The 111,369-nt window shown below is 66.3% G+C and carries 104 protein-coding genes, 3 tRNA genes and 1 riboswitch (1 of these 108 only partly in view); of the genes, 61 read left to right on the top strand and 46 right to left on the bottom strand.

Annotation, left to right across the window (positions count from 1 at the left end):
* Both PMI15_RS20470 and PMI15_RS20465 read left to right on the top strand, forming a co-directional pair.
* Positions 1-216 carry the final stretch of a DMT family transporter gene (locus PMI15_RS20470; protein WP_007873846.1) on the top strand. 720 nt of this gene lie to the left of the window's left edge, so the window shows 216 of its 936 coding nt (coding positions 721-936); its start codon lies off the left edge, out of view; its stop codon occupies positions 214-216.
* Positions 217-262: 46 nt separating this feature from the next.
* A complete protein-coding gene (locus PMI15_RS20465) occupies positions 263-748 on the top strand; it encodes a glutathione peroxidase (protein ID WP_007873845.1) in 486 nt (161 codons plus the stop codon).
* Positions 749-771: 23 nt separating this feature from the next.
* On the opposite strand, the gene PMI15_RS20460 is transcribed toward PMI15_RS20465, so the two are convergent.
* On the bottom strand, positions 772-1,464 hold the full coding sequence (locus PMI15_RS20460; RefSeq protein WP_007873844.1) for a YafY family protein: 693 nt from the start codon (positions 1,462-1,464) through the stop codon (positions 772-774).
* A 58-nt stretch (positions 1,465-1,522) separates the two neighbouring features.
* Between PMI15_RS20460 and PMI15_RS20455 the strand changes: the two genes are divergently transcribed.
* Genes PMI15_RS20455 through PMI15_RS20445 form a run of 3 tightly spaced genes read left to right on the top strand, consistent with a single transcriptional unit; the run spans position 1,523 to position 3,279 of the window.
* Positions 1,523-2,101: an N-acetyltransferase gene (locus tag PMI15_RS20455; RefSeq protein WP_007873843.1), complete on the top strand. Its 579-nt coding sequence runs from the start codon at positions 1,523-1,525 to the stop codon at positions 2,099-2,101.
* 57 nt (positions 2,102-2,158) lie between these two features.
* Positions 2,159-2,743, top strand: coding sequence for a helix-turn-helix domain-containing protein (locus tag PMI15_RS20450; protein ID WP_007873842.1), 585 nt, complete (start codon positions 2,159-2,161; stop codon positions 2,741-2,743).
* A gap of 5 nt (positions 2,744-2,748) precedes the next feature.
* Complete coding sequence (locus tag PMI15_RS20445) at positions 2,749-3,279, top strand: GNAT family N-acetyltransferase (protein WP_007873841.1); 531 nt, start codon at positions 2,749-2,751, stop codon at positions 3,277-3,279.
* A gap of 70 nt (positions 3,280-3,349) precedes the next feature.
* Here the strand turns inward: PMI15_RS20445 and PMI15_RS20440 are convergent, their stop codons facing one another.
* Positions 3,350-3,574 (bottom strand): DUF6356 family protein, encoded by a 225-nt coding sequence (locus tag PMI15_RS20440; RefSeq protein WP_007873840.1) that lies wholly within the window; start codon positions 3,572-3,574, stop codon positions 3,350-3,352.
* Positions 3,575-3,717: 143 nt separating this feature from the next.
* On the opposite strand from PMI15_RS20440, the gene PMI15_RS20435 reads away from it, so the two are divergent.
* Positions 3,718-4,185, top strand: coding sequence for an Lrp/AsnC family transcriptional regulator (locus PMI15_RS20435; protein ID WP_007873839.1), 468 nt, complete (start codon positions 3,718-3,720; stop codon positions 4,183-4,185).
* A 12-nt stretch (positions 4,186-4,197) separates the two neighbouring features.
* Here the strand turns inward: PMI15_RS20435 and PMI15_RS20430 are convergent, their stop codons facing one another.
* From PMI15_RS20430 to glnK, 8 genes are all read right to left on the bottom strand, one after another.
* A complete protein-coding gene (locus PMI15_RS20430) occupies positions 4,198-4,647 on the bottom strand; it encodes an EVE domain-containing protein (protein ID WP_007873838.1) in 450 nt (149 codons plus the stop codon).
* The gene (locus tag PMI15_RS20425) at positions 4,644-5,018 is read right to left on the bottom strand and encodes a VOC family protein (protein WP_007873837.1); all 375 of its coding nucleotides are present in this window, start codon (positions 5,016-5,018) and stop codon (positions 4,644-4,646) included. The genes PMI15_RS20430 and PMI15_RS20425 overlap by 4 nt, the downstream gene beginning before the upstream one ends.
* 184 nt (positions 5,019-5,202) lie before the next feature.
* Positions 5,203-6,465, bottom strand: a complete 1,263-nt coding sequence (gene glcF / locus PMI15_RS20420; protein ID WP_007873836.1) for a glycolate oxidase subunit GlcF — start codon at positions 6,463-6,465, stop codon at positions 5,203-5,205.
* 4 nt (positions 6,466-6,469) lie between these two features.
* Complete coding sequence (locus tag PMI15_RS20415; protein ID WP_007873835.1) at positions 6,470-7,246, bottom strand: YoaK family protein; 777 nt, start codon at positions 7,244-7,246, stop codon at positions 6,470-6,472.
* A 7-nt stretch (positions 7,247-7,253) separates the two neighbouring features.
* Complete coding sequence (glcE, locus tag PMI15_RS20410) at positions 7,254-8,348, bottom strand: glycolate oxidase subunit GlcE (RefSeq protein ID WP_007873834.1); 1,095 nt, start codon at positions 8,346-8,348, stop codon at positions 7,254-7,256.
* Positions 8,349-8,417: 69 nt separating this feature from the next.
* On the bottom strand, positions 8,418-9,332 hold the full coding sequence (locus PMI15_RS20405) for an SMP-30/gluconolactonase/LRE family protein (protein WP_036840372.1): 915 nt from the start codon (positions 9,330-9,332) through the stop codon (positions 8,418-8,420).
* A 150-nt stretch (positions 9,333-9,482) separates the two neighbouring features.
* Positions 9,483-11,039 (bottom strand): ammonium transporter, encoded by a 1,557-nt coding sequence (locus PMI15_RS20400; RefSeq protein ID WP_007873832.1) that lies wholly within the window; start codon positions 11,037-11,039, stop codon positions 9,483-9,485.
* A gap of 31 nt (positions 11,040-11,070) precedes the next feature.
* A complete protein-coding gene (gene glnK, locus PMI15_RS20395; protein WP_007873831.1) occupies positions 11,071-11,409 on the bottom strand; it encodes a P-II family nitrogen regulator in 339 nt (112 codons plus the stop codon).
* Positions 11,410-11,720: 311 nt separating this feature from the next.
* Between glnK and PMI15_RS20385 the strand changes: the two genes are divergently transcribed.
* Complete coding sequence (locus PMI15_RS20385) at positions 11,721-13,271, top strand: YifB family Mg chelatase-like AAA ATPase (protein WP_007873830.1); 1,551 nt, start codon at positions 11,721-11,723, stop codon at positions 13,269-13,271.
* Positions 13,272-13,283: 12 nt separating this feature from the next.
* Here the strand turns inward: PMI15_RS20385 and PMI15_RS20380 are convergent, their stop codons facing one another.
* The 6 genes from PMI15_RS20380 to PMI15_RS20355 form a co-directional block, all read right to left on the bottom strand.
* The gene (locus PMI15_RS20380) at positions 13,284-14,612 is read right to left on the bottom strand and encodes an HdeD family acid-resistance protein (protein ID WP_157214689.1); all 1,329 of its coding nucleotides are present in this window, start codon (positions 14,610-14,612) and stop codon (positions 13,284-13,286) included.
* Between the two features lie 54 nt (positions 14,613-14,666).
* Positions 14,667-15,884 carry a M23 family metallopeptidase gene (locus tag PMI15_RS20375; RefSeq protein WP_007873828.1) on the bottom strand — a complete coding sequence of 406 codons (1,218 nt, stop codon included), beginning with the start codon at positions 15,882-15,884 and terminating at the stop codon, positions 14,667-14,669.
* Between the two features lie 157 nt (positions 15,885-16,041).
* Positions 16,042-16,854: a glycine zipper 2TM domain-containing protein gene (locus tag PMI15_RS20370; RefSeq protein WP_007873827.1), complete on the bottom strand. Its 813-nt coding sequence runs from the start codon at positions 16,852-16,854 to the stop codon at positions 16,042-16,044.
* A gap of 184 nt (positions 16,855-17,038) precedes the next feature.
* Positions 17,039-19,792 carry a methionine synthase gene (metH, locus tag PMI15_RS20365; RefSeq protein ID WP_007873826.1) on the bottom strand — a complete coding sequence of 918 codons (2,754 nt, stop codon included), beginning with the start codon at positions 19,790-19,792 and terminating at the stop codon, positions 17,039-17,041.
* Between the two features lie 15 nt (positions 19,793-19,807).
* A riboswitch (S-adenosyl-L-homocysteine riboswitch) is annotated at positions 19,808-19,902 on the bottom strand.
* A gap of 148 nt (positions 19,903-20,050) precedes the next feature.
* A complete protein-coding gene (locus PMI15_RS20360) occupies positions 20,051-21,028 on the bottom strand; it encodes a tripartite tricarboxylate transporter substrate binding protein (protein WP_007873825.1) in 978 nt (325 codons plus the stop codon).
* A gap of 179 nt (positions 21,029-21,207) precedes the next feature.
* Complete coding sequence (locus tag PMI15_RS20355; protein WP_007873824.1) at positions 21,208-22,254, bottom strand: homocysteine S-methyltransferase family protein; 1,047 nt, start codon at positions 22,252-22,254, stop codon at positions 21,208-21,210.
* A gap of 161 nt (positions 22,255-22,415) precedes the next feature.
* On the opposite strand from PMI15_RS20355, the gene PMI15_RS20350 reads away from it, so the two are divergent.
* The 7 genes from PMI15_RS20350 (at position 22,416) to PMI15_RS20320 (ending at position 30,105) form a co-directional block, all read left to right on the top strand.
* The gene (locus tag PMI15_RS20350) at positions 22,416-22,808 is read left to right on the top strand and encodes a rhodanese-like domain-containing protein (protein ID WP_007873822.1); all 393 of its coding nucleotides are present in this window, start codon (positions 22,416-22,418) and stop codon (positions 22,806-22,808) included.
* A 50-nt stretch (positions 22,809-22,858) separates the two neighbouring features.
* Positions 22,859-24,742, top strand: a complete 1,884-nt coding sequence (gene recQ, locus PMI15_RS20345) for a DNA helicase RecQ (protein WP_007873820.1) — start codon at positions 22,859-22,861, stop codon at positions 24,740-24,742.
* 380 nt (positions 24,743-25,122) lie between these two features.
* Positions 25,123-26,097, top strand: coding sequence for an amino acid ABC transporter substrate-binding protein (locus PMI15_RS20340; RefSeq protein ID WP_081499650.1), 975 nt, complete (start codon positions 25,123-25,125; stop codon positions 26,095-26,097).
* Positions 26,098-26,193: 96 nt separating this feature from the next.
* Positions 26,194-27,396 carry an amino acid ABC transporter permease gene (locus tag PMI15_RS20335; protein ID WP_007873817.1) on the top strand — a complete coding sequence of 401 codons (1,203 nt, stop codon included), beginning with the start codon at positions 26,194-26,196 and terminating at the stop codon, positions 27,394-27,396.
* A gap of 3 nt (positions 27,397-27,399) precedes the next feature.
* Positions 27,400-28,503, top strand: a complete 1,104-nt coding sequence (locus tag PMI15_RS20330) for an amino acid ABC transporter permease (protein WP_007873816.1) — start codon at positions 27,400-27,402, stop codon at positions 28,501-28,503.
* A gap of 14 nt (positions 28,504-28,517) precedes the next feature.
* On the top strand, positions 28,518-29,261 hold the full coding sequence (locus tag PMI15_RS20325; RefSeq protein ID WP_007873815.1) for an amino acid ABC transporter ATP-binding protein: 744 nt from the start codon (positions 28,518-28,520) through the stop codon (positions 29,259-29,261).
* A 10-nt stretch (positions 29,262-29,271) separates the two neighbouring features.
* Positions 29,272-30,105: a class II glutamine amidotransferase gene (locus tag PMI15_RS20320; protein WP_007873813.1), complete on the top strand. Its 834-nt coding sequence runs from the start codon at positions 29,272-29,274 to the stop codon at positions 30,103-30,105.
* Between the two features lie 17 nt (positions 30,106-30,122).
* Here the strand turns inward: PMI15_RS20320 and PMI15_RS20315 are convergent, their stop codons facing one another.
* Positions 30,123-32,489, bottom strand: a complete 2,367-nt coding sequence (locus PMI15_RS20315) for an ATP-binding protein (protein ID WP_007873812.1) — start codon at positions 32,487-32,489, stop codon at positions 30,123-30,125.
* 267 nt (positions 32,490-32,756) lie between these two features.
* On the opposite strand from PMI15_RS20315, the gene PMI15_RS20310 reads away from it, so the two are divergent.
* Positions 32,757-33,959 (top strand): threonine ammonia-lyase, encoded by a 1,203-nt coding sequence (locus tag PMI15_RS20310; RefSeq protein WP_007873811.1) that lies wholly within the window; start codon positions 32,757-32,759, stop codon positions 33,957-33,959.
* Between the two features lie 18 nt (positions 33,960-33,977).
* On the opposite strand, the gene PMI15_RS20305 is transcribed toward PMI15_RS20310, so the two are convergent.
* Entirely contained in the window at positions 33,978-34,442 is a 465-nt protein-coding gene (locus PMI15_RS20305; protein WP_007873809.1) for a glycine zipper family protein, read from the bottom strand.
* Positions 34,443-34,565: 123 nt separating this feature from the next.
* Here PMI15_RS20305 and PMI15_RS25105 point away from each other — a divergent pair, with 123 nt between their 5' ends.
* Both PMI15_RS25105 and PMI15_RS20300 read left to right on the top strand, forming a co-directional pair.
* On the top strand, positions 34,566-34,733 hold the full coding sequence (locus PMI15_RS25105; RefSeq protein ID WP_007873808.1) for a hypothetical protein: 168 nt from the start codon (positions 34,566-34,568) through the stop codon (positions 34,731-34,733).
* Between the two features lie 511 nt (positions 34,734-35,244).
* The gene (locus PMI15_RS20300; RefSeq protein ID WP_007873805.1) at positions 35,245-37,107 is read left to right on the top strand and encodes a phosphoenolpyruvate carboxykinase (GTP); all 1,863 of its coding nucleotides are present in this window, start codon (positions 35,245-35,247) and stop codon (positions 37,105-37,107) included.
* 144 nt (positions 37,108-37,251) lie between these two features.
* Here the strand turns inward: PMI15_RS20300 and PMI15_RS20295 are convergent, their stop codons facing one another.
* Positions 37,252-37,770, bottom strand: a complete 519-nt coding sequence (locus PMI15_RS20295; protein ID WP_007873803.1) for a hypothetical protein — start codon at positions 37,768-37,770, stop codon at positions 37,252-37,254.
* 149 nt (positions 37,771-37,919) lie between these two features.
* Here PMI15_RS20295 and PMI15_RS20290 point away from each other — a divergent pair, with 149 nt between their 5' ends.
* Entirely contained in the window at positions 37,920-38,891 is a 972-nt protein-coding gene (locus PMI15_RS20290; RefSeq protein ID WP_007873796.1) for a LysR family transcriptional regulator, read from the top strand.
* Positions 38,892-39,008: 117 nt separating this feature from the next.
* Positions 39,009-39,995, top strand: a complete 987-nt coding sequence (locus PMI15_RS20285) for a tripartite tricarboxylate transporter substrate binding protein (RefSeq protein WP_007873794.1) — start codon at positions 39,009-39,011, stop codon at positions 39,993-39,995.
* Positions 39,996-40,028: 33 nt separating this feature from the next.
* Here PMI15_RS20285 and PMI15_RS25100 read toward each other — a convergent pair whose 3' ends face one another.
* A complete protein-coding gene (locus PMI15_RS25100; protein WP_007873792.1) occupies positions 40,029-40,205 on the bottom strand; it encodes a hypothetical protein in 177 nt (58 codons plus the stop codon).
* A gap of 182 nt (positions 40,206-40,387) precedes the next feature.
* Between PMI15_RS25100 and PMI15_RS20280 the strand changes: the two genes are divergently transcribed.
* On the top strand, positions 40,388-41,917 hold the full coding sequence (locus PMI15_RS20280; RefSeq protein WP_007873791.1) for a PAS domain S-box protein: 1,530 nt from the start codon (positions 40,388-40,390) through the stop codon (positions 41,915-41,917).
* 24 nt (positions 41,918-41,941) lie between these two features.
* On the opposite strand, the gene PMI15_RS20275 is transcribed toward PMI15_RS20280, so the two are convergent.
* Together PMI15_RS20275 and PMI15_RS20270 are read right to left on the bottom strand one after the other, a co-directional pair.
* Complete coding sequence (locus PMI15_RS20275) at positions 41,942-42,364, bottom strand: VOC family protein (RefSeq protein WP_007873789.1); 423 nt, start codon at positions 42,362-42,364, stop codon at positions 41,942-41,944.
* Positions 42,361-42,774, bottom strand: coding sequence for a DUF1801 domain-containing protein (locus PMI15_RS20270; RefSeq protein WP_007873787.1), 414 nt, complete (start codon positions 42,772-42,774; stop codon positions 42,361-42,363). Before PMI15_RS20270 ends, PMI15_RS20275 begins: the two co-directional genes overlap by 4 nt.
* A 115-nt stretch (positions 42,775-42,889) precedes the next feature.
* On the opposite strand from PMI15_RS20270, the gene PMI15_RS20265 reads away from it, so the two are divergent.
* Both PMI15_RS20265 and PMI15_RS20260 read left to right on the top strand, forming a co-directional pair.
* Positions 42,890-43,741, top strand: a complete 852-nt coding sequence (locus tag PMI15_RS20265) for a metallophosphoesterase (RefSeq protein ID WP_036840313.1) — start codon at positions 42,890-42,892, stop codon at positions 43,739-43,741.
* Positions 43,742-44,001: 260 nt separating this feature from the next.
* Positions 44,002-44,553, top strand: a complete 552-nt coding sequence (locus PMI15_RS20260) for a hypothetical protein (RefSeq protein ID WP_036840357.1) — start codon at positions 44,002-44,004, stop codon at positions 44,551-44,553.
* 172 nt (positions 44,554-44,725) lie between these two features.
* Here the strand turns inward: PMI15_RS20260 and PMI15_RS20255 are convergent, their stop codons facing one another.
* Entirely contained in the window at positions 44,726-48,790 is a 4,065-nt protein-coding gene (locus PMI15_RS20255) for a PAS domain S-box protein (RefSeq protein ID WP_007873780.1), read from the bottom strand.
* A 213-nt stretch (positions 48,791-49,003) separates the two neighbouring features.
* Positions 49,004-49,948 (bottom strand): LysR family transcriptional regulator ArgP, encoded by a 945-nt coding sequence (locus tag PMI15_RS20250; RefSeq protein WP_007873778.1) that lies wholly within the window; start codon positions 49,946-49,948, stop codon positions 49,004-49,006.
* A gap of 169 nt (positions 49,949-50,117) precedes the next feature.
* On the opposite strand from PMI15_RS20250, the gene PMI15_RS20245 reads away from it, so the two are divergent.
* Entirely contained in the window at positions 50,118-51,467 is a 1,350-nt protein-coding gene (locus PMI15_RS20245; protein WP_007873775.1) for a D-amino acid dehydrogenase, read from the top strand.
* A gap of 7 nt (positions 51,468-51,474) precedes the next feature.
* Here the strand turns inward: PMI15_RS20245 and PMI15_RS20240 are convergent, their stop codons facing one another.
* Positions 51,475-52,425, bottom strand: a complete 951-nt coding sequence (locus PMI15_RS20240) for a YafY family protein (protein ID WP_007873773.1) — start codon at positions 52,423-52,425, stop codon at positions 51,475-51,477.
* A gap of 113 nt (positions 52,426-52,538) precedes the next feature.
* Here PMI15_RS20240 and PMI15_RS20235 point away from each other — a divergent pair, with 113 nt between their 5' ends.
* Together PMI15_RS20235 and PMI15_RS20230 are read left to right on the top strand one after the other, a co-directional pair.
* The gene (locus PMI15_RS20235; RefSeq protein ID WP_007873770.1) at positions 52,539-53,060 is read left to right on the top strand and encodes a hypothetical protein; all 522 of its coding nucleotides are present in this window, start codon (positions 52,539-52,541) and stop codon (positions 53,058-53,060) included.
* Positions 53,061-53,072: 12 nt separating this feature from the next.
* The gene (locus PMI15_RS20230; protein WP_007873769.1) at positions 53,073-53,708 is read left to right on the top strand and encodes a LysE family translocator; all 636 of its coding nucleotides are present in this window, start codon (positions 53,073-53,075) and stop codon (positions 53,706-53,708) included.
* A gap of 9 nt (positions 53,709-53,717) precedes the next feature.
* Here the strand turns inward: PMI15_RS20230 and PMI15_RS20225 are convergent, their stop codons facing one another.
* Complete coding sequence (locus tag PMI15_RS20225) at positions 53,718-54,140, bottom strand: VOC family protein (protein WP_007873767.1); 423 nt, start codon at positions 54,138-54,140, stop codon at positions 53,718-53,720.
* An 87-nt stretch (positions 54,141-54,227) separates the two neighbouring features.
* On the opposite strand from PMI15_RS20225, the gene PMI15_RS20220 reads away from it, so the two are divergent.
* The 10 genes from PMI15_RS20220 to PMI15_RS20175 all read left to right on the top strand — a co-directional run bounded on the left by PMI15_RS20220 (position 54,228) and on the right by PMI15_RS20175 (position 64,620).
* On the top strand, positions 54,228-54,803 hold the full coding sequence (locus PMI15_RS20220; RefSeq protein WP_007873765.1) for a flavodoxin family protein: 576 nt from the start codon (positions 54,228-54,230) through the stop codon (positions 54,801-54,803).
* A gap of 94 nt (positions 54,804-54,897) precedes the next feature.
* A complete protein-coding gene (locus PMI15_RS20215) occupies positions 54,898-55,191 on the top strand; it encodes a hypothetical protein (RefSeq protein ID WP_007873763.1) in 294 nt (97 codons plus the stop codon).
* A 173-nt stretch (positions 55,192-55,364) separates the two neighbouring features.
* Entirely contained in the window at positions 55,365-56,324 is a 960-nt protein-coding gene (locus tag PMI15_RS20210; protein WP_007873762.1) for a MurR/RpiR family transcriptional regulator, read from the top strand.
* A gap of 44 nt (positions 56,325-56,368) precedes the next feature.
* Complete coding sequence (locus tag PMI15_RS20205; protein WP_007873760.1) at positions 56,369-57,325, top strand: isoaspartyl peptidase/L-asparaginase family protein; 957 nt, start codon at positions 56,369-56,371, stop codon at positions 57,323-57,325.
* Positions 57,322-59,181: a dipeptide ABC transporter ATP-binding protein gene (locus tag PMI15_RS20200; RefSeq protein ID WP_007873758.1), complete on the top strand. Its 1,860-nt coding sequence runs from the start codon at positions 57,322-57,324 to the stop codon at positions 59,179-59,181. Before PMI15_RS20205 ends, PMI15_RS20200 begins: the two co-directional genes overlap by 4 nt.
* 94 nt (positions 59,182-59,275) lie before the next feature.
* Positions 59,276-60,823 (top strand): glutathione ABC transporter substrate-binding protein GsiB, encoded by a 1,548-nt coding sequence (gene gsiB, locus PMI15_RS20195; RefSeq protein ID WP_007873756.1) that lies wholly within the window; start codon positions 59,276-59,278, stop codon positions 60,821-60,823.
* Between the two features lie 40 nt (positions 60,824-60,863).
* The gene (gene gsiC, locus PMI15_RS20190; RefSeq protein ID WP_007873755.1) at positions 60,864-61,784 is read left to right on the top strand and encodes a glutathione ABC transporter permease GsiC; all 921 of its coding nucleotides are present in this window, start codon (positions 60,864-60,866) and stop codon (positions 61,782-61,784) included.
* Between the two features lie 77 nt (positions 61,785-61,861).
* The gene (gene gsiD / locus PMI15_RS20185; protein WP_086003837.1) at positions 61,862-62,710 is read left to right on the top strand and encodes a glutathione ABC transporter permease GsiD; all 849 of its coding nucleotides are present in this window, start codon (positions 61,862-61,864) and stop codon (positions 62,708-62,710) included.
* 18 nt (positions 62,711-62,728) lie between these two features.
* Positions 62,729-63,805, top strand: coding sequence for a P1 family peptidase (locus PMI15_RS20180; protein ID WP_007873751.1), 1,077 nt, complete (start codon positions 62,729-62,731; stop codon positions 63,803-63,805).
* The gene (locus tag PMI15_RS20175; protein ID WP_007873749.1) at positions 63,802-64,620 is read left to right on the top strand and encodes a M55 family metallopeptidase; all 819 of its coding nucleotides are present in this window, start codon (positions 63,802-63,804) and stop codon (positions 64,618-64,620) included. The genes PMI15_RS20180 and PMI15_RS20175 overlap by 4 nt, the downstream gene beginning before the upstream one ends.
* 13 nt (positions 64,621-64,633) lie before the next feature.
* Here PMI15_RS20175 and PMI15_RS20170 read toward each other — a convergent pair whose 3' ends face one another.
* Positions 64,634-65,485: a M14 family zinc carboxypeptidase gene (locus PMI15_RS20170; protein ID WP_007873746.1), complete on the bottom strand. Its 852-nt coding sequence runs from the start codon at positions 65,483-65,485 to the stop codon at positions 64,634-64,636.
* A 99-nt stretch (positions 65,486-65,584) separates the two neighbouring features.
* Between PMI15_RS20170 and PMI15_RS20165 the strand changes: the two genes are divergently transcribed.
* From PMI15_RS20165 to PMI15_RS20155, 3 genes are all read left to right on the top strand, one after another.
* The gene (locus PMI15_RS20165; protein WP_036840303.1) at positions 65,585-66,103 is read left to right on the top strand and encodes a flavin reductase family protein; all 519 of its coding nucleotides are present in this window, start codon (positions 65,585-65,587) and stop codon (positions 66,101-66,103) included.
* Positions 66,104-66,173: 70 nt separating this feature from the next.
* Entirely contained in the window at positions 66,174-67,070 is an 897-nt protein-coding gene (locus PMI15_RS20160; protein WP_007873740.1) for a DMT family transporter, read from the top strand.
* Positions 67,071-67,079: 9 nt separating this feature from the next.
* Positions 67,080-68,273, top strand: a complete 1,194-nt coding sequence (locus PMI15_RS20155; RefSeq protein ID WP_007873738.1) for an alanine--glyoxylate aminotransferase family protein — start codon at positions 67,080-67,082, stop codon at positions 68,271-68,273.
* Between the two features lie 140 nt (positions 68,274-68,413).
* Here the strand turns inward: PMI15_RS20155 and PMI15_RS20150 are convergent, their stop codons facing one another.
* Genes PMI15_RS20150 through PMI15_RS20120 form a run of 7 tightly spaced genes read right to left on the bottom strand, consistent with a single transcriptional unit; the run spans position 68,414 to position 76,179 of the window.
* Positions 68,414-69,223 (bottom strand): SDR family NAD(P)-dependent oxidoreductase, encoded by an 810-nt coding sequence (locus PMI15_RS20150; RefSeq protein WP_007873736.1) that lies wholly within the window; start codon positions 69,221-69,223, stop codon positions 68,414-68,416.
* Positions 69,224-69,281: 58 nt separating this feature from the next.
* Positions 69,282-70,025 (bottom strand): SDR family NAD(P)-dependent oxidoreductase, encoded by a 744-nt coding sequence (locus PMI15_RS20145; protein WP_007873734.1) that lies wholly within the window; start codon positions 70,023-70,025, stop codon positions 69,282-69,284.
* Positions 70,026-70,061: 36 nt separating this feature from the next.
* Positions 70,062-70,991: a branched-chain amino acid ABC transporter permease gene (locus PMI15_RS20140; protein WP_007873733.1), complete on the bottom strand. Its 930-nt coding sequence runs from the start codon at positions 70,989-70,991 to the stop codon at positions 70,062-70,064.
* Positions 70,992-71,024: 33 nt separating this feature from the next.
* Complete coding sequence (locus PMI15_RS20135) at positions 71,025-72,377, bottom strand: ABC transporter substrate-binding protein (protein WP_007873732.1); 1,353 nt, start codon at positions 72,375-72,377, stop codon at positions 71,025-71,027.
* Positions 72,378-72,426: 49 nt separating this feature from the next.
* Positions 72,427-73,329, bottom strand: coding sequence for an NAD(P)-dependent oxidoreductase (locus PMI15_RS20130; RefSeq protein WP_007873731.1), 903 nt, complete (start codon positions 73,327-73,329; stop codon positions 72,427-72,429).
* A gap of 31 nt (positions 73,330-73,360) precedes the next feature.
* Positions 73,361-75,295 carry a 5-dehydro-2-deoxygluconokinase gene (gene iolC, locus PMI15_RS20125; RefSeq protein ID WP_007873730.1) on the bottom strand — a complete coding sequence of 645 codons (1,935 nt, stop codon included), beginning with the start codon at positions 75,293-75,295 and terminating at the stop codon, positions 73,361-73,363.
* Positions 75,292-76,179, bottom strand: coding sequence for a MurR/RpiR family transcriptional regulator (locus PMI15_RS20120; protein ID WP_007873729.1), 888 nt, complete (start codon positions 76,177-76,179; stop codon positions 75,292-75,294). The genes iolC and PMI15_RS20120 overlap by 4 nt, the downstream gene beginning before the upstream one ends.
* Positions 76,180-76,358: 179 nt before the next feature.
* Between PMI15_RS20120 and PMI15_RS20115 the strand changes: the two genes are divergently transcribed.
* From PMI15_RS20115 to PMI15_RS20100, 4 genes are read left to right on the top strand one after another with little or no spacing between them, the layout of a single operon-like run.
* Positions 76,359-77,372, top strand: a complete 1,014-nt coding sequence (locus PMI15_RS20115) for a branched-chain amino acid ABC transporter permease (protein ID WP_007873728.1) — start codon at positions 76,359-76,361, stop codon at positions 77,370-77,372.
* On the top strand, positions 77,369-78,112 hold the full coding sequence (locus tag PMI15_RS20110; protein WP_007873727.1) for an ABC transporter ATP-binding protein: 744 nt from the start codon (positions 77,369-77,371) through the stop codon (positions 78,110-78,112). The genes PMI15_RS20115 and PMI15_RS20110 overlap by 4 nt, the downstream gene beginning before the upstream one ends.
* A complete protein-coding gene (locus PMI15_RS20105; RefSeq protein ID WP_007873726.1) occupies positions 78,109-78,855 on the top strand; it encodes an ABC transporter ATP-binding protein in 747 nt (248 codons plus the stop codon). The genes PMI15_RS20110 and PMI15_RS20105 overlap by 4 nt, the downstream gene beginning before the upstream one ends.
* Positions 78,856-78,860: 5 nt before the next feature.
* Positions 78,861-79,493, top strand: coding sequence for an ATP-binding cassette domain-containing protein (locus PMI15_RS20100; RefSeq protein WP_007873724.1), 633 nt, complete (start codon positions 78,861-78,863; stop codon positions 79,491-79,493).
* 9 nt (positions 79,494-79,502) lie between these two features.
* On the opposite strand, the gene PMI15_RS20095 is transcribed toward PMI15_RS20100, so the two are convergent.
* Positions 79,503-81,305, bottom strand: coding sequence for a sigma-54-dependent Fis family transcriptional regulator (locus tag PMI15_RS20095; RefSeq protein ID WP_007873722.1), 1,803 nt, complete (start codon positions 81,303-81,305; stop codon positions 79,503-79,505).
* 258 nt (positions 81,306-81,563) lie between these two features.
* Between PMI15_RS20095 and PMI15_RS20090 the strand changes: the two genes are divergently transcribed.
* From PMI15_RS20090 to PMI15_RS20055, 8 genes are all read left to right on the top strand, one after another.
* Entirely contained in the window at positions 81,564-83,018 is a 1,455-nt protein-coding gene (locus tag PMI15_RS20090) for a benzaldehyde dehydrogenase (protein WP_007873720.1), read from the top strand.
* A 70-nt stretch (positions 83,019-83,088) separates the two neighbouring features.
* On the top strand, positions 83,089-83,856 hold the full coding sequence (locus tag PMI15_RS20085; protein ID WP_007873718.1) for a coniferyl-alcohol dehydrogenase: 768 nt from the start codon (positions 83,089-83,091) through the stop codon (positions 83,854-83,856).
* Between the two features lie 79 nt (positions 83,857-83,935).
* A complete protein-coding gene (locus PMI15_RS20080; protein WP_007873716.1) occupies positions 83,936-85,615 on the top strand; it encodes a DUF1302 domain-containing protein in 1,680 nt (559 codons plus the stop codon).
* Positions 85,616-85,653: 38 nt separating this feature from the next.
* Complete coding sequence (locus PMI15_RS20075) at positions 85,654-87,012, top strand: DUF1329 domain-containing protein (RefSeq protein ID WP_007873711.1); 1,359 nt, start codon at positions 85,654-85,656, stop codon at positions 87,010-87,012.
* A complete protein-coding gene (locus tag PMI15_RS20070) occupies positions 87,012-88,070 on the top strand; it encodes a YCF48-related protein (protein WP_007873709.1) in 1,059 nt (352 codons plus the stop codon). The genes PMI15_RS20075 and PMI15_RS20070 overlap by 1 nt, the downstream gene beginning before the upstream one ends.
* Before the next feature lie 23 nt (positions 88,071-88,093).
* Positions 88,094-90,541: an RND family transporter gene (locus PMI15_RS20065; RefSeq protein WP_007873708.1), complete on the top strand. Its 2,448-nt coding sequence runs from the start codon at positions 88,094-88,096 to the stop codon at positions 90,539-90,541.
* On the top strand, positions 90,538-91,650 hold the full coding sequence (locus PMI15_RS20060) for an ABC transporter substrate-binding protein (RefSeq protein WP_007873707.1): 1,113 nt from the start codon (positions 90,538-90,540) through the stop codon (positions 91,648-91,650). Before PMI15_RS20065 ends, PMI15_RS20060 begins: the two co-directional genes overlap by 4 nt.
* 82 nt (positions 91,651-91,732) lie before the next feature.
* Positions 91,733-92,692, top strand: a complete 960-nt coding sequence (locus tag PMI15_RS20055) for an alpha/beta hydrolase (RefSeq protein WP_007873706.1) — start codon at positions 91,733-91,735, stop codon at positions 92,690-92,692.
* Between the two features lie 12 nt (positions 92,693-92,704).
* Here PMI15_RS20055 and PMI15_RS20050 read toward each other — a convergent pair whose 3' ends face one another.
* On the bottom strand, positions 92,705-94,717 hold the full coding sequence (locus tag PMI15_RS20050) for an acetoacetate--CoA ligase (protein ID WP_007873705.1): 2,013 nt from the start codon (positions 94,715-94,717) through the stop codon (positions 92,705-92,707).
* 102 nt (positions 94,718-94,819) lie between these two features.
* Between PMI15_RS20050 and PMI15_RS20045 the strand changes: the two genes are divergently transcribed.
* Complete coding sequence (locus PMI15_RS20045; protein ID WP_007873703.1) at positions 94,820-95,254, top strand: ribonuclease HI family protein; 435 nt, start codon at positions 94,820-94,822, stop codon at positions 95,252-95,254.
* An 8-nt stretch (positions 95,255-95,262) separates the two neighbouring features.
* On the opposite strand, the gene PMI15_RS20040 is transcribed toward PMI15_RS20045, so the two are convergent.
* Both PMI15_RS20040 and PMI15_RS20035 read right to left on the bottom strand, forming a co-directional pair.
* Complete coding sequence (locus PMI15_RS20040; RefSeq protein ID WP_007873701.1) at positions 95,263-96,525, bottom strand: type II toxin-antitoxin system HipA family toxin; 1,263 nt, start codon at positions 96,523-96,525, stop codon at positions 95,263-95,265.
* Positions 96,522-96,839, bottom strand: a complete 318-nt coding sequence (locus PMI15_RS20035) for a helix-turn-helix domain-containing protein (protein WP_007873700.1) — start codon at positions 96,837-96,839, stop codon at positions 96,522-96,524. The genes PMI15_RS20040 and PMI15_RS20035 overlap by 4 nt, the downstream gene beginning before the upstream one ends.
* 174 nt (positions 96,840-97,013) lie before the next feature.
* On the opposite strand from PMI15_RS20035, the gene PMI15_RS20030 reads away from it, so the two are divergent.
* The 3 genes from PMI15_RS20030 to PMI15_RS20020 all read left to right on the top strand — a co-directional run bounded on the left by PMI15_RS20030 (position 97,014) and on the right by PMI15_RS20020 (position 100,125).
* Positions 97,014-97,634: a TetR/AcrR family transcriptional regulator gene (locus tag PMI15_RS20030; protein ID WP_007873699.1), complete on the top strand. Its 621-nt coding sequence runs from the start codon at positions 97,014-97,016 to the stop codon at positions 97,632-97,634.
* 237 nt (positions 97,635-97,871) lie between these two features.
* Complete coding sequence (locus PMI15_RS20025; RefSeq protein WP_007873696.1) at positions 97,872-98,756, top strand: alpha/beta fold hydrolase; 885 nt, start codon at positions 97,872-97,874, stop codon at positions 98,754-98,756.
* 82 nt (positions 98,757-98,838) lie between these two features.
* Positions 98,839-100,125 (top strand): solute carrier family 23 protein, encoded by a 1,287-nt coding sequence (locus tag PMI15_RS20020; RefSeq protein ID WP_007873695.1) that lies wholly within the window; start codon positions 98,839-98,841, stop codon positions 100,123-100,125.
* Positions 100,126-100,249: 124 nt separating this feature from the next.
* On the opposite strand, the gene PMI15_RS20015 is transcribed toward PMI15_RS20020, so the two are convergent.
* The 6 genes from PMI15_RS20015 to PMI15_RS19990 form a co-directional block, all read right to left on the bottom strand.
* A complete protein-coding gene (locus PMI15_RS20015) occupies positions 100,250-100,858 on the bottom strand; it encodes a DNA-3-methyladenine glycosylase I (protein ID WP_007873694.1) in 609 nt (202 codons plus the stop codon).
* A 1-nt stretch (position 100,859) separates the two neighbouring features.
* On the bottom strand, positions 100,860-101,153 hold the full coding sequence (locus tag PMI15_RS20010; RefSeq protein WP_007873693.1) for a YciI family protein: 294 nt from the start codon (positions 101,151-101,153) through the stop codon (positions 100,860-100,862).
* Positions 101,154-101,175: 22 nt separating this feature from the next.
* A complete protein-coding gene (locus PMI15_RS20005; protein ID WP_007873692.1) occupies positions 101,176-101,769 on the bottom strand; it encodes a TetR/AcrR family transcriptional regulator in 594 nt (197 codons plus the stop codon).
* Between the two features lie 205 nt (positions 101,770-101,974).
* Positions 101,975-103,126: an ABC transporter substrate-binding protein gene (locus tag PMI15_RS20000; RefSeq protein ID WP_007873691.1), complete on the bottom strand. Its 1,152-nt coding sequence runs from the start codon at positions 103,124-103,126 to the stop codon at positions 101,975-101,977.
* 198 nt (positions 103,127-103,324) lie between these two features.
* Positions 103,325-103,663, bottom strand: coding sequence for a hypothetical protein (locus PMI15_RS19995; RefSeq protein ID WP_007873689.1), 339 nt, complete (start codon positions 103,661-103,663; stop codon positions 103,325-103,327).
* A gap of 164 nt (positions 103,664-103,827) precedes the next feature.
* Entirely contained in the window at positions 103,828-105,120 is a 1,293-nt protein-coding gene (locus tag PMI15_RS19990) for an AsmA-like C-terminal region-containing protein (RefSeq protein WP_007873687.1), read from the bottom strand.
* 122 nt (positions 105,121-105,242) lie between these two features.
* On the opposite strand from PMI15_RS19990, the gene PMI15_RS19985 reads away from it, so the two are divergent.
* The 4 genes from PMI15_RS19985 (at position 105,243) to PMI15_RS19970 (ending at position 108,488) form a co-directional block, all read left to right on the top strand.
* Complete coding sequence (locus PMI15_RS19985) at positions 105,243-105,665, top strand: hotdog fold thioesterase (protein WP_007873686.1); 423 nt, start codon at positions 105,243-105,245, stop codon at positions 105,663-105,665.
* A 285-nt stretch (positions 105,666-105,950) separates the two neighbouring features.
* Positions 105,951-107,063: an ABC transporter substrate-binding protein gene (locus PMI15_RS19980; RefSeq protein ID WP_007873684.1), complete on the top strand. Its 1,113-nt coding sequence runs from the start codon at positions 105,951-105,953 to the stop codon at positions 107,061-107,063.
* Between the two features lie 53 nt (positions 107,064-107,116).
* The gene (locus PMI15_RS19975; protein WP_007873679.1) at positions 107,117-107,422 is read left to right on the top strand and encodes a hypothetical protein; all 306 of its coding nucleotides are present in this window, start codon (positions 107,117-107,119) and stop codon (positions 107,420-107,422) included.
* 121 nt (positions 107,423-107,543) lie between these two features.
* A complete protein-coding gene (locus tag PMI15_RS19970; RefSeq protein WP_007873675.1) occupies positions 107,544-108,488 on the top strand; it encodes a CysB family HTH-type transcriptional regulator in 945 nt (314 codons plus the stop codon).
* A 121-nt stretch (positions 108,489-108,609) separates the two neighbouring features.
* Here the strand turns inward: PMI15_RS19970 and PMI15_RS19965 are convergent, their stop codons facing one another.
* Both PMI15_RS19965 and PMI15_RS19960 read right to left on the bottom strand, forming a co-directional pair.
* The gene (locus tag PMI15_RS19965; protein ID WP_007873673.1) at positions 108,610-109,425 is read right to left on the bottom strand and encodes a mechanosensitive ion channel family protein; all 816 of its coding nucleotides are present in this window, start codon (positions 109,423-109,425) and stop codon (positions 108,610-108,612) included.
* Positions 109,426-109,645: 220 nt separating this feature from the next.
* Positions 109,646-110,749 carry a patatin-like phospholipase family protein gene (locus PMI15_RS19960; protein ID WP_007873670.1) on the bottom strand — a complete coding sequence of 368 codons (1,104 nt, stop codon included), beginning with the start codon at positions 110,747-110,749 and terminating at the stop codon, positions 109,646-109,648.
* An 80-nt stretch (positions 110,750-110,829) separates the two neighbouring features.
* On the opposite strand from PMI15_RS19960, the gene PMI15_RS19955 reads away from it, so the two are divergent.
* The 3 genes from PMI15_RS19955 to PMI15_RS19945 all read left to right on the top strand — a co-directional run bounded on the left by PMI15_RS19955 (position 110,830) and on the right by PMI15_RS19945 (position 111,260).
* Positions 110,830-110,915: transfer RNA gene (locus PMI15_RS19955), tRNA-Tyr, on the top strand.
* 100 nt (positions 110,916-111,015) lie between these two features.
* Positions 111,016-111,089 (top strand) — tRNA-Gly (locus tag PMI15_RS19950).
* Between the two features lie 96 nt (positions 111,090-111,185).
* Positions 111,186-111,260 (top strand) — tRNA-Thr (locus PMI15_RS19945).
* The last annotated feature ends 109 nt before the right edge of the window (positions 111,261-111,369 follow it).

Below are 111,369 nucleotides of genomic sequence, written 5' to 3'. Positions count from 1 at the left end.
CAATACGGCGCGGCGCGCCTGGCCGCCGGCACCACGGCCATCGTGATGCTGACCGAAATCCTGTTCGCCAGCCTGTCCTCGGCCGCGCTGGGCGCCGCCGAACTCACGCCGCGCATCCTGCTGGGCGGCAGCCTGATCGTGCTGGCCGCGCTGCTGGCGGCCATGGCGCCATCGGCGTCTGCCCAAACCGCGCCGGGCGGTGCAGAATCGCAGTGAGCCGGCAACCGGGATAACGCCGGCAACAACCGCACCAGGAGACACCATGAGCACCGTCTACGATTTCGAAGCGCGCCAGATCAACGGCCAGGACATTTCGCTGGCAGGCTTCAAGGGCAAGGTCATGCTGATCGTCAACACCGCCAGCAAATGCGGCTTCACGCCGCAGTTCGGCGGCCTCGAAGAGCTGCACAAGCAGTACGCGGGCAAAGGCCTGGCGGTGCTGGGCTTTCCCTGCAACCAGTTCGGCTCGCAGGACCCGGGCGCCGATGGCGAGATCGAGTCTTTCTGCCAGGTCAACTACGGCGTGAGTTTTCCCATGATGTCCAAGATCGACGTCAATGGCCCGGCCGCGCACCCGCTCTACAAATGGCTGTCGGTCGAAGCGCCCGGCCTGCTCGGCAGCAAATCCATCAAGTGGAACTTCACCAAATTCCTGGTCGGCAAGGACGGCAAGGTGATCAGGCGCTATGCGCCCACCGACAAACCGGCCGACCTGTCCAAGGATATTGAAGCCGCACTCGCCGCCTGAGGCAGCGCCGCTCTGCGTGTAACTCAGGGAGGCTTGGGGCCGGCTTTGACGGCGCGCAAATAATCCGCCAGCGTTCGGCCGGGCTCGTGGCCCACGCGCTCGTCCAGCACGTCGATCGCGGCCATGCGGTCCACACGAAAGCTGCGAAAGTCCTGCCGGGCCTCGCACCAGGCGCCCAGCGTCCAGACGCTGCCCCAGTAAAAACAGCCCAGCGGCCAGAGCACGCGCCGGCTTTCGCGCCCTGCCCCATCGAGATAGCGCACCCTCACCTTGGAACGCGCATGCACCGCCTCGCGCAGCAGCTGCAGGCTGCGCTGCGTGGCCTCATCGGGATTGATCACCACCGCATACAGCGGCACACCCTCGGCCGCCGCACGCGCCGTGGGCGGCAGCACCGAAAAAATCTTGCTCCAGGCTGATTCCGCATCGCCCGCCATGGCCGGGTCCAGCCAGGCCTGGGCCAGGCGCACCGAAGCGGCCAGCGCATTGGCTTCCTTTTGCGTGAACATCAAAGGCGGCAAATCAAAGCCCGCACCCAGCCGGTAACCCACGCCGGCCTCGCCCTCGATGGGCACGCCCTGGTGCTGCAGGTCCGCCACGTCGCGGTAGATGGTGCGCTCCGACACCTCAAGCCGCTTGGCCAGGAACTCAGCGGTGCTCAGGCGGCGGCCGCGGATCAGCTGGACTAGATGGAAAAGGCGGTCGGCGCGGCGCATGGTGGGTAGATGATAGGGGAGCGCTATAGTGCTAACACCGGTTCGTCCCCCCAGCCCCATGAAGCTCACCGTCCTGCCTCTCACACCTGAGCGCTGGCCCGATCTTGAAGCGCTCTTCAACGCCAAAGGCTGCTCGGTGGCGCGCGGTTGCTGGTGCATGTTTTACCGCCGCAGCGGTGCCCGCGGGCCCTTGCCTGCGGGCACCACGGCGGCCCAGGCCAATCGCGCCGACCTCAAAAAACTCACCCGCGGCGATACCCCGCCCGGCCTGATCGGGTATCGCGGCAAGCTGCCCGTCGGCTGGGTGTCGCTGGGGCCGCGCGAGGACTACGCCAAGCTCCAGCGCTCACCGGTGATGAAACCGGTCGATGACAAGCCCGTCTGGTCCATCATCTGTTTTGTCGTGCCCGCGGAACACCGCGGCCAGGGTGTCGCGCGGGCGCTGCTGGACGGGGCGATTGCCTATGCCGAAAAGCAGGGCGTGACACTGCTGGAGGCCTACCCCGTGGACAAGCCCGGCCGTGCCCAGGACGACAGCATGTGGTTCGGCGCCAAGTCCATGTACGACGACGCCGGCTTTGAGGAGGTCGCACGCCGCAAGCCGCAGCGTCCTGTGGTGCGGCTCAAACCTGTCTGAGTGATCCCGCTCGCGGACTGGACAGCACTTCTAATATGATGGAAAATAAATTCCATCATGACAGAACCCCCCTCCGACCTGAACCAGCGCATCGCTGAACGCGTGCGTGAGCTGCGCGCCGCCAAAGCCCTGTCGCTGGAAGCGCTGGCCACCAAAAGCGGCGTGAGCCGTTCCATGATTTCACTGATAGAGCGCGGCGAGAGCAGCCCGACCGCCGTGGTGCTGGAGCGGCTGGCCACCGGCCTGGGCGTGATGCTGGCCTCGCTGTTTGACGCCCCCGCCGTCCAGGCGCCCGCCAGCCCGGTGGCGCGCCATGCCGACCAAGTGCAGTGGCAAGACCCGGCTTCGGGTTATGTGCGGCGCAATATCTCGCCGCCCGGCGTGCCGCAGCCCATGCAGATTGTCGAAGTGCATTTCCCGCCGGGCGGGCGCGTCGCCTTTGAGACCGGCGCGCGCGACGCGCGTGTGCACCAGCAGGTGTGGGTGCTCGAAGGCACGATTGACATCACCGTGGGCGAAACGCGCCACGCGCTGCGCGAAGGCGACTGCCTGGCCATGCGGCTGGACCGCCCCACGATGTTCCACAACCCGACGCGAAAACCCGCGCGCTATGCGGTGGTGATCGCCACCGAGCCGGCTTGAACACCATGATGAACGCCACACTTTGGTCGCTGCGGCGGCTGCAATCCGTGAATGATGCGCAGCTCGCCGAGCTTGCCGATGTGCTGATCGACTGCGTGGAAGGCGACGCCTCGGTGAGTTTTATGCATCCGCTGCCGCGCGAACGCGCTGAAGCCTTCTGGCGCGGCGTGGCCGAAGGCGTGGCGGCGGGCGAGCGCGCGCTGCTGGTGGCCGAGGATGGCCATGGCATCTGCGGCACGGTGCAGCTGGTGCTGGCCCAGCCCGAGAACCAGCCGCACCGCGCCGACCTGGCCAAGATGCTGGTGCACCGGCGTTGCCGCCGCCAGGGCCTGGGCGAGGCGCTGATGCGCGCCGCCGAGGGGATGGCGCGCGATTGCGGCAAAACGCTGCTGGTGCTGGACACCGTCACCGGCGACAGCGGCGAGCGCCTGTACCTGCGCCTGGGCTGGCAGCGCGTGGGCGTGATTCCCGGTTATGCGCTGTTGCCGCGCGGCGGGCTGGTGGGCACGACGGTGTTTTACCGCGAGCTCGCCTGACGGAAGTTGTTGTGGGCTGTTTGCGCGCCTGCGGCAGGCGCAAGGCCCCGCGGCGCGTGCGCCGCTGTTTTCAGGCTTTCTTACCCGTGCGATGAACCACCATGCGCTCATGCAGGCGCGTGACGATGCGACTTCCCGTCCTGACGAAAAAGAAGGGGAAAACGCCATGGATGAACGCGGCGATGGCCGCCGACAGCAGCGGCAGGGCAAATGAAAAGGAAGCGGACATGTGCTCGAAATAACTCTCCCCTACGGAGTCAGGGTGTTCCTTGAACAGCTGGAGAATTTTTTCCATGGTCGTATCCGTCGAGTTTCGGGTTTGCGCCCCGTTTGCATCAATGCCTGCCAGGAATCATAGGCCTGCGGATCGGAAAATAAGTTGCAAATCCAGCTAGAAATCTCCTCATAATTAGAATTAATTTCTAATAATGTGGCCACATGGACAAAAAAGACATCAGAATCCTGGAGCTGTTGCAAGACGATGCCTCGATGGGGCTCAATGATCTGGCGCAGGCCGTCAGCCTTTCACCGACACCCTGCTGGCGGCGAATCCAGAAGCTGCGCGACGAAGGCGTCATCAAGCAGCAGGTCACCCTGTGCGACCCTGTCAAGCTCAATCTGGGCCTGACCGCCTTCGTGAGCATCCGCGCGAGCGTGCACAACGATGCGTGGACCCAGCGCTTCGTCAAAGGCATCGTCGCCATCCGCGAGGTGGTGGAGGTCTACCGGATGACGGGAGATATCGACTACCTGCTCAAGGTCGTGGTGCCCGACATCGCCGGTTACGACAGTGTGTACAAGCGCCTGATCAAGGTCGCCGAACTGCAGGACGTGAGTTCGGGCTTTGTGATGGAGGTGGTCAAGCACACCACCGCCCTCCCCATGGATTACGCGCTCCAAGCCTGAAGGCCGGACGCGTCAAAACCCCAGCATCGCGCCATCGGCCCGCATGGCCTGTGCAATCAATCGCATGTCGTGATCGCTGATATCAAACAGGCCGAAACGGAACTTGTAGCCCCAGCGCTGGCGGTCCTCCACAAACTCGAAATCATCGAGCAGCGGCAGTATGGATGCTTCCTGCGCGGCCACATAGGCCACGTCGCGGCGGAAAGGCACAAAACCGCCGCCCATGTCAAAGGCGTAAGGCTCGCCGGCCCGCACCAGGCCTATGGACACAAAGCGCTGGAGTTTGTCCTTGCCGCCCATGGTCAGCGCGGGCGAGTAGTAGGCCACCCGGTCGCCGGCCGACATGCGCCTGAGCGGCGCGCTTTTGCCGTGGCAGACCTGCATGTAGCCGGTGTCCGGCGCCGCACACCCGCGCCGCGCATGCTCGGCGCTGGCGACGGCTATCCAGTTCCTGCGGGTCATGCCGGGGCGTGCAGGCCGACGCGGTTGCCGTCCAGGTCGGTGATGTGGGCGAAAAATCCCAGGCCGGGCGGCAGCGCCTGGCGCGGCAGCGCGACCTTGCCGCCGGCCTTGACGGCGCGTGCCAGCGCGGCGTCCAGCGAGGGCGAGGCATCGAGGTAAATCAGGGTTCCATTCGATGCCGGCGCCGGCGCGGTGGGGCCGGCCAACAGAGCACCGCCCACGCCCTCTTCCGCCTCATAAGGAAACACCGCGCCTTCGGACGGGCCCATGGGTTCGCGGCGCAGCTTGCATTCGAGCATGGCTTCGTAAAAGGCCTGGGCCTTGTTGAGGTCGGTGGTGGGGATTTCAAACCAGCTGATGGCGTTTTTCATGGAAGGCTCCTTGTGTTGAAGAAGCCTTGATGATGCTGGGGGGCTACTGACAACGTGGTGTCAGGAGGATGTTGGCCCCCACGCTTTTCACTTCGTGAGCCTGCGGCGTTGCGCTGCCCCTTTCCTCAGATAAGGGGGCGCTGCGCCTGCGGCCTGGCAAAGCCAGTTCCGCGACCCCGGCTGGTCAGGTGTTTAGCCCACCTCTGGACATCAACGCGGAATCCAGCACTTCCACCCAATGCCGCACCGGTGTCCCCGTGCCGCTTTGCAAGTGCGTGATGCAGCCGATATTGGCCGAGATGATGGTGTCGGGCGCCGAGGCCTGCAGATTGCCCAGCTTGCGGTCGCGCAGCTGGTAGGCGATGTCGGGCTGCAGCACCGAGTAAGTCCCCGCTGAGCCGCAGCACAGGTGGGATTCGCAAGCCGCCAGCGTCACCGTGAAACCCAGAGCACCCATCAGCGTCTCCACTCCGCCGCGCAGCTGCTGACCGTGCTGCAGGGTGCAGGGCGGGTGGAACACCAGCGCGCCGGCACCGGCCTTGACCTTGCCCCGCAACTCGCCCACCAGTTCGGGCATCAGCTCGCTGAGGTCGCGCGTGAGTTCGCTGATGCGCGCGGCCTTGGCCGCATAGGCCGGGTCATCCTTGAGGATGTGACCGTAGTCCTTGACGGTGACGCCGCAGCCCGAGGCGTTCATGACGATGGCTTCCACGCCGCCGCCGTCGCCGCCCTCGCCCGCCGTCACGTGCGGCCACCAGGCGTCGATGTTGCGCCGCATCTGGGCCTTGCCGCCTTCCTGGTCGTTGAGGTGGAATTTCACCGCACCGCAGCAGCCGGCCTTGGGCGCCAGCAGGGTTTCTATGCCGGCCGCGTCCAACACGCGCGCGGTCGCGGCATTGATGTTGGGCATCATGGCCGGTTGCACGCAGCCTTCGTGCATCAGCATCTTGCGCGCATGTGCGCGTTGCGGCCAGGCGCCGGCGTCCTGTTTTTTCGGGACCTTGTTTTGCAGGGCCTGGGGCAGCAGGCCGCGCACAGCCTGGCCCGCTTTCATGGCGGGCGCAAACAGCGGCGAAGGCAAACCTTCCTTGAGCGCCCAGCGCAGGGCCTTCTCGCCGGCCGGGCGCGGCACACGCTCGTCGACCAGCTTGCGGCCTATGTCGACCAGGTGGCCGTATTCGACGCCGCTGGGGCAGGTGCTTTCGCAGTTGCGGCAGGTCAGGCACCGGTCCAGGTGCAACTGGGTCTTGCGCGTGGGCGCTTCGCCCTCAAGCACCTGCTTGATCAGGTAGATGCGGCCGCGCGGGCCGTCGAGTTCATCGCCCAGCAGCTGGTAGGTCGGGCAGGTCGCGGTGCAAAAACCGCAGTGCACACACTTGCGCAGTATCGCTTCGGCCTCGCGGCCTTGATCGCTGTTCCTGAATTCGGGGGAAAGATGGGTTTGCATGGTGTCAGGGCGCCTCTTTCAGGGCCACGGCAAGGGCCTTGCGCCTGGCGGCGCGCCGGTAATCGGCATACAGGGGCGGCAGGGACAGCATCAGCAGCATGAGCGCCAGCGGCATGACCCAGATAAAGCCGATGTACTTGAAGCCGGCCGCACCCACCACGCCGCCGGCGATGAACATGGCCAGCAAGGTGCCGAACAGCCGCAGCTTGATGCGGTTGGCGCGCACGCGCGACTCAGGCGGGCTGGCCGTGCGATTCCAGTAGAACATCTTGCCGAGCTCTATGCCCAGGTCGGTGATCACACCGGTCATGTGGGTGGTGCGGATCTGCGAGGACGAGATCTTGCTGACCAGCGCGTTCTGCAGCCCCATGGTGAAGGCCAGCACCAGCACGGTCAGCGGCACGGCGAAAGGGGTCTGGCGGTTCAGTGTCGCGCCCAGCAGGCCGAACAGCAGCATCAGTACGGCCTCCAGCAGCAGGGGCAGCGCGTATTCGCTGCGCAGGTGGTTCTGGCGCGCCCAGTTCACCAGCACGGCGGTCACGGCGGCGCCGGTGGTAAAGGCCAGCAGAGCCCCGACGGCGCCCAGCACCAGCGCCATGTGGCCCAGGACCAGGTTGTCGGCCAGCAGCGAGGCGAAGCCCGTCATGTGCGAGGTGTACATGCCGACCACAAGAAAACCGCCTGCGTTGATGGCACCGGCGTTGAAAGCCAGCAAGCCGCCCAGCAGGCGGTTCATATAGGGCGTGCGGTGCTGCCCGGTCAAGTGGCGAAGGCGTCGCATGGCTTGTTTACCAGTCCGCGTAGAGGCGGCCCGGGTTGAACACGCCGGCCGGGTCGAACTGTTTTTTGAGTTCGCGGTGTATGCGGTCCAGCGGCGGCTTGAGCGCGGAGAACACCGGCACGGATTTGCCGGCCGAGCGAAACAACGTGGCATGGCCTGAAGCTTGTGCCGTCGCTTCACGGATGAGCCCCGCATCACCGTCAGGCCGCTTGATCCAGCGCTGCGCGCCGCCCCATTCCACCAGCGTCTCGCCCAGCTCAAGCGGCGGCGCCGTGTCGGGCAGGCTGAGCCGCCACAGCGATTCATCGTCCTGCAAGGCAAAGAAGGGCTGGGTTTGCTCGCGCAGCGCGGTCCAATGGCGGGCCGCGTCGTTGTCCAGAACTTCTCCGCCCATGGATTTTTGCGCGGCGGCGACAGCGGCTTTTGCCCCGCGCAGGCGCACCCACAGGCGGCCTTCCCGCCAGCAGGAGGCGTTGACGGGCAAGGGCATGGCGCCCCAGCGGTTGAGCTGCTGCAAGGCGGCGGCTTCGTCGAGCTCAAACACCAGCGTGGCCTCTTGCGGCGCCAGCGGCAAAACCTTGAGGGAGACCTCCAGCAGCACGCCCAGCGTACCCAGCGAACCGGCCATCAGGCGCGAGACGTCGTAGCCGGCCACATTTTTCATGACCTGGCCGCCGAAGACCAGGCGCTCGCCCTTGCCGTTGAGCAGGACCACGCCCAGCATGTAGTCGCGCACGGCGCCCACGCTGGCGCGGGCCGGGCCGCTCAGGCCACTGGCCACCATGCCGCCCACGGTGGCCTGGGCGTCCGCGCCGCCGAAATGCGGCGGCTCAAAGGGCAGGCACTGGCCTTGCGCGGCCAACAGCGCTTCGAGTTCGGCCAGCGGCGTGCCGGCGCGCGCGGTGACCACCAGTTCGCTGGGCTCGTAGCTTGTGATGCCGCGGTGCGGCCGGATGTCCAGGACCCCGCCCGTGAGCGCCTGGCCGTAAAAATCCTTGCTGCCGCCGCCGCGCACGCGCAGCGGCGTGCCGGCGGCGGCCGCGCTGCGCACGCGTTCGGCCAGTGCGGCGCTCATATCAGTATCTGCAAGCATGGCGCCCATGGTAAGCCGCGCGGGCCGGCGTGATGTTGATTTTTTTGAACGCGGCCTGTTCGGTTTTTTCCGGTGGCCTCAATCCTGGAAAAAATTGACCGGCAGGCCGGGTACCTCGACCTGCATGGAAAACACGCAGCCCGAATCGGGATAGTCCCGCAATTCCTGCGCGGGCCGGTTGTAGCGCGCCGTCGTGAGGTACAGGGTCTTGAGGTCGTCGCCGCCGAAGCAGGGCATGGTGGGGCAGCGCGCCGGCACGGCGAACTCGGCCAGCAGTGCACCGGCGGGCGAGAGCTTGAGCATGCGCCCGCCCTCAAACATCGCGACGTAATAGTTGCCTTCGCGGTCCACCGCGGCGCCATCGGGCCGGCCGCCGTAGCCGGCCATACCGGGCTGCCAGCCCTCGGGCTTGCCGGGCCACTGCGCGAACACGCGGGGCTCGGTCATGGTGTTGCGCTCGGCATCCCAGTCCCAAGCGCGAATGATGTGGCGCGGCGTGTCGGACCAGTAGACCGTGGCGGCATCGGGCGACCAGGCCAGGCCGTTGGCGATGACGGCATCGCCCGCCTTGCGCTCGACCACGGGTGCACGGCCGCCGCGGCAATCCAGCGAAAACAGCTGGGCCGTGGATTTATCGCGCGGCTCGTACATGGTGCCGGCCCAGAAGCGCCCCAGCGGATCGGCCTTGCCGTCGTTAAAGCGCGTGGTCGCCGTGTCGTGGTCGGCCCGCATGAGCTGGCGCAGTTCTCCGCCCCATTCCCTGGCGCGGTAAATGCCGTCGCGCAGCGCGACCACCAGGCCGCCACTGCGCGCCGGCGCGATGCTGCCGGGCTCGGAAGGCATGGCCCAGCTTTCCACCGTGCCCATAAAAACGTTGCAGCGGTGCAGTTGCCGGCCGGGAATGTCTATCCAGTACAGCATCTGCTCGTCGGGATGCCAGAACGGCGATTCGCCGAGTCCGCTGGGCGGTGCAGCAAGGGTTTGCCAGGTCATCACGGTACCTTCGTTTTGTGTGGACAGCCGCCACTGTAGCGCCAAAAAAAACAGCCCACCGGTTTGCACCGGCGGGCTGAACATCCAAAGGAGACTCTCAGTAAATATCTAATAGGGCCGGACCGCCTCCAGGGCGGCCCGTCCGCCGTATCAGCGGTTGTAAGCGGTTTCGCCGTGGGACGTGATGTCCAGGCCTTCGCGCTCGTCTTCTTCGCTGACACGCAGGCCGATGGTCAGGTCCACCACCTTGTAGGCGATGAAGGAGACCACGCCGGACCAGACGATGGTGATCAGCACGGCCTTGGCCTGGATCCAGACCTGGCCGGCGATGGTGTAGGCGTCGGGCGTCACAGCCGTGGCGGTCACCCAGTCACCCACAAAGCTCGGGCCACCCAGTGCGGGCGAATTGAAGACGCCGGTGAGCAATGCGCCCAGGATACCGCCCACGCCGTGCACGCCGAACACGTCCAGCGAGTCGTCAGCGCCCAGCAGTTTCTTCAGGCCGTTCACGCCCCAGAGGCAGGCGAAGCCGGCGATCAGGCCGATGACCAGGCCGCCGCCTATGCCGACGTTGCCGGCTGCGGGGGTGATGGCCACCAGGCCGGCGACGGCGCCGGAGGCGGCACCCAGCATGGAGGCCTTGCCGCGCATCAGCGCTTCACCGACGCACCAGGCCAGCACGGCGGCTGCGGTGGCACCCAGGGTGTTGATAAAGGCCAGGGCGGCGAAGCCGTTGGCTTCCAGGGCGGAACCGGCGTTGAAGCCGAACCAGCCCACCCACAGCAGCGCGGCGCCGACCATGGTCAGGGTCAGGCTGTGAGGCGCCATGGCTTCCTTGCCGTAGCCGATGCGTTTGCCGATGCAGAAGGCACCGACCAGGCCGGCGACGGCGGCGTTGATGTGCACCACGGTACCGCCCGCGAAGTCCAGGGCGCCCATTTGCCAGATGTAGCCGCCTTTGGCGCTCATGGCGTCGGCGACTTCCTTGCCGGTGTAGGCGTCAGGGCCCATCCAGAACCAGACCATGTGGGCGATAGGCGCATAGCTGAAAGTGAACCAGATGGCCATGAACAGCAGCACGGCGGAGAACTTGATGCGTTCGGCGAAGGCGCCGACGATCAGCGCGCAGGTGATGCCGGCGAAGGTGGCCTGGAAGGCGGCGAACACGATCTCGGGGATCACGACGCCCTTGCTGAAGGTCGCGCCGTTGGCGAAGGTGCCCGCGACGTTGTCCCAGATGCCCTTCATGAAGAGCCGGTCGAAGCCGCCGAAGAAGGCGTTGCCCTCGGTGAAAGCCAGGCTGTAGCCGTAGATGAACCACAGCACCACGATCATCGAGAAGGTGACCATGACCTGCATCAGCACCGACAGCATGTTCTTGCTGCGGACCAGGCCGCCGTAGAACAGCGCCAGGCCGGGCACGGTCATCATGATGACCAGCAGCGTGGAAACCATCATCCAGGCGGTGTCGCCCTTGTTGGGAACGGGCGCAGGCGCTGCGGAGGCGGCCGCTGCGGGTGCGGAAGCCGCTGCGGCGGCGGCCGGGGCGGCGGCAGCCGCGGCTGCGGGCGCTGCGGAAGCGGCCGCTTCAGCCGGTTTGGCTTCGGCTGCCGAAGCGGCGGGCGCGGCGGCCGGGGCTTGTGCCATGACGGCGCCTGTCGTCAGCAGGCTCAGTCCCAATACAAGGGAAGCAAGTAGTTTTTTCATGTCGATATTCTCTTTTTGTGTGGATTGAGCCTTACAGCGCTTCCTTGCCGGTTTCACCGGTGCGGATGCGCACGACCTGCTCGAGGTTGTAGACAAAGACCTTGCCGTCGCCGATCTTGCCGGTGCGGGCCGCGCCCTCGACCGCTTCGATCACGCGATCCACCAGGTCGTCGGAGACAGCCGCCTCGATCTTGACCTTGGGCAGGAAGTCGACGACATATTCCGCACCGCGGTACAGCTCGGTGTGGCCTTTCTGACGGCCGAAGCCCTTGACTTCAGTGACCGTGATGCCTTGCACGCCAATACCGGACAGCGCTTCCCGCACTTCGTCCAGCTTGAACGGTTTGATGATGGCCGTTACGAGTTTCATGTTCAGGTTTCCTCCAAGGATGAATAAAGAAGCGGCCCCTCGGTGCGCCACTCCAGCTGCTTTACGGTTTTTGTGGGCGTAAAGATCAGGCGCTCTGAGTCAGGGATTTCGACGGTTGCGGAAAAGGTCCTATTCCCAGATTCCACGAAGTCTTCGTAGCACGTACCGTGCCAAAGCAAGCCCCTTTTCCGGGCGCAGTCCACCCACTTCGCGCTTGTCACGTTGAACACTGGGATCCAAAAAAATACGATAAGCACCAGATTGGGGCGTTCATCACGCACAACTTTGGAGCATCACCAGGGAGTCAATTCATGAGTTTGTCTTTAGTGCACAGCCGCGCCTTGCTGGGGCTGGAGGCGCGGCCCGTCCGCGTCGAGGTCCACTTGGCCAACGGCCTGCCCAGTTTCACGCTGGTCGGCCTGGCCGAAACCGAGGTCAAGGAGGCCCGCGAACGCGTGCGCTCCGCCATCCAGAACACCGGCCTGGAGTTTCCCGCCAATAAAAGAATCACCGTCAACCTCGCGCCGGCCGACCTGCCCAAGGATTCCGGCCGCTTCGACCTGCCGATTGCCCTGGGCATCCTGGCGGCCAGCGGCCAGGTTGACGCCCGCAAGCTCGAAGGCTATGAATTCGCCGGCGAGCTGTCCCTGGGCGGGGACCTGCGGCCCGTGCGCGGCGCGCTGGCCATGAGCCTGGCGCTGGCCCGCCCCGGGCGCGACGCCGCCGGCGCCGAAAAACTGCCCAAATTGGTGCTACCGGACGCCAGCGCCCAGGAAGCGGCCCTGGTGCCCGGCGCGGAGATATTCCGGGCGCTGCACCTGCTCGATGTGGTCAGGCAGTTTTTGCCGGGGGATGCCCCCGTGGAGGAGCTGGACGGCTGGTCGCGGGTGAAACCGGCACCGCCGCCCCCGCAGTCGGCCTACCCGGACCTGGCCGACGTGAAAGGCCAGGCCGCAGCCCGGCGCGCCCTGGAAATCGCGGCCGCCGGCGGCCACAGCGTGCTGATGATGGGCGCGCCCGGCTCCGGCAAATCCATGCTGGCACAGCGCTTTGCCGGCCTGCTGCCGGCCATGAGCACCGAAGAGGCGCTGGAAAGCGCCGCGGTGGCCTCCCTGGGCGGCCGCTTTTCGCTGGATAAATGGGCGCTGCGCCCGACCTGCGCGCCCCACCATACCGCCAGTGCCGTGGCCCTGGTCGGCGGCGGTTCGCCGCCGCGGCCCGGCGAGATCTCGCTGGCGCACCGCGGCGTGCTGTTCCTCGACGAGTTGCCCGAGTTCCCGCGCGCGGCGCTGGAGGCGCTGCGCGAGCCGCTGGAATCCGGCAGCATCACGATCTCGCGGGCCGCCCAGCGCGCCGAGTTCCCGGCCCGCTTCCAGCTGGTCGCGGCCATGAACCCCTGCCCCTGCGGCTACCTGGGCTCCAGCCTGCGGGCCTGCCGCTGCTCGCCCGAGCAGGTCTCGCGTTACCAGGGCAAACTCAGCGGCCCGCTGCTGGACCGCATAGACCTGCATGTGGAAGTCGGCGCCCTGGCGGCAGATGAACTCGTGAACACACCGCCCGGCGAGGCCACGGCCGACATCCGGCGCCGCGTCGTCGCGGCGCGCGAGCGCGCCTTGGCCCGGCAAGGCAGCACCAACCAGGCGCTGGCGGGCCAGGCCATAGACGCGCAATGCCAGCTCGATGACGCGGCCGCCAAATTCCTCAACACCGCGGCGGCCCGCCTGGGCTGGTCGGGGCGCAGCATTCACCGCTGCCTGAAAGTCGCCAGGACGATTGCCGACCTGGCCGACGCGCAGGTGGTGCAGACGGTCCATGTCGCAGAAGCGGTGCAGTACCGGCGCGCGCTCAAGGCCGCCCAGTGAGGGCCTGACGCTTCAGTCCACGCGCAGCCTGCGCGCCTTGCGGGTTTTCCACCAGCGCGAAAGATGCACCTTCAGGTCGTGGCGCGGGTGCGTGATGCGCCGGATCGCGCTCACGTAGTCGAGCGCCAGCCCCGGCGTCCAGGCCATGGCCTCGGCGCGCACCCGGGCGCCGCCCGCCATCCAGACGTCCGGGTGCAGCGCCAGCCGCAGCAGCGTGCGCCAGAAGGGCTTGTCGGCGAACACGCCTTCCATGGCCGCGTCCACGGCCTGCGTCACCACGACGGAGCAGTTGCGGGAAGTGAGGTTGTAGGTGTCGTCCTGGCGGTAGGCGTCCCAGAAGGCCTGCAGGTAGGCGCGGTTGTAGGCGCGAAAAAGAATCTTGTGCGTGGACGGCCGGGTCGCCGCGGCTTCCTCGGCATAGGACGGCAGCCAGACGCCGGGATGGTCGTTGCCGGAGGTGGCGCGCAGGTGGTCGACCAGGTTGGCTTGCGTGATCGCAAGGCGCACACGCGGGTGATGGCTGATGTACAGGCCGTCTTCGCACTCCAGCGCCACGTGGCCGGTGGAGACGCGGCCCTTTTTGGTCATGGAGGCGATGTAGCGCTCGATCAGTGGAAGGCGTATGCGGTCCTGGTCGCCGTCGACCGCGTCGACCGCCGTCCATACGTGCACCACCATGTGGCCGGCGGCGGCATTGGCGGCCAGCACCTCGGCGCTGGGCGGCGCCGCGTCGGGCGGCAGGACGCGGGTGCCTTGGTAAAGCTCGACGGCCGCGAGACGTGAGCCGCGCGGCAGGCGCCTGAGCCGCCAGGCGCCGCGCATCAGGATGTGGCCGCCTGCGACAAGCGCCAGGCCGGTGCACAGCGACACATTCATGCTCGAGGGCACCGGCCAGTTGGTCAACAGCAGCAGCGCCATGACCAGGTAGGCCCAGCCTATCAGGTTGGACTTGCGCCAGCTCGGGTAGCGGATCAGCCAGCTGGAAGCGATGCGGATCAGGCCGTTGAAAGTGAATGCGGCGCCGAACAGGATGCCGGCGGCAATCGAGTTGTCCCAGGGGAAATCGAGCACCAGGCAGGCGAACACCACCATGGCCGCGCCGCGCAGCATCTCAAAACGGCGCCGCTCCCGCGCGTGGGTAGCGCCCACCACCAGCTCGACCAACCCTTGGGCCAGCAGCACCGCGCCCAGCACCCAGGTGGCCACATCGGCCACGCCATCAACCAGGTCAACCAATAGCAGGATGCCCAAGAGGGCGGTCAGCACACCCGCCGCCATGAAAATTTTCCAGCGCCTGACCAGCGCGTCGCCGCCAAAAAGAATCAACGCAAGTCTGAACATGTTTTTTTGCTGTGCCGCCGCGCCGCCGTCCAGGCCGGCCGGCAAGGCCGGGTTTCACTTCAAGGCCGGGAAATCCACCACATAGGCATCCATGGGCAGGGCCGCGCGCTGCGGGCCCTGCTGGGGCAGCGGCTGGACGACAACCTTGCCCTGCTCGGTGGCGTCGGTGGCCAGCCCCTTGACGACAAAAGCGTCGATCACATAAGGCAGGCCCTGGGACGAAAGCGGGCCCATGCCGTCCGACACATGAAAATGCAGGTGTGGCGCCGTGGTGTTGCCCGAATTGCCCAGCAGCGCCAGCACCTGACCGCGCTTGACGCGGTCGCCGATGCGCACCTTGAGCGAACCGGGCTGCAGATGGGCGTAAAACGCGTAGTAGCCGCGGCCCAGGTCCAGGACCACGTGGTTGCCGGTGACGTTCTGCATGGTGGTGTCGGGCGGCAAGGCATTGGGCACGCGCTCGGGCAGGCCGTCGAGCACCGACACCACCTTGGCGTCGGCCACGGCAATGGCTTTTTGCCCGTAGGTCGGCCAGTTTGCGTTCTTGTTGCTGTCGCCGTTGCTTTGCTGCGAGTTCGCGTCCAGCTTGATCCAGTCGATGGCAAAGCGCTGGCTCACATACAGCACGCCGTTGACGGGAATGCCGGCGCGCCGGTGCGGGACTTCCTTGCAGCAGCCGTTAAAGGCCACCCAGCCCGTTCCCTCCAGCGGCGGGCCTATCAGCGGCGCCGGCCGGGTGCTGATGGCCACATTGCCGCCGGTCTGCGTGGTCTGGACCGTGCCTTCGCTCGCAGGTTTGACGGCGGCCGTGAGCCTGACCTCCGCGCCGGCCGTCACCACGCGGTGCGACAGCGCTTTCGGCAGGGGCTGGCCGGGCTCCAGCACCACGTCGATCCAGAAGAAGCCGGCCTGTGCCGCGTCCATGCTGTCGGTGGCGGCGCCGCCCAGCAGGGAGAAAGTGCGCGCCACTTCGGCGCCGGACACGCTGGCCAGCACCTTGCCGGAGCCGGCGTCCAGCACCTCCAGCGACACCAGCTTGACGGGCACGGCGCGCGCATTGATCACCTGCAGCTCGTAGTCGATGTGCACGCGCCCGTCGGCACCGAGAAAGGGCACGGGGCGCGAGGCGGCACTCAGCAGCACAGGGGTGTTCTGGTCGTGCGCGCCCGCGAATTCGAACTTGTCCAGGCCCGCCTTGGGCCCCGCCGCCATCGCCTGAAAACTGCCGGCAAACATGAACGGAGCCAGCAGGAGCATGAAAAAACGCCGCATGCGATCCTCCTTGTGATGGTCCGGGTCATCATAGCGCCAAGCCCCGGGGACGGCACCCCTTCGCGCGTGCCCTGGGGCCATAAAAAAACCCCGCAACGCGGCGGGCGTTGCGGGGTTTTTTTGAGAGTCCGTTGAAGGGGCGATGCCCCCGGGGGGCTTAGCGGCCGCCGTAGTAAGGCGAAGTCTCCTGCGGCTGCGCGGCCACGGGCGCGGGCGGCGGCTTGGGACCGTAAACGGCGCCGTCGTTGGTGCGCAGTACATTGCCTTCCACCGTCACGCGGCTGCCCACGCTGGGGGCGCGCGCCACTTCCACCATGCGCTGCGAACCGTCTTCCATGCGCACGCCGACCTGGTAGACGGTTTCCTTGCGCATATGGCCTTCGATTGCGTTGCCGGCAAAACCGCCGCCGACCGCACCCAGGATGGTGGCCGCGGTGCGGCCGCCGCCATGGCCGATCTGGTTGCCGAGCACGGCGCCCAGCACGCCACCGGCGACGGCGCCCGCGCCGACACCGGCGGGTTTGGTGGAGCGCTCAACGGGCGTGACCGATTCAACGGCGCCGCACACATGGCAGACCGCGGCCACGGCAACCGGCGCGGGCGTGGGGCCGGGAGCGGGCGAAATACCGGCGTAGCTGGGCGCGGGCGCCGGTTTGGGCGTGGGCTTGGCCACCTTCTTGGCGGGAACGGGGGCGGGTTTGGCGGGGGCTGCGGCCGGCTTCTCGGCCAGATCGTCCGCGGCGCTGGCGCTGCTGCTGGCCGCGGCCAGGGGCGCAGCCGCTTGCGGCGTTGCCTGCGGGGTGGCCAGCGCCACCGGCGGCGTGGCGCCTGCCGGGTTGCGCATCTGGTAAATCATGGTGCCGCCCATGGCCAGGACGGCGACGCCCAGAATGCCGACGGCGGCCCACAAGGGCTTGTTGGCCGACGAGGCCTGCTGGCCGGGCTGGAGGTTTTCAGTGGATATGTTCATGGCAATTCCCTCTATTGAGATCAGATCGCTTGTTCAACGTTTCCCATGCCGTGAAAGTAAACACGCTTTGGCAAGCGGCTGTGTATTTATGTAAACGCTGCTTATTCTGCGGCAAAGTCGCCGTAAATGCGAATGGCGGCGACCATCCTGGAAACGGTTGTTCCAGGAGGGTTCTGAGTGGTTTTTAAAGATTCGGTGCGAGCAGGCGCTGCAGTTCATCCGCCTTGAGGCCACGCCGCTGCGACAGGTCCTGCAGCTGGTCGTCGCCTATCTTGCCGACGTTGAAGTAGGTGCTTTGCGGGTGGCTCAGGTAAAAGCCGCTGACGCTGGCCGCTGGGGTCATGGCCAGGCTTTCGGTCAGGGTCATGCCGATCTCGCCGGCCTTGAGCAGCTCGAACATCTCTTTCTTGACGCTGTGGTCCGGGCAGGCCGGGTAGCCGGGCGCCGGGCGTATGCCCTGGTATTTTTCGGCGATCAGCGCCTCGCCGTCCAGCGATTCGGCGGGCGCATAGCCCCACAAGTCCTTGCGCACGCGCTGGTGCAGGCTTTCGGCGAAGGCCTCGGCCAGGCGGTCGGCCAGCGCCTTGAGCATGATGGACGAGTAGTCGTCGTGGTCGTCGAGGAAGTACTTCTCCTTCTTCTCGGCGCCTATGCCGGCCGTCACGGCGAAGACGCCGATGTAGTCGGCAATGCCCTTGGGCGCTATGAAATCGGCCAGGCACCGGCTGGGCCGCATGACGCCGTCGATCGCGGTTTTTTCGGTCTGCTGGCGCAGGCCGTACCAGGTCATGGCGACTTCGCTGCGCGTCTCGTCGGTGTAGATCTCGATGTCGTCGCCCACGCTGTTGGCCGGGTAGAGAGCCATCACGCCGTTGGCGGTCAGCCAGCGGCCTTCGATGAGGCGCTTGAGCATGCGCTGCGCGTCGCCGTACACACGCACGGCCTCGGTGCCCACCACCTCGTCTTTCAGGATGGCCGGGAAAGGCCCGGCCAGGTCCCAGGTCTGGAAGAAGGGGCCCCAGTCGATGTAGTGCGCGAGCTCGGCCAGGTCGAAGTTCTTGAACACGCGCCGGCCGATGAACTTGGGCACGGGCGGCGTATAGCCGGCCCAGTCCATGGGCGTGGCATTGGCGCGCGCCTTGGCCAGCGGCCACATGGGCACCTGTTTTTTGTTGGCGTGTTGGGTGCGCACCTTGTCGTAGTCGGCGTAGAGCTCGTCGATGTATTTGGCCGCCTGGTCGGACAGCAGGCTTTGCGCCACGCTCACGCTGCGCGAGGCATCGGGCACGTAGACCACCGGACCTTCATAGTGCGGCGAAATCTTGACGGCCGTGTGCACCCGGCTGGTGGTGGCGCCGCCTATGAGCAGCGGGATTTTCTTGATGCGGAAATGCTCGTCCTTCTGCATTTCGGCGGCCACATACTGCATCTCTTCCAGGCTGGGCGTGATCAGGCCGGACAGCCCGACGATGTCGGCGCCCTCGACCTTGGCGCGCGCCAGGATCTCATGGCAGGGCACCATCACGCCCATGTTGACGACTTCAAAGTTGTTGCACTGCAGGACCACCGTGACGATGTTCTTGCCGATGTCGTGCACATCGCCCTTGACGGTGGCGATGATGATCTTGCCCTTGGTCTTGACGTCGCCGCCGGCGGCTTCGAGCTGCAACTTTTCGGCCTCTATATAAGGCAGCAGATGCGCCACGGCCTGTTTCATCACGCGGGCGCTCTTGACCACCTGGGGCAAAAACATCTTGCCCTGGCCGAACAGGTCGCCGACCACGTTCATGCCGTCCATCAGCGGGCCTTCGATGACATGCAGCGGGCGGCCGCCCCCGGCAAGAATCTCCCGGTACATCTCTTCGGTGTCTTCGGTGATGAATTCGTTCATGCCGTGGACCAGCGCATGCGACAGGCGCTGGCGCACCGGCAGGGCGCGCCATTCGTTTTTCTTGCTGTCGTCCTTGGCGCCGCTTTTCGCGGTTTCGGCCACTTCGATCAGGCGCTCGCTGGGCGTGAGCTCGGGCTCACCGGGTTTGTAGACGGGCGTGCGGTTGAGCACCACATCCTCGACGCGCTCGCGCAGCACCGGGTCCAGGTCGTCGTAGACGCCGACCATGCCGGCGTTGACGATGCCCATGTCCATGCCGGCCTGGATCGCGTGGTAGAGGAACACGGTGTGGATGGCTTCGCGCACCGGGTCGTTGCCGCGAAAGCTGAAGGACACGTTGGACACGCCGCCCGAGACCTTGGCGCCGGGCAGGTTCTGCTTGATCCAGCGCGTGGCGTTGATGAAGTCGACCGCGTAGTTGTTGTGCTCCTCGATGCCGGTGGCGATGGCGAAGATGTTGGGGTCGAAGATGATGTCCTCGGGCGGGAAGTCGAGTTCGTCGACCAGCACGCGGTAGGCGCGCTCGCAGATCTCGATCTTGCGCTCGTAAGTGTCGGCCTGGCCTTTTTCGTCGAAGGCCATCACCACGGCGGCGGCGCCGTAGCGCTTGAGCAGCTTGGCCTGCTGCTTGAAGGGCTCCAGGCCCTCTTTCATGGAGATCGAATTGACGATGCCCTTGCCCTGGATGCAGCGCAGGCCGGCCTCGATGACGCTCCATTTGGAGCTGTCGATCATGATGGGCACGCGCGCGATGTCGGGTTCGCTGGCGATCAGGTTCAGGAAGCGCACCATGGCGGCCTGGCTGTCCAGCATGGCCTCGTCCATGTTGATGTCGATGATCTGCGCGCCGTTTTCCACCTGCTGGCGGGCTACCGCCAGGGCCTGCTCGTATTCACCGTTCAAAATCATGCGGGCGAAGGCCTTGGAGCCGGTGACGTTGGTGCGCTCGCCGATGTTGACGAACAGGGTGCCCGCGCCTATGTCGACCGGCTCCAGGCCGGACAGCTTCATGGGGGGGACGGAGACGGAATTTTCGGTTTCGGACACGGACTCACCTTGGGGCTAAGGTGAGCGTCGTTGCAGAAGGCCGCCGCGCGGCGGCCGCCGTAACCCAAGCCTGACGGACGCTGGGTTCCGCTGCAACGCTCCTTGGGTTGGCCTTATTTTAAACGCCGAAAACCCCTCCCGCCATTCCCGGCGCGAATGCCCGGGAATCGGGATGCCTGTTGGAGCCGCTCACAAGCCCAGCGAGGCGGTCCTGGCTTGGCGACCACAACAACGCCAGGAGGGCTTTTTGAGCGGCGCTCAGTCCAGCTTGATCTTGGCCACCTTGATCAGGCGGCCGTAGTCAGCGTGCTCCTTCATCACCATATAAGCAAAATCCGCCGAAGTCATGGGACTGGGCGTGGCGCTCATGCGCGCAAACTTTTCGGCCGTGTCGGGCGTGTTGAGCGCGGCGGCGAAGGCCTTTTGCAGCTGGTCCGTCGTGGCTTTGGGCAGGTTGGCCGGGCCGAAGATGCCGAACCAGGTGCTGATGTGGAAACCGGGCAGCACGTCATTGATGGTGGGAATCTCGGTGAAGCTGCTGGAGCGGTTGATGGTGGTCACACCGAAGGCCACCAGCTTGCCCGACTTGATGTTGGCGCTGGCCGAGGCCAGGTTGTCGAACATCAGGTCGGTCTGGCCGGACAGCAGGCCGGCCTGCGCCTGGGCCGAGCCGCTGGAAGGCAGGTGCACCACGCTGATCTTGGCCAGGCTTTTGAACAGCTCGCCGGCGAGGTGGCCGGCGCTGCCGTTACCGCCCGAGGCATAGTTCAGCCGGCCGGGGTTCTTGCGCGCGTAAGCGATCAGGTCCTTGGTGTCCTTGATGTTCAGGCGCTTGGCCGTCTCGGCATTCATGACCAGCACATTGGGCACACGAGCCACCAGCGTGATGGGCGTGAAGTCCTTGAGCGCGTCATAAGGCATGTTGGGATACAGCCAGGGGTTGATGGCATGGGTGGCGACCGCGCCCATGACCAGCGTGTGGCCGTCGGCCGGCGCCTTGGCGACCAGCGCGGCGCCCACATTGCCGCCCGAGCCGGGCCGGTTGTCGACCAGCACCTCGGCCTTGAGCATGGGGCGCAGCTTGTCGGCCAGGATGTGCGCGGCATTGTCGAGCGGGCCGCCGGCCGGGTAGGGAACGACGATGGTGACGGGCTTTTGCGGCACCAGCTGCGCCTGGGCCGCCAGGGTGACGGTGGCCACGGCGAATGCCGCGGCGATCTTGATGAATGAACGCACGTTCAGGGTTTCCTTTGTGATGATGCGTGTGTCCGGCCGCGGGCGACTGCGGGACGCAGCGCCGGAAAGTGAAAAGCCAGGCCGGACAAACGGGCCTGACTATAGCCGCTAAACGTGACGCGCCATGGGCGCTCCCCGCCTGGATGCCGGGGGAACAGACAAATGGCCGTGTTGGCCGTTCAGGCGGCTTCTTTGTAAAAAGCGCCGCGCTGCCGCGAACGCGCGGCCACGGGGGCCACGGCGTGCGCGATGGCGCCTATGTGGTCCGGCGTGGTGCCGCAGCAGCCGCCCACGATGTTGACCAGGCCTTCGTCGGCGAACTCGCGCAGCAGGCGCGAGGTGACGTCGGGCGTCTCGTCGAAGCCGGTGTCGCTCATGGGGTTGGGCAGGCCGGCATTCGGGTAGCAGCTGATGAAGGTGTCGCCGGCCACGCGGGCCAGCTCCTGGATGTAGGGGCGCATCAGGGTGGCGCCCAGCGCGCAATTGAGTCCTACGGCCAGCGGCGCGGCATGGCGCACGCTGTGCCAGAAGGCGGTCACGGTCTGCCCGCTCAGGATGCGGCCCGAGGCGTCGGTCACGGTGCCGCTGATGATCAGGGGCAGGCGCTCGCCGGAGTTGTCGAAGTACTCGTCGATGGCGAACAGCGCCGCCTTGGCGTTGAGCGTGTCGAAGATGGTCTCGACCAGCAGCACGTCGCTGCCGCCCTTGACCAGGGCTTCGGTCTGTTCGTAATAGGCCTTGCGCAGCTCCTCAAAGCTGGTGTTGCGCGCGCCGGGGTCGTTCACGTCGGGGCTGATGCTGGCCGTCTTGGGCGTGGGGCCCAGGGCGCCGACCACAAAACGCGGCTTGTCGGGGGTCGAAAACTTGTCGCAGGCGGCGCGCGCGATGCGGGCGGACTCGTAGTTCATCTCGACGGCCAGGTCGGCCATGTCGTAGTCGGCCTGCGCCACCGTGGTCGCGCCGAAGGTGTTGGTTTCGATCATGTCGGCGCCGGCGGCCAGGTAGCCTTCATGGATGTCCTGGATCACGTCGGGGCGCGTAAGGCTCAGCAATTCGTTGTTGCCCTTGACGTCCTTGTGGAAGTCCTTGAAACGCTCGCCGCGGTACTGGGCTTCGCTGAGCTTGAAGCGCTGGATCATGGTGCCCATGGCGCCGTCGAGGATGGCGATGCGTTGCTCCAGGATGGCCGGCAGCTGCTGCCCGCGGGTGTAGGTGATTGGCTTCATGCCCCAATTTTAAGGTGCGACGGTTTTTTCGGCAGCCTCCGCAGCGGCCACGCCGGTTTTTACGCCGGATCGCCCACAAAAACGCGCGCGCCCAGGGAGGAAGGCAAACCGCGGTATGTCGCGGGGACACCATCGGCCACAATAGGGGTATTGGTTCCATCATGAAAAACTTTCAACCCAAAGAAGCCTGGACCTGGCTGCAGTCGCATCCCGACGCGCTGTTTGTCGACGTGCGCATGGAAATCGAGTCGCTGTACGTGGGCCGCCCGCCGGGCGTGGTCAACGTGCCCTGGTACGAATACCCTGACCTGCAGCCCGACCCGGAAAAATTCGCCGAGGCCGTGGCGCGCGAGGCCAGCGGCAAGGCGCAGCCGGTGCTGCTGATCTGCCGCTCCGGCAAACGCACGCTGGACGCGGGCAAGGCGCTGGAGGCAGCCGGCTTCACCGACGTGCAGCATGTGGTGCACGGCTTCGAGGGTGAGCTCGATGAGCAGTTCCAGCGCTCCACGCTCTCGGGCTGGCGCTTTGACGGCCTGCCCTGGGAGCAGATGTAGCCCCCGCTTCCTAGCCTTCGCGCAAGCCGTTTTCATTTTCCATCCCGACCTTGTCCTCCCTCCCCGTCTCTTCCCCTTCCACCCCGCTGCACGTGCTGGCCGAGGTCTTCGGCTACGACAGCTTCCGGGGCCCGCAGCAAGCCATCGTGGACCACGTGGTGCGCGGCGGCGACGCGCTGGTGCTGATGCCCACGGGCGGCGGCAAGTCGCTGTGCTACCAGATCCCGGCCATCGTGCGGCAGCAGGCCGGCCACGGCGTGACGGTGGTGATCTCGCCGCTGATCGCGCTGATGCACGACCAGGTCGGGGCGCTGCACGAGGCCGGCGTGTCGGCGGCCTTCCTCAATTCCACGCAAAGCTTCGACGAAAGCAGCCAGCTTGAAAAGCAGCTGCTGCGTAACGAGCTGACGCTGCTTTACGCCGCGCCCGAGCGCATCAACACGCCGCGCATGAAGGGCCTGCTGGTCTCGCTGCACGAGCGCGGGCTGCTGAGCCTGTTCGCCATCGACGAGGCGCACTGCGTGAGCCAGTGGGGCCACGACTTCCGGCCCGAGTACCGCTCGCTGAGCCTGCTGCACGAGACCTTTCCCGACGTGCCGCGCATCGCGCTGACGGCCACGGCCGACGCGCTGACGCGCCAGGACATGATTGAGCGCCTCAAGCTGGAAGACGCGCGCCAGTTCGTCAGCAGCTTCGACCGGCCCAACATCCGCTACACCATCGTCGAAAAAACCGACCCGACGCGCCAGCTGCTGCGCTTCATCGAGACCGAGCACGAGGGCGAGGCCGGCATCGTGTATTGCCAGTCACGCAAGCGCGTGGAGGAAATCGCCGGCATGCTGCAGGACGCGGGCCTCAAAGCGCTGGCCTACCACGCCGGCCTCGATTCAGCTCTGCGCCAGCAGCGGCAGGACCGCTTCCTGCGCGAGGACGGCATCATCATGGTGGCGACCATCGCCTTCGGCATGGGCATAGACAAGCCCGACGTGCGTTTTGTCGCCCACCTGGACATGCCCAAGAACATCGAGGGCTATTACCAGGAGACCGGCCGCGCGGGCCGCGACGGCCAGAGCGCCGACGCCTGGATGGTCTACGGCCTGCAGGACGTGGTGAACCAGCGCCGCATGATTGACACCAGCGAGGCGGCCAGCGAGGAGTTCAAGCAGGTGATGCGCGGCAAGCTCGACGCCCTGCTGACGCTGGCGGAAGACACGCGCTGCCGCCGGGTCAGCCTGCTGGGTTACTTTGGCGAAGACAGCCAGCCCTGCGGGAATTGCGACAACTGCCTGAACCCGCCGGCCGTCTGGGATGCCACCGAGGCCGCGCGCAAGATGCTCAGCTGCATCTACCGCGTGCAGCAGGCCAGCGGCATCAGCTTCGGCGCCGGCCACATCATGGACATCCTGCGCGGCAAGATGACCGACAAGATGGCCCAGTACGGCCACGACCAGCTCAGCACCTTCGGCATAGGCGCGGACCTGGCCGAGGCGCAGTGGCGCGGCGTGCTGCGCCAGCTGATCGCGCGCAACATGGTGCGCGTGGATGCCGAGGCCTTCAGCACCCTGCAACTCCTGCCCGACGCGCGCCAGGTGCTCAAAGGCGAAGTCAGCGTGGTGCTGCGCGAACAGGCCGCCGGCGCCAAGGCCGGCGGCCGCGGCAAGCGCGTGACCAAGACCTCGGTCAAGGGCCTGGCGGAAGCCGCGCTCAATGCCGGCGCGCTGGAACGCCTGGCGCGCCTCAAAGCCTGGCGCGCCGAAGTCGCCCGCGAGCACAACCTGCCGGCCTTCGTGATCTTTCACGACGCCACGCTGCGCGCCATCGCCGAGCGGGCGCCGCAAAGCCTGGACGAGCTGGACGGCATCAGCGGCATAGGTGTCAAAAAGCGCGAAGCCTATGGCGCCGAAGTGCTGCGGGTGTGCGCGGCGCCCGACTGATAAAGCATCACGCCCCATCAGGGTTATCCCTTGGCGGTGGGGGTCCCGCCTGGGTTTGGCGCACAAGGTTGTTCCAGGGGGCACGGCGCGCCCGGTTTTGGGGCAGCCGGGCCCGAAGTTCCGCGTTGGTGTCCAGGCGCCATGCATGGCCTGCATACCAACCCATCATTAAGCTCATGACGCATTTTTCGCAAGGGTTTATCCCGAGCGAATAGGCCTTTGCGCCCCCTTGGCGCGCGCAATGCTTGGGTTAGCATTTCGGCGCTGGCACGCATCGTGCTGGACTACAAAAGTTTCACTGACTGGAGAATCTCGTGATCAAAATCGCCAAAAAACATGGACTTGCCACGCTGGCTGCCGCCGGCCTCACCCTTGCTGCGATGGCACCCGCCCACGCCGGCAAGACACTGGATGCCATCAAGGCGCGCGGCCAGGTCATTTGCGGCGTGAACGTCGGCCTGGCGGGCTTCTCCGCCGCCGACAGCAACGGCGCCTGGACCGGCCTTGACGTCGACGTCTGCAAGGCGGTCGCCGCCAGCGTGCTGGGCGATGCCACCAAGGTTAAATGGGTTCCCCTGAACGCCCAGCAGCGCTTCACCGCGCTGCAGTCCGGCGAAGTCGACGTGCTCTCGCGCAACACCACCTTCTCGCTGACCCGCGACGCTTCGCTGGGCCTGCACATGACCGCCGTGACTTACTACGACGGCCAGGGTTTCATGGTCCCCGTGAAGAGCAAGATCAAAAGCGCCAAGGCGCTGAAGAACGCCACCGTCTGCGTGCAGTCCGGCACCACGACCGAGAAAAACCTGACCGACTTCTCCAAGGCCAACAACCTGGGCATGAAGCCGGTGGTGTTTGAAAAGCAGGAGGCCGTCAACGCCGCCTACTTCTCGGGCCGCTGCCAGGCTTACACCACCGACGCCTCGGGCCTGGCCTCGGTGCGCAACAAGGAAGCCAAGGTTCCCGCCGACCACCTGATCCTGCCCGAGCTGATCTCCAAGGAGCCTCTGGGCCCCATGGTGCGCCGCGGCGACGACGAGTGGTTCGCCATCGTCAAGTGGGTGATCTACGGCCTGATCGAAGCCGAAGAGTACGGCGTGACCCAGGCCAACGTCGATGCCATGACCAAGGAAAGCAAGGACCCCGTGGTCATGCGCCTGACCGGCAGCGGCGAGGACACCGGCAAGCTGCTGGGCCTGGACAAGGAGTGGCTGGTGCGCGCCGTCAAGGCCGTCGGCAACTACGGCGAGATCTTCGAGCGCAACGTCGGCCCCAAGACGCCCCTGGCACTGCCGCGCGGCCAGAACAACCAGTGGAACAAGGGCGGCCAGATGTACGCCATGCCGGTGCGCTGATCATCTCTGATCGCCTGATTCCGATGCGTTGAACGCAAGCGGGCCGCTCACAACCCTCCGTTGTCGAGCGGCCCGTTTTTTTTGGGTACACCGTTTATGTCCGAGCACTCCCTGATCCCACCGCGCCCGGCACCCGCCCTGCGGCGCAAAGTTTTTTCCTGGCGCAGCAAGCAGGCGCGCGCCATCGTCTACCAGGTGCTGGCCGTCAGCCTGATCGTCTTCCTGATCTGGCTGCTGGTCAGCAACACCATGGCCAATATGAAGACCCGCGGCATCCAGAGCGGCTTCGACTTCCTGCTGCAGCCGGCCGGCTTCGATATCGGCGAAGGCTGGCTCAGCTACGACTCCATAGACCCCTACTGGAAAGCCTTCCTGGTCGGGCTGGTCAACACGCTGCGCGTGGCGGTGGTCGGCATCGTGCTGACCTCCATCCTGGGCACCCTGCTGGGCGTGGGGCGCTTTTCGCGCAACGCCCTGGTGCGGGCCCTGTGCTACGGCTATGTGGAAATGTTCCGCAATATCCCGGTCCTGCTGCAGTTGCTGATGTGGTATCTGCTGTTCACCGAATACCTGCCGGCCATCGACCAGGCCCTGCACATCGGTAAATGGGTTTACGTCAGCAAGAACGGCCTGTCCTATCCCTCTCCCGTCTGGGGGCTGGGCCAGACCCTGGCGCTCGCCGGGGCGCTGGTGGGCGTGGTGGCGAGTGTGCTGTATGCGCGCAGCGCGCGTCGTCACTTCGACCTGACCGGCAAGCCGCGGCCGGTGCTCTGGGTGTCGCTGGCGCTGGTCGTGGGTGGTGCGGTGCTTGGCTGGCTCGCGGGCGGCGCACCCAACGAATGGAACCTGCCATTGCTGACCGAATCGCAGGTCGAAGGCGGCGGCGCGCTGTCGCCGGAATACCTCGCGGTGCTGCTGGGCCTGGTGCTCTACACCTCCGCCTTCGTGGCCGAGGTGGTGCGCGCCGGCATCGCCTCGGTGTCGCTGGGCCAGCATGAGGCCAGCGCCTCGCTGGGCCTGTCGCGCGGCCACTCGATGCGGCTGGTGGTGCTGCCGCAGGCGCTGCGGGTCATCATCCCGCCGCTGACCAACCAGTACCTCAACCTCACCAAGAACTCCTCGCTGGCCGTGGCCGTGGGTTACCCCGACCTGGTTTCCATCGCGAACACCTCGCTGAACCAGACCGGCCGGGCCGTGGAGTGCATCGCCATCATCATGCTGATCTACCTGAGCACCTCGCTGGCGACGTCCGGCCTGATGAACTGGTTCAACAGCCGTGCCGCCATCAAGGAGCGCTGAGCGATGAGCAAAACCTTTGTCCCGATCGCCGCCCGCCCCGCCCCCATCAAGATGGAGGGTGTTATCCCCTGGCTGCGCAACAACCTGTTTTCCAGCGTCGGCAATTCGCTGGTGTCCCTCATCGTGCTGGCGCTGCTGCTGTGGGCCGCTTCAGGCATCGCGCAGTGGGGCATTTTCCATGCCGTCACCGCGGCGGAGCCCGACGCCTGCCAGGCCGCGCGCGGCGTGGGCGCCTGCTGGGGCGTGATCCGCGAAAAAGGCCGCATCATCCTGCTGGGCCGCTATCCGCAGCCCGAACACTGGCGCGCCGAACTCGCGACCCTGCTGCTGCTGGGCCTGGTGGTGGCGAGCTGCATACGCTGGTTCTGGAAGCCCTGGCTGGCGCTGCTCTGGGTGGCAGTGCTGGCCGCCTTCTTCACGCTGATGAGCGGGGGCGTCCTGGGTCTGGCCAAGGTGACGACCGACCAGTGGGGCGGCCTGCCGCTGACCGTGATGCTCACGGTGATCTCCATGACCATCGCCTTCCCCATCGCCGTGATGGTGGCGCTGGGGCGCCGCGCCAACATGCCGGCGATACGCACGCTGTGCGTCATCTATGTGGAGCTGATACGCGGCGTGCCGCTGATCTCGGTGTTGTTCATGGCCAGCTTCATGTTCCCGCTGTTCATGCCCATAGGCCAGTCGCCGGACGTGCTGGTGCGCGTCATCGTCGGCATCACGCTGTTCGCGGCGGCCTATATGGCCGAGATCGTGCGCGGCGGCCTGCAGTCGCTCTCCAAGGGCCAGACCGAGGCGGCGGCCAGCCTGGGCCTGGGCTACTGGCAGACGCAGGTCAAGATCGTGCTGCCGCAGGCCCTGGGCACGGTGGTGCCCAGCATCATGAACAACTTCATCTCGCTCTTCAAGGACACCTCGCTGGTGACCATCGTGTCGCTGTACGAGCTCACCGGCGCGCTGTCGCTGGCGGTCGGTTCGGACCCGAACTGGCGGCCCTTCAAGATCGAGGCCTATATTTTCATCGCCGCGATTTATTTCACCTGCTGCTTCGCCATGTCGCGCTACAGCCTGTGGATTGAACGCCGGCTCGCCGTGGGCAAAGCCCGTTGAACAGGAATAACAAAATGAGTGAACCCACCATCCACTTCGACAAGGTCAACAAATGGTACGGCAACAATTTCCACGTGTTGCGCGACATCGACCTTCAAGTCAAGCCGGGCGAGCGCCTGGTGATCTGCGGGCCTTCGGGCTCGGGCAAGTCCACCATGATCCGCTGCATCAACGCGCTGGAGGACTACCAGGAAGGCAAGCTCACCGTCGCGGGTTCGCTGCTGGGCGACGACATCAAGGCGATTGACGCGGTGCGCCGCCAGGTCGGCATGGTGTTCCAGCAGTTCAACCTGTTTCCGCACCTGACGGTGCTGGAAAACCTCACGCTCTCGCCAACCTGGGTGGCGGGCCTGTCGAAAAAGGACGCGATCGAGCGCGCCATGGCTCAGCTTGAGCGTGTGCGCATCGCCGAGCAGGCGCAGAAATACCCGCTGCAGCTGTCGGGCGGCCAGCAGCAGCGCGTGGCGATTGCCCGGGCGCTGTGCCTCACGCCCAAGATCATGCTGTTCGATGAGCCCACCTCGGCGCTGGATCCGGAAATGATCAAGGAAGTGCTGGACGTGATGATGGAGCTGGCCAACCAGGGCATGACCATGCTGTGCGTGACGCACGAAATGGGCTTTGCCAAGGCGGTGGCCGACCGCGTGATCTTCATGGACCAGGGCCAGATCGTCGAGGAGAACACGCCCACCGAGTTCTTCAACCATCCGCAGACTGACCGGGCCAAGGATTTTCTGTCCAAAATTCTGGGGCATTAAACTAGCGCCCATGTGCCAGTTATTGGGAATGAATTCGGCCAAGCCGGCCGACCTGCGGTTCTCGCTGACCGGTTTCGCCGCGCGCGGCGGCCTGACCGACCACCACGCGGACGGTTTCGGTATCGGGTTCTTTGAAGACAAGGCCTGCCGCCTTTTTGTCGATGCCCAGCCGGCGGCCACCTCGCCGGTGGCCGAGATGCTCAAGCACTACGCCATCAAGTCGCGTAACGTGGTCTCGCACATCCGCAAGGCCACGCAGGGCGACCCGATGAGGCTGGAAAACTGCCACCCCTTCACCCGCGAGCTCTGGGGCCGGCATTGGCTCTTCGCCCACAACGGCGACCTGATCGACTACCAGCCGGAGTCCGCCGGCAACTACCAGCCGGTGGGCACCACCGACAGCGAGCGGGCTTTCTGCGCGCTGATGGAGGAACTCAAGCGCATCAGCCCGCGCGAGCCCTGCTCGGCCGACATCGTGTTCGACACGCTGTGCGCCATGAGCGAGCGCACGGCCGAGTTCGGTGTCTTCAACTACCTGCTGTCCAACGGCCAGTCGCTTTTCGCGCACTGCTCGACGCGGCTGTGGTACCTGGTGCGCGAATGGCCTTTTTCCAACGCCAGCCTGGTGGATGCCGACCTCAGCATGGATTTTGCGCAGACCAACAACCCGGAAGACCGGCTCTGCGTGGTGGCGACGCAGCCGCTCACGCGCAACGAGAACTGGCAGCAGATGCAGCCGGGCCAGCTGCTGTGGATGGAAGACGGCCGCATCGTGCGGCAGGCGCAGCTGGAGGTCAGCGAAGCCATTCGGCAAAAACACCAGGCCAGCCTGGCCTGCGTTTAAGCGGTTCTACGGCCGCTTTATTGCAGGAAGCCCATGCTGCGCCCCTCGCGCACCTCGGGCTTGATGCGGTGCTCGGCTTCCAGCTGCGCGAGGAATTCCTCGGCCGAAAACTCGGCCGCGAGGATGTCGACCTGGCGCTTGACGGCCGCGAAATCGCCGGGGCATAGCTGGGTGAGCTTGCCCAGGCGCTCGCGCAGGTCGCCGACCAGCAGGGTTGTATCACCGGCCAGTGCTTCGACCACAAACATGGTTTCGCGTTGCTCGCGCGTTAACGGCATGAAGCGGATCTTGAAGGTAAAGCGGCGCAGCGCCGCCTGGTCCAGGCTGTTGAACAGGTTGGTGGTGCAGATGAAGATGCCGGCGTGGCGCTCCATGCCCTGCAGCATTTCGTTAACCTCGGTCACTTCGTAGGTGCGCTGGGCGCCGCGCCTGTCCTGCAGAAAGCTGTCGGCCTCGTCGAGCAGCAGCACGGCTTTTTCGGACTCGGCCTCGCGGAACATGGCGGCCATGTTCTGCTCGGTCTCGCCAACGTATTTGCTCATGAGGTCGCTGGCCTGCTTGATGATGAGGGGCAGGTCCAGCGCCCTGGCGATGTGTTCGGCCAGCGCGGTCTTGCCGGTGCCGGGTGGGCCGTAAAAACACAGGCTGCCGTGGCCGCGGCTCTTGAGGGCCTCGACGATGCGAGGCACCTCAAAGCGCGACTCGACATTGAGCATGGACAGGTCGTAGGTGGTGACGCTGCGCCGCCCTCCCGCCTCCGATTTGTTGCCCAGGGCCACGTCGGCGTTCCTGAGCTGCCGCTCTATCAGCGACTCCATCAGCAGCGGCCGGCCGCCGGCCAGGGCGGCCTTCATGGCTTCGCCGTCGACCTGCGCGTCAACCTTGTCCTCCGGCGCGCTGGCCAGCCGGGCAAACCGAACGGCCGTACGTATCTGCGCGGGAGTCAGGCCCTTGCGCGCGGTGAGCTTGGCAACAAAAGCGTCGCTAACCTGCACGCCCTCCAGCGTCTTGCGCACCACGCCCTCGCGCGCGCCGGGCGGCGGCGAGCGCAGCTCCAGGTGGTAGGCAAAGCGGCGGCGGAAGGCCGGGTCTATCTGCTCGATGCGGTTGGTGACCCACAGCGTGGGCACGGTGTTGGATTCCAGGATCTGGTTGACCCAGGCCTTGCCGCTGACCGAGCCGCTGGCCGGCACCGGCAGCTGTTCGGAACGCGCCATGAGCTGCGCGGCTTCGCTGGAAATGGGCGGGAACACGTCTTCGACTTCGTCGAAGAGCAAGGCCGAATGCGTGCTGCCCTTGAGGAAGACCTGCGCGATCTGCAGCGAGCGGTAGCGGTCGCGCCCGCTCAGCGAGTTGCCGTCGCGGTCGGCGTATTCGACTTCGAACAGGTCCAGCCCGGCGGCCCGCGTGACGACCTTGGCGAGCTCGGTCTTGCCGGTGCCGGGCGGGCCATAAAGCAGCACGTTGACGCCCTGCTCCTTGGTCGCCACGGCATTGCGCAACAGGGACACCAGCACCTGCGCGTCCTCCTGCACAAATGCGAAATCGGCCAGGCCCAGGCTGCTGTGCGCGGCGGGCCGGGTGAAGACGGCCATCAATTCGTTCTGGTCGCGGTATTCGCGCATCAGCACGGGCGGCAGTTTTTCGCTGACCTTCATGAGGTCGGCCAGGTCGGTAATGTTGTGTTCGGAGATCAGGTTCTCGACCATGCCTATGCGCTCCAGGCGCGAGCCCGCGCGCAAGGCTTCGGCGACTTCGGGCGCCTTGACGCCGGCCACGTCGGCGATGGCGGCATAGGCTTCGGGCGCGTTGTTGACCTTGAACTCGACCAGCAGGGAGCGCAGGTCGCGTTGGTAGCGCGCGAGCGTGCCATAGAGCAGCAGCGCGCGTTCGGCGCGGTTGAGTTGCAACAGGTTGGCCAGCGCGTCGATGTTTTTTTCGACCAGGGTGGATTGTTTCTTGAGCGCGTGCGTGAGCCAGTCGCCGGTGGCGGCCAGCACCGAGAGCAAATCCCTGGGCTGGTCCTTGGCGTGTTCGTCGAGGTAGAAGAACAGCGTGCCCTCTTCATAGGGGCCGCGCCAGGCGCCGTGGCGCGCCATGAACTCGGCGTCGCTCAGGCTTTCGTGGCCGCGCCAGAATTCGTTGTCCTTGCAGCGGCGCACCAGGAACTCGCGCAGGCGCTGCAGCGCGGGCAGCGGCCAGACCAGGTGCCGGCCGGAGAGCGAGAGCAGGCTGTTCAGGTCGCGCCTGACGTTGAACTTGGCGCCCTGGCGGGCCGCCAGCGTCAGCACGAAATGCGAACACATCAGGTCCAGCACCGGCGCTTCCTTCAGCCCGGGGGACAGCAGCCACTGCTGCTGCTCGCTAACGGAACGCTTGCTCATGGACAAACCTCCCTATTGCACTGATTGCACCTAATGCAACGACACCGCTGGTTGACATGCCTCTGGACCTTGCCTGTTTGACTGGATGCACTACCCTGGCTATGAGCGCCTTGGCGCCATGGGGTTCAACGAGACTCCACCATAACGCAGCTTGAAGCATCATGGAAGACACTACTTGAACGCCCCCGTGTGGAATGCGCCACAGAAACGCCAACGAACGCACGGAAAATGTAGCGGCACAATCTCACCATCGCCACAGAGGACATCATGCTCAGCCTTACCGACATCGAACAGGCCGCCCAGCGCCTGCAGGGCCATCTGCTGGACACGCCCTGCGTGGAATCCCGGACGCTGTCGCAGCTGACGGGCGCGCAGATTTTCCTGAAGTTCGAAAACCTCCAGTACACCGCATCCTTCAAGGAGCGTGGCGCTTGTAACAAGCTCGCGCAACTGTCAGCCGACGAACGGCGCCGCGGCGTGATCGCCATGAGCGCGGGTAACCATGCCCAGGGTGTGGCCTACCATGCGCAGCGCCTGGGCCTGCGGGCGGTGATCGTGATGCCGCGCTTCACGCCGGGCGTAAAGATAGAACGCACCCGCGGTTTTGGCGCCGAGGTGGTACTGCACGGCGACTCGCTGGATGAATCGCGCGCCCACGCCCTGCAGCTGGCCGAGCGTGAAGGCCTGGTCTTTGTGCACCCCTATGACGACGAAGCCATCGTCGCGGGCCAGGGCACCGTCGGGCTGGAGATGTTGCATGCCGTGCCCGAGCTGGACACCCTGGTCATTGCCGTGGGCGGCGGCGGCCTGATCGCGGGCATGGCCACGGCGGCCAAGGCCCTCAAGCCGGGCATCGAGATCATCGGCGTGCAGACCTCCCGCTTTCCGGGCATGGTCAACGCCATCAAGGGCACCAAACACCCGCAGGGCACCAGCACCATCGCCGAGGGCATCGCCGTCGGCACGCCGGGCGTCATCCCGCAAGCCATCATCGCCAAGCTGGTGGACGACCTGGTATTGGTCGACGAAGGCGACATCGAGCAGGCCATGGTCATGCTGCTCGAAATCGAAAAAACCCTGGTGGAAGGCGCGGGTGCGGCCGGGCTGGCGGCGCTGCTCAAGTACCCGGCGCGCTTTGCCGGCAAAAAAGTCGGCCTGGTGCTGTGCGGCGGCAACATCGACCCGCTGCTGCTGGCCGCCATCATCGAGCGCGGCATGGTGCGCGCCGGGCGCCTGGCGCGCATCAAGGTCAGCGTGCGCGACATCCCCGGCTCCCTGGCGAAGATCACCGCCACCGTGGCCGACGCCGGGGCCAACATCGACGAGGTGCACCACCAGCGCGCCTTCACCATGCTGTCAGCCCAGAACGTGGAGATCGAGCTGGTGATACAGACGCGCGGGCGCGATCACATCCAGCAGGTGCTGGCGGCGCTCAACGCGGCCGGTTACGAGGCTTCGGAGCAGCACTGAACGCGGCGCGGGCCGCGCTCAATTCCAGCCTATCACCTCGAAACCGCGTTCGCCGAGGCAGCGCTGCACAAAGCTGCGGTAGGTGCTGTTGGGTTTGTCGTTGTGAAACGCGCCCGACACCGCGCCGGCCGAGCCGCCCACGGCAGCCCCCGCGGCACCGGCGCGCAGCACGCCCTCGCCGCCGCGCCCGGTGATCAGGGCGCCCACGGCCGAGGCCACACCGCCGACGGCCGCGCCCTCACCGGCCCGACGGCCTACTTCATTGCCGCTTTGCGACGGGCTGAGCCCGGCGGCCGAGGCTCGCGACATGCAGGCATTGACCTCGGCCTGGCCCTGGGCATCGCCCACGCGGTTGAGCGTGGCATTGGGATACAGCACCGGCCTGGCCGAGGCGCTGCCGGGTCCGCCGGTGGCGCAGGCCGAAAGCAGGGCCAGCGCGGACAGGGCGGCCGGCAAGAGTCGAAATGAAGTTGGGTATTTCATGCGTTCCTTCCGCAAACAAGCATGGGTAAAGGGTAACGCAACTGGCGATGGCGACCTGTTTGCCGCCGGGGCGCCGCATGCGGCTAAAATCTGCCCAGACTTTCAAGCAATTCAGGAACCCCCATGTCCAGTTCAGCCAACCACACCACCAATGCCGCCCACGACAGCCCCACGTCCGCCCAGGAGCAGGAAGCCGTTGACGCCATCGTCCCCGTGATCCCCATTGTCCTGCCGGTGGTCGGTGGCGTGCTGATGTTCCTGCTGGCCTTCATTGCCATCTACATGGCCTGATATTCCCCCGCTTTCCCCTAGAAAGTCCGCAGCCTGCGGACTTTTTTGTTTCCGGCCTCTGGGCCCGTCCCCGACCCGTTTCATCGCAAAAACCGCCGTGAAACCGCGGTCAACCGCCCCCTGGCGGCATTTCCCACCCCCATGTCATGACTGCCGGAACCCCCGCGCAGCATATGCATAACCTCATGCAAGTTATGCATAACTTTTGACGGTAACTGCCAGGTAACCAGCGTCTATCTTCTTAAAATGAATTCTCTGGCCGACCCGTGGAAGGCGCAAAAGCAGCCGGCAAACCGCTTTTTCCGACCTTGCGCCGCAGCATATTCAGCCTGCGGCTCCGCCCGCCGACCGGGACTTGGTTGTTGTGTGAGCGCTGTCCTGTTTCAGGTCCATCAAGGCCGTTGCGGGGAAAGTCCAAGCCTTATTTCGACAAACGTCTCGAGTTCCAACCACCCCCGGTTGCCGCGCGACGCTTCTCGAAATAACGCTTTTTAACTTTGGAGTTTTTTCGATGAACCAACCCGTGATGCAAGGCCTGCAACTCAATACACCCAGCTACGTCAAGAACGCGAAACTGATCGCCTGGGTCGCCGACATGGTGGCCCTGTGCAAACCTGACAACGTGTACTGGTGCGACGGCAGCGATGCCGAATACCAGCGCCTGTGCCAGCAGCTGGTCGACGCCGGCACTTTCAAGAAGCTCAACGAAGCCAAGCGCCCCAACAGCTTCCTGGCCCAGAGCGATCCCAGCGACGTGGCCCGCGTGGAAGACCGCACCTATATCTGCTCCGCCAAAAAGGAAGATGCCGGCCCGACCAACAACTGGATGGCGCCCGCCGAGATGCGCGCCACGCTGCAACCCCTGTTTGACGGCTGCATGAAGGGCCGCACCATGTACGTGGTGCCTTTCAGCATGGGCCCGCTGGGTTCGCCGATCGCGCACATCGGCATCGAGCTGTCCGACAGCCCTTACGTGGCCGTCAACATGAAGATCATGACGCGCATGGGCCAGGCGGTGTTCGGCGTGCTGGGCGTGGACGGCGACTTTGTGCCCTGCGTGCACACCGTGGGCGCGCCGCTGACCGAGGGCCAGAAGGACGTGAAATGGCCCTGCAACAAGACCAAGTACATCGTGCATTACCCCGAGACCCGCGAGATCTGGTCTTACGGCTCCGGCTACGGCGGCAACGCCCTGCTGGGCAAGAAGTGCTTTGCGCTGCGCATCGCCTCCAACATGGGCCGCGACGAGGGCTGGCTGGCCGAACACATGTTGATCCTCGGCGTGACCAATCCCCAGGGCAAGAAATACCACGTGGCGGCAGCCTTCCCGAGCGCCTGCGGCAAGACCAATTTCTCGATGCTGGTGCCGCCCGCCGGTTTTGACGGCTGGAAAGTCACCACCATAGGCGACGACATCGCCTGGATCAAGCCCAGCGCCGACGGAAAGCTTTACGCCATCAACCCTGAAGCCGGTTACTTCGGCGTGGCCCCCGGTACCAACTTCCACACCAACCCGAACTGCATGGCGAGCCTGGACAAGAACGTCATCTTCACGAACGTAGCCCTCACCGATGACGGCGACGTGTGGTGGGAAGGCATGGAAAAAGACACCGGTGGCCAGCCCGCGCACCTGATCGACTGGCAAGGCAAGGACTGGACGCCGCAGATCGCCAAGGAAACCGGCGCCAAGGCCGCCCACCCCAACGCCCGCTTCACCGTGGCCGCCACCAACAACCCGGCCCTGGACAGCGCCTGGGACGACCCGAAGGGCGTGGCGATCGACGCCTTCATCTTCGGCGGCCGCCGATCCACCACCGTGCCCCTGGTCACCGAGGCACGCAACTGGGTCGAAGGCGTTTACATGGCCGCGACCATGGGCTCGGAAACCACGGCAGCCGCCACCGGCCAGGCCGGCGTGGTGCGCCGCGACCCCTTCGCCATGCTGCCCTTCATGGGCTACAACATGAGCGACTACTTCCAGCACTGGCTCAACGTCGGCAAGAAGCTGGAAGCCACGGGCGCCAAAATCCCCAAGATCTACACCACCAACTGGTTCCGCAAGGGCGAAGACGGCAAGTTCGTCTGGCCCGGCTACGGCGAGAACATGCGCGTGCTCAAGTGGATGATCGACCGCATCGAAGGCACGGGCAAGGGTTCCGAGCACATTACCGGCATCAGCCCCGCCTACGAAGACCTGAACTGGACCGGCCTGAACTTCAGCGCCGAGCAGTTCAAAACCGTGACCAGCATCGACAAGGCCGCCTGGCTCAAGGAGCTGGAATTGCACACCGAACTGTTCAAGCAACTCGAACATCACCTGCCGAAAGAGCTGGGGGAGACCAAAGCCGCGATCGAGCGCCGCCTGGCTGCCTGACCGGTAGAACCAGGCGGGTACGGCGCATGACCTGCGCCGCGCCTCACGCCCCGGGCCATCCGGTACAGGGCAAAAAAAAGCCACCTGACAAGGTGGCTTTTTTGTGGGCCGCCGCAGCGGACGGCCCGGCATCCGGCGGGATGCTTAGATGTAGCTGCGGTGGTAGGCGCGCAGCACCGAGGCGCCGCTGGCGGGTTCGGCGCGCTCTGCCTTGATGACAGGAGCCGCGGATGCATCCACCTCGGCATCGGCAGCGCGTTGCAGGGCCATTTGCAGGTCGGCCATCACGCGGGGATCGTTCTTGGCGGCTTGCCAGAGGCGCTGGTCGGCGCGGGCTTCGGCCAGGCTGCGCGACCAGTCGTCCAAGCCGGCTTTGACACGGGCCGCAAGGTTGCGCGCGGTACCGGCGAACAAAGCCAGGACGGCAAAGGCGACAGCCCACAGGGCGATCCACATCACCAGCAGATGGCCTTCGGTGACGCTGTCCATCACCTGGTAGGCCACCACCATGATGGCGGCCGCGACGGCGGACAACAGCAGCGTGGCGAGGCCGCGGGTGCCGGTAAAGGCCTGGCCCAGCTGGCGTACGGCACCAAAGGCCGACTCAGCGCGGACAACGCCGGGATGCTGTGTGGAATGTTTGATATTGACGAAGCTGGTCATGAGGAACTCCCGTTATGGCTAATCCCCGCCGGGACAAGATATCTCGGCGGGTACAGGGATATTAGGGTTATCACTGATGCTATTCAACTTTATCTTTATGATGAGATTCATTCATATTAGTGATAACCTGAGCGCCTGCCCTCCAAACCATGGCTTCCGACACCCTCAATCCCCTCAATTTCCGGACGCTGGATCTGAACCTGCTCCGTGTGTTCGACGAAGTGATGGCCGAACGCAGCCTGACGCGGGCCGCGCGCAACCTGTCGCTGACCCAGCCCGCCGTCAGCAATGCGCTGCGCCGGCTGCGCGAGACCCTGGGCGACGAACTGGTGCAGCGTAGCGGTCAGGGCATGGCGCCCACACCACGCGCCCTGGCCATCTGGCCGGCCGTGCGCGAGGCACTGCAGCAGCTGCAGGCGTCGCTGGTTCCCAACGAATTTGTGCCAGGCGAAGCCAACACCACCTTTGTGCTGGCCATGGCCGACGCCACCGCGGCCGAGCTGATGCCCGGCCTGGTCGAAACGCTGGAGCGCGAAGCGCCGGGCGTATCAATCCGGGTGGTGCCGCTCACCACCCGCGACCCGCGGCGCCTGCTGGACGAAGAAACCTGCGACCTGGCCATAGGCTACTTCCCCTCGTTGCTGGCCGACCTGACGGCCAGTGAGCAAAGCGGGGAGCCGCTGCCGTTTTCACACCAGCGGCTCTACGACGGCGAATATGTCTGCGTGATGCGCAAGGACCACGCGCTGGCCACCGGCCCCTTTACGCTCAACCGCTTTTGCGCCGCACGACACATGCTGGTGAGCTTTTCGGGCCGGCCCTACGGGTTTATCGACGAAGCCCTGGCTTCTCTGGGACGCAAGCGGCAGGTCGTGCTCACCGTCAACCAGTTCTTCACCGCCGGCCGTGTGGTGGCCAACTCCAACCTGCTGACGGTGTTGCCGCGCCACTTTGTACGCGTGACCGGCATTGCCGAGCAGCTGGTGCTGCGCCCCTTGCCTTTTGACGTCTCGCCGGTGCACGTGGACGCGGTGTGGCACCGCCGTTCCCGCCAGCGCAGCGCCCACATGTGGCTGCGGCAGGCCGTGGTGCGCGCCGCCGACCAGGCGTTTTCGGCCTGATTCTCAAAGCGGGGATACCCCTTTTCCCTTCTTTGCGCCTGCGCCGGCGCGTGGCAGTTTTGCGGGGCATGCTTTTTGCATACAGTTCTGCACACAAACTGTATGCAGGAGCGCTGAATGTCCCAGCTTGAAATTCCCCGTTTTCGCCGCCGCGGCGCGCTCAAGGTTCTCGCCGGCGGCGTGGCCGCCATGGCCCTGCCCGCTTTCGCGGCCTGGCCCGACAAGCCCATCAAGATCGTCGTGACCTTTCCGGCCGGCGGCGCCAGCGACATCGTGGCGCGCCTCATGGCCGAGCACCTCGGCAAAAAGCTGGGCCAGGCGGTGGTGGTGGACAACCGTCCCGGCGCGGGCGGCAGCGTGGGCGGGCTGGTGGTGGCGCAGGCACCGGCGGATGGCTACACCTTGATGCTCAGCAACTCCACGCCGGTGTCCATAGGCCCTTTCGCGCTGGAAAAGCAGCCTTACGATCCGGTGGAAGGCTTTACCCATATCGCGCTGATCGGCAACGCACCCTGCGTGGTCATGGCCAACCCGCATGCGCCCATCAAGACCATCACGGATGTGGAGTCACAGGCGCGCAAGGCGGGCCGGCTGGACTTCGGTTCGGGCGGGCCGGCGTCCATAGGCCACATCTACGGCGAGCTGATGAAAAAAGCCATGGGCGTGAACCTGCAGCACATTCCCTACCGCGGCGGCGCGCCCATGGCGACCGACCTGATCGCCGGCGTGATTCCGGTGGGGATTGATGTGCTGACGGCGTTTGTGCCTTACTTCAAGAGCGGGCAGCTGGTGCCGCTGGCGGTGACTTCGGCAGCGCGCTCACCGCTGGTGCCGGATGTGCCCAGCGTGCTTGAGTTCGGCTACCGCAAGCTGGTGCTGGACAACTTCTTCGGCCTGAGCGGGCCGGCGCACATGCCGGCCGACATGGTGGCGCGGCTGAACACCGCGTGCAACGAGATCCTCGCCACGCCGGAAGTCAAAAAGAAAATGCTGGAATTGGGCATCACCACCCAGGCCATGAGCCCGGCCGCGTTCGGTGGCTTCGTCAAGGACCAGGTTGCGGTGCTGGCGCCCGCCGTGAAGGGCGCGGGGGTGAAACTCTGAAAAGCGGCGCGCCGTTTCAGGCGACCGAAAGCGTCAGCGAACCACGCTGAGGTAGGTGTAGGCGGCCGTGCGCAATTCCTGGGCTTGCTGCGGGTTGCGGCCGGCACGGGCTTCGGCGCGCTCCATCAGGTTGTGGGCCACGCCATGGACGGGGGCCACGCCGGCGGCGGAAGGCAGAAAACGGGCGATTTGGGCAAACAGGCTGTACATGTCAAAAGTCACCCCTATGCGGGTGAGAAGTTACGGTGAATCAAGAATAAGGGTTTTCCCTAGGGTTTCAAGCCTAAGACGGGCTCAAACCCATGCAAAGCATGCATAGTTTGATCCGCCGGTCCACATAGCCGGGGTTTTATGGGAGGAATTCACGCTCGCGATACGGCTATGCTCCCTGCATGTCCGCCCCCTCCCCCGCATCGACGACGGCTGTGACGCCTGTTTCGCTGCCGGGCGAGGAACTGCTGCGGCAGATCGCCGCCAACATCGACGCCATGCTCTGGTCCTGGGACCCGGCCGGCGGCCGCATCACTTACACCAATCCGGCTTTCGAGATGTTCTGGGGCCAGTCGGCCGACAAACTGGCGAGCGATCCCTGGCAATGGCTGGAGCAGGTCGACCCGACGGACCGCGACCGGGTGCGCCAGCTGCAGCTGGCCGCCGTCAAACGCAGCGAGGAATACCGCGTGCGCAGGCCGAACGGCGACGTCGCCCGGCTGAGCCAGCGCGCGCTGCCCATACACAGCCCCTCGGGGCAGCTGCTGCGCGTCATCCACCTGGCCAACAACATCACCTGGCAGCTCGACACCTCCAAGCAGCTGCGCGTGGAGATCGGCCGGCGTACCGACTCCGAGGCCAAATACCGCGCGGTGGTGGAAAACGTCAGCGAGGGCATCCTGGTCACGGCGGGCGGGCGCATCCTCTACGCCAACCCCAGGGCGCTGAAGCTGACCGCGCTGGATGAAGCCACCGCCAAGTCGCGGCCCTTCATCGAATTCATCCATCCCGACGACCGCGAGCGGGTGCTGGACAACCACCTGCGGCGCCTGCGCGGCGAGACAGTTGAGAACCACTACCAGTTCCGCGTGCAGCACAGCCAGAGCGTGACGCGCTGGCTGGAGATCAGCGCGGTGATGTTCGAGTGGGAGGGCACGCCGGCCACGCTGAACTTCCTGACCGACGTGACGCTCAAGCGCCAGGCTGAGGAAGACATGCTCAAGGCGCTGGCGCACGAGCGCGAGCTGTCGGAGCTCAAATCGCGCTTCGTCGCTGTCACCTCGCACGAGTTCCGCACGCCGCTGGCCGCCATCCTGTCGTCGGTGGAACTGCTCGACGCCTACGGCGCGAGCTTTCCGGCCGAGGAGCGCCGCGAGCTGCTGGGCCAGATCAAGACCGCCGTCGCGCGCATGAGCAACATGGTGGAACAGGTGCTGCTGACCAGCCGCCTGGAACTGGGCAAGTTCAGGTTTGAACCCGCGCCGCTGCTGGTGCCCGACTGGCTGGTGCTGGTGATGGCCGAGCTCGAGCGCGGCAATCCGCAGGCCGCGCGCGTGTCCCTCACCTGCGACGGGCTGGACGCGCCGCGCACGGCGGACCAGCAGCTGCTGCGCCATATCGTGGTCAACCTGCTTGGCAACGCGCTCAAGTATTCGGACCCGGACACGCCGGTGAGGTTTGCGGTGCGCGGCGTGGGCGAGCAGATCCACCTGCGCATCAGCGACCAGGGCATAGGCATTCCAGAGGCCGACCTGCCGCGCCTGTTCGGCAGCTTTCACCGCGGCACCAACGTCGGCAATATTTCCGGCACCGGCATAGGCCTGCACATCGTCAAGGAATGCGTGGACCTGCACCGGGGCGAGATCGAAGTCAGCAGCCGGCCCGGACAAGGCACCAGCTTCATGGTGCGGCTGGCGGCGCCTCCGGCCTGACGGGCCGCGCCCGCGCCGGCCGGACTAGTCGGCTATCTCGAACTGCGGGTTCCACGCCACCTCCCAGAGGTGGCCGTCCGGATCCTGGAAGTAGCCCGCATATCCGCCGTAGAAGGTCGCGCCCGCCGGCTTGGTGATCACGGCGCCGGCTTTTTCCGCATCGGCCATCACCGCGTCGACCTCTTGCCGGGAGGCCACGTTGTGCGCCAATGAAAACGCCGACGCGCCGCGCTGCGATACGGGCAGACCCGTGTCGTGCGCCAGGCTGGCGCGCGGCCACAGGGCCAGCTTGAGGCCCGGCTGCAAATCGATGAAGACCACGGCGCCGTGCTCGAACTCCTCCCCGACGATGCCGGGCGTTGCCAGCCCCAGGCCGTCACGGTAAAAAGCCAGCGAGCGCTCGAGGTCGTCTACGCCCAGGGTGACCAGGGTGATGCGGGGTTTCATGAAGATTTCCTCCGGTGGTAAGTCAAGGCCGCCTGAATGCAGAACGCCAGCGCATCACGCGGCACCGCGTCCGCGGCGTCCAGCACGATGGCGCGGTTGCCGTCATAACGGAGCTCCACCGGGAACAGCGTACGGAAGGTGTCCACCAGCGTGGTCTTGCAGTTGAAGTAGAGGGCGTACTGCGAGGGGCTGGATTTGATCGGCCCCAGGCGCAGGGTGCTGCCGCTTTTGCTCGCCGACGTGAGGTAGGCGGGCTCGCCCCACTTGAGCGTTTCCTCGATCTCACCGACGCCGGGCGTGGCCGCCGCGGTGTCCAGGATCAAGCCGCGCAGCACCATCAGCCGGCGCCGCAAGTCCGGCGGATAGGCCGCGAAGGTTTGCGCGACGGCAACGTTCCTGATCTGCTCCACAAGCGGCTCCTGTTCCATCGGTTCATGCCATAGGGAATCTAGCGCATGGGCGCGCGGCGGCGCAAGCGAAAAGCCCTCGCACGGGGTGGGGTCGGTCTTCCCGCACAATCGGCGGGTGAACATTCAGCTCCTGTCCGACCTGCACCTCGAAAGCAACCCGAATTTCACGGCGCAGCCCGTGCCCGGCGCCGACCTGCTGGTGCTGGCCGGCGATATCGGCTCCTACCAGCAGGGTTCGCTGCTGGCTGAACGGGACATCGCCGACTTCGGCCTGGCGCGGTTTTCGCCCTTGCCTGCGGCCCAGGGCGGCGCGGGCTGGCCCACACCGGTGTTCTTCCTGCCCGGCAACCACGAATATGACGGCCTGGACTTTGACGCCACCCATGCCCGGTTGCGCGAAACCTGCGAGCGGCTGGGCATGGTCTGGCTGGAGCAGGAGAGCGTGGTGCTGCAAGGCGTGCGCTTTGTCGGCAGCACGCTGTGGACCGACTTCGACGCCCTGAGCGGCGGCCAGGCGCAGGACGCCGACATCACGCTGGGCGAGCAACTGAAGGCGCGCGACAAAGCCTTTCGCGCGGCCAATTTTTACCTGAGCAAAAACCACACGTTCAGGAATGGCCAGCCCCTGCTGGCGGCCGAGGTGCGCGAGCAGGGCCTCAAAAGCCAGGCCTGGCTGCGGCAGGCGCTAGCCCAGCCCTTTGAGGGCCCCACGGTCGCCGTGACCCATTTCGCGCCCAGCCTGCTGAGCGCCGACCCGCGTTACGGCCTGGCGCCGGGCACGGCGGGTTTTTGCAATGCGCTCGATGAGCTGCTGCCGCTGGCCGACCTGTGGCTGCATGGCCACCTGCATTGCGCGATCGACTACACCAGCCGCGGCTGCCGCGTGGTGGCCAACCCGCTGGGCTATGCGCGCAAGGGCGAGCAGGAGGGGTTTTTACCCGAACTGCTGATCCCCATCGGTCAATAGCATTCTTATGGCTGCGCGGCCGGCACGCCGCTGCTGACTAAAGTCGTAGCGCCGCGGTTTGCACGGCGGTGCCTTTTTTTCTTTGGAACTTCCCGGGCGCCGCGCGACCCAACCGGGGTCGGCAATGCGGAACAAAGCGTGTCAAGCAGTGATAACACTTTGTTCCAATTGTTGATTTGCGCGCTGTTCGGCTTGCAGGTATCTTGCTTGAAGGGTTCATGCAGGACTTCCCGCACCGCACCCGAATCGGGGAGAGCAATATGAAAAGCAATGTGTCCTATCTTGGCGCCTGGCTTGCCGCCGCCGGCCTGGCATTTGCACTCGCGCTCGCGGCACCCAGTGATTCCAGCGTGATGGGCCGCCTGCCCGCTTTCATGGCGCAAACCCTGCTGCGCCAGCCGGTCACCGTGCCCGAAGGCCTCCCGTCGGACCGCACGCTCGCACTGATCACCTTCAAGCGCGGCCAGCGAGCCGATGTCGAGAGCTGGATCCAAGGCATGAACCTCAGGAACGATCCATCGATCACCTGGATGCGCATGCCGGTACTCAACGACCCCGGCACGCTGACGGGCCGCAGCGCGGTTGAAGACCGGCTGCTGCAGCACTACACGGCCGATGCCGAGCGGGCCAAGATGGTGCCGGTGTTCACCGATCGCGCCAGCTTTGTGCGCTCCGCCGGCCTGGCCAGCACCGACCAGGTCTACGCCGTGGTAGTCAATCGCCAGGGCGAGGTGCTGGCACGGGTTGAGGGGCAGTTCGACCCCGACAAAGCCCAGACCCTGCGCGAAACCCTGCGGCAAAGCAACTTTTAGCGATCCCTTTTAGCGCCCACGCTTTTCACGTCGCGTCGTGCGCGGCACCCCAAGCGCGATGCGAAGCGAGCTGTTCAATACCAGCAGGGGCCGCGGGACTGGCTGCGCCAGACCGCAGGCGCCGCCCCCTTGAGGGGGAACGGGCTACACGAAGTGAGCCTGGACAGGGGTGCTACACACGTTCCGGGCCCAGGGTGAAATAGAAAGTCGCACCCTTCCCCGGCTCGGATTTGGCCCACACCTTGCCGCCGTGCCGCGCAATGATGCGGTGCACCGTGGCCAGGCCGACGCCGGTGCCGGAAAATTCCGACGGTGTGTGCAGGCGCTGGAAGGCGCCGAACAGCTTCTCGGCATAGGCCATGTCAAAACCCGCTCCCTGGTCCCGCACGAAGTACACCGTCTCGCCGGCCTCGCCGGTTTCGCGGCCGAAACTGATCTCCGTGCAGGCCTGCCTGGCGCTGAATTTCCAGGCGTTGCCCAGCAGGTTGTCGAGCACCTGCTTGAGCAGCCTGGGGTCGCCCGGCCCCGCGACGCCGGGCTCGACATGCAGCCGCGCGTCGCGGCCGGGCTCGCGCTCACGGTAGCCGGCCAGCAGGCTCTCGGCGAGCGCGCTCAGGTCGACGCGCTCCCAGCGCAGGCTGGAGCGCGACACCTGCGCCAGCGCGAGCATGGCGTCGATCAGCTCGCCCATTTGTGAAACACCCGCGCGTATGCGCGCCAGGTAATGCCGGCTGCGCTCGGTCAAAGGGGTGTTTTCGGCCTTGGCCATGGTCCGCTCGAGCAGGTCACTGAAGCCGTCCACCGCGCTCAGCGGGCTGCGCAGGTCGTGCGACACCGAGTAGGAGAAAGCCTCCATCTCCTTGTTGGCGAATTCAAGCTGGGCGGTGCGCTGCTGCACCCGCTCCTCGAGGCTGGCATTGAGGCGCAGGATTTCCTCGCGCGCGCGCTTGCGTTCACGGATATTGGTGTTGATGCCCAGCACCCCGTTGACCTTGCCCTGCTCGTCGCGCACTACCGTCCAGCGCGCCTCGATGCTCACCGGCGAGCCGTCACGCGCGCGCTGCTCGAGCTCGCCGCTCCAGTCGCCGTCGTTGGCCAGGGTCTTGGCCATGCTGTCCAGAAGCACCTGCGGGTCGGGGTACATGAGCGTGTCCATGGTCTTGCCCAGCACTTCCTCGGCGGTCCAGCCATAGAGCCGCTCGGCGCCCTTGTTCCAGAAGCGTATGGTCCGGTCCAGGTTGCGGACCATGATGGCGTCCTGCGCCCGGTCCAGCAAGGAGGCCTGCTCGCGCACCTTGATGACGGCTTGCCGCTCGGCCTCCTGGCTGCGCTGGCGCTCCAGGCGAGCGCGCAGGCTGACGATGCCGAAGGCCAGGTTGTCGGCAAGCTCCTGCAGCAGCTTGATTTCATCGGCGCTGAATAGCTGCGCCTCGCCCGAATACAGGCACAGCACGCCAAAGCTGCGGGGCCCATCGCGCAGCGGCAGGCAGATCGCGCTGAGGAAACCGCGCTCCAGCGCATGGGCATGCCAGTAAAACTTGTTGTCGGCCCGGCTGATGTCGCCGGTCTGCTGGGCTTGCCCGCTGCGCACGGCCTGGCCCGCCGGACCCCGGCCGGTGGCGTCGTCGTCGCGCCAGCTCAGGCGGATCGCTGCGAGATAGCCATTTTCGTCGCCGGCATGGGCCATGGGCAGGATGGCGCGCTCCGCGTCATCCTGCGCATAGCCCACCCAGGCCATGCGGTAGCCGCCCACGTCGACGGCCACGCGGCACACCTCGGCCAGCAGCCCCGCTTCCTCGTCCATGCGGTTGATGGCGACGCTGGAGCGGCTCAGCATCTGCAAGGCCCGGTTGGTGCTGGCCAGCGTCAGGTCGGCCAGCTTGCGGTCGGTGATGTCGCGTGCCGTGCCCACCACGCGCTCCAGCTCGCCCGACGCGCTCATGACCGGGTAGGCGTGGTCGCGTATCCACAGTGTCTTGCCATCGCCGGACAGGATGCGGTACTCGATGTCTGAGGCCTGGCCGGTGCGGTTGCGCTTTCGGGCCTCTTTGAGCAGATGCCGGTCCTCCGGCAGCGCGGCATCGGCGTACGAGAGTGGGTCGGCATAAAGGCTCTCGCGGCTGCGGCCCCAGACCCTTTCGTAGCCGGGGCTGACATACAGCAGGCGGCCGGTGCGCGGGTCCACGTTGTAGAAAACGTCGTGGATGTTTTCCGCGAGTTCGCGAAAACGCGCCTCGCTGCTGACCAGCGCCGCCTCGGCGCGCGCGCGCGCCAGCGCGATGCCGGCCAGCCGCGCCGCGATGTTGATCAGCTCGAGTTCCGCGGGCTGGGGCCTGCAGGGGTAGGCGCGGTAGATCGCAAATGTCGCGAGCACCTCGCCGTCGGTCGACACCACCGGCATGGACCAGCAGGCCCGCAGCCCGTGCTCGCGCATCAGCTCGCGGTAATCCTGCATCAGCGGGTCGCTCTGCGTGTCTTCCACCACCACCAGGTGGTTGCGAAAGGCGGCGGTGCCGCAGGCGCCGACACCCTCGCCGATGGGCAGGCCTTCGATCGCCTGGTTGTAGCGATCAGGCAGGCTGGGCGCGGCGCCCAGGTGCAGCTTCCCGTCTTCGGTCAGCAGGATGGAGCACAGGCTGTCCGGCGAGCTGTCTTCGATCAGGCGCACGACGGCCTCCAGCGATTGCACCAGGGGCGCGCCGCCGGCGATCAGCGCCAGCACCTGCTCCTGCGCGTGGGCGAAGTTTTCCGCCGCCTTCAGGGCGGTGATGTCGTTGAACACGGTGACGCCGCCCTTCATCTCGCCGGCTGCATCGCGCAGCGGCCGGGTGCTCAGGCGCAGCACCCGGTCTTCCGCGCCGGCCCGGCGAAACACCACATCCCAGTTGTCGATGGTGATGCCGCGCGCGGCCTGCGACAGGGGCCGCTCCGAGGTGGGATAGGCCGTCTTGCCGTCCAGCATCAGCAGTTGGTGATCGCGGCGCCAGTCCTCGACCCGCATGCCGGGAGGCGGCGCCCCGTTGAACAGCGCGCGCGCCGTGGCGTTGAACAGCAGGAAACGGCCCTCGGTGTCCGCGGCGATCACACCCTCGTTCATGCTGTTGAGGATGAGGTCCAGCAGGGCGCGTTCCTTGTCCACGCGTTCCAGCATGGCATCGAGCTCGCGCTGCCGCGCCTGCAGCGATTCGGCCATGCGGTTGAAGGTGTGCCCGATCTCGCCAAGTTCGCCCTGGTACAGCGGGCCCAGCCTGACACGCGCTTCCAGATTGCCCCGCGCCACCTCGTTGGCCTCTTTCAGGATGGCCTTGGCGGGGTTGACGATGAGCCGGTTGCCCAGCCACCATGCGCAGGCCCCGCCGAACAGGGCGACGGCGAGCAGCGCCAGCAGCTCAATCGCCAGGTCTTCGTGGCCGGAAGCCGCGATTGCCGCTTCCGGCGTGCTGATCGCGACAAACAGTCCCTCGCGCCCGCCCCCCGGTACGGGCGCCGCGGCATAGACCCGTTGCATACCCTGCGCGTCCGCCGCCTGCTGCACGCCTTGCCGGCGCTCCCGCACGGCTTGTTGCACGACGGGGTCCGGATGCGGCTGGCCCAGCCAGGACGGCGCCGGCGGGGATATGGCCAGCACCGTGCCGTCCCGGTCCAGCACGGCCAGGCGCGCGCCCGGCAGGGAGGACACCTCCGCCAGTGACTCCGCCAGGGCGGGCAGGCCCAGCACCGCGAAGGCCACGCCGCTGACTTTTCCGGCCTCGTTGCGCACGGGCACCGCGAAGCCTATGCCGGGACGCCCGCTGGCGCGGCCAACGGCATAACGGCCCACCGCGAAGCGCTGGCCCGCCATGGCTTGTTGAAAGTAGGGCCGGTCATCGGCGCGCAGGTTTTTGGCCTGGCCCAGCGCGTCGCACAGCAACTTGCCGTCGGTTGCGGCCAGGCCTATGTTGGTGAACTCGGGATGCTCGGCATGCAGGTTTTTCAGGTGCTGGTCGCACAGGCCGGGCACGGGGTTCTTGATGTGCGGCCCGCTGGCGATGCCGCCCAGCAGCTCGTGGACCAGGTCGATGGTGCGTTGCGTGCGCGTCGAGAGCACCAGCACGTCCGACAGCAGGTCGGACCGTGCCAGCCGCAGCGCGGCCCGGTGGCTTTGTTCCGCGGAGTAGACAAGCAGGCCGAAGACGGGGAGCAGCGCGAGCAGCACCAGCATTACCAGACGGGTACGCAGTCCCAGCCATCCCAGCATTCGGATTACCTTATGCCTTTCACGCCACGCAGCAGCCTGCCCCGCGTGGCTTTTGCAGTGTGCTTACCCCCCGGGCTTTTGTAAATGGGAATAGTCCCCGAACTGAGGCCATAAGTCTCTATCCCCGGCCTTGTCCTACAGGGCTATGCCTCCCCTGGCAGCGGTAAATTGAATACCAAGGGTTTGCTCCGGCCTGAACCGGCCGGCCGCGCGTCAGGGCACCAACGACTGGGCCGCGGTCTGCTTGAGCGCGGCCGTCAGCGCGTCCAGAACCTCGGATTCCAGGTTCCAGCAATGCCAGTACAGCTGAACGGGCAGCGTGTAGTGGGGCGCCACATTGACCAGTTGGCCCTGGTCTATGAGACCCTGCGCCAGCAGGCGGGGCACCACGCTGACGCCCCAGCCCGCCAGCACGGCCCTGACCATGCCTTCCGACGAAGGCACGAACAGCTGGTTCAGGGTGACACGCTTGAGCCCGAAGGCCTTGCCCACAAAATCGACCGGCAATTCGTCCTTGCGGTTGAAGGCGATAAAAGGCACTTCGCGGAAGTTGTATTGCGTGAGCAGGGGCGCGGCAGGCCTGTCGCCGCCGCCGTCACGCTGGCCGAGCCGGCCCTGCGCGAAAGCCGGCGCGGCCACCGCGATGTACTGCATCGCGCCCAGCGGCTCCACCTTGCAGCCGCGCAGCGCCTGCTTGAGCGTGGTCACGCAGCCCAGCACCTGGCCTTCGCGCAGCCATTCATGGGTGAAATTCTGGTCGTCGTGGATGATTTCCATGGGCAGGCCCTGCTGCACCAGCTCGGTCAGCGCCGGCAAGGCCCAGGTGGCGATGCTGTCGGCGTTGATGGCGATGGAAATGCGTTCTTCCTCGCGCGCGCCGCCCAGCGAACTGGGCGCCAGCTCCTTGAGGTCGCGCTCGAGGTCGGCGCGCAGAAGGCGCAGCATTTTGGTGTGTTTAAGCAACAGCTGGCCGGCCGAGGTGGGCTTGAGCGGCCGGCTGCGCACGATCAGCACGGTGCCGACCTGGGCCTCCAGGGCCCGCAGGCGCTGCGACACCGCCGACTGGGTGATGGACAGGCGCTGGGCCGCGCGCTCAAAACCGCCTTCTTCCACAATCGCCGCCAGGCATTCGAGTGCATCAGGGTCAAAAGTACTCATCCCGCATCCCCTCTTCCGTTGTCTATTTGCTCTACCAGTTGTGCTAGTTGTGCCAGCTACCGGCGCTTTTTAGCTTTATTAGCTGTTCTGATGTTTTCACTGAGAGTTTAATTTTTCTATTAATTGAAAGCAACATCCTTCACACTGGAATGTTGCAAAGGGGTTCGTGATGAAAGTTGTAGTTTTAGGGGCCGGCATCATCGGCGTGAGCACCGCCTGGCATCTGCTGGAACGCGGCCACGAGGTCACGGTGGTGGACCGCCAGCCCGACGCGGCGATGGAAACCAGTTTCGGCAACGCGGCGCAGATTTCCGTCAGCTATTGCGAGCCCTGGGCCAACAAGGACGCGCCGCTGAAGGCGCTCAAATGGATGTTCCGGGACGACGCGCCGCTGCTGTTCCGCCCGCAGCTGCCTTTCGGCGAAGGCTGGCAGCAGTGGCGCTGGGGCCTGCAGTTCCTGGCGCAGTGCAACGACACCGCCTTCGAGCGCAACGTGCAGCAGTTGGTGGCCCTGGGCGCCTACAGCCATGCGGCGCTCAAGGAGGTGGTGGCCGCCACCGGCATCGAATACAACCGGCTGGAGCGCGGCATCGCGCACTACTACACCGACCAGAAGACCTTTGACACGGCCGGCGAGGCCGCGGCCTTGATGCGCAAATACGGCGTGGCGCGACGCGTGGTGAGCACGGCCGAACTGCTGGCCATAGAGCCGGCCTTCAAATCCTTCGCGCACCGCATCGTGGGCGGCACCTACACCGCCAGCGACGAAAGCGGCGACGCCCGCGTTTTCACCCAGGCGCTGGCGCAGCGCTGCGCCGCCCGCGGCGCGCGTTTCCTCTACGGCCACGACATAGAGCGGCTGGAGAAAACCGGCGGCGCCATCGAGTCCGTCGCCGTGCGGCCGCGCACGATACGCGGTGAGAACGAAGAGCTGGTCCGGCTCAAGGCCGACGAAATCGTCGTGGCCTGCGGCTCCCACACGGCGCCGCTGCTGCGCACCGTGGGCGTCGACCTGCCCATCTATCCCGGCAAGGGCTACAGCGCCACCTTCAAGCTGCTCAAGCCGGAACTGGCGCCTTTTGTCAGCACCATCGACGACGAAGTCAAATGCGCGATGAGCCGGCTGGGCGACCACCTGCGCGTTGCCGGCACCATTGAGGTCGGCGGCTACGACCTTTCGCTGGACACGCCGCTGGCCAAGGCCCGCTGCAAAATGCTGGCCGATCGCATCGAGGAAGTGTTGCCGGGCGTGTGCGATACCCGCCTGGAAGAGCAAGGCGGCACGCCGAACTTCTGGACCGGCCTGCGCCCCGCGACGCCCACCAACATCCCCTATATCGGCAAGACCAGGGTCGGCCGCCTCTGGGTCAACGCCGGCCATGGCACGCTGGGCTGGACGCACGGCGCGGGCTCGGGCAAGGCCATCGCCGAGCTGATCAGCGGCGAAGTGCCGGCCATGGATTTCGGTTTTTACGGGCAGGACCGCGGCGGCGGCCGCCTGCAAACCAGGACCGCCTGATCACGGCCTAAGCGGCGTGCTGCTCCAGGGTGCGCTGCGCATGCTCGCGCAGCGCGACGCGCAAGGCCGCCGGCTCCTGGACGTCGAAGGAAAAAGACAAACGCATCAGCTGCCGCGCGAACCAGCCCAGGTGGTCGGTCTGGCTGTGCAGCAGCACCCCCTCCTCGCTGGGCTGGAACACGCCCACGCTGTCGGGCAACTCCATCTGCGCGGTCTGCAGGTCGGTGTGCAGAAGCAGCCGCACGGTGTTGCTGCGCGGCATGGTCGCCAGGCCCAGCGCCAGGTGCTGCACGGCGTCGAAGTCGGCCGGCGGCGTGAACACCACATTGAGGGCGCGCACCTCGCGCACCCGGTCCAGCCGGAATGAACGCAGCGCGCCGCGCAGGTGGCACCAGCCCGCCGCATACCAGCGGCCCTTGCGAAACACCAGGCCGTAGGCGTCGAACTCGCGCTCGGTGACCTCGCCCTCGGCCGACTGGTAAGCCATGTGCACGCGCTGCCAGCCGTGCGCGGCGGCGCTCAGGGCCAGCAAGGCGGTGTTGTCGCCGGGCGCGTCGGCGCGGCGCAGGTCCAGCGTCACCGTTTCACCAAGCCCGCGAACGCGGTTTTTCAGGTTGTGCGGCATCACGCGTTCGAGCTTGGCCTGCGCGCTTTGCGCGGCGGGCGCGGCCTCGGCCAGCCCCAGGCTGCGCGCGGCCAGCAAGCCCAGGGACAGCGCCAGGGCTTCGTCGTCGGTGAACATCATGGGCGGCAGCTTGAAGCCGGCGATCAGGCTGTAGCAGCCGTAGCGGCCGCGTTCGGCCACTACCGGAATGCCCAGGTCCTCCAGCTTGGCGATGTAGCGGCGCAAGGTGCGGCCGTCCACCTCCAGCCGCCGCGCCAGTTCGGCGCCGCTCATGCGCCCATGGGACTGCAGCAGTTCCAGCACGGTCAATACACGGGTGGTCGGGGAATACATGCCGAAAAGTCTAACGCCCAATTAGGGCTGAAAGAGCCCTATTACATTCATAAACTGGGTTTTTCCACAGGTATCGCCAACGTATCACGGGGCGCCACAAGCGCTTTGAAACCATGACCACCACTACCCTGCCCAAACCCCTGGATCCGTCCCTGCTGAACGACGGGCGGCACGACTTCAACTTCATCGCAGGGCGCTGGCTGGTCAGCAACAAGCGGCTCAAAAAGCGCCTGGCGGGCTGCACCGAGTGGGAGCGTTTTGAGGCCGTGCAGGACGGCGCGCTGCTGCTGGGCGGCCTGGGCAATATGAACGACCTCGTCGTGGACGGCAAGCAGACCCTGGGCATGTCGCTGCGTTTTTTCAGCCCGCAGACCCGGCTCTGGAGCCTTTACTGGGTCAGCCACAGCGACGGCCTGATGCAGCCGCCGGTGACGGGCGCGTTTGTGGACGGCACGGGCCGTTTCGAGGGCCATGACAGCCATGAAGGCCGGCCGGTGCGGGTGCGCTTTACCTGGTCAGGCATCACGCCCACCCGCGCCCGCTGGGAGCAGGCTTTTTCCGAAGACGGCGGCCGCCACTGGGAACCCAACTGGGTCATGGACCTGGCCCGGCCGGCCTACTCCGCCATGCGCTAGGAGGGCATCGGCATGGACCAGTTCACCCACCTCTGGCTGTTTTTCCTGATGGTGCTGGGCATCATCATCCTGCCCGGCATGGACATGGCTTTTGTGATGGCCAGCTCGCTGACCGGCGGGCGCCGCGCCGGCCTGTTCGCGGTCGGCGGTATCGTCGCCGGCGGCGTCTGCCACGTGGTGGCCGGTGCGCTGGGGCTGGGCATCGTGCTGAAGCTGGTGCCCGGCATGGTCAACGTGATGCTGCTGGCCGGCAGCCTCTATATCGCCTGGATAGGCTGGTCGCTGACCCGCAGCAGTTCGGTGTTCGGCGGCCTGCCGGTGCTGCAGGAAAGCCCGCCGTGGCGCACCTTCCGCCAGGCCGCGCTGACCTGCCTGCTCAACCCCAAAGCCTATTTGTTCATGCTGGCGATTTTTCCGCAGTTCCTGCGGCTGGAATACGGCTCGCTGTGGATACAGGCGCTGGCGCTGGGCCTGATCATCGCGCTGACCCAGACCGGTGTGTATGGCTCGCTGGCATTGGCTGCCGCCGGCGCGCGCCAGTGGCTGGCCGACCGGCCGGGCGCCGGCGTGGTGATGGCGCGGGCCGTGGGCGCCGTGCTGATCGTGTGCGCCGGCTTCACGGCCTGGCAGGGCTGGCGGCAGTTTTAGGAAGCCGCTCTAAGGCTTGCCGCCCTCGGGCCAGGGCGGGCCCTTGAGTTCCACGGTGTTGCCTTCCGGGTCATTGAGGTAGATCGAAGGCCCCTCGCCCTCGGCGCCATAACGCGATTCCACCTCGCCCGCCTCGACGCCATGGGCCGCCAGGTGGCGGCGCAAGGCCTCGGCATCAAAGGGCTCCACGCGAAAGCAGACATGGTCGACATTGCGGCCCTCCTTGCCCGGCGCCGCGCCGCCGGCCTTGCCCAGCGGGCCGTCCACCGGCACCAGGTCCACCAGCGAGCGCCCGGCGCGCAGCTGCACCAGGCCGATGGCGTCCTGCCGGCGCTCCAGGCTGCAGCCCAGCACCTGCTGGTAAAAGCGCAGCATGCCCATGAGGTCGCTGACCCGCAGGACGATGTGGTCGATGTCGCGAATACGGATCATGGCGAGGGCGGCTCCAGTGAATCGGTGCGTGATTCTGGCACGCGGGCCCAAACCCCACAGCGGCAAGGGCTCGCGGCTGCCGCTACCATGGCCGCCATGAATGCCGCCTCCCCCGCCTCCCAATTCCTCTTCCTGGCCACCTCCACGCGCGAACCCGGCGCACTGGGCAACACCGAATGGCTGGCCCGGCAGGCCGCCGCGGCGCTGCCGGCCGGCACGCCCCAGGCCTGGCACCATTTGTCGCGCATGAAAATGCCGCTGTTTGTGGACCAGCGCCACACCACGGGCCAATACCCCATGCCCGAGGGCGACATGAAGACCCTGCTGGACGCAACCCTGGCCGCCACCGACATCGTGTTCGTGGCCCCGGTCTACTGGTACAGCATCCCGGCGCCGCTGAAGATCTACCTGGACCACTGGAGCGCCTGGATGCGCGTGCCCGGCCTGCCCTTCAAGGAAGAGATGGCGAAAAAAACGCTGTGGCTCATCACCACCAGCGGCGACCGCGCCAAGGCGCAGCCCATGGTCGACTCCATCCGCCTGTGCGCGCAATTCATGGCCATGAACTACGGCGGCGAGCTGTGGGGCAAAGGCGGGCCACCCGACGCCGTCAAGGCCGACACGGCGGCGCTGGCGCAGGCCGCGAGCTTTCTGGCGGCCTGAGGGCTCGGCGAAGCCGCCTCAAGTGGCCTTCTCCTACAGGGCCTGATTTTGCGGGCTGACAGGGCCGGCGCGGCGGGACGCGCAGAGTCGTCCCATGGTCCCTAAAAACACGCCCCTGAACAGCCGCCCGCAACCCGCCTCCAGCAAAGGCATGCCGGGCAAAGACCCGCGTACACAACGTTCGCGTCCGGGCCAGCAGCACACCCTGAAGGACGGCGCCGTCGAGTCCAGCCTGGAACTGCCGCACGAGCGGGACCAGGCGGTGGACATGACGAATGCCAAGCCCAACCCGGTCGTCGAGCAGGCGGGGCGCGACCTGAAGCGCGGCGTGAAAGACACCAGCAAAAGCGTAGAGATGGACCGCGCCTACAAAAAGCTCGGGGCCTAGGGCCTGTTGCGCTTTCCCCGGCGGTTGCCCGTGTCCCCGGCCGCACCTTCCTGAACCCCGCGCCTGAACCTGCAACGCATCGCAGGCTTCAATTTAATTGGAAATGATCAAATATTTCGTTATGATGAATTAGTTTGTAAATTTATATACATTCAATTCGGCTCTCGACCCTGATGGCGACATTTCCCGGCAACCCTTCGATGGCACAGCGTATTGGGCGCTTGCTGCCGACGCTGACGCGCTCCCACCGGCAGATGGCCGACTATGTGCTGGCCCATCCCCTGCAAGCAGCGACCATGCCCATCGACGAGCTGGCCGCCACGCTGGGGGTTTCCGTGGCCACCGCCAACCGCTTCGCGCGGGCGCTGGAATTTGACGGCTACCCGCAGTTCCGCGCCGCGCTGGTGCTGGGTTTCGAAGCCACACTGGCCCCGGTCGAGAAGCTGCGCAACAAGCTGGAGCACTCCGCCACGGTGGCCGACGTGTTTGCTTCCGCGCTGGCGCAAAGCCAGCACAACATTGAGCTGACACGGCAAGCGCTGGATGCCCAGAGCTGCGAGCAGGCGGTGGCGGCCATCCTGAAGGCACGGCGCATCTACATCGCCGGCTTCGGCAGCAGCAGCTGGCTGGGCGGGCTGCTGCAGCGCTCGCTGGACCCGTATTGCGACAACGTCCAGCTGCTGGCCAGCGTGGAGAGCTCCTCTTACGGCGCGCGCGTGCTGGCGCGCCTGAAGCCCGAGGACCTGCTGATCGCCATCGCCTACCCGCGCTATTTCAGCGACACGATCTTGCTGGCGCGCCGCGCGCACGACGCGGGCGTGCCCGTGCTGGCGCTGACCGACCGCGTGACATCGCCGCTGGCGCCGCTGGCCAGCGTCGCGCTCTACGCCCACACCGAGAGCCAGTATTTCGCCAATTCCGAAGCCACCGTGCTGGCGCTGATCGAGGCCTTGTGCAGCGCCGTCGCCCACAGCGCCAAAGACTCGCTCAAGGCGGCGACGCAGCTGGCCGAGTCGGTGCTGCCCTGGTTGCACGGCAGCCACGCCAGCCGGCTGCGCGCCGATGCCGACGCCGCGGCGCCCGCACCCCGCAAAGCCCGCACCCCCTCCAAATCGCCAAAGGTTTCCAAGTGACACGGCCCCTTCCCCTTATCGCCATCCACGGCGGCGCCGGCACCATGAGCCGCAGCCACATCAGCGCGGAGCAAAACGCGGCCTACCACGCCGCCCTGCAGGCCATCCTGCGGCCCGCACAGCTGCTGCTGGCCGGCGGCGGCAGCGCGCTGGACGCGGTCAGCCTGGCGGTGGAGCTGCTCGAGGACTGCCCGCTCTTCAACGCCGGGCACGGCGCCGTCTTCACCCACGACGAAACCCATGAGCTCGATGCGGCCGTGATGGACGGCGCCACCCTGCGCGCCGGTGCGGTGGCCTGCGTGAACCATGTGCGCCGCCCGGTGCGCGCGGCGCGCGCCGTGATGGAGCACAGCGCCCATGTGTTGCTGGTCGGGGCCGGCGCCGAAGCCTTTGCCAGGGAACAGGGGCTGGAGATGGTCTCGCCCGATTACTTTTCCACCGAGGCCCGCCGCGAGCAGTTGCGGCGCGCGCTGGCCACCGACGCGGCCGTGCTGGACCACGACGGCGCGGCATTGGTGTTCCGCACACCCGCGCCCGGCGCCGCGCCCCTGGACGAAGGCCGCAAGCTCGGCACCGTGGGCGCCGTGGCCCTGGATGCGCAAGGCAACCTGGCCGCCGCCACCTCCACCGGCGGCATGACCAACAAACGCGCCGGCCGGGTGGGCGACTCGCCCCTGATAGGCGCCGGCACCTATGCCGACAACCGTACGGCGGCGATTTCCTGCACCGGCACGGGCGAAATGTTCATACGCTCCGCGGCGGCCTACGACATCTGCGCGCGCATGGCCTATGCCGGCATGCCGCTGGAGGCTGCCGCCCGGGAAGTGGTCATGAAGGTGCTGCCCGCCCTGGGCGGGCGAGGCGGCCTGATCGCCGTCGATGCGCAGGGCCACCTGAGCCTGCCCTTCAACACCGAAGGCATGTACCGCGGCTGGGCCCGCGTGGGCGAAGCGCCGGTGAGCGCCATTTACGCCGATGCCGTCGAGGGATTCGCCGCATGAGCCCCCTGCCCAACCGCCAACGCGTCATTGAGGTCAACGACCTCAGTGTGAGCTTTGCCAACGAGCAGCGCACCGTGCACGCGGTGCGCAAACTCGGTTTTCACGTGGATGCCGGGGAGACGCTGGCCATCGTGGGTGAGTCGGGCTCCGGCAAATCGGTGTCGTCGCTGGCCCTGATGCGCCTGGTGGAGCAAGGCGGCGGACGTCTGGGCAGCGGCAGCATGTGGCTGACGCGCCGCAACGGCGAGCGCCTGGACCTGGCGCGCGCTTCGCAGTCGCAGATGCGCAGCCTGCGCGGGGCCGACCTCGCCATGGTGTTCCAGGAGCCCATGACCTCGCTCAACCCGGTGTTCACGGTGGGCGAGCAGATCGCGGAATCGATACGCCTGCACCAGGGGCTGTCGCGCCAGGCGGCGCTGGCCGAGGCGCTGCGCATGCTGGACCTGGTTCGCATCCCGGAAGCCAAAAGCGTGCTGGGGCGCCATCCGCACCAGCTGTCGGGGGGTATGCGCCAGCGCGTGGTGATCGCCATGGCGCTGGCCTGCAAGCCCACGCTGCTGATCGCCGACGAGCCGACCACGGCACTGGACGTGACCATCCAGGCGCAGATCCTCGCGCTGATTCAGCAGCTGCAGCGCGAGCTCGCCATGGCGGTGATCTTCATCACCCACGACATGGGCGTGGTGGCCGAAATCGCCGACCGCGTGCTCGTGATGTACCGCGGCGACAAGGTGGAAGAAGGCGACTGCGCCAGCCTTTTTGCCAGGCCGCAGCAGCCCTACACCCAGGCCTTGCTGGCGGCGGTGCCCCGGCTGGGCGCCATGCAGGGGCAGGACCTGCCGGCGCGCTTCGCGGTGCCGGGCGCGCCGCTGCAGGATAGCGGCCAGGCCCTCAGCGCCGCCAGCACCGTGCGCAACGACCTGCCGCCCGTGCTCAAGGTGCAGGACCTGGTCACGCGCTTTCCATTGGCGGGCGGCCTGCTCGGGCGCGTGCGCCGGCAGGTGTATGCGGTGGAGCAGCTCAGCTTCGAACTCAAGGCCGGCGAGACCCTGTCCCTGGTGGGAGAGTCGGGTTGCGGAAAATCCACCACCGGCCGCTCGCTGGCGCGGCTGCTGGAATTCAACAGCGGGCAGGTCGAGGTCGCGGGGCGCGACATCTCCGCACTCAAGGGCCGGGCGCTGCAGGCGCTGCGCCGCGATATCCAGTTCGTGTTCCAGGATCCTTTCGCCTCGCTCGATCCGCGGCTGACCATAGGCTATTCGGTCATGGAGCCCATGCTGATCCACAAGCTCGCCTCGCCCAAGGAGGCCGAGGAGCGCGTGCGCTGGCTGCTGGGCAAGGTGGGCCTGCCGGCCGAGGCGGCCCATCGCTACCCGCACGAGTTCTCCGGCGGGCAGCGCCAGCGCGTGGCGATTGCACGGGCACTGGCGCTCAACCCCAAGGTGGTGATCGCCGACGAGGCGGTATCGGCGCTGGACGTGTCCATCCGCGCACAGATCATCAACCTGATGCTGGACCTGCAGCAGGAATTCGGCGTCGCCTTCCTGTTCATCTCGCACGACATGGCGGTGGTCGAGCGCATCAGCCACCGCGTGGCCGTGATGTACCTGGGCCAGATCGTGGAGATCGGCCCGCGCCGGGCCGTGTTCGAGAACCCGCAGCACGCCTACACCCGGCGCCTGCTGGCGGCCGTGCCGGTTGCCGACCCGGCGCGCCGCAACGCCGTGCGCGAGCTCATGGCCGACGAGATTCCCAGCCCCATACGGGCCGTGGGCGACGCGCCGCAAGTGGCGCCGCTGCACCAGGTGGCGCCGGGGCATTTTGTCGCGCGGCATTCAGTGGGAGGCCCTTATTGACCCCCGTCATTGCCCACCACCCGCCTTTCGCATTGCCCTTTTCCTCTTTTCGTCTCCCGTGTTTGCCCCTCATTTCGCCCCAAGGAGTTTTGTCATGAAGAATCGTCTTTCCACCCTTACCGCCGCGCTGGCCGGCCTGATCGGCCTGGCGGGCTTTGCCGCGCCGGCCCTTGCCGCCAAGGACGTGGTCGTTGCCGTCCAGTCCAATTTCACCAGCACCGACCCGTATGACGCCAACGACACGCTGTCGCAAGCCATGGCCAAGTCCTTCTACCAGGGCCTGTACGGTTTCGACAAGGACATGAAGATGGTGCCGGTGCTGGCCGAGAGCCACACCGTGAGCAAGGACGGGCTGGTCTACACCTTCAAGCTCAAGTCCGGCATCAAGTTCCACGACGGCACGCCTTTCAACGCCGAGGCCGTGAAAGTCAATTTCGACCGCGTCACCAACCCCGACAACAAGCTCAAGCGCTACAACCTTTACAAGAACATCGCCAAGACCGAAGCGGTGGACGCCAGCACCGTGCGCGTGATGCTCAAGGAGCCCTTCTCGCCCTTCATCAACACGCTGGCCCACCCCTCGGGCGTGATGATTTCGCCCGCAGCCCTGGCCAAGTACGGCAGCAAGGGCATCGCGCAGAACCCCGTGGGCACGGGGCCCTTCAAGTTTGTCGAGTGGAAGGCCACCGACTACCTCAAGGTCGCCAAGTGGGAAGGCTACTGGAAGAAGGGCTACCCCAAGGTGGACAGCATCACCTGGCGCCCGGTGGTGGACAACAACACGCGCGCGGCCATGATGCAGACCAACGAGGCGCATTTCGCCTTCCCGATGCCGCCCGAGACGGTGGAAAGCCTGTCGAAAAAACCCAGCCTGGAAGTGACGAGCGCGCCCTCCATCATCCATCGCTACCTCTCGATGAACACGCTGCAAAAGCCCTTCGACAACCCGAAGGTGCGTGAAGCCATCAACTACGCGATCAACAAGGAGGCCCTGGTCAAGGTGGCCTTCTCGGGCTACGCGATTCCCGCCGAAGGCGTGGTGCCCCACGGCGTGGAATACGCCGCCAAGCTGGGCCCCTGGCCCTACAACCCGGCCAAGGCGCGCGAGCTGTTGAAGGAAGCCGGCTATCCCAACGGTTTTGAAAGCACCTTGTGGTCGGCCTACAACTACACCACGGCGCAGAAGGTGATCCAGTTCGTGCAGCAGCAGCTGGCCCAGGTCGGCATCAAGGTGCAGGTGCAGGCGCTGGAGGCCGGCCAGCGCGTGGAGCGCGTGGAAAGCGCGCAGGATCCCGCGACGGCGCCGGTGCGCATGTACTACGTGGGCTGGTCCTCGTCCACCGGCGAGGCCGACTGGGCGCTGCGCCCGCTGCTGGCCTCCGAGTCCCTGCCGCCCAAGATGTTCAACACCGCCTACTACAAGAACGCTGAAGTGGACGCCGACATCGCCAAGGCGCTGGTCACCACCAGCGGCGCGGAAAAAGCCAAGCTGTACACCGACGCCCAGCAGCGCATCTGGAAGGACGCACCCTGGGCCTTCCTCGTGACCGAACGGCTGCTGTCGGTGCGCGCGCGCAACCTGGCCGGCTTTTACGTGATCCCGGACGGCAGCTTCAACTTCGACGAAGTCGAACTCAAGTAATCCCGGTCGCGACCGCCTCCTGACAAAACGCGCTCACCGCATGACCTACTACCTTCTCAAGCGCCTGCTGGGCCTGCTGCCGACGCTGCTGATCGTGGCCGTGCTGGTGTTCCTGTTCGTGCACCTGCTGCCCGGCGACCCGGCACGGCTGGCCGCCGGGCCCGACGCGGGCCCCGAAACCGTGGAGCTGGTGCGCCGCGACCTGGGGCTGGACCTGCCGATACCGCAGCAGTTCGTGCGCTTTTTCAGCCACGCGCTGCAAGGCGACTTCGGCCTGTCCATACGCACCAAGCGGCCCGTGGCCACGGAGATCGCGGAGCGTTTCGCGCCCACCTTCTGGCTCACCATCGCGGCCATGGGCTGGTCGGTGCTGCTGGGCCTGGTGCTGGGCATGGTGTCGGCGGTGTGGCGCAACCGCTGGCCCGACCGGCTGGGCATGTCGCTGGCGGTCTCGGGCATTTCGTTTCCCTCGTTCGCGCTGGGCATGCTGCTCATGCAGTTCTTTTCAGTCCAACTGGGCTGGCTGCCCACCGTCGGGGCCGACTCATGGAGGCACTACATCCTGCCGTCCCTCACACTGGGCGCGGGTGTGGCGGCCGTGATGGCGCGCTTTACGCGCAGCTCCTTCATCGACATCCTCAAGGAAGACTACGTGCGCACGGCGCGCGCCAAGGGTCTCTCCGAAACCGTGGTGGTGGTCAAGCACGCGCTGCGCAACGCACTGATCCCGGTGGTCACCATGATGGGCCTGCAGTTCGGCTTCCTGCTGGGCGGCTCCATCGTCGTCGAGGTGGTGTTCAACTGGCCCGGCATGGGCCGGCTGCTGGTCGACGCGGTGGAGATGCGCGACTATCCCGTGATTCAGGCGCTGGTCCTGCTGTTCTCGCTCGAATTCATCCTGATCAACCTGGTGGTGGACATGCTCTACGCCATCATCAACCCGACCATCCGTTTCAAGTGAACACCCCCGAATCCCCAGTCGCCGCCGCCGCGAGCGAAGCGCCACCTCCCGAAAGCGCGCATCCCGCCGCCCTCGCCGTGCGCACGCCCGCCGCCGAGTTCTGGCGCAAATTCAAGAAGCAGCGCGTGGCCCTGGCGGCCGGCGGTTTTGTGCTGCTGCTGGTGCTGGTGGCGGTGCTCGCGCCCTGGCTGAGCCCTTTTGACGCGGAGAATTTCTTCGACTACGACGCCCTGAACGCGCCGCCCTCGGCCAAACACTGGTTCGGCGTGGACGCGCTGGGCCGTGACATCTTCAGCCGCATCCTGATGGGCGCGCGCATTTCGCTGGCCGCGGGCCTTGTCTCGGTGGCCGTGGGCGCCGTGATCGGTACGTTGCTCGGGCTGCTGGCGGGTTATTACGAAGGCTGGTGGGACCGCATCGTCATGCGCATGTCCGACGTGCTGTTTGCCTTTCCCGGCATTTTGCTGGCCATCGGCATCGTCGCCATCCTGGGCAACGGCATGGTCAACGTGATCATGGCCGTGGCCGTGTTCAGCGTGCCGGCGTTCGCGCGCCTGGTGCGCGGCAATGTGCTCTCGCTCAAGCACCAGACCTACATCGAGGCGGTGCGCTCCATAGGCGCGCCCGACTCGGTCATCATGCTGCGCCACCTGCTGCCGGGTACGGTGTCCTCGGTGGTGGTGTACCTGACCATGCGCATAGGCACCTCCATCATCACGGCCGCCAGCCTGTCCTTCCTGGGCCTGGGCGCGCAGCCGCCCACGCCGGAATGGGGCGCCATGCTCAACGAGGCGCGCGCCGACATGCTCAACGCACCGCATATCGCGCTGTTTCCCAGCCTGGCCATCTTCCTGACCGTGCTGGCCTTCAACCTGCTGGGCGACGGCCTGCGCGATGCGCTGGACCCCAAGATCGACCGCCAGTAAGCGGGGCAAGGCCGCTTCGTGACACCCCGCCACCTGCTGCCCCACATCGGCAGCCTGCCGCACGGGCAGCGCAACGCCATCACCGACGTCGCCGGCGTGAGCGTCGGCCATTGCACGCTGGACGCCGGCGAGATCCAGACGGGCGTGACGGTGGTGCGCCCCCATGGCGGCGACCTGTTCCGCGACCGGGTCCCGGCCGCGGCGGCCGTGCTCAACGGCTTCGGCAAGAGCGTGGGCCTGCTGCAGCTCGAGGAGCTCGGCGTGCTGGAAACGCCGATCGCACTCACCAATACCTTTTCGGTCGCCGCCGTGGCCACCGCGCAAATCCGCCAGTGCATGGCCGCCAACCCCGAAACAGGGCGCAGCCTGCCCACGGTCAACCCGCTGGTGTTCGAATGCAACGACGGCTTTCTCAACGACATCCAGCGCATGGCCGTCGCAGAGCAGCATTACCTGCAGGCCTGCGAGCAGGCGGGCGTGGAGGTCGCGGAAGGTTCGGTCGGCGCGGGGCGCGGCATGTCCAGCTTCGGGCTCAAGGGCGGCGTGGGCACGGCCTCGCGCCGCGTGGCGGCCGCAGGGGGCGGCGAGTACACCGTAGGCGCGCTGGTGCTGGCCAACTACGGCCAGCTGCCGCAACTGCTCATGGCCGGCCAGGCCCTGGGCGCCCGGCTGGCGGCACATCAAGCGCAAGCAGCAGAGCCCGAAAAAGGCTCCATCATCCTGCTGATCGCCACCGATGCGCCGCTGGACGCGCGCCAGCTGCGCCGGCTGGCCTTGCGCGCCGGCGCCGGGCTGGCGCGCACCGGCTCGGTGTTCGGCCACGGCAGCGGCGACATCGCGCTGGCGTTTTCCACCGCCTACACCGTGCCGCAGCAAACCACCAGGCCCATGCCGGCCGTGGCCCTGCTGCACGATGGCCTGATAGACCCGCTGTTCCAGGCCGTGGCCGACAGCACCGAGCAGGCCATCATCCACGCCCTGTGGCAGGCCCGCGCCGTCACCGGCCGCGGCGGCCACCACCGCCGCGCGCTGGCCGGGCTGCTGCCCGGCTGGCCTTCTTCATCCTCATTGCAACCCTCAGCGAATCCCCCATGAAAGTCCTGATCTCCACCGACATCGAAGGCGTTGCCGGCGTTTTTCACCACGAGCAGGTGCGTGCCGGCAATCCCGAGTACGAACGCGCCCGCCTGCTGATGGCGCACGAGGCCAATGCCGCCATTGCCGGCGCCTTCGATGCGGGCGCCACCGAGGTGCTGGTCAACGATTCGCATGGGAGTTTTCGCAACATGCCGCCGGAGCTGCTGGACGCGCGCGCCCAGGCCGTCATGGGCAAGCCGCGCTACCTGAGCATGATGGCCGGCGTCGACGACGGCGTAGACGCCGTCTGCATGATCGGCTACCACTCGCGCGCGCAGGGCCGCGGCATCCTGGCGCACACCATCAACAGCTTTGCCTTTGCGCGTGTGTATTTCAACGGCATTGAACTGGGCGAAGCCGGCATCTACGGCGCGCTGGCCGGCGAGTACGGCGTGCCGGTGGTGATGGCCAGCGGCGACGATGTGTTCATCGAGGAGCACCGCCCGCTGTTCCCGCACGCCACCTTTGTGCAGACCAAGCGGGCCACCGGCCAGACCAGCGGCATCAGCCTGTCCCCGGCCCAGGCCTGCGGCGCCATCCGTGCCGGGGTTGCCGCCGCGCTGGTGCAGCGCGGCTCAGCCCGCCCTTATGTGCTGGCGGGCCCCATCGCCGTGCGCATCCAGACCCAGTCGCCGGCGCTGGCCGACCTGTTCTGCCAATGGCCGGCCTTGCGGCGGCTGGACGGCGATGAGGTCGGCTTTGACGCGCCCACCGTGGAGGCCGCGGTGCGCATGGTCAACAGCCTGTCGGCCATGTCCAGCATGCTGCGCTAGGCTGTTCACCGCCCTAGGGCACGCGCGGCGCGTGTTCCGCGCCCTGCCCGACCGCCCGCTCGCTCATCCAGCGCAGCAGGTCCAGCCACATCTGGCGCATCTCGGCATCGAGCGGCGTGCGTGTGGAATTGGGCAGTTCTATGGTCACCACCGGCACGCCTTTGTGGATGCCGCCGTAGTTGCCCAGCGAGCCGGGGAAGATGCCGACCTGGTCCAGGTAAAGCCGCCCCAGGCGCGAGGGCGGAACCGAAGGCCCGTCGAAGTCGAGCACGCCGTAAGGCGCATGGATGCTGACGATGAGCTGCGGCTTGAAGCTTTGCATCTGCTCGTGCAGGAAACGCGACTCGGGCTCGGACAGCGGCTTGGGGCCGGGCCAGCGGCGCGGGTCCTTGCCCGTGCGCTTTTCCCAGTAGACCTTGGCGTCGCGCTCCCAGTTGGGCGTGGGGAAGTTGCGGTTCAGGTCCACACCGTGCGCGTTGACGCGGCGCGGCGGCGTGGACAGCACGCCGTCGGGATTGAGCACCGGCACAAAACGCCAGTGCACCACCTGTGGCGCGTCCTGCGGCGGCTGCCCTGCCAGCTTGATCCAGTGCAGGGCCACCGCGCCCGAGGACAGCTCGTCGCCGTGGATGGCGCCCACCACCAGCACGCGCAGGCCGGCGTTGTCGGGCTTGATGTCGCGCACCCAAAGCGCCTGCCCGTTGACGGATCGCGCGCCCGTGGGCTGCAGTTGCGCCGCCTCGCAGAGTTCCCGCTTGACGTTCGGCAGTTTGGCCGCGTAGTCGGCGCAAGGCGAATCAGCCCGGGCACTGCCCGCTATGAAATAGGTAGCAAACAGGCAGAGGGCAAAGCGGTGAAACGGCATGCCCGCGAGTTTAACCGGCGTCCGCCGCGGCCCCTGCCGTCCACCCGGCTAAACCCTGACGCAAGTGGGCCGGGGCCGTATCAGTTAAATTAGCCGTCTATGCCGACCCCCGCCATACCTCGCCAGGCGAGCAGCCCCAGTTTTTCACAGCGGGAATTCCGGGCGTCGCTGGCCATGTTCGCCACCGGGGTCACCATCGTCACCGCGCGCACGCCGGCCGGCGTGCTGGTGGGCCTGACCGCCAACTCCTTCAATTCGGTGTCGCTGCAGCCGCCGCTGGTGCTCTGGAGCCTGGCGCGCGCGGCCGGCTCCATGGCCGCGCTGAGCACCGGCTCGCACTACGCGATCAACATCCTCGCGGCCGACCAGAAAGAGCTGGCCGAACGTTTTGCCAGCGGGCGCGCCGACCGTTGGGACGGCGTGGCCCACACCGAGGGCGCCAGCGGCGCGCCGCTGCTGGACGGCGCGGCCGCGCACTTTGAATGCTTCAACCGCAGCCGCTATGAAGAAGGCGACCATGTGATCTTCGTCGGAGAGGTCGAGCGCTGCGGCCACCGCGCGGGTGCCTCGCCGCTGCTGTTCCACGGCGGCAGGTTCTACACCGAACATCCGCTGTAAGCGCGGAAAAGGCGGCGGCCGACCGCCCCGCCACCCTCAGGTCCCGTTTGTTTTCCCAGGCCCTTCACCAATGACACGCAAGACCCATCTCGACACCCTCGCCATGTCCCTGCTGCTGGGCTGCTGCCTGTTCTGGGGCCTGCAGCAGGTGCTGATCAAGGCCACGATCAGCGAGATCCCGCCCATGTTCCAGGCCTCGCTGCGCCTGGTCGGCGCCACGGCCCTGCTATGGCTGTGGTGCCTGTGGCGCAAGATCCCGCTGTTCAGCCGCGACGGCTCACTGAAGGCCGGCCTGATGGCAGGCGCGCTGTTCGGTGCGGAGTTCGCCTGCATCTACGTGGGCCTGCAATACACCAGCGCCTCCCGCCTCACGGTGTTTTTGTACACCTCGCCCTTCTGGGTCGCGGCGCTGGTGCCGCTGTGGGTCAAGTCCGAACGGTTGCGCGGCCTGCAGTGGCTGGGCCTGCTGTGCGCGTTTGCCGCCGTGGTGTTCGCGCTGCGCGAAGGCTTTACCGGCGACCATGCCTCGACCGCGCGCGGCGACCTGCTGGCGCTGGCCGCCGGCATGCTGTGGGGCCTGACCACCGTGGTGATACGCGCCACCCAACTGGTCAAAATCTCCGCCGAGAAGCTGCTGTTCTACCAGTTGGCCGTCAGCGCCGCCGTGTTTCCCCTGCTGTCGCTCTACCTGGGCGAGCAATGGTCCTGGCACTTCAGCCCGTTTGCCATCACCTCGCTGCTGCTGCAGACGGTGATAGGCGCGTTCGCCAGCTACCTGGCCTGGATGTGGATGCTGGGGCGCTACCCGGCCACCAAGATTTCGGTGTTCGTGTTTTTCACGCCGCTGTTCGCGCTGCTGTTCGGCGCGCTGTGGCTCAAGGAAAGCGTGACCACCGGCCTGCTGGTGGCGCTGGCCACCGTGGCGGCCGGCATCGTGCTGGTCAACCGCAAGCCGGCAGGCGCATAATTTTTCGACATGACGACCCACCCACGCATTCCCGGCCACCGATTCCTCCATTCACCGGGCCCCACGCGGGTGCCCGACGAGGTCATGGACGCGATGCGGCGCCAGCCCATGGACCTGGCCGACCCACGGCTGGAGCGCGTGATCCAGGCCTGCGAAACCGGGCTCAAGGCGCTGCTGCAAACCGACAAGGCCGACGTCTTCATGTATGCCTGCAACGGCCACGGCGCCTGGGAGGCCGTGATCGCCAACCTGCTGGCGCCGGGGCAACAGGTGTTGATCGCCGGCACCGGGCATTTTTCCGAATCCTGGGCTATCCAGGCCGAGGCCATGGGCGCGAAAGTGCTGCGCACAGCGTGGCGCGAGGGCTACCCGATTGACGTGCCCGCCATGGAGGCCGCCCTGCGCGCCGACACCGCGCATGCCATCGTCGCCGTGTTTGTGGTGCACACCGACACCGCCAGCGGCATGACCAGCGAGCTCGCCAAAGTCCGGCAGGCGCTGGACGCCGCGGGCCATCCCGCCCTGCTGGTGGTGGACGTGGTCGCGTCGCTGGGCGCGGCGCCTTTTGCCATGGACGCGCTGGGCGCCAACGTCGTGCTGGGCGCCTCGCAAAAGGGATTGATGGTGCCGCCCGGCCTGGCCTTTGTCGCCGCCGATGCCGCCGCGATGAAGGTGGCCGCGGCCAACCCGACACCCCGGTTTTACTGGGACTGGGCGCGGCGGCAAAGCCCGCTGAGCTACCGCAAGTTCTGCGGCACGCCGCCGCAAACCCTGCTCTTCGGCCTGGAAGCCGCGCTGGGGCTGATCTTTCATGAAGGCCTGGAACAGGTCTTTGCCCGCCACCGCTTGATCGCAAGCGCGGTGCATGCCGCCGTCAAAGCCTGGAGCGAAGGCGGCGCGCTGGCGCTTTTTGTGCGCGAGCCGGCGGCGCGCTCGGTCTCCGTCACCACGGTGTCGGTCGGCGCCGGCATTGATCCCGAGGCCCTGCGTTCAGTCGCGCGCGAACAATTCCAGGTCGCCATCGCGGGCGGCCTGGGACCGCTGGCGGGACGCACGTTTCGCATAGGCCACCTGGGCGATATGAACCCGGCCATGATCCTGGGCTGCCTGGCCGGCGTGGAAGCCGCCATGAAGGTGCAAGGCATTCCCATAGGCAGCGGCGGCGTGCAACATGCCGTCGCGGCGCTGGCAGGTGAGCGCTGAGCCCGAACCGTGATTGCCTTACCCGCGTTCATCCGCGTCGTCTGCGTAGCGGGTCAGATTCATCCGCAGATGACGCAGATTTACACAGATTGAAAATCAGACTTCCAGACTTCGTATTGATGCGGCCTTTGTGTGCATCACTACTGTGATGCGGTAATGCCGCCATCCAGGTACAGCACCTGGCCCGTGACAAAACGCGAGGCCGGCGCCGCAAAAAACACCGCCGCGCCGGCCACGTCCTGCGGGTCGGCCACGCGGCCCAGGGGAATGCGCTCCAGCACCTGCTGGCGCGTCTCGGGGTTTTCCAGCCAGTGGCGCGCCATCTCGGTCTGTACCACCGTGGGCGCGATGCCGTTGACGGTGATGCCGTGCGGCGCCAGCTCACTCGCATGCTGGCGTATCAGCATGACCAGGCCGCCCTTGCTGCTGCTGTAGGCCGAATAACCGCGGCCGCGCAGGCCCAGCTGCGCGCGCACCGAAAGCAAATGAACCTGCGCGCCGCCTTGGCCGCCTTCAATCTGTTTTTTGGCCGCGGCCTGCGCGAGAAACATCGCGGCCTTGAGGTTGACCTGCAGCACTTCGTCAAACGCCTCTTCGGTGACCTCGAGCAAGGCCTGCTCGCGCTGCATGCCGATACAGTTCACCAGGATGTCCAGGCCGCCCCACTGCCGTGCCACGGCGTCGACCGACGCCTGCATCTGCGGCACCGAATGCGCGTCCATGGCCAGGCCCAGGGCCTCATGCCCCGCCGCGCGCAAATCCGATGCCACGGCCTGCGCCTTGGCCCCGTCGCGGCCCGACACCGCCACGCGCGCCCCGGCGATGGCCAGGCCCCAGGCAATCGCCTCACCTATGCCGCCGTAACCGCCGGGCACATAGGCGGTCTTGCCGCGCAGGTCAAACAAGCCTGTCAGCGCGGTGCTGAAATCAATCCGGGGTGTGATGCTCATGGATGCGAAATTGTGGGCGCAAAGCGGGCGGGCGGCGAAAGGGCTTTCCCTTGTCTCCTCAATCCATCAGCAGGCCGCCGTTGAGGTCGATGATCTCACCGGTGATAAAGCCCGACAGCGGCGACGCCAGGAAGCGCACCACGTGGGCGAACTCCTCGGGCTCGCAGAAGCGGCCGACCGGGATGTCCTTCAGCAGCTTCTGGCGCTGCTCCTCGTTGAGCTGTTCGGTGATCATGGGCGTCTTGACGTAGGCCGGCGCCACCGCATTGGCCGTGACGCCAAAAGGCGCGAGCTCACGTGCCAGCGAAAAAGTCAGCGAGCTCATCGCACCCTTGGACACCGAATAGGCCGTGCCCGCCGTCAGCCCGCCCGTCTTGGCCGCCAACGAACTGGTGTTGATGATGCGGCCGAAGCGCCGCGCCTTCATGGCCGGCACCACCTGCTGCGCGAGGTAAAAAGCGCCGTCCAGATTGGCCCCCAGCACGCGCCGCCATTCAGCGGCTTCGGTGGCCTCGACCTTGTTGTTGGACAGGATGCCGGCGTTGTTGACCAGGATGTCGACGGGCCCGAAGGCCTTGACGACAAGCGCATGGCCGTCGCTCACGGCGGTGGGGTCGCTGATGTCAAACGAAAACGCCTGGGCGCGCGGCCCAAGCTCATCCGCCAATGTACGGTTGCGCTCATGGCTTACGTCCACCATCGCAACCTTGCAACCGTCTTCAAGCAAGGCCTTGACGACGGCCAGGCCCATGGTGCCGGCCGCACCGGTGACCAGCGCGACTTTATCTTGCAGCGGTTTCATTCAAATACTTTCTGCGGTACGCGGTGACAGTGAGAGTCAAGCGTCGAGGACGCTTTTTTTGCCGAACAAACCTCGGGACCGGAAGGTCACCACGGCGATGAACAACAGGTACATAGACATCAAAGACCACTCTGACGCATAGGAGCCGGTCAGCCCCACCACCATGCCCACCATCAAGCCGGCAATCACCGCTCCCCACAGCGAACCGACACCGCCCAGCACAATGATCAAAAAGGCCGGCACCACCGCGTCCACGCCCACATGGGGGCGTATACCCCAGATCGGCGCCATGACCACGCCCGCGATGGCCGCCAGCGCCACACCGAGGCCGAACACAAAAAGGCGCAGGCGCGAGAGATTGATGCCCAGGGCCCGCACCATTTCACTGTCGTGCGCGCCGGCCTTGATGATGGCGCCGTAGGGTGTCTTCTGCAAAAACACCCAGAGCAGCACAATCATCAGGATGGCAAAGCCGCTGGCGAAGAAGCGGTACTTTGAATACACCAGGTCCCCCATCAGGAAGGCGCCCGAAATGGCCTCGGGCAGCATGAGCTGCTTTTCCGACGAGCCCCAGACCACGCGTATGCCCTCTTCAATCACCAGCGCGGCGCCGAAAGTCAGCAGCAGGCCGTAGAGCGGGTCGCGGCCATAGGTGCGCCGCATGCACAGCTCCAGCAACATGCCGAAGATGCCGACAAAAATGGGCGCGAAGATCAGCGCCACGCCGTAGCGCGTGCCCAGCGGCAGGCCCATGTACCAGGCCTGCAGATTCGGAAACATGCCCAGCTGCGGCGCGACCAAAAACAGCGCGAAGTACATGCCCAGCGCGAACAGCGAGCCGTGCGCGAGGTTGATGGTTTCCATCACCCCCACGATGAGCATGAAGCCCAGCGCGATGAGCGCGAACAGCAGGCCCAGCGAGATGCCGTTGACGAGGTGCGGAACCAGCTGAAGCAGGAAATCCATGGTGGCCTTGAGAAAAGGTGGGCGGCTGGGCGCTCAGGCTTCGTAGCTGGGCGTCGCGTCGTAGCTCTCGAGCTTGCAGGCGCCCGCGGCGTCCTTGTCCATCACGTCCTTGGGGTCGGCCTGCGTGAGGATCTTGAAGATGTCGTCCTTCTCGGCGGGCTGGTCGTTGTAGCTGGCCATGTAAATCGTCTGCTGGCACTGGTGGGTGACCGGGTCCATCCACGCGTCGTAATGCTGCAGGCGGTCGGCCGCGCTCATCTTGCGGCCTTCGAGTTTTTTGATGACCGCGATGTTGTTCGTGGTGCCGGCTTCCTCCACGCAGCGCAGCAGCTCGCGCGTGGCCATGTAGCTGTTGTGGAACACATTGCCCGGCACGCGGATCGCCATGCCCGGGAACTGCTTCTGGTAGGCCGCGACGAACTCCTTCACGCCGGGCAGGCCCAGGCGCCAATACCAGGTGGTGCCGAAAACGCCGAAGATGGCCTCGGGGCCCAGGCCGTAGACGTCGGGCCAGTCCTGCTGGTTGTTGATCCAGGCCATGGTCTGGTTCATCTTGAGCTGCACCACCTGCTGGCGCAGCGCCTTGATGTCGTCGCCGCCCACGGCCGTGGCCACCACATTGGGCTTGAGCTGCTGCAGCTTGAGCAGGTAGGACGAAAAATCGCGGGTGTTCTGCGGCACCAGGAGTTCTTCCACGACCTTGCCGCCGTTGGCCTCCACGATGGCGCGCGTCGCCTTGGAGGTGGTGTGTCCCCATACATAGTCGTTGGTCAGCAGCACCCAGTTGCGCCCGCTGGCCTTGATGGCGTTCTTGACGATGGCATTCGAAAAATTGGTGCCGTTGCCGTCCCAGACGAACTTGGTGCGGTGGCAGTCCTTGCCGGCCTCGGTGGGGCTGCTGGAGTTGGTGTTGAAAAACACCGTGCCGTATTTCTGCGCGACCTGCGAGATGGCGTTGGACACGCCCGAGTGCACCGCGCCTATCAGGAAGGCCGCCTCGTTGCGCGTGATCATGCGTTCGGCCACGCGCGAGCCCGTGGCCGGCGTGGTTTCGGTGTCGATGTGGATGGCTTCGATGCGCCGGCCCAGCACGCCGCCCTTGTCGTTGAACTCCTTGATGGCCATCATCGCGCCCAGGCGCTCCTCGCCGCCCGAGGCCGCGTACAGGCCCGAGGCGTCCATGGTGAGGCCTATGGTCAGCGGTTTCTTCTGGCCGGCCTGCGCCCAGGCGTGGTTGTGCTTCCAGGGGCCCATGAAGGGCGCCGCGCCGTACAGGCCCGCGCCCACCAGCGCCAGGCTGGAGTGCTTGAGCAGTGCGCGGCGCGAGGTGGCCGCGGCTTCGGGTGTGGATTCAGGGGCTGCGGGCTTGTTGTTGATCTCGCTCATGGTTTTGTCTCCTGCGTGTGAATGGTTCGAACGGTCCGAACGGGTCGGCCTAACGGGGAACGATCTTGACGTCGTTGAGTTTTTCCTGCGCTTCAAAAAGCGAAGCGATCAGCTTGTCGCCGAAGCCGGCATTGCTGGCCTGGATCAGGCTCTGGTGCGTGGCCTCGCCCATCAGGCTGCTGACCGGCAGCATCTCGGCCAGGTGGGTGTAGTAGCGCAGGTCTTTCTGCGCATTGGCAATGCCGAACTTGAAGCCGGTGACGTCGCCTTCTTTCAGGGTTTTGGTCGCCATCATCTGGAAGATGCCGCAGTTCACGCCGCCGGCCGAGATCACGTCATACAGGCGGTTGAGGTCCAGCCCGCTTTTGGCCGCGACCGCGAAGGCCTCGGCAATCGAGGCGGCGAAGCTCATGGCCATCATGTTGTTGACCAGCTTGAGCACATGGCCGTGGCCGGGCGGGCCGACATGAAAGATGTTTTCGCAAAAGGCCTTGAGCACCGGCTCCAGCACCTTGAAGTCTTCGGGCTCGGCGCCCACCATGGTGTTGAGCCGGCCTTCTTCGGCCTCCTTGGGCGTGCGCGCCAGCGGCGCATCGACCAGCTTGATGCCCCTGGCCGCGAGGTCTTTGCGTATGCGGGTGCTGGAGGCCGGCTCGGCCGTGGAGGTGTCGACCACGATCAGACCCTGGCGGCCGCCGTCCAGCAGGCCGTCCTTGCCATAGACGATGTCCTCGACCTGGGGCGAGCCGGTGACGCAGATAAACACGATGTCGCTGGCCTGCGCGCATTCGGCGTTGGTTTTCGCTTCCTTCGCCCCGGCGGCAATAAGGTCCGCCAGGTTGTCGCGGTTGCGATTGACCTTGAAGGTCAATGCGAAGCCTTTGGCCAGCAGGTTTTTGGCCATGCCGTGGCCCATCATGCCTATGCCGATAAATCCAATCCTGGGTGTCATCTTTGTCTCCGTCCTGTTTCTTGTTTTGCGGTCAGTTCAGGGCCTCGGCCGCGGCATCGGCGTGCCGGCCGGTTCGCGCCTGGTCCCAGAGCGCGATCAGCCGCGCATAACGTGCAGCAATGTCCTGGACCACCGCCGCGTCATCCATGGCGCCGGCAAACCAGCCGTTCGCGGCGTCGGCAAAAATCGAGCGCCCGACCGCAAAACCCCGGCAGATGGCGTGCGGCGCGGCGATGCGAAAGCTCTGGTCCAGCTTTTCCTCGCTGGCTTCCAGGCCCAGCACCAGCACGCCGCGGCAATGGGGATCGTGCTGATGAATGACCGCCGCGATCTTTTCCCAGCCGGCCGCGCTCGCGGCGGGCGGCAGCTTCCACCAGTCGGGGAAAACGCCGGCCTGGTAGATCTGCGCCAGCGCCTGCGGCACCGTGTCCTCGTCGGCCGCCATGTCCTTGGGCGGAATGACCTCGATGAGGAATTCGTGAAAGCTGTCCACGCTGGCGTGCTGCAGGTCGGCCAGGCTGGCCAGCTGGCTCTCGCGCAAGGCCTCGGGGTCTTGCGGGTGGTAGCTCACCAGGCATTTGGCGACATGTTCGCCAGGCCAGGTCCGCATGGCCGCTCCCAGGCCGGCGCCGGCCTCGAAGCGCAGCGGGCGCGAGCCCGGCAGCTCGACGGGCCGCGCCACCCACCAGCCCTTGCCGGTCACCGTGGGAAGCACACCTTCGCCAAAGCGGCCGTCGACAATCACGCCGACACCGGCGCGCCGGCCCGCGCCGCGCCGTGCGCCCTCTGCGATCAGGGACTTGAATCGCGGAATGCGCTCGTTTCCCTGGCCGTGGCGCGCGGCCAACTCCTCCAGTTGCATACGATGGTCGAAAGCCAGGATGACCAGTTCTTCCCAACGCCGGGTGCGCGTGCTGGTGCGGTGCAGGTGCTCCAGCCGCGCGTCTTCTCGCAAGCGGCGCGTCGGCGAACCCTGCGCCAGGAAAAACTGCAGCTCTTCCCAACTCGCCATCGCCGGCGCGCAGCCGTGGCGCGAGACCACCAGCGCGCCGCAGGCATTGGCATAGGCACAGCAGCGGGCCAGCGGCTCGCCCGGTATCCAGCCGCGCAGAAAGCCCGACATAAAGGCATCACCCGCGCCCAGCACGTTGTAGACGTCGACCGGAAAGCCCGGGCCCTGCAAACCTTTTTCGAGCGAGTCGGGAATCGCGCCGTCAAACACCACGCAGCCCATGGGTCCGCGCTTGACGACCAGCGTGCCGGCCGTCAGCTCGCGCAGGCGGCGCAGGGCGGCCAGCGTGTCGGTGCTACCGCCGGCGATGTGGATTTCTTCCTCGGTTCCGACCACCAGGTCGCAGTGACCGATGATGGTTTGCAGGTGCGCGCTGACCTCGCCCGAAGGCACAAAGCGCTGTTCGCCCATGCCGGGGCTGGTCAGGCCCCAGAGCACGGGGCGGTAGTCGATGTCCAGCACCACCCGCGTGCCGGCGGCCTTGGCCAGCGCCATGGCGCGGGTGCAGCTTTCATAGGTAAGCGGCTGCGACAAATGGGTGCCCGAAATCAGCAACGCCTTGGAAGAGGCGATAAAGGCCGCGTCGAAGTCCTCAGGGCTGATCGCCATGTCGGCGCAGTTGTCGCGGTAGAACACCAGCGGGAAGGTGTCGCGGTCCTGGATGCCCAGGAACACCAGCGCGGTCAGGCGCTTGGGGTCGGTGGCCACGTGGCTCACGTCCACGCCTTCGGCCGCCAGGGTTTCACGCACAAAGCGGCCGTTGTGTTCATCACCCACGCGCGTCAGCATGGCGGGCTTGAGGCCCAGGCGCGCCACGCCCACGGCGGTGTTGGCCGGCGAGCCGCCCAGGTATTTGCTGAAGCTCTGCATGTCTTCGAGGCGGCCGCCTATCTGCTCGCCGTACAGGTCGACGGCGGCGCGGCCCACGCAAATCAGGTCCAGCGGGCGGTTCATGTGGTCCTCTTGCGTGCCGGCCCGGGGGCGGGCTTGCCCTTGGTTGTGGTTTTGGCCGCGCCCTGCTCGGCCAGCTGGTGGCCGGTGCTAACCACCAGCGCCTGCGCCAGGCACAGCGGCGCGACCAGCGAACGGAAGGGCTTGGACGAATCGTCGGCCAGCTCCAGGCAGACCTTGGCATGCGCCTTGAGCGGCGAGAGCGGGCCGTCGGTGATGGCGATCACCGAGGCGCCCAGTTTGGCGGCGATGGCGGCTGCCTCGATGACCTCGGGCGAGTAGTTGCGAAAGCTCGCGGTGATCAGCACGTCGCCGGGCGCGATGGAGCGCAGGCTTTCGCGCAGCATGCCGCCGGTGCCGTCGAGCAAATGGGTGCGCAGCTCCAGCTGGCTCAGCGCATAGGCGAGGTAGCCCGCCACCGGAAAGGCGCGGCGCTGCGCCAGCACATGGATGCGCGGCGCCGAGGCCATGAGCTTGACGGCGGCCTTCAGGTCGGCCTGGGCGATGCTTTCCTCCAGGTGGCCCAGTTCGGCCACCGATTCGCCCACCAACTGGTGCAGCACGCCGGCCGGCGCGCGCTCGCCGTTGAGCTGCTTGCGGCGCATCTGGTCTATGCGCTCCCGGTAACTGTCGGAGCGCTCCAGCAGGTGGCCGCGGAACACCTGCTGCATTTCGGAAAAGCCGCCGTAGCCCAGCGCGTTGGCAAAACGGATCATGGCCGAGGGCTGGACCTCGGTGGCCTCGGCCACCGTGGCCACCGTGCCCAGGGCGAGCTCGTTGGGCTGCTCCAGCGCGAAGCGCGCGATGCGCTGCAGCTGCTTGGACATGTCCGGGTAAGTCCGGCCTATCAGCGCCTTGAGTTCTTCGTAATTCGTTGCAGAGTCCATGGGTCCTTGCCGCCTCGGGAATGCGATGGGCCGGGCCGGCTCGCATCGCGTCAAATTAGAATAAATGTTCTTGCGTATTTAAATAATAGAATTTATATTCTGTTTTGTCCAGCTTCTTTTTTTGAACGCTTTTTCGTTTTCCCTTCCTCCAAGAAAAACCCAAGAGAGACAAGGTCCCCATGCAACTCGCTTCCGGCCGCGCGCCGCTGATTCCCTTGCCGATGCTCGCCACGCTGCTGGTGCTGCTGTCCACGCCGCTGTGGGTGGGCCGCGTCGGGCTCTACCAATACCTGGCCCTGGAAATCATGATCTGGGTGCTGTTCGCGCTGGGCTACAACCTGCTGCTGGGCTTCACCGGCCTGCCCTCCTTCGGGCACGGCGCTTTTTTCGGCACGGGCGCCTACGCCTTCGGCCTGCTGCAGCTCAGGGTCTGGCCCAACCTGTGGTTCGACCTGGCCGGCGCGGTGCTGGTCACGGCGGCGCTGGGCGCGCTGGTGGCGCTGTTTATCTCGCACCGGCGCGGCATTTATTACGCGCTGCTCACCATCGCCTTCGGCCAGGTGTTCTGGTTCATCGCCAACAAATGGCACACCGTCACTGGTGGTGAGGACGGGCTGCTCAACATCAAGCGCCTGCCGGCCGATTTCGGTTTTGTGTCCTTCAACCTGTCGGGCAACAACGCCCTCTTCTTCTTTTGTCTGGCTCTGTTCGCGCTGGTGCTGCTGGGGCTGTGGCGGTTGATCCATTCGCCGCTGGGCCGCATCTTCAGCGCCATCAAGCAGAACGAGACACGCGCGGCCTTTGTGGGCTACAACGTCTGGCTCTACAAATGGCTGGCCTTCACACTGTCCACCGCGGTGGCCGGTCTGGCCGGCGCGCTGTTCGCCATGGCGCAGCAGTCGGCCTACCCCAACGTCATGAGCCTGCACAACTCGGGCTTTGTCGTGATGATGGTGCTGATAGGTGGCGGCCTGGTGAGCTTCTGGGGCCCTGTCATAGGCGCCACCTTTTTTATCCTGGCACGCGACCTGCTGGGCGCCTACACCGAGACCTGGCTGCTCTGGTACGGCCTGGTCTTTATGGCCATGGTGCTGTTCAAGCCCGAAGGTATTGCCGGCGCATGGCAAGCCTGGAAGGCCAGGCCGCGCCGCGCGATCGCCGCCAAGCCGGCTCCCGCGGGAGGTGCGCTGTGAAGCTCTTTGAGGCCAGCGGCCTGTCCAAACGTTTCGGCGCCCAGGTGGTGCTGCAAGACATCACGCTCAGCTTCGAGGAAGGCCAGCTGAACGGCATCATGGGCCCCAACGGCGCGGGCAAGACCACCTGCTTCAACGTGCTGACGGGCCGCTACAAGCCCGACCGCGGCCGCGTGACCTTTGCCGGCGAGGACATCACCGGCCTTTCGCCGCGCGAGATCGCGCGCAAGGGCGTGTCGCGCTCCTTCCAGATCATGAATTTGTTCGACAGCTACACCGCCCTCGACAACGTGCTGGTGGCCACGCCACATGTGCGCAGTCAGGGCTTCAACCCCTGGCGCGACCTGGGCGCCGACGACACGGCGCAACAACTGGCCGCCGCGATTCTCGAACGCGTGGGCCTCAAGGGCAAGGAGCGCACGCTGGCCAGCAGCCTGTCTTACGGCGAGCGCCGCGCGCTGGAGATCGGCGTGGCACTGGCGGCCGAGCCGCGCATGCTGTTCCTCGACGAGCCTACTGCCGGCCTGGGCGCCGAAGGCACGGCGCGGCTAATGGAGCTGGTGAAAGAACTCAAGCGCCAGCTGACCATTGTGATCATCGAACACGACATGAACTTCCTCTTCAAGCTCGCCGACCAGATCTCGGTCATCCATTGGGGCCAGGTCATCAGCCAGGGCACGCCCGATGCCCTGAAACAGAACGAATGGGTGCGCCGCTCCAACCTGGGAGCCCTGGCATGAGCGCCGTCCTCCAACCCGCGATCCAGGCCCCTCCACAGCCGGAGGGCATGCTGGCCGTGGAGCGCATAGACACCTTTTACGGCGAAACGCAGGTGCTGTTCGATGTCTCGCTCAAGGTCGGCGCCGGCGAAGTGGTGGCGCTGCTGGGGCCCAACGGCGCCGGCAAGACCACGCTGCTGCGCTCGGTGCTGGGCCTGACACCGCCGCGCAAGGGTGGCATCCGCTTCGACGCCCGCGACATCACGCGCATGCCCACGCATGAGATCGCCAAGGCCGGCATGGGCTGGGTGCCCGACGACAGGCGCATCTTCCCGACGCTGACGGTGGCGCGTAACCTGGCCATCGCGCGCAAGGCCACACGCTTTCGGTCCTGGCACGAAAAAGAGTGTTTTGAGATTTTCAGCGCGCTCGAATACCTGATGCACCGCGAGTGCGAAAACCTCTCGGGCGGCGAGATGCAGATGGTGGCGATCTCGCGCGCGCTGCTGGGCTCGCCCGGCCTGGTGCTGTTCGACGAGCCCAGCCAGGGCCTGGCGCCCAAGGTGGTGCAGGACGTGATGAAAACCATCAGCCGGCTCAAGGCCGAAGGCATCGCGGTGCTGGTGGTCGAGCAGAACGTGCAAAGCGCGCTGCAGGTGGCCGACCGCGCCTATGTGATGAACCAGGGCGTAATCGTTCACGAGGGCCCCGCGGCCGACCTGCGCAACAACGCCGCCTTGTGCCGGCAGCTTTTGGGAGTCTGACCCGCATGAGCCATCCACTCCATCCACTGTTACGCGTCGAGAACCTCGCCAAGCAATACCAGCGCGGCCTCATCCGCAAGACCACGACCTTTTCATTGAACGCCGACTTCGAGGTGCACAAGCCCTGCGTGGTCGGCGTCATGGGCCCCAACGGCTCGGGCAAGACCACGCTGTTCGAGCTGATCACCGGCAGCAACTTGCCCAGCGCGGGCCGCGTGCTGGTGAACGGCCAGGACATCCACCAGGTGCGCACGCGCGAGCGCGACCGGCTGGCCATCCACTACCACCAGTCCTACCAGGTGCGCTCGTTTCAAAAGACCAGGCCCGACTTCATGCTGGCGCACGCGCACAGCGATTCGCCGCTGGTGCATCTGTTCGACGAACCGCAGTTCAACACGCAGGACGGCTACATCGGCTTTATGCTGGACTTCTTTGCTCGACTCAAGGCCAACGGCCGGCTGGTGTTTTTATGCCTGCACCCCAACGAGTCCTACCACGTGGACATCCTGCGGCAATGCTGCGAGCGCTTTATCTTTGTGCAGAAGGGCGTGGTCAGCGAAGCGCCTGACTTCGATACGCTGGCGCGCGACGAGAAGGTCAGGGCCTACCTGGGGGCGCTGGCGCCGGCGACGGCCTAGAAGCTGTTCTCAGATCAGGCTGTGCTTTCTGGCCCGGTAGGCCAGCTTGGCGCGTGTGGTGCCCAGCCGCCGCGCCGCCGCCGAGAGGTTGCCCTGGCAGGCGGAGATGGCGCGCTCCAGCGTGTCGCGCTCGGTTTGCTCCAGGGATTGCGGCGAGGCGGTGGCGCCCGCCAGCACGGGGTTTGCGCAGGCCGGCACGCCCTCGAAGTTCAGCGTGCCCGAGCTGCCCTGCATGCGCAAGGTCATAACCTCGGCACTCAGGGTTTCACCGCCGGTGAACAAATGGTGCACGTCGATCAGGCCGTCGGCATCGGCCATGATCACGGCGCGCTCAATCAGGTTTTGCAGTTCGCGGATGTTGCCGGGAAAGTCGTAGTTCAGCAGGGTGCGCACCGAGGCCTGCGTGAAGCCGCCGGTGTTGCAACCGTGCTTGCGCCGGTAGTGGTTGAGGAAATGGTTCATCAGCAGCGGAATGTCGTCGCGCCGCTCGCGCAGTGGCGGCAGGTGGATGGGAAACACATTGAGCCGGAAGAACAGGTCCTCGCGAAAGCGGCCCTCGCGCACGGCCAGGCGCAGGTCCTCATTGGTGGCGGCCACCACACGCACATCCACCGCGATGCCGCGCGTGCCGCCCACGCGCTCGACCTCGCCCTCCTGCAAGGCGCGCAGCAGCTTGCCCTGAGCCACAAAGCTCAGCATGCCGATTTCGTCGAGGAACAGGGTGCCGCCGCTGGCGCGCTCAAAGCGGCCCGGCCGCGAATGGCTGGCCCCGGTATAGGCGCCGCGCTCCACGCCGAAGAGCTCGGACTCGATCAAGGTTTCCGGAATGGCCGCGCAGTTCACGGCGATGAAAGGCTGGTCCTTGCGCGGGCTGATCCTGTGCAGCATGCTGGCGAATTTTTCCTTGCCCACGCCGGACTCGCCCGTGAACAGCACGGTGGCCGAGGTGCGCGCCACGCGGCTTAACTGGTGGCAGGCCGCGTTGAAGGCCGATGAGGCCCCCACCATCGCGTCGCCGGCCGCCGCCTCGCTGGGCGCCAGGTCGGCCGGGCCCGCTTCGCTGCGCGCATAGGCCGCGGTGTCGACAAACTCCCTGGCGTTCAGGTAGCGCATGTCCTCCTCGATGTTGTCCCACTTGTCGGCGGACTTGCCGACCACCCGGCACTGCGCCTGGCCCATGGAGCGGCACATGGTTTCGCGGAACACGATCAGGCGGCCGAACAGCGTGCTGACGTAGCCAGTGGCGTAACCCACCTGCATCCAGCAGGCCGGCGAGCCGCCTATGCCGTAGGCGGCGATGTGTTCGTCGTCCTCGCTGGAGTTGTGCCAGATGAATTCGCCCTCGTAGCCGCTGGTGTCGGGGTCGTAGGTCACGCTGACCAGCTCCACCTTGACCACGCCTTCGAGCGCATGCAGGCGCGTGCCGGCCATGGCCGCCGCCGGCGGATCGGCGTCGGGCCAGTGCTTGCGCACCAGCTGGGCATCGCGGGCGCCGCTGACATAACCGGCGCGGGTGAACAGGCCGCGCGCCTTTTCAATGCCCATGCTGTCGACCATCTCGCGGCGCATGGCGCCCAGCGCCTCGGTGTGCAGCAACACCATGCGCTGGTCCTGCAGCCAGATGCGCCCATCGCCCGGCGAGAAGAACAGGCATTCGCTGATGTCCGCGATCGTCGGGTGCGTGTCGCCGCCTATGTGGGTGCTGGCAAAACCGCCCATGGCCTTGGCCACCGACGCGCTGTCGAAGCTGCCCAGCGCGACGCCGGTGGCCCGGGCCACCTCGGCCAGGGAAATGCGGTCGGAGACACCCATGGCGTTGGTCCTTGATTGATCAAATGGTGAAAAAGTAGTTTTACTTTATAACTATTTGATCAAAAAACCCTCAGTGCTTTCCATGTGCTGCGCCGCAGCAATCGGACCTAGGGTATGTCCCGGTTTTCCCAGCGAAAAAACGCCCGGCGCAGCGCCCCGGGCGGGGCCTGGCGCGCCGCGCTGGTACATGCATTGCGATACAGCAGCACGACGCGCCGATGTGGCGAGCTGATCAAACAACCGTGAGGACAAAAGCAAATGGGTGTATCCGACGCGAAGGCATTTCTGGATTTTTCCGCGCTGGCGAGCGCGCCGCTGGGCGGCGGCAAGCGTGAGGTGGTCGAGCCCGCAACCGGAAAAGTGATGTGCACCGTGGGCATCGCCAACGCGGCGGATGTGGCAGCGGCCACGCGGGCGGCGGCCGGCGCGCAAAAGCCCTGGGCCGCCCTGCCCCCGCGCGAGAAGGCCGAGGTCTTTCGCCGCGCCGGCGCGCTGTTCCAGCAGCACTTCGACGAGCTCGCGCTGTATGCCACCCGCGAAACCGGCGGCATCCTGCCCAAGGGCCAGCACGAAATCCGCGAGGCCATCACGATCTGCCACCTGGCCGCGGCCATGCCGCTGCAGCCCCAGGGCCATGTGCTGCCCAGCGTGCCGGGGCGCACCAGCATTGCCCGCCGCATGCCGCACGGCGTGGTGGGCGTGATCTCGCCCTTCAACTTTCCGCTGATCCTGACGCTGCGCGCCGTGGCGCCGGCGCTGGCCGCGGGCAATGCCGTGGTGATCAAGCCCGACACCCGCACGCCGGTGACCGGCGGCCTGATGATCGCGCGCATTTTTGCGGAGGCGGGCCTGCCCAAGGATTTGCTGCATGTGTTGCCCGGCGACGCCGAGGCCGGCGAGGCTTTGGTGACCGACCCGCTGGTGCCCATGATCGCCTTCACCGGCTCACCCGCCGTGGGCAGGCGTATCGGCGAACTCGCGGGCAAGCACCTGAAAAAGGTGTCGCTGGAGCTGGGCGGCGCGAACTCGCTGATCATCCTGGACGACGCCGACCTGGACATCGCCGCGAGCAACGCGGCCTGGGCCGCCTACCTGCACCAGGGCCAGATCTGCATGGCCGCCAACCGCATCCTGGTGCACCACAGCATCGCCGCGCCCTTGCTGCAGCGCCTGGTCGCCAAGGCCACGCACCTGCCGGTCGGCGACGGCGCCACCGGCCAGGTCGCGCTCGGGCCGCTGATCGACGCGCGCCAGCGCGACCGCGTGCATGCCATCGTGCAGGACAGCATCAAGGCCGGTGCGAAGCTCGAAGCCGGCGGCACCCATGACGGCCTGTTCTACAAGCCGACGGTGCTGTCGGGCGTGAAGCCCGGCATGCGCGTGTTCGACGAGGAAACCTTCGGCCCGGTGGCCAACATCATCACCTTCGGCAGCGACGAGGAGGCGGTGGCGCTGGCCAACAACAACACCGGCAGCCTGGCCTGCGCCGTCATTTCGCGCTCCGTGGGCCGCGCCATGGCGGTGGGCCAGCAGCTCAAGGCCGGCATGGTCCACATCAACGACCAGACCGTCAACGACGACTGCGTCAACCCCTTCGGCGGCCCCGGCATCGCGGGCAACGGCACCAGCGTGGGCGGCCCGGCCGACTGGGAGGAATACACGCAGTGGCAGTGGATGACCATCAAGGACACCGCGCCCATGTTCCCGTTCTGAATCGGGCCTTCAGCCCACGACTTCACCACTTCAAGGAGCGCTTCATGAATCCCCACACCCCGGAGGCCTTATGAGCCTGCAAGGCAAAACCATCGTCATCACCGGCACTTCGTCGGGCATAGGCGCCGAAACCGCCAGGCTGGCGCGCTTCCAGGGCGCCCGGGTCATAGGCATGGACCGCAACGACCCCAGCCTCACGCTGGACGGCTTCATCAAGGCCGACCTCGGCACCGCCGAGGCCATAGACGCGGCCGTGGCCCAGCTGCCGGCCCAGGTCGATGCGCTGTGCAACATCGCCGGCGTGCCGGGCACGGCCGAGGGCGAGCTGGTGGCCCGCGTGAACTACCTGGGCCTGAGGCATTTGACCGAAAAAGTGCTGGCGCGCATGCCGCGCGGCGGCAGCATCGTCAACGTGGCCTCCATCCTGGGCGCCGAATGGCCGCAACGCCTGGCCCTGCACAAGGAACTCGCGGCAGCCAAGGGCTTTGAGGCCGGCGCCGCATGGTTGCGCGCCCACCCGGTGCCGCAGGCGACCTGCTACCAGTACTTCAAGGAAGCGTTGATCGTCTGGAACGCCGTGCAGTCGCAGGAGTGGTTCCTGGGCAAGGGTGTGCGCATGAACTGCGTGGCACCCGGCCCGGTATTCACGCCCATCCTGGGTGACTTCGTGGCCATGCTGGGCCAGGAGCGCGTGCAGGCCGATGCCCACCGCATGCTGCGCCCCGGCTTTGCCGACGAGATCGCCCCCGTGGTGGCCTGGCTGTGCGGCGACGCCGCGCGCTGGGTCAGCGGCGCCAACATTCCCGTCGACGGCGGCCTGGCCTCGACCTATATCTGACGACATCCGACACGCACACGGCGGGTGCGAGGGCATCCGCAGCAACGACCACAACGACACCCCACGAGGAGACAAAACCATGACCAAGTTATTCACCCCCTTCCGGCTCAGCACGCTGGCGCTGAGCTGCAGCCTGGCCTGCGTGCTGCCGGCCCATGCCTTTGAGCTGGAATCCGCCGACCCGGACACCAAGATCCGGCTGGACTTCACGCCCAAATACAGCCTGGCCTGGCGGCTCAAGGATCCGTCGGCGCTGCTGACCTCGCCCGCCGCCCGCGGCGACGGCGGCGTGACCAACGAGAACGACGGCGACCTCAACTTCAAGAAGGGCCTGATCTCCAACCGCGCCGACCTGCTGACCGAGTTCGACTACAGCCGCAGCAACTGGGGCCTGCGCATCAGCCACTCGGCCTGGTACGACTCGCAGTACCTGCGCGCCAATGCCAACGACGGCACGGCCGGCGTCAGCAACTTCGCCGGCCAGCCCGCCAACCAGTTCGTGCCCGCGACCCGGGACCAGCATGGCCGCGGCGACGAATTCCTCGATGCCTTTGTCTGGGGCAAGGGATCGATAGGCAGCATGCCGGCCTCGATACGCGTGGGCAAACACGCGCTGCAGTACGGCGAGAGCGTGTTCTTCGGCCAGAACGGCATCGCCAACGCGCAAGGCCCGGTGGACATCGCCAAAATCGTCTCGGTGCCGAACTGGCAGTTCAAGGAAGTGCTGCTGCCGGTGGAGCAGATCTCGGGCACGCTGCAGGTGGCCGAAGGCCTGACGCTTGGCGGCTACTACCAGCTCAAGTGGCGGCCCAGCAAGATCCCCGGGGTCGGCAGCTATTTCTCCAACCAGGACTACATAGGCGGCGGCCGCGTCTACCTGGGCGGGCCGGTGCTGCCCACCGACACCAGCCGCGACCAGAAGCCGGGCGACAGCGGCCAGTTCGGCGCGCAGCTGCGCTGGGCCCCGGCCGGCAGCAACTATGAGTTCGGCCTGTACGCGGCGCGCTACAACGACAAGACCCCGGCCGTCCCGGTGTTCGACCTGATCAACGGCAATGTGCACAACGTCTATGCCAAGGGCATCAAGACCGTGGGCGCCAGCGTCACCTCGTCGATCGGCCAGCTCAACTGGGCGCTCGAAGGCTCGCTGCGCAGCAATGCGCCGCTGGCCAGCGACCCGGCCGTGCTGGGCGGCGCGCCCTTCATGCCGCCGGCCAACTGCGACGGCTCGGCCGCCAACCCCTGCTATGCCACCGGCAGGACGGCGCACATCAACCTCTCGGGTATTTATGTGCTCAACAAGTCCAGCCTGTGGGACGGCGGCGCCCTGGTGGCGGAACTCGCCTGGAACCGGCTGCTGAGCGTGACGAAGAACCCGAGCGCCGTCGGCTTCGGCGGGCTGGACCCGAATGCCACGCGCGACGCGGCGGCGTTTCGCATGATTTTTGAACCGCAGTACTTCCAGGTGCTGCCCGGCCTGGACCTGTCCATCCCGCTGAGCCTGGGCTACAACTTCGGCGGCCGCTCCTCGGCCGTCATCAACTTCGCCGGCGGCGCCAGCAAGGCGGGCGACGTGAGCATAGGCATCAAGGGCAAGTACCAGAACGCCTGGAATTTCGCGCTGAACTACACGGCCTTCTTCGGCAAGGAAAACACCTTGACCGTCACCGACCCGAGCACGCCCACCCGCATGCTGTCCTATGGCCAAAGCCTGAAAGACCGCAACTACGTTTCCTTCACCGCTTCCCGCACGTTCTGAGTTTCCGACTTTTCGATAACACCACCGAGACAACCATCATGAAGCAGACCGCAACACATTCCTTGCTCATGGCAGCCCTGCTGGCCGGCGCGATCTCCGCCCAGGCCGGCGTCACCGCCGAAGAGGCCGCCAGGCTGAAATCCACCTTGACGCCCATGGGCGCCGAAAAAGCCGGCAACAAGGACGGCAGCATCCCGCCCTGGGAAGGGGGCCTCACCAAGGCCACGCCGGGCTACAAAAACGGCGATGCGCGGCCCGACCTCTACCCCGGCGAAAAACCCCTCCTGTCGATCAATGCCAAGAACATGGCGCAGCACGCCGACAAGCTGACCGACGGCGTGCAGGCGCTGATGAAGAAATACCCCGACTTCCGCATCGACGTCTATCCCACGCACCGCACCGCGGCGGCGCCGCAGTCGGTGTACGACAACACTTTTAAAAACGCCACCCGGGCCAAGACCATAGAGGGCGGCTACGGCATGGAAGGCGCTTTCGGCGGCATACCGTTTCCCATCCCCAAGGACGGCTATGAAGCCATGTGGAACCAGCGCACGGCCTGGCGCGGCGGCAACTTCTCCATGCCCATGCGCGTGTGGGTGGTGACTTCCGACGGCAAGCGCACCATGGCCTCCGGCGGCACGCAGACCATACGCCAGGCCTTTTACGACAAGGACGGCAGCGCCGAGAAATTCGACGGCTACTACCAGTACGGCAAGCTGGTGGTCAACGCGCCGGGCTCCAAGGCGGGCGAGGCCATCCTGGCACTCGACGGCGTCTCGGAAGCCGCGCCGCGCGGCCTGTGGCAATACCTGGTGGGCCAGCGCCGCGTGCGCAAGGCGCCTTCCGTGGCCTACGACACGCCCGACTCGGTGACCTCCGGCATAGGCCTGTTCGACGAGGCCTTCACGCTGTTCGGCCCCATCGACAAACACGAGCTCAAGCTGGTGGGCAAGAAGGAGATCTACATCCCCTACAACAACAACCGCGCCGCCTCCGCGAAGATCGAAGACCTGGTGACGCCCAACACGCTGAACCCCACGCAGGTGCGCTGGGAGCTGCACCGCGTCTGGGAAGTCGAGGCCACGCTGGCGGCCGGCAAGCGCCACGTGGTGCCCAAGCGCAAGTACTACATCGACGAGGACTCCTGGCAAATCGCGCTGTTCGACGGCTGGGACGCCAAGGGCCAGCTCTGGCGCACCAACTACGCGCTGATGCTGACGGCGCCGGACATCCCGGCCGTGAGCAACGTCGTGCTGTGGGGCGGCTATGACATGCAGACCGGCGCCTACTACCTGAACATGGCCTCCAACGAGCTACCCAGGCAGTACGAGGTGCAGCCGCCGATTCCGCGCTCCTTCTTCAGCGCCGAGTCGCTCTCCAGCGAAGGCGCGCGCTGATGGCTGGAGTCACGCGCCGGCAAGCCGCCCTGGCGGGCCTGCTGGGTGGCGCGGCGATGCTGCCCGCATGGGCGGCCAGCGTGCCGGCCGTGCTGTCGCAGGCCGCGCTGCCCACACCCAAGGCACTCGGCGCGGCCACGCTGGCCGTGGCGCGGGCCGGCGACCGGCTGGTGGCCGTCGGCGAGCGCGGCACGGTGCTGCTGTCGGACGACCACGGCGCGAGCTGGCGGCAGGCGCAGGTGCCGGTGCAGGCCAGCCTGGCGGCCGTGTGTTTTGCCGACGCGCGCACCGGCTGGGCCGCCGGCCACCTGGGCGTCATCCTGCGCAGCGACGACGCCGGCGCCAGCTGGCACAAGCAGCTTGACGGCGTGCAGGCGGCCGAGCTCGTGAAGCAGGCGGCGCAGCGCAGCGGCGATGCCAAGGCCATGGCACAAGCGGAGCGCCTGGTGGAAGAGGGCGCCGACAAACCTTTTTTTGACCTGGAATTTCTCGATGCGCAGCGCGGCTTTGCCGTCGGCGCCTACAACCTGATGTTTGCCACCGATGACGGCGGCAAGAGCTGGGCGGCGCTGGGGCCGCGCTTGCCCAACCCCAAGAGCTTGCACCTCTACGGCGTGCGCGCCCGCGGCCGCACGCTGGTGGTTGCCGGCGAGCAGGGCCTGCTGCTGCGCTCCACCGATGGCGGCGCGAGCTTCAGCGCGCTGGCCTCGCCCTACAAGGGCAGTTTCTTCGGCCTGCTGCAGACACGCGGCGGCGCCCTGGTGGCCTACGGCCTGCGCGGCACGGCCTGGCGTTCCGGCGATGAAGGGCAGCACTGGGACAAGCTGGACACCGGCCTGCCCATGGCCGTTGGTGCCGGCACGGCTTTGCCGAACGGCGGCTTTGTGCTGCTGGGCCAGGCCGGCGACGCCTTGCTGGGCGGCGCGGACGGACCGGCGCTGCGGCGCATCCCCGCGCGCGAGCCTGTCCCGGTCTCCGGCGTCGCGCTGGCGGCCGATGGCGCGCTGGTACTCGCGAGCCTGCGCGGCATGCGGCGCGTGGAACTGCCCGCCCACTGAAAAAAGACAGTCACCCAAAAGTCATGCACGCCGATTCCTCCTCCGCCTCTTCTCCTGATCTCCAGCCCGCACAACCCGTCGTTGCGCGGCTGGAGGATTTCGACACGCGCTCGGGCTCGCTGCTCGAGCGCGTCTTTTTCAACCACAGGCCCTGGGTCATGGCCGTCTGCGTGCTGCTCACCCTGCTGCTGGGCTGGCAGGCGACCAGGCTGCGCCTGAACGCGAGCTTTGAGAAAACCATTCCCACGGGCCATCCCTACATCGTCAATTACCTGGCCCACAAGGCCGACCTGGGCGGCCAGGCCAACGCGCTGCGGCTGGTGGTGGAGGCCAAACAAGGCACCATCTTCGACAAGGCCTACCTCGACGCGCTGCAAAAGGTCAATGACGAGATCTTTTTGCTGCCCGGCGTGGACCGGCCTTTCATGAAGTCGCTGTGGACCTCCAACACGCGCTGGGTGGCTGTGACCGAGGAAGGACTGGACGGCGGGCCGGTGATCCCCGACGCTTACGACGGCTCGCCCGCGAGCCTCGCCGGGCTGCGCGCCAACGTTGAGCGTTCGGGCGAGATCGGCCAGCTGGTGGCGGGCGACTTCAAGTCCAGCATCGTGTTTGTCCCGCTGCTGGACCGCAACCCCGAGACCGGCCAGGCGCTGGACTACGGCGAACTGTCGCGCCAGGTCGAAGCCTTGCGCGCCAAGTACGGCAGCGACACGCTGCAGATCCGCGTAACCGGTTTCGCCAAGGTGGTGGGCGACCTGATCGAGGGCCTGCACCAGGTGTTGCTGTTCTTCCTGCTGGCCCTGGCCATCACCACCGTGGTGCTCTACGGCTACACCCGCTGCAAGCGCAGCACCGCGCTGGTGGTGGCCTGCTCGCTGGTGGCGGTGGTCTGGCAGTTCGGCCTGCTGGCACTGCTGGGCTACGAGCTGGACCCTTATTCGGTGCTGGTGCCCTTTCTGGTGTTCGCCATCGGCATGAGCCACGGCGCGCAGAAGATGAACGGCATCATGCAGGACATAGGCCGCGGCACGCACCGCGTGGTGGCCGCGCGCTACACCTTCCGGCGCCTCTTTGTGGCCGGCCTGACCGCCCTGCTCTGCGATGCCGTGGGCTTCGCGGTGCTGGTCATCATCCAGATCAAGGTCATCCAGGACCTGGCGCTGATCGCCAGCATAGGCGTGGCGGTGCTGATCTTCAGCAACCTGGTGCTGCTGCCCATACTGCTGTCCTATGCGGGCGTGGCACCGGCCGCCGCGGCGCGCAGCCTGCGCCAGGAAACCGAGCAGCAGGGACGGCAAGGCCGGCGCTCATGGCTGTGGGCCTTGCTCGACCATTTCACGCAAAAGCGCTGGGCCACGGCGGCCGTGGTGGTTGCGGCCCTGATGGCCGCGGGCGGTTATGCCGCCAGCCTGCACCTGAAGATAGGAGACCTGGATGCGGGCGCCTCCGAGCTGCGGCCGGGCTCGCGCTACAACCAGGACAACGCCTACCAGATCGCCCACTACGCGGCCAGCGCCGACATCCTGACGGTGATGGTCACCACGCCCGCGGACAAATGCACGGCCTATGAAACCCTGGCCAAGGTCGACGCGCTGGCCTGGCGGCTTGAGCAGTTGCCCGGCGTAGAGTCCACCAACTCCATGGCCGCGCTGTCCAAGCTGGCCATGGTGGGCTACAACGAAGGCAACTTCAAGTGGTTCGAGTTGCTGCCCAACGAGGGCGCGCTGGGCGGCGTGCAGACGCGCGCGCCGCGCGAGCTCTTCAACCAGAGCTGCTCCTTCCTGGCCCTCTATGTTTACCTGAAAGACCACAAGGCCGAAACGCTGGCCGGCGTGGTGGAGGGCGTGGAGCGCTTCGCGGCCGTCAACAACACGCCCGAGGTCAGCTTCAAGCTGGCGGCCGGCAGCGCCGGCATCGCGGCCGCCACCAATATCGTGGTGGGCAAGGCCATGCGCGAGATGCTGCTGTGGGTCTATGCGGCGGTGGTGGTGTTGTGCTGGATCACCTTCCGCTCCTGGCGCGCGGTGGTGGTGGCGGTGCTGCCGCTGGTGCTGACTTCGATTTTGTGCGAGGCGCTGATGGTAGGCCTTGGCATGGGGGTCAAGGTCGCCACGTTGCCGGTGATCGCGCTGGGCGTGGGCATAGGCGTGGACTACGCGCTTTATGTGCTCAGCATCACGCTGGCCCGCATGCGCGAAGGCGCCAGCCTGTCCGACGCCTACCACCATGCGCTGCAGTTCACCGGCCGCGTGGTGCTGCTCACCGGTATCACGCTGGCCCTCGCCGTGAGCACCTGGGCTTTTTCGCCGATCAAGTTCCAGGCCGACATGGGCATCCTGCTGGCCTTTATGTTTGTGTGGAACATGGTGGGGGCGCTGGTGCTGCTGCCGGCGCTGGCCTACTTTCTGCTGCGGCCGGCCCCGGCCTTCGCCAGCCCCAGGCCGGACGGCGCGGGTGTGCCGGCATGAGCCGGCGCACACTGCTTGCCGCGGCGATGCTGCTGTGCGCCTGCATGGCAAGCCGGGCCGCGCCCGAGCCCATCGTCATCGGGCAGTCGCTGCCGCTGACCGGTGCCGGCTTTCCGGTCGCGAACCGTGTGCTGGCCGGCGCCCGCGCCCATGTGGAGCGCGTCAATGCGTCGGGCGGCATCCTCGGTCGCCCCGTGGAGCTGGTGACGCTGGACGACGGCGGCGACAGCCGGCGTGTGGCCGCCAACCTGCGAACCCTGGTGCGCCAGCACAAGGCGGCGCTCATCGTGAACTGCCTGGGCGAGCGGGCCTGCCTGGAGGCGGCCCAGGCCACGCGCGAGCTGCGTGTGCCGCTGGTCGGCCCCATGTCGGGCGCGCTGGCCCTTCGCGCCCCGGACGTTCGCCATGTATTCAGCCTGCGGCCGGATGATGCCAGGGAGGCCGATGCACTGGCGCGCCAGCTGGCATCGATTGGCGTTTCCAGGGTGGTGCTGCTGGCCGATGACTCCGAGCCGGCACGCACCGAGGCACTGACGGCGGCCCTGCAGGGCAATGGCCGGCAGCTCACGCGCATCACGACCGATACGCGCCTGGACGTGATCGACAAGGCTTTCCAGGACGTCGCCAAAGCCGCGCCGCAAGCCCTGGTGCTGAACCTGGGCAACGAGGTGCTGGATGCGCTGGGCCGGCTTCCGGCCTCGACCTATGACAGCGCGCCGTCCACCGTCGCCACCTTGTCGACGGCGGGGCTCACGCAGCTGACGCGCCTGTTTCGCAACCGGCTGGTGGGCTACACCAGCGTGGTGCCGAACCCCGAGGTGGCCCGCCTGCCCATCGTGCGCGAACTCGAGCGCGATGCCGACGCCTTCATAGGCCCAGAGGCCTTGACCTTCGAGGGCCTGGAGTCCTACCTGAACCTGCGTGTCTGCACCGAGGCCTTGCGCCGCGCCGGCCCGCGCGCCGACGGCCCGCGCATGGGCGAGGCGATGGAGAGCCTGGGCGCGCTGGACCTGGGCGGCTTCAGGCTCCTGTTTGGAAAAGAGCGGCACCACGCGTCGGACCACGTCGAGATCGGCATGCGGGCGCGCGACGGCAAATTAATGAGATGACACCCCTGAAGCGCCTGCGGCCCGGCAAAAGCCGGTTCCGCGCTAGCCCTTGTACTGCAACTGTGAACTGCTAAGGACTGCAATGACCCCCTCTGCCATCCCCGCCGTGCTCGAGACGGCTCCCCTGGATCCTGCCCTGGCCGGCTTCCTGGCCCAGGCCGCCGCGCAGGGCAACCCGCCGCTGGAAAGCCTGCCTCCCGCCATCGCGCGCCAGGTGTATCGCGAGCTGGCCGACACGCTGGGCCTGCCGGCCCCGGCCATCGGCAAGGTGAACGACAGCAGCATCCCCGGGCCGGGCGGCCCGCTGGGCCTGCGCGTGTACAGCCCCGACACCGCCGGCCCCTGGCCCGTGCTGCTGTATGCGCATGGCGGCGGTTTTGTGATCGGCGACCTGGAGACCCATGACAAGGTCTGCCGCACGTTGTGCTACCACGCCGGCATGTTGGTGGTGGCGGTGGATTACCGGCTGGCGCCCGAGCATCCCTTTCCCGCCGCGCCGGACGACACCGAGGCCGCCCTGCGCTGGGTGCTCGCGAACGCCACCGCGCTGGGCGGCGACGCCGGCCGCATCGCGGTGGCCGGCGACAGCGCCGGTGCGCAGCTGGCGCTGGTGGCGGCGCGCCGCGTGGACGCCAGGGCCGTGCGCGCCCTGGGCCTGATCTACCCGGTGGCACAACACCCCGACCAGCCCAGCGCGTCCTACGAAGAGAACGAAGGCAAATTTCTCAGCATGGGCGTGATGCAGTGGTTTATGGCCAGCTATCTCGGCGAGCAGGCCGGTGCGCAAAAGCACCCCGACTTTGCCTTGCTCGATTCAGGCGGCCTGGCCAGGCTTCCCGCCACCTGGGTGGCGACCATGGGCCACGACCCGCTGCGCGACGAAGGCCACGCCCTCGCGCGACGCGTGGCCGCAGCGGGCGTGGAGGTGGCACACCGGCACTACCCCGAGGCGATTCATGCCTGCATCCATTTCACGGCGGTGTCGCCTGTGGGCTTGCGGGTCATGGTGGACCTGGCGCAGTGGTTACGCTCGCGGGTGTGATGCTTCCTTGGCTCAAGCCTGAGGAGCAGTCCCGGCGCGCCGGCGCGCAAAGTCCACATACCAGTCCAGGCAAGCCGGGTTGGCCATGGCGTCGCGGTTCACGACCTTCTCGAGCGGCTGGCCCAGCAGCAGCTTTTTGATCGGCAGCTCCTGTTTTTTGCCGGAGAGCGTGCGCGGAATCTCGGGCACGGCAAAAATTTCGTTGGGCACAAAACGCGGTGACAGCGCGGTCTTGACGGCCTGGTTCAGGCGCGCCTTCATCGCCTCGTCGAGCTCATAGCCCGGGCGCAGCACCACGAAGAGCGGCATATAACTTTCGCGGCCCAGGTATTCGAGGTCGACCACCATGGAGTCCAGCACCTCGGGCAAGGCCTCGATGGCGCTGTAGAGCTCGCTGGTGCCCATGCGCAGGCCGTGGCGGTTGATGGTGGCGTCGCTGCGGCCATAGATGATGCAGCCGCCCGAGCGCGTGACCTTGAGCCAGTCGCCGTGGCGCCAGACGCCGGGGTAGGTGTCGAAGTAGCTCGCCAGGTAGCGCTGCTTGTCCTTGTCGCCGACGAAATACAGCGGCATGGAAGGCAGGGGCTGGGTGCAGACCAGTTCTCCGACTTCATCGACCACGGACTCGCCCTTGTCGTTCCAGGCCTCGACGGCACAGCCCAGGATGCGGCATTGCATTTCGCCGGGAACCACGGGCAGTTCGCGATTGCCGCCGATAAATGCGCCCGCGAAGTCCGTGCCCCCGGAGATATTGCACCACCAGATGTTGGGGTTTCCAATCTTCGCGAATTGCGCTGTGCCCCAGCGCTGCGTGTCTTCGCTCAGCGGTGAACCTGTCGTGCCCAGTGTGCGCAGCCGGCTCAGGTCCCCGCATTGCGCGATGTCTATGCCCGCCTTCATGCAATTGGCAAAAAAGGCTGCACCCGCGCCAAAGAAAGTCGCGCCGGTGTTGGCGACAAAACGCCACAGCGTGGTCCAGTCGGGCTGGTCCTTGTGGGTGCCGGCCGGGTTGCCGTCGTAAATGCAGCAGGTCGTGCCGTTGAGCAGGCTGGCGGCCTGCACGTTCCACATGATCCAGCCCGTAGAGCTGTACCAGTGAAAGCGTTCGGGATGGGCCGGGTCGGCATGGCTGGGCGCCAGGTCGTTGTGCAGGCGCAGCAGCGCCAAGCCCACGAGCGCCACGCCGCCGTGGCCGTGGACGATGGGCTTGGGCAGGCCGGTGGTGCCGCTGGAGTAGACGATCCACAGCGGATGCTCAAAGGGCAGCCAGAGCGGCTCAAAGGCCGCAACCTGCGCATCGTTGCGCGCGACGGCCTGCGCGAAGCTCGCGCGGCCAGCCGGCAAGCCCGAAGACGGGAGGATCTCGTGGACAAGCACGTGCGTGACGCTGGGCAGCGCCGCGACGAGTTCAGCCACCGCCTCATCGCGCGCCATGTCGCGCCCGCCATAGTGCACGCCGTTGCAGGCGATCAGCACCTTGGGCGCGATCTGGCGAAAGCGGTCCAGCACGGCGGGCGTGCCCATGTCGGGCGCGCAGACGCTCCAGACGGCGCCCAGGCTGACCGTCGCGAGAAAGGCGACCATGGTCTCGGGCGTGTTGGGCAGGTAGGCGGCCACGCGGTCGCCGGGCTGGACGCCCTGCGCCTTGAGGTGCAAGGCCAGCGAAGCCGACTGCCGGCGCATCTCGGCCCAGCCCAGTTGACGCGCCGCCTCGCCCCTGGCCAGGCTGGCTTCGCCCTGGCTCAGGATGGCGGGCACACCGGCCGCCTCGGCCGCGGCCACATGGCGGAACACCTGCCGCGCGTAGTTGCCCTGCGCGCCGGGAAACCATTCAGCGCCCGGCATGGCGCGCCGGCCCAGCACGGCCGTATGCGGCGTGGGCGACTGGACCTCGAAGTAGTCCCAGATGCTTTGCCAGAAGGCGTCGAGGTCGCTGACCGACCAGCGCCACAAGGCATCGTAGTTGTCGAATGACAGGCCGCGTGTGGCCCGCAGCCAGTTCTGGTAGTGGCGTATCTGGAACATGGGTGCAACCATAAACCAAGTCGGGTGGCTGCGGCGAGCCGCGATGCGCCGTGGCGTATATTGCCCGAGGCGCCATAGCGCCGCCCACCCTGAAAGTGTTGATTGAGCGACCAAGTCTGGACGATTCACTGCGACGGCAGCGCCGTGCCCAACCCGGGCCGCATGGGCCTGGGCGCGGTGCTCATGTCACCCGACGGCACGCGCTACCCCATGTCCGCCCCGGCGGAGGGCCGCGGCTGTAACAACGAAGCGGAACTGCGCGCCCTGATGGCGGCATTGCAGGAAGCGAGGCAACGCGGAGCGGCCGCGCTGCTCATTCACTGCGACAACAGCGTGGTCGTGCAGCAGCTCGCAGGCACCGCGACCGAGCCTTTTCTTCGGCTGGCGCCGCTGTTTGACGAGGCGCGCGCGGCGCTGCTTTCTTTCGCATCCGCGCGGCTTGTATGGATTCCGCGCCACCGCAACCAAGAGGCCGATGCGCTTGCACGCGCAGCCGTGGGCCTGCCGCCCAAGAGCCCGGCCCCGTTTAGGCGTTGAACAGACTCTTAGCCTCGCGCGAGACTTTCCGCGTAAGAAAAGGCTGCGCGGGCGTCCGCCACCAGGGCGTCCTTGCGTGCGGCGTCTTCGACAACGGGGCCCACCGCTTCGCGCAGCATGCCCTCCCAGCGCCCCGCAACGAGCCGGGCGGCCTGGTTCAGCCAATCCTGCGCATCTTCACGCCGTAGCCCAAAGTACACCGAGGCATCCAGCAGCCGCCCGGCGCTGGCCACCGCGCTCCCGTCGGCGCCGGTGGCCATGAGCAACATGGGCGCCTCTTCTTTGGTGGCTTGGGTCAGGGCCGGCGTGATGTCAAAGGCCGGTGCCAGCGCCCACCCCTTCCCGTCGTGGAGCAGCCCATGGTTAAGGGGATGATCGTCCACGTTACCCACCAGGGCGTTGAACACCATGCGGCGCCACAGCAATTCAAGCTGCCGCTGCAGGTCCTCCCGCCCATGCATCCAGACGCGAAGCCGGTCGGCCAGATTGAGGTAGGAGCGCGCCGGGTCGCCCCGGGTGGCGGAGGGCTGGAGCTGCAGCACGGTATGTGCGCTGGCATAGAGCCGGCGTTGCGGCCGCACGGGGTCACCGGCCCGGTCAAAGCGTTCGACCAGCAGCACCTGATGTTCCCCCAGCGTGCGCAGCAGCACGCGGGCGGGTTCAATCCCGGCTTCCCCCGCCAGCCGCATCGTCACGAATTCGCGTGCCGGCAGGGCCGGCCGATCGCCGCGGGCCTGCATCTTGGCAAGCCACAGCTTGCCCTCATGCACGAGGGTGGCCTTGGGCCTCTCGCCGCCCGCGCTGGTATCCAGGTCGCCGTTCAGGCGCCGCAGGGCGCGGCTGGGCGCTTCAAGCTGGTCAAGTTCCTTGAGCAGGGCCTCAAGACTTTCCAGGCTTTGGGGTCTCCAGCGGAGCTTGGATTCAAGATCCTGGCAAACCTCAATGGCACCCACGCCGTCCGGAACGCCACGTTGCAACAGTTCGAGCGCGCTGAGTTCCCTGCCGGCCTGCGCGTTGAGCCGGTCAGCGCCGTAGCCGGCCGGCCTGGCGTCCCGCACGACACCGGGCAATCCATCGGCGCCGCGAAGGGCAATGCCCCGGACGCGGCGCGTCAGGCGCAGTTCAACAGGGTCCAGGGAAACGGGCTGCTCGAGGCCCAGGTACGTCTCCACATACCTGAAACGGCCGCCCGCCGGCATGACCGTGAGCTCGCCCGCCAGCACCGGCTCGGCCTGGCCCGGCAACCAGACCCAGACAGGCGCGACGCTCATGCGGAACGCCCCATGCGTTTCAAGGCGTAGGTGACCATCTCGGGATCACGCTTCGGGTCCAGCAGTTGCTCGGCCTCCTCCAGCAATTGAAGGCCGCGCATGACTTTCAGGAAATTGCCCATGGAAACGCCGTCCATACCGGCCTCAATGGCGCGCACGGTGCTGGTGCCTACGTCGGATTGGTGAGCAAGGTCTTCTTGCGTCAGCTGGCGCGCCTTACGCGCCGTGCCCAGGCGCTTGCCCAGGCGCTGCAGGGCGGCCTGGATCAGCACCGGCGTCGGCTTGGCCGGCTGGCTGGGGGGGGTCTTACGCATAGGAGTGACTTTATTTCATATTCGTTGTTATTTCAACGATTTTCTTTATTTAATCGTTGCTTTAAGGTGAATTTCTCTTCGACCCCTCGCGCTTTGCCCCCCGTCGGCCGGCTGGGAATCTGGCGCGAGTCTGGCCCACTTGCACTTTCGCACAATCGTGCTAATATCCGCGCCATGGACGCCAAAACCCAGAAAAGCGAAATGACCCGCGCCGCCATCATTGGCGCGGGCATAGACTTGGCCGCCGCGGAAGGCCTGGAAGCCATCACGCTGCAGGCCGTGGCCGACCGCATCGGGATTTCCAAGAGCGGCGTGTTTTCGCGCATAGGCTCGCGCGAGGCCTTGCAGAAAGCCGTCATTGAAGAGTTCGGCCGGCGCTTCATCGCCGACGTGTTTGTGCCCGCCATGCAGCAGCCCAAGGGCCTGCCGCGGCTGGACGCCATCGTGCAGCGCTGGATCGTGCGCATGCGCGACGTGGAGATCCAGTCAGGCTGCATTTACACCGCGGGCGCTTTCGAGCTGGACGACCGCGAGGGCGAGCTGCGCGACACCCTGCTGGGTGAAATCACCCGCTGGCGCGCCGCCCTGCGCCGCACCGTGCTGCAGGCGGTGGAGGCCGGCCACCTGCAGGCCGATACCGACCCCGAGCAGCTGGTGGCCGAGATTTACGCCCTGTCCATGGGCTTGTTGCACGATGCCCGTTTCCTGCGCGACAACCGCGCGGCCGACCGGGCCCAGGCATCCTGGAAGCGCCTGCTGCGAAGCTACCAGACCGAAGCGAGCAACCCACAATAAAAGACTAGGAAAAAAGCGCGGAAGAAGGCGGCGACGCCATTTCCGCATGTGTCGGTAAATTCTAATTTCGCACGACTGTGCGTAGAAATGAGGAAATCATGTTGATTCTGATCATCGCCCTGGGTGTATTTTTTGGCGCTCGCGCCGTGACGGCCGCCCTGGCTTCGCTGCGCGGCCTGCCGCGCAGCAACGAAGACTGGGTCTGGTACTGAAGAGCAAGCACGGAGAGCCCACGCCATGACACGCACCTCCCTGCAGGCCACCACGGCCTTTTACAACGCCAGCCCCCTGACGCGCATCTTCCGCTGGGGCCTGGGCGCTTCGCAGCAGCTGTGGCCGGCCCTGGCCGTGCGCGCGGCCTACCGGCTGTTCGGCACCCCGCTGCCGCCCAAATGGATCAGCCGGCGCCGCGGCTGGAGCCCCGACTGGCACATCGAGCAATGGCCGTTCGAAGACGCCGGCCTCACGCTGTATTCACGCCCCGTCGCGCCGCACGGCCCGGTGGTGCTGCTGGTGCACGGCTGGGGCGGCCATGCCGGCCAGATGCTGGCGCTGGCCGAACGGCTCAGCGCGCAGGGCCTGCGCCCGGTGATCGTCGAGATGCCGGCGCACGGCCGCAGCAGCGGCTCGGTCAGCAACCTGCCGCAGTTTGCGCGCGTGCTGGAGTACGTGACGGCGCGGCTGCTGCAGCAGGGCCACACGCTGCGCGCGGTGGTCGCGCATTCGCTGGCCGCCAACGCCGGGGCCTACGCGGCCAGCCGCGGGCTGGCGGCAGGCCGCCTCGTGCTGCTGGCGCCGCCGGCCTCGCCGCTGGAATACACACGGCTGTTCGCCCATGTGTTCGGCCTCAGCGAAGCCACACGCGCGGCCATGCAGCGGCGCATAGAAGCGCGCGAAGGCATCCTGATGCCGCAGTTCGAGCCCGCCGCGGTCGGCCCGCGCATCAGCCTGCCCACGCTGGTGGTGCATGACCGCCACGACAGCATCAACCGCTTCGCCGACGGCGTGGCCTACAGCGAATCGATTGCCGGCGCGCGCCTGGTGGCGACCGAGGGCCTGGGCCACCGCAAGATCCTCAAGGACGAGGAAGTGCTGCGCGAAGTGGCGGCCTTCCTGGCCTAGCGGCGCCTGCGCGACGCACCGCCCTTGTGCGGGGCGTGCATTCCCCCTAGCATTGCCCCACTCATCAATTGGAGGGAATGCCATGGGAATGCTGGACTGGACGGAAAAAAGCAGCGCGGTACTGCAGCAAGGCGGAGTCATAGGCCCCGATGAACGCCTGCCCTGGCCGCAGACCGCAGTCATGGGCGTGCAGCACGTGATCGCGATGTTCGGCGCCACGGTGCTGGCGCCCATCCTGATGGGCTTTGACCCCAACATCGCCATCCTGATGAGCGGCATAGGTACGCTGATTTTTTTCCTCGTCACCGGCGGCAAGGTGCCCAGCTACCTGGGCTCGAGCTTTGCCTTCATCGGCGTGGTGATCGCCGCCACGGCCTATGCCGGCAAGGGGCCCAACGCCAACCTGGGCGTCGCGCTGGGCGGCATCATTGCCTGCGGCGCGCTCTATACCCTGATAGGCGTGGTGGTGCAGGTCATAGGCACAGGCTGGATAGAGCGTTTCATGCCGCCGGTGGTCACGGGCGCGGTGGTGGCGGTGATAGGCCTGAACCTGGCCGGCATTCCGGTCAAGAACATGGCGGCCGGCAATTTTGATGCGTGGATGCAGCTGGTGACCTTCGTCAGCGTGGCCCTGGTGGCAGTGATGACGCGCGGCATGGTGCAGCGCCTCCTGATCCTGGTCGGCCTGATTGTGGCCAGCGTGATTTACGCGGTGCTCACCAACGGCCTGGGCCTGGGCAAACCCATAGACCTGTCGGGCATCGCGAGCGCCGCCTGGGTCGGCCTGCCGGGCTTCACCACGCCGGTGTTCGACGCCGGCGCCATGCTGCTGATCGCGCCGGTGGCCATCATCCTGGTGGCGGAAAACCTGGGCCACATCAAGGCGGTGACGGCCATGACCGGCAAGAACCTGGACGTCTACATGGGCCGGGCCTTTATCGGCGACGGCGTGGCCACCATGGTTTCGGGCGGCGCGGGCGGCACGGGGGTGACGACTTACGCGGAAAACATCGGCGTGATGGCCGCGACCAAGATTTACTCGACGGCCGTCTTTGTGGTGGCGGCGTTGATCGCCGTGCTGCTGGGCTTCAGCCCCAAATTCGGCGCGCTGATCCAGGCCATCCCGCTGCCGGTGATGGGCGGCGTGAGCATTGTGGTGTTCGGCCTGATCGCCGTGGCCGGCGCCAAGATCTGGGTGGACAACAAGGTGGATTTTTCGGACAACAAAAACCTGATCGTCGCGGCCATCACGCTGGTGCTGGGCACCGGCGACTTCACGCTGCGCTTCGGCCAGTTCGCGCTGGGCGGCATAGGCACGGCCACCTTCGGCGCCATCCTGCTGTACGCGCTGCTCAATCGCAAGCATTGAGTCGGCCGCTGATGGAAAGCCCGGCTGGCCGCAGGTGAGCTGGGCTTTCGCCGAAGCGCCTTTGCGGCTGCTCCCTCGGGCTGATGTGGGTCCGGATCGCGGTGCGAGGATAGGAATCAGGCCGCTAAGCCGGCAACACAAGCGCTCGGCGCGCTCGCTCTACCTGGGCGCGCGCTACACATCCTGCGACATGGTCGTTGACCAGCCCCACCGCCTGCATGAAGGCGTACACGGTCGTCGGTCCGACGAACTTCCAGCCCAGTTTTTTCAGCTCCCTGGACAAGGCGTGTGACGCCGCCGAGGCCGAGACGGTTTGCGGCTCTGCCAGCTGCGTGGGATCCGGCTCGCGGCTCCAGAAAAAAGATGCCAGCGAACCGCCACGGTCCGCCAGGGCCTCGGCCATCCGGGCGTTGTGAATTACGGCCTCTATCTTGCCGCGGTGGCGCACGATTCCACTATCCAGAAGCAATCGTTTGACGTCACTTTCATCAAAGCGGGCGACACGCCGGTAGTCGAAATTCAAGAAGGCCGCTCGAAAGTTCTCGCGCTTGGCGAGAATGGTGCGCCAACTCAGGCCTGACTGAAAACCCTCCAGGCACAGTTTTTCGAACAGGCGCAACTCATCCGTAACCGGAAATCCCCATTCGGTATCGTGGTAGTGGAGGAACTCGGGGGCAGCGGCACACCAGCGGCAACGCGGCTGCCCATCGGGACCTGGTATGACGGAATCCATGTCAAGCGTGATCCAGCAGGAACCGCAGGCGTTCATCAGACCGGTTGGGGAGCATCTCCACAATCTCGGCATCAACCACGTTTTCAGCGACAAAAGGATCGAGTGCCACGCGCGCTTGCAGCGCCTCGCGCGTGGTGTTGTGCGCCAGGACCATACCACCCAGATTGCCTGCGAGGCTGCCTGTCACAAGAAAAACCCCTTCGTTGAAACCCTGGTCGATCCAGCGCTTGTGCTCCGCCACATGCTGGGCTGCCCGGCCCTTGTTGCTTGAGAACCTGAGAAAGACGCAGAACATAAAAACCTTCCTGAAGTGAGAGCTAACGTGAATGGTTTGAGCCGGCCTTCCTTGCGGGACCGCAGGATCGGACCCAGGCAGTCATGAGGTCCACCTCATGCCGCACGAAGTCTTCGTCGCGAAGCGATTGCGCCAACACGGCGACGCCCTGGGCACGCGCCAGGAGATGCAGGGCAAGGACATCCGCGTCCTTGCCGCGACCCATCTCCCGGAATTGACCTCGAAGCCACGCCCGGAAGAGGTCCATGACGGCGTCAGCTTCGCCCCGCCCCGGGTGCCTGAGCTTTGCCAGCTCCATGCACAGGGTGCCGACCGGGCAGCCATGGCGCATGATCTTGGATTGATTGCGGATCAGGAGAGTGATGAATAGCTGGATGCGGTCCTGCGGGCTCTCGCCATCGGCCTCCCATTGCGCCAGCATCGCGCGTGTACGCTTGAGCCGCTCGGCAACAACTGCGGCCAGGATTTCATCCTTGGTCTTGAAGTGGTGGTAGAAGTTGCCCCGCGAGATCTTCACGGCGTCCGCAATGTTCGAGAAGGATGTGTGCTCGAACCCTTGTTCATAAAACAAGGTGTCTGCAGCTTGGACGATGCTGTCGCGGGTTGGCGTACTCATGATTCGGACGGCGGCTCTGGGATCGGCAAATTCTAGGATGATCGTCCTAATCCGTCAACCACCCGGCAAGCCCCGGCGCTTCGCCGCAGGCTGGTGGGCGGCTGACCCGCTGATGAGCTGGGCGCCGCCGAACCAATACGGCAAAACAAAGCCCCGGCCAGTGCAAAGACTGGCCGGGGCTTCTGGTTTTATTCAGGCCTGGCGCTTAACCGATAAAGCGGCCGCCGGTGCCCAGCACGCCAAGCTCCACAAACTTCGAGCCCGCGAACGGCGGCGCGGCGTAGTCGACACTGAAGCCGCCCAGGTCGAACTTTTGCAGGCCGGCCAGTGCGGTGCGCAGCTTGGCGCGCGTCAGGTCGCGGCCGGCGCGCTCCAGGCCCGCAGCCATCACGTGGGTGTTGATGTAGCTCTCCAGGCTGCCCAGCGAAAACTCCTGCTGGCCGACGGCGCGCATGGCGGCCTGGTACTCACGCACGACCTCGAGCCTGGCGCGATACGGGTCGGGGAACACCATGGTCAGCGCCAGGCCGGAACCGGCCGCGCCCAGCGCCTTGATGCCTTCGCCGGACAGCGTGACGCTCAGGCCCGCGATGGGCAGCATGGGCGAGACTTTCTTCAGCGCGGCGATCACGCCGACCGAAGCCGAGCCGGCAGTCCCCAGCAGCACGGCGCCGGGCTTGCCCGCGACGACCTGGCTGACGACGTCGTTGAGGTTCTTGCCGTCGACGGCCAGCGCCACCGATGCGGCGGGTTTGGCGCCCTGCGCCTGCAGCGCGCGATTGACGTCGGCCAGCACTTCCTTGCCGTAGTCGTTGTCCAGGTAAACGACCGTCAGGTCCTTCATGCCCATGCTCACCAGCCGCTGCACCAGGCGCTGGGTTTCGTCGGTAAAGCTGGCGCGCACGTGGAACACATTGCGCATGCCGGGCTTGCGCAGCGACGAGGCGCCCGAGCGCGGCCCGACGTAAGGCAGGTTGGACTCTTCAATCAGCGGCACGATGGCGGCGTTGTTGGGCGTGCCCACACAGGACATCAGCGCAAAAATGCTGCCGTCGTCGATCATCTTCTTGACGTTGTCGGCGCTGCGCTGCGGCACATAGGCATCGTCCATCATCTGAAAGCGCAGCGTGCGGCCGTTCACGCCACCCTTGGCGTTGATCTCACCCATGGCGGCATCAACGCCCTGCTTCAGCTCGGCACCGACACCGGCCAGCGGGCCGCTGGTCGCGCCCGTGCTGCCGATGGTGATGGCCTTGGCGGTCAGGCCCTCCTGGGCATAGGCGTTGCGAATGAAGGCGGGGGCGGCGGCAAGGGCAGCCATTTGAGGGGCGAGCGAAAGGAAGCGGCGGCGAAACATCGCGAAGAATCTCCAGGGGGCGGCCGTGAAGCCGGAAGAACAAGGCCGTGCGGCCTTGAGGGTGAACAACTAGCCGCCGCCCGGCGCAAAAGCACGGGCCGGCAGCGGAAGCACCGGAGTGTAATGGATTCTAGGTAGTAACCCTGATAAACCGTTCGATAACAGGAATATCAGGAACAGGCCGCATGGGCCGCCGCCTTATTTGGCCTGCGCTGGCCCTGTCGCCTTGGCCAGGGCGGCCTTGGTGGCCCTGAGTTCGCGCTCCAGGTCGGCGCGCTCATCGATTTGCTGCTCCAGCACCTCGTTGACCTGGGCCAGGTCTTCGGCGGACTCCTGGATGCGGGTTTCCAGTGCATCGGTTTTTTCGAGTGCCTGGGCGACCTCGCCGGTTTGCACCTCGGGCGGAATTTCCTGCTTGAGTACCGTGTTGATCACCAGCAGCTCGGCGGCCGACTGTTCCACCGTGTCTTTCACGGACTCGTTCTGGTCAAGCGCACGTTCCAGTGGCGTGGGTACGGCGGATAGCGGCTGGGGCATGTCAGGGTCCTTGATGGGAAGAGGCAGGACCGTTGCCGGTCATGAACCTACACAAAAGCGAGGGCTTGCAAACGGCGCGCGGAATCCGCGGACGATTTTACGCTTGCGGCCCGCAGGGGCCGGCAAAGGCTTTGGGCGAGGCGGGGTATCCGCCCCGCGGGTCTTCAGCGGGTTTTGGCGGCAGGTTTGGCCGGTGGCGCGGATGCGGGCGGTGCCGGCCCCGGGCTGAAAATTTTCCCCAGCGTAGCCCCTATGCGCGCGCCTATGGCCGTGCCCACGCCCGGCAGCACAGCAGTGCCGACAACGGCGCCCGCGATGGCGCTGTTGGGCACCGAGAATTTGACGTTGTCGAGCGGGCCGCTGACGCTGAGCGGGACGCCGACGATGCCGTCCACCAGGTCGACGGCTAACTCGGCCTCGATCTGGCGGTTGGCGACCTTGGCCTGGCCCGAAGCGCTCAATGAGCCCGATGTCGCCTTGAGATCCGTATAAGTGACCACCATGCCCTGCGGCGTGTTCTGCGTATCGAGCTGGCCGGTGACCGAATCCAGCGGCGTCTGGCCGGCGTGCTCCCTGCCGGCGCTGCGCACGGCCTTGTCCAGGTCAAAGCGCAGCAAGGTGGACTTGCCGATGCTGAAGGGCGTGCGCGTGTGCAGCGAGCGCGCGAGCTCACCCACCGTGTCGCCGTTGGCCGCAAGCGTGGTCTCGCCCGAGGCCTTGCCCGCGATGACGGAGCGGCGGTTGAACGCCGCCATCATGGTCTCGACTTCCACGCCCTGCGGCTGCAATGTGCCCTCCAGGTGCATGCGGCCATTGGCACGAAAGTCCAGCCTGACTTCGCCGTTGGCCGTGCCCCCGCCCACGTGGATGCGCGCGGCCCAGCGATCCTCCTGGCCCTGGCGTGCCAGGCTCAGGTCGGTGGCGGGCTTGAAACCGGGCCGGCGCAGCTCGGCCTTGCGCGGGCGCCAGCCGGGGTCAAAATCGACTTCGCCCTCATAGACCACCGCGATGCCGCGCCGCGAGATCCAGGTCAGGTCGCGAAACACAAAACGCGCGAGCGGCAGCTCTTCGGCCGCCGTCTCGTCCTTCTCACGGCCGCCGCCCAGGCCGTGCAGCGAGAGTTGGGGCACCACGGCGCCTTCCAGGTCGGCCCGGTCTATCTTGACGCGGCGCTGCGCCAGCGCGAACACGTCGGGATAGGCGGTGAGCGTTTTGATCAGTATGGGCTGGGGCTGCTCGGTCGCGACATCTTCGATGACCACGGCGGGCGAAGGCAGCAACCGCCAGTGCAGCGCGCCCACGCGCACCTTGGTGCCCAGCTGGGCCTCCAGTTCGACGGAGGCGCGGCGTGCCAGCGCTTCATCGGATGGCAACCAGCGCAGCAACGCAATCCAGGCGCCGCCCAGCAGCAGCACCGCAATGCCCAGGCCCAGCAACCACTTGTTCGCGCGCGTCATCGAATCATGTCTCTCATGTGGGCCAGCTTAGGCCCCGGCGCCGCTGTTGCCGAGGCGACAACTGGCCCACATGCTGTAGGCCGCAAGCTTATAGTCCTGATACCTGAGAAAGCCCCATCACCATGCCCATCTGGAAACAGCCCATCTCCGTCGCACTGCTCACCGCCGCCAACGCCGACAGCGCGGTGACGCACCTGGGCATAGAGTTCCTGGAGGTCGGGGACGATTTCATACGCGCGCGGGTGCCGGTGGACCGCCGCACGGTGCAGCCCTACGGGCTTTTGCACGGCGGCGTGTCGGTGGTGCTGGCCGAAACCCTGGGCTCCTGCGGCGCGGCCTTTGCGGCGCCGGCGGGCCACCGCGCCGTGGGGCTGGACATCAATGCCAACCACCTCAAGGGCACGACCAGCGGCTGGGTCACGGGCACCACGCGCCCGGTGCACATAGGCCGCAGCACCCAGGTCTGGCAGATAGACCTGCACAACGACGCGGGCGAGCTGACCTGCGTCTCACGCATCACCATGGCAATGCTGCAGCCGGGCTGAGGCGACCGGTTTACGAATAGCAACGAATTACCCGCGCCGGGCCACTGCCCCGGCGCTTGCCGCCGGCTGCCCTTCACGGTCGGCCGGCCGGCAGCCGCCTCCAGCCTCCGCGATGGCGTCCTTACCCACGCAAAGTGAAGCGGCAAGCCGCTTCCAGCCGCATTCATCCCGACCAGCACAGGACTTCTCCCATATTTTTTTAGTCTGGAAAAGTCGTTTTTGTCGTATTTGATCTTATGAGTGTTCGTCCCTATCGTTCGGCGACGTAAGGCTCAAAGGTAACAAATGGACACGAAAACACTTAAAAATTGCGCAGCGGCGCTGCTGGCGGTCGCCCTGTGCGGCGCGGGACACGCACAGATCCTGATCGGCCAGACAGCCGGTTTTACCGGCCCTGTGGCCGCGGGCGTCAAGGAGACAACGGACGGAGCGCGCCTGTGGCTGGATGCGGTGAACGCCCGGGGCGGTATCGCGGGCCAACAACTGGAACTGGTGTCCATGGACGACAAGTTCGACCCCAAGCTCGCCGCGGAGAACGCGCAGAAGCTCGCCGAGCGCGGCGCCGTCGCCCTGTTCCTGACGCGCGGCACGCCGCCCACCGAAGCCGTGCTGCCCGTGCTGCAGGCCAACCGCCTGCCGCTGGTGGGCCCGTCCACCGGCGCGATGGTGTTGCACCAGCCGGTGCAGCGCTATGTCTTCAATGTGCGCGCGACCTACCAGCGCGAGGCCCAGAAAGCCATTGAGCACCTGAATACGCTGGGGATCACGCGCATCGCCCTGGTCCATGCGGACGACTCCTTCGGCCGCGACGGACTGGAGGGCGCCAACAAGGGCTTTGCCCAGGCCAAGCTGAAACCCACGCATGTCCTGAAAGCCGACCGCAGCAAGCCCGACTACAGCCTGCTCGTGCCGCCCATCCTCGCCAGCGATGCGCAGGCCGTGCTGTGGATTGGCTCGGCCAACGCCGTGGCCGAAGGGGTGAAGGCCTTTCGCGCCGCCAAATCGTCGGTGCGCGTGGTCACCCTGTCGAACAACGCATCACAGGGCTTCGTCAAGGCACTGGGGGAGTATTCACGCGGCGTCATCGTCACGCAGGTCTACCCGTCCGAGCGCTCTTATGCCTACACCATGGTGCAGGAAGCCACCGAGCTCGCCAAGGCCAAAAAGATCATGCTGTCGCCCGCCATCCTGGAAGGCTATGCCGCCGCCAAAGTGCTGGTGGAGGGCCTGCGGCGCGCGGGCAAAAACCCCACGCGCGACACGCTGCAGGCGGCCCTGGAGGGCATGAAGCGCTACGACCTGGGCGGGCTGGAGGTGAGTTTCGGCCCCGACGACCACACGGGCCTGGACTTTGCCGACCTCTCCATCGTGGACCTTGAAGGCCGCTTTGTGCGCTGACGCGCGGCCCCGACCCTCGAGCACATCAGCGCCCATCCAAAAGGGGAAATGCCATGGCATGGAAAAGGTCACTGCAGAGCTGGCTGTACGAAAGCTCCATGGAACCGCCCAAGGCAAACCTGGAGGCGCTGCGGCTTCAGCTCCACGATGCGTTGCAGCAATGCGAGGGGCCCATGTGCGAACGCCTGCACTGGCGCATCGACGCGGCGTGCACCGCACAGCACCTGTGGCTGCTGCGAGGGGAGATCTTCCAGCTGGTCTCTCGCGAGTTCTGCCAGCAGGAGGCGGCGCTGCGCATCAATGCGCTGCTGCCCGCCTTTTCCAGCCGCTTGCCGGAGCGCATGCTGACGCGGGTGTAGTGCTTCTTAGGATGTTTTGGTGATTTAAAACGAACTAATCAGTAGTTCCTCAAATAAGGGCGCCTGCCCACAATCCGGTGTTTGACTTCTTCAACACCGCGCGCCCCGCGCCTTCGCCACCATGAACTTCCAGCAGCTGCGTTCCATGCGCGAGGCCGTGCGATGCAATTTCAACCTGACCGATGTGGCCAATGCCCTGCACACCTCGCAACCCGGGGTCAGCCGGCAGATCCGCGAACTCGAGGAGGAGCTGGGCATTGAACTCTTTGTCCGCGCCGGCAAGCGCCTGACGGGACTGACCGCGCCGGGTGCCCATGTGCTGCCCATCATCGAACGCCTGCTGCTGGAGAGCAGCAACCTGAAAAAAGCCGGCCAGGAATTCATGGCCCAGCAAAGCGGCCTGCTGTCGATTGCCGCCACACACTCGCAGGCGCGCTATGCGCTGCCGCACGCGGTGCAGGAGTTCCGCAGCCAGTTTCCCAACGTGAAACTGCATCTGCACCAGGGCTCGCCCAAGCAGGTGGCCGACATGCTGGTATCGGGCGAGGTCGACGTGGGCATCGCCACCGAGGCGCTCAACGACTATCCCGAGCTTGTCGCCCTGCCCTGCTACCGCTGGACGCATTCGGTCATCGTGCCGCCCGGCCACCCCTTGCTGGACGGCCCGCTCACGCTGGAGGGCCTGGCGCGCTTCGCGCTGATCACCTACGACACGGGTTTTACCGGCCGATCGCACATCGACGGCGCTTTCACCCAGCGCGGCCTGGCGCCCAACATCGTGCTGACGGCCATGGATGCCGACGTGATCAAGACCTATGTGGAGCTGGGCATGGGCGTGGGCATCGTCGCGTCCATCGCCTACGAGGCCGAGCGCGACACCGCCCTGCGCGCGCTGGACGCGGGCGCGCTGTTCGGCATCAACCTGACCAAACTCGCGGTGCGCCGCGGCGGCTACCTGCGCGGCTATGTCTATGCGTTTATCGAATCGTTCGCGCCCACGCTGAGCCGCGCTGTTGTCGAGAAGACCTTGAGCGAGGAGCCCGGCGCTGCAAGCTACGACATCTAGAGCCGCTCACAGCATGCGCCCGCCAGCGGGGGCCGCGGTCCGGCTTTGCCGGCCGCAAGGCGCCCGTCCCTGGAAGGGGAAAAGGCGCTACGCGCAGCGAGCGTCCGATAGGGGTGATCCCTTAAACCGGATAGACCTTGACCGGCCGCGTGGCGACGGGGAAACCCGCAGCACCCAGCGTGTCTGCAATCGCCATATTGGTGTCGAAGTAGACCTGCCAGTAGTGGTCGGTGTGGCAATAGGGGCGCACCGCGAGCTTGGGTCCGAATTCGTTGAACTCCAGGATCTCCACATCCACCGCCGGCGTTTTCATGGTGTTGGCGACCTTGGCGACGGACTCCTTGAGCAGCGCGATGGCCTTGTGGATGTCGGCCGAGCCGGCCAGCTGCGCGGCGAGTTCGACCCGGCGATACGGGTTGGCCGTGTAGTTCTTGATGTCGCCGCCCATGATCTTGGCGTTGCCCACCACGGTCTTGACGTTGTCGGGCGTGTTGATGCCGGTGCCGAACAGGCCGATTTCCAGCACCGTGCCTTCCACGCCGCCGGCCTGCACATATTCACCCACCTTGTAGGGCCGCAGCACCAGCAGGAAAATGCCCGCGGCGAAGTTGCTGAGCAGGCCGCTCCAGGCCGCGCCTATGGCCACGCCCGCGCCGGCCACCAATGCGGCGAAGCTGGTGGTCTCCACCCCGAAGTAGCCGAGGATGGCGACGACCAGCACGATGTTGAGCGCGACGGTGATGAAGCTCACCAGGTAGCGCTGCACCGTGGGGTCGATTTCCTGGCGCGTCATGGCCGCGCCGACCAGCCGCGTCACCAGATGGATGAGCCATCGCCCAATGATGAAGACGGCGATCGCGCCTATGACTTTCAGGCCGAAGGCAACCAGGATCGGCTGGGCCTGCTCCATCCAGCTGCCAACTTGTGCGGTGTTCATGCGTTCCCCTGTTCAGTTGTTGATGTACCGGGCATCTTAGGGATGGGACAAGCGGGTGTAAACAAGGAAGGGGCGCCGCGTCGTGGCTCATCCACAGCGGCCGGGCCAAAGACACTCACAAAGCCCAGCGAAGCGGTCCTGGCTAGGCGCGCCGCCGCAGACAGTGCACCAGCACGGCAAGGCGGCGCAACAACGCCAGGAGGGTTTTTTGAGGACCCCGCTAGAACTCCTGGGGGAGGCTGCCGACATAGTCGCGCCGGATATTGACCGTGCTTTGCTGGCCCAGCGCTTCAAAGTGGCGGCGCAGCCAGCGTTTGGCCGCGCCCTGGCCCATTTCAAAGAGCTTTTCGATCATGGCGCCGTCGGCCGACATCTTGCTCGACGAGGGCAGGTTTTCCAGGGCCTCGCCGCCGTCGATGCGGTGCAGCAGCAGGCTTTTGTACTTCACGCCTTCCTGCAGACGCCCGTCCGCCAGCAGGCGATTGATGAAATCGATGGTGCGCATCTGGGACAGCAGGCTGGCGTTAAAGGTCAGCTCGTTCACCCGGTCCATGATGTCGTGCGGCGTGTGGGGCACCTCGGGCCGCCGCAGCGGGTTGATCTGCACCACGATGATGTCGCGGCTGCTGCATTCGCTGATCAGGGGCAGCAGGGAGGGATTGCTGGAAAATCCGCCGTCCCAGTAAGACTGGCCGTCAATTTCCACCGCCTGGAACAACGTGGGCAGGCAGGTGGAGGCCATCACCGCCTGCAATGTCAGGCGCTTGCCCGAAAAGATTTCGGCCTGGCCCGTGTTCACATGGGTCGCGGACACAAAAGCCTTGGGCAGTTGCAGGGCGGCGACGGCGGGAAAGTCGATTTCGGCCTGCAGCAGCTTGCGCAGGGGGTTGATGTCCAACGGGTTGGACTGGTAGGGCGAGAGCCATTGGCTCATGGCACTATTGAAAAAGTTAGCGCCCACTTTGTCGGAAGGCCAGACTCCCAGCAGCATCTTGCTGATGCCATCAGCCATGGAGCCCAGGCTGCCCATGGCGGCCACGCCCTGCCAGATCCGGGCCAGCGAGGCGCGCGCCGCCTCCCGGGGATTAGGCGTTCCGCTGTTTTTGTGCGCGGCGACGGCAAATCCGTGCGCCAGCGCCACGGCATTGACCGCTCCCGCGCTGGCGCCGCTGATGCCGTCGAACTGGATGCGCTCGTCCTGCAGCAGGGCGTCCAGGACGCCCCAGGTGAAGGCGCCATGGGAGCCGCCGCCCTGCAGGGCCAGGTTGACCCGGCGCTGGGAAGAGGGATCTGGCGGCGAGGGGATGGGGGGTGGGGTGCTCATGGGCTATTTTTAATGCTTTTTGCGATACCCAGGGATTCCGTCCGACATAAAACCGTGGCATAATCCGAGGTTCGCTTGAAGGATGGGTGCCCGAGTGGCTAAAGGGGGCAGACTGTAAATCTGTTGGCTAACGCCTACGCTGGTTCGAATCCAGCCTCATCCACCAGATTTTTGTTGATTTTTGGCAAGCGGCCGGTGCAAGGCAGTCGCGAAAAGCGGGCTTTGGGCTGTGAGTGGTTTGATGTGAGTTGAATTGGCAGAGCTGCGCGGGAGTAGTTCAATGGTAGAACCCTAGCCTTCCAAGCTAATGACGCGGGTTCGATTCCCGTCTCCCGCTCCACAAAACCGCGGTTTTGTGGTGTTTACGGGCTCTGTTGGTTGGTCTTGCGTTGGATTGCGGTGGGATTGAAGTCGTTTGACTTTTTGAAGAATTTAAGCCCTTTTGGCTCAGTGGTAGAGCACTCCCTTGGTAAGGGAGAGGTCGCGGGTCCGATTCCCGCAAAGGGCACCAATTTTGAGCCGGCGCAGCATGCAAGGTGCTGCGGCCGGCGGTAGTGATTCACTGGTTTTGTAACTCTTTATAAATTTCTGGAGTTGAAAAAATGGCAAAAGGCAAATTT

Source organism: Polaromonas sp. CF318, assembly GCF_000282655.1.
GTDB lineage: Bacteria > Pseudomonadota > Gammaproteobacteria > Burkholderiales > Burkholderiaceae_C > Polaromonas.
This window is presented reverse-complemented; position numbering and strand designations above follow the sequence as displayed.

Excerpts from the sequence above, each read along its gene's own strand:
- PMI15_RS20465 (WP_007873845.1), top strand. The coding sequence starts at position 263 with ATGAGCACCGTCTACGATTTCGAAGCGCGCCAGATCAACGGCCAGGAC.
- PMI15_RS20460 (WP_007873844.1), bottom strand. The coding sequence starts at position 1,464 with ATGCGCCGCGCCGACCGCCTTTTCCATCTAGTCCAGCTGATCCGCGGC.
- PMI15_RS20455 (WP_007873843.1), top strand. The coding sequence starts at position 1,523 with ATGAAGCTCACCGTCCTGCCTCTCACACCTGAGCGCTGGCCCGATCTT.
- PMI15_RS20450 (WP_007873842.1), top strand. The coding sequence starts at position 2,159 with ATGACAGAACCCCCCTCCGACCTGAACCAGCGCATCGCTGAACGCGTG.
- PMI15_RS20445 (WP_007873841.1), top strand. The coding sequence starts at position 2,749 with ATGATGAACGCCACACTTTGGTCGCTGCGGCGGCTGCAATCCGTGAAT.
- PMI15_RS20440 (WP_007873840.1), bottom strand. The coding sequence starts at position 3,574 with ATGGAAAAAATTCTCCAGCTGTTCAAGGAACACCCTGACTCCGTAGGG.
- PMI15_RS20435 (WP_007873839.1), top strand. The coding sequence starts at position 3,718 with ATGGACAAAAAAGACATCAGAATCCTGGAGCTGTTGCAAGACGATGCC.
- PMI15_RS20430 (WP_007873838.1), bottom strand. The coding sequence starts at position 4,647 with ATGACCCGCAGGAACTGGATAGCCGTCGCCAGCGCCGAGCATGCGCGG.
- PMI15_RS20425 (WP_007873837.1), bottom strand. The coding sequence starts at position 5,018 with ATGAAAAACGCCATCAGCTGGTTTGAAATCCCCACCACCGACCTCAAC.
- glcF (WP_007873836.1), bottom strand. The coding sequence starts at position 6,465 with ATGCAAACCCATCTTTCCCCCGAATTCAGGAACAGCGATCAAGGCCGC.
- PMI15_RS20415 (WP_007873835.1), bottom strand. The coding sequence starts at position 7,246 with ATGCGACGCCTTCGCCACTTGACCGGGCAGCACCGCACGCCCTATATG.
- glcE (WP_007873834.1), bottom strand. The coding sequence starts at position 8,348 with ATGGGCGCCATGCTTGCAGATACTGATATGAGCGCCGCACTGGCCGAA.
- PMI15_RS20405 (WP_036840372.1), bottom strand. The coding sequence starts at position 9,332 with ATGACCTGGCAAACCCTTGCTGCACCGCCCAGCGGACTCGGCGAATCG.
- PMI15_RS20400 (WP_007873832.1), bottom strand. The coding sequence starts at position 11,039 with ATGAAAAAACTACTTGCTTCCCTTGTATTGGGACTGAGCCTGCTGACG.
- glnK (WP_007873831.1), bottom strand. The coding sequence starts at position 11,409 with ATGAAACTCGTAACGGCCATCATCAAACCGTTCAAGCTGGACGAAGTG.
- PMI15_RS20385 (WP_007873830.1), top strand. The coding sequence starts at position 11,721 with ATGAGTTTGTCTTTAGTGCACAGCCGCGCCTTGCTGGGGCTGGAGGCG.
- PMI15_RS20380 (WP_157214689.1), bottom strand. The coding sequence starts at position 14,612 with ATGTTCAGACTTGCGTTGATTCTTTTTGGCGGCGACGCGCTGGTCAGG.
- PMI15_RS20375 (WP_007873828.1), bottom strand. The coding sequence starts at position 15,884 with ATGCGGCGTTTTTTCATGCTCCTGCTGGCTCCGTTCATGTTTGCCGGC.
- PMI15_RS20370 (WP_007873827.1), bottom strand. The coding sequence starts at position 16,854 with ATGAACATATCCACTGAAAACCTCCAGCCCGGCCAGCAGGCCTCGTCG.
- PMI15_RS20355 (WP_007873824.1), bottom strand. The coding sequence starts at position 22,254 with ATGAAGCCAATCACCTACACCCGCGGGCAGCAGCTGCCGGCCATCCTG.
- PMI15_RS20350 (WP_007873822.1), top strand. The coding sequence starts at position 22,416 with ATGAAAAACTTTCAACCCAAAGAAGCCTGGACCTGGCTGCAGTCGCAT.
- PMI15_RS20340 (WP_081499650.1), top strand. The coding sequence starts at position 25,123 with ATGGCACCCGCCCACGCCGGCAAGACACTGGATGCCATCAAGGCGCGC.
- PMI15_RS20335 (WP_007873817.1), top strand. The coding sequence starts at position 26,194 with ATGTCCGAGCACTCCCTGATCCCACCGCGCCCGGCACCCGCCCTGCGG.
- PMI15_RS20330 (WP_007873816.1), top strand. The coding sequence starts at position 27,400 with ATGAGCAAAACCTTTGTCCCGATCGCCGCCCGCCCCGCCCCCATCAAG.
- PMI15_RS20325 (WP_007873815.1), top strand. The coding sequence starts at position 28,518 with ATGAGTGAACCCACCATCCACTTCGACAAGGTCAACAAATGGTACGGC.
- PMI15_RS20320 (WP_007873813.1), top strand. The coding sequence starts at position 29,272 with ATGTGCCAGTTATTGGGAATGAATTCGGCCAAGCCGGCCGACCTGCGG.
- PMI15_RS20315 (WP_007873812.1), bottom strand. The coding sequence starts at position 32,489 with ATGAGCAAGCGTTCCGTTAGCGAGCAGCAGCAGTGGCTGCTGTCCCCC.
- PMI15_RS20310 (WP_007873811.1), top strand. The coding sequence starts at position 32,757 with ATGCTCAGCCTTACCGACATCGAACAGGCCGCCCAGCGCCTGCAGGGC.
- PMI15_RS20305 (WP_007873809.1), bottom strand. The coding sequence starts at position 34,442 with ATGAAATACCCAACTTCATTTCGACTCTTGCCGGCCGCCCTGTCCGCG.
- PMI15_RS25105 (WP_007873808.1), top strand. The coding sequence starts at position 34,566 with ATGTCCAGTTCAGCCAACCACACCACCAATGCCGCCCACGACAGCCCC.
- PMI15_RS20300 (WP_007873805.1), top strand. The coding sequence starts at position 35,245 with ATGAACCAACCCGTGATGCAAGGCCTGCAACTCAATACACCCAGCTAC.
- PMI15_RS20295 (WP_007873803.1), bottom strand. The coding sequence starts at position 37,770 with ATGACCAGCTTCGTCAATATCAAACATTCCACACAGCATCCCGGCGTT.
- PMI15_RS20290 (WP_007873796.1), top strand. The coding sequence starts at position 37,920 with ATGGCTTCCGACACCCTCAATCCCCTCAATTTCCGGACGCTGGATCTG.
- PMI15_RS20285 (WP_007873794.1), top strand. The coding sequence starts at position 39,009 with ATGTCCCAGCTTGAAATTCCCCGTTTTCGCCGCCGCGGCGCGCTCAAG.
- PMI15_RS25100 (WP_007873792.1), bottom strand. The coding sequence starts at position 40,205 with ATGTACAGCCTGTTTGCCCAAATCGCCCGTTTTCTGCCTTCCGCCGCC.
- PMI15_RS20280 (WP_007873791.1), top strand. The coding sequence starts at position 40,388 with ATGTCCGCCCCCTCCCCCGCATCGACGACGGCTGTGACGCCTGTTTCG.
- PMI15_RS20275 (WP_007873789.1), bottom strand. The coding sequence starts at position 42,364 with ATGAAACCCCGCATCACCCTGGTCACCCTGGGCGTAGACGACCTCGAG.
- PMI15_RS20260 (WP_036840357.1), top strand. The coding sequence starts at position 44,002 with ATGAAAAGCAATGTGTCCTATCTTGGCGCCTGGCTTGCCGCCGCCGGC.
- PMI15_RS20255 (WP_007873780.1), bottom strand. The coding sequence starts at position 48,790 with ATGCTGGGATGGCTGGGACTGCGTACCCGTCTGGTAATGCTGGTGCTG.
- PMI15_RS20250 (WP_007873778.1), bottom strand. The coding sequence starts at position 49,948 with ATGAGTACTTTTGACCCTGATGCACTCGAATGCCTGGCGGCGATTGTG.
- PMI15_RS20245 (WP_007873775.1), top strand. The coding sequence starts at position 50,118 with ATGAAAGTTGTAGTTTTAGGGGCCGGCATCATCGGCGTGAGCACCGCC.
- PMI15_RS20240 (WP_007873773.1), bottom strand. The coding sequence starts at position 52,425 with ATGTATTCCCCGACCACCCGTGTATTGACCGTGCTGGAACTGCTGCAG.
- PMI15_RS20235 (WP_007873770.1), top strand. The coding sequence starts at position 52,539 with ATGACCACCACTACCCTGCCCAAACCCCTGGATCCGTCCCTGCTGAAC.
- PMI15_RS20230 (WP_007873769.1), top strand. The coding sequence starts at position 53,073 with ATGGACCAGTTCACCCACCTCTGGCTGTTTTTCCTGATGGTGCTGGGC.
- PMI15_RS20225 (WP_007873767.1), bottom strand. The coding sequence starts at position 54,140 with ATGATCCGTATTCGCGACATCGACCACATCGTCCTGCGGGTCAGCGAC.
- PMI15_RS20220 (WP_007873765.1), top strand. The coding sequence starts at position 54,228 with ATGGCCGCCATGAATGCCGCCTCCCCCGCCTCCCAATTCCTCTTCCTG.
- PMI15_RS20215 (WP_007873763.1), top strand. The coding sequence starts at position 54,898 with ATGGTCCCTAAAAACACGCCCCTGAACAGCCGCCCGCAACCCGCCTCC.
- PMI15_RS20210 (WP_007873762.1), top strand. The coding sequence starts at position 55,365 with ATGGCGACATTTCCCGGCAACCCTTCGATGGCACAGCGTATTGGGCGC.
- PMI15_RS20205 (WP_007873760.1), top strand. The coding sequence starts at position 56,369 with ATGAGCCGCAGCCACATCAGCGCGGAGCAAAACGCGGCCTACCACGCC.
- PMI15_RS20200 (WP_007873758.1), top strand. The coding sequence starts at position 57,322 with ATGAGCCCCCTGCCCAACCGCCAACGCGTCATTGAGGTCAACGACCTC.
- gsiB (WP_007873756.1), top strand. The coding sequence starts at position 59,276 with ATGAAGAATCGTCTTTCCACCCTTACCGCCGCGCTGGCCGGCCTGATC.
- gsiC (WP_007873755.1), top strand. The coding sequence starts at position 60,864 with ATGACCTACTACCTTCTCAAGCGCCTGCTGGGCCTGCTGCCGACGCTG.
- PMI15_RS20175 (WP_007873749.1), top strand. The coding sequence starts at position 63,802 with ATGAAAGTCCTGATCTCCACCGACATCGAAGGCGTTGCCGGCGTTTTT.
- PMI15_RS20170 (WP_007873746.1), bottom strand. The coding sequence starts at position 65,485 with ATGCCGTTTCACCGCTTTGCCCTCTGCCTGTTTGCTACCTATTTCATA.
- PMI15_RS20165 (WP_036840303.1), top strand. The coding sequence starts at position 65,585 with ATGCCGACCCCCGCCATACCTCGCCAGGCGAGCAGCCCCAGTTTTTCA.
- PMI15_RS20160 (WP_007873740.1), top strand. The coding sequence starts at position 66,174 with ATGACACGCAAGACCCATCTCGACACCCTCGCCATGTCCCTGCTGCTG.
- PMI15_RS20155 (WP_007873738.1), top strand. The coding sequence starts at position 67,080 with ATGACGACCCACCCACGCATTCCCGGCCACCGATTCCTCCATTCACCG.
- PMI15_RS20150 (WP_007873736.1), bottom strand. The coding sequence starts at position 69,223 with ATGAGCATCACACCCCGGATTGATTTCAGCACCGCGCTGACAGGCTTG.
- PMI15_RS20145 (WP_007873734.1), bottom strand. The coding sequence starts at position 70,025 with ATGAAACCGCTGCAAGATAAAGTCGCGCTGGTCACCGGTGCGGCCGGC.
- PMI15_RS20140 (WP_007873733.1), bottom strand. The coding sequence starts at position 70,991 with ATGGATTTCCTGCTTCAGCTGGTTCCGCACCTCGTCAACGGCATCTCG.
- PMI15_RS20135 (WP_007873732.1), bottom strand. The coding sequence starts at position 72,377 with ATGAGCGAGATCAACAACAAGCCCGCAGCCCCTGAATCCACACCCGAA.
- PMI15_RS20130 (WP_007873731.1), bottom strand. The coding sequence starts at position 73,329 with ATGACACCCAGGATTGGATTTATCGGCATAGGCATGATGGGCCACGGC.
- iolC (WP_007873730.1), bottom strand. The coding sequence starts at position 75,295 with ATGAACCGCCCGCTGGACCTGATTTGCGTGGGCCGCGCCGCCGTCGAC.
- PMI15_RS20120 (WP_007873729.1), bottom strand. The coding sequence starts at position 76,179 with ATGGACTCTGCAACGAATTACGAAGAACTCAAGGCGCTGATAGGCCGG.
- PMI15_RS20115 (WP_007873728.1), top strand. The coding sequence starts at position 76,359 with ATGCAACTCGCTTCCGGCCGCGCGCCGCTGATTCCCTTGCCGATGCTC.
- PMI15_RS20105 (WP_007873726.1), top strand. The coding sequence starts at position 78,109 with ATGAGCGCCGTCCTCCAACCCGCGATCCAGGCCCCTCCACAGCCGGAG.
- PMI15_RS20100 (WP_007873724.1), top strand. The coding sequence starts at position 78,861 with ATGAGCCATCCACTCCATCCACTGTTACGCGTCGAGAACCTCGCCAAG.
- PMI15_RS20095 (WP_007873722.1), bottom strand. The coding sequence starts at position 81,305 with ATGGGTGTCTCCGACCGCATTTCCCTGGCCGAGGTGGCCCGGGCCACC.
- PMI15_RS20090 (WP_007873720.1), top strand. The coding sequence starts at position 81,564 with ATGGGTGTATCCGACGCGAAGGCATTTCTGGATTTTTCCGCGCTGGCG.
- PMI15_RS20085 (WP_007873718.1), top strand. The coding sequence starts at position 83,089 with ATGAGCCTGCAAGGCAAAACCATCGTCATCACCGGCACTTCGTCGGGC.
- PMI15_RS20080 (WP_007873716.1), top strand. The coding sequence starts at position 83,936 with ATGACCAAGTTATTCACCCCCTTCCGGCTCAGCACGCTGGCGCTGAGC.
- PMI15_RS20075 (WP_007873711.1), top strand. The coding sequence starts at position 85,654 with ATGAAGCAGACCGCAACACATTCCTTGCTCATGGCAGCCCTGCTGGCC.
- PMI15_RS20070 (WP_007873709.1), top strand. The coding sequence starts at position 87,012 with ATGGCTGGAGTCACGCGCCGGCAAGCCGCCCTGGCGGGCCTGCTGGGT.
- PMI15_RS20065 (WP_007873708.1), top strand. The coding sequence starts at position 88,094 with ATGCACGCCGATTCCTCCTCCGCCTCTTCTCCTGATCTCCAGCCCGCA.
- PMI15_RS20060 (WP_007873707.1), top strand. The coding sequence starts at position 90,538 with ATGAGCCGGCGCACACTGCTTGCCGCGGCGATGCTGCTGTGCGCCTGC.
- PMI15_RS20055 (WP_007873706.1), top strand. The coding sequence starts at position 91,733 with ATGACCCCCTCTGCCATCCCCGCCGTGCTCGAGACGGCTCCCCTGGAT.
- PMI15_RS20050 (WP_007873705.1), bottom strand. The coding sequence starts at position 94,717 with ATGTTCCAGATACGCCACTACCAGAACTGGCTGCGGGCCACACGCGGC.
- PMI15_RS20040 (WP_007873701.1), bottom strand. The coding sequence starts at position 96,525 with ATGAGCGTCGCGCCTGTCTGGGTCTGGTTGCCGGGCCAGGCCGAGCCG.
- PMI15_RS20035 (WP_007873700.1), bottom strand. The coding sequence starts at position 96,839 with ATGCGTAAGACCCCCCCCAGCCAGCCGGCCAAGCCGACGCCGGTGCTG.
- PMI15_RS20030 (WP_007873699.1), top strand. The coding sequence starts at position 97,014 with ATGGACGCCAAAACCCAGAAAAGCGAAATGACCCGCGCCGCCATCATT.
- PMI15_RS20025 (WP_007873696.1), top strand. The coding sequence starts at position 97,872 with ATGACACGCACCTCCCTGCAGGCCACCACGGCCTTTTACAACGCCAGC.
- PMI15_RS20020 (WP_007873695.1), top strand. The coding sequence starts at position 98,839 with ATGGGAATGCTGGACTGGACGGAAAAAAGCAGCGCGGTACTGCAGCAA.
- PMI15_RS20015 (WP_007873694.1), bottom strand. The coding sequence starts at position 100,858 with ATGGATTCCGTCATACCAGGTCCCGATGGGCAGCCGCGTTGCCGCTGG.
- PMI15_RS20010 (WP_007873693.1), bottom strand. The coding sequence starts at position 101,153 with ATGTTCTGCGTCTTTCTCAGGTTCTCAAGCAACAAGGGCCGGGCAGCC.
- PMI15_RS20005 (WP_007873692.1), bottom strand. The coding sequence starts at position 101,769 with ATGAGTACGCCAACCCGCGACAGCATCGTCCAAGCTGCAGACACCTTG.
- PMI15_RS20000 (WP_007873691.1), bottom strand. The coding sequence starts at position 103,126 with ATGTTTCGCCGCCGCTTCCTTTCGCTCGCCCCTCAAATGGCTGCCCTT.
- PMI15_RS19995 (WP_007873689.1), bottom strand. The coding sequence starts at position 103,663 with ATGCCCCAGCCGCTATCCGCCGTACCCACGCCACTGGAACGTGCGCTT.
- PMI15_RS19990 (WP_007873687.1), bottom strand. The coding sequence starts at position 105,120 with ATGACGCGCGCGAACAAGTGGTTGCTGGGCCTGGGCATTGCGGTGCTG.
- PMI15_RS19985 (WP_007873686.1), top strand. The coding sequence starts at position 105,243 with ATGCCCATCTGGAAACAGCCCATCTCCGTCGCACTGCTCACCGCCGCC.
- PMI15_RS19980 (WP_007873684.1), top strand. The coding sequence starts at position 105,951 with ATGGACACGAAAACACTTAAAAATTGCGCAGCGGCGCTGCTGGCGGTC.
- PMI15_RS19975 (WP_007873679.1), top strand. The coding sequence starts at position 107,117 with ATGGCATGGAAAAGGTCACTGCAGAGCTGGCTGTACGAAAGCTCCATG.
- PMI15_RS19970 (WP_007873675.1), top strand. The coding sequence starts at position 107,544 with ATGAACTTCCAGCAGCTGCGTTCCATGCGCGAGGCCGTGCGATGCAAT.
- PMI15_RS19965 (WP_007873673.1), bottom strand. The coding sequence starts at position 109,425 with ATGAACACCGCACAAGTTGGCAGCTGGATGGAGCAGGCCCAGCCGATC.
- PMI15_RS19960 (WP_007873670.1), bottom strand. The coding sequence starts at position 110,749 with ATGAGCACCCCACCCCCCATCCCCTCGCCGCCAGATCCCTCTTCCCAG.